The following is a 115,343-nucleotide window of genomic DNA, read 5'->3' on the forward strand; positions in this document are numbered from 1 at the left end:
CCTATAAAAACAAAAACCAAAGCAAAAAGAAATTTGCTCTGGTTTAATTATTTATTTTTGTCCTTTAATATGTATCGCTATTTCAGGACTAGTCAAAATACGCAGACGTATTTTGTTGAACGCTTGTTTAATATTAGTCCAGATGTATATTGTCAATTAATCTCACGCCATCCACCACAACTACGATGAATGCTCTGTATTTTCTGTCTTTATAGAAGAAATCAGTTTCTTTCAGGGTGTCTTCATCAGCGATCAGGAAATATTCTAATTTCATTCCATGTTCATGATCGAAGATATCCGTTACTCTTTCTTTTATTTCAGGAATAGTAACGGTCCGGAACCAGTCGTTTACTTTAATTAATGTCTGATAAATGATTTTTGAAGCTTCTCTCCGGTCCTCATGAAGTCTTTGGTTTCTTGAGCTCAAAGCAAGGCCGTTTTCCGCTCTGTAAATAGAAACACCTGTCACTTTTACCGGAAGCTGCTTCTTTTCTACCATTTTCTTAATAATAGCAAGCTGTTGAAAGTCTTTTTCTCCGAAATAGGCATTGTCCGGTTTGATCTGTCTGAAAAGCTCTTCTACCACTGTTCCTACGCCGTCAAAATGCCCCGGTCTTGATTTTCCTTCCATTTCATTTTCCAGTCCTTCAAAATCATAATGCTGACTTTCTGTTTTTTCAGGATAAATATCGGCTACCTCGGGAATGTACACAGCATCTACCAATCCTGAGTTTTTGAGGATCAGAATATCTCTGTTGATATCTCTCGGGTACTTTTCCAGGTCTTCCGGATTATTAAATTGGGTTGGATTTACAAAAATTGAAGAAATTACGAGGTCATTATCTTTTCTGGCTTCTTCATACAGGGAAAGATGACCGTTATGGAGCGCGCCCATAGTGGGAGCAAAGCCTATCTTTTTCCCCATTTCTTTCTGTCTTTCAATGAAATCCTGAAGGGTTTTCTTGTTCTTTATAACTTCCATAGTTTATTTTAATACTAATTCAAAAATACTAAAAATATCACATAATTATATGAGTTTTTAATAATTTGGAAATAGGAATTATCGTAAAATAATGTTAATTAAAATAATGTTGGATGTTTTTTTGTAATTTTGCACATTAAAGCATTTTTACAAAAATATAGATAGAAATTTATGCCGAATCAAAAAATACTGTACATTACTACAGAGATGTATCCATATCAGGAAGATACGAATATGGCTGCAGTGGTAAACAAAATGGCACTTAAGATGCACAATGAAGGCAATGATGTAAGAGTTTTTATGCCAAGATTTGGACAAATAAGTGAAAGAAAATTCCAACTTCATGAGGTGATCCGTCTTTCGGGAATGAACATTATTATCAATGACCTGGATCAGCCTTTGATTATTAAAGTAGCGTCTCTTCCGGGGGAAAGACTTCAGGTTTACTTTATTGACAACGAAGAATACTTCAAAAGAAAGCAATACTACGTCGATGACGAAGGGAATCCTTTCGATGATAACGACGAAAGAGCGATTTTCTTTGCAAGAGGTGTTATCGAGACCATCAAAAAGCTGAACTGGGTGCCGGATGTGATCCACCTGAACGGATGGATGTCTTCTTTCGTTCCAATTTACCTTAAAACATATTACGAATCCGATACTTATTTCAAGGACGCTAAAATCGTACTTTCTTTATACAACGAGAAAGACGCAGATCTTGATAAAAATATCGCTGAGAAATTGGCATTCGATAATATTTCCGGATTAAAAGCGTTAGATAATCCGACAATCAAAAATTTTGTTATCGAAAGTATGAATTACGTAGACATGGTGGTAAAAGGAGACGAGTTCCTCGATGAGGATCTTGATAAAGGTTTCAATGAAACTTCAGCTCCAAAATCAGAATACGTAGACGTAGATTCTATAAACCAACTTTATTAAAAACACATTTTTAATGACTCATACTGTTAAAAGGACTTTTGCCATGCTTTTTGTGGCGGTTTTAGGAAGTGCTCTTCTTTATAATTGTGAACCGGAAGCGGATTCGCTGGGTGAGCAGCTGTTTCTGGGCGGTGCTGCAGAGGGTAATGTAACTTCATATCCCCTTGTTGCCTATAATATTAATAACAATGACACCATCCGAAGTGATGCAGGCAGACTTTTAAAGATTATCAATACTACAGGGGTCTCTAATTCTTTAGCTGTTATCGGAGCTTTCTCCGAGGGACAGTTTGGAATGCAAAAGGCATCATTCATCTCTCAATTGAGAATGAGTAGTGATAATTTTGATTTTGGTAAAGCCCCAAAGGTAGATTCTGTTGTGCTGGTTATGAAACCTCAATTTGTTGCGGATTCAGTAAAGGCTCCAGGCGCTAAAGATGAAAACGTATTGATAGGAACGGTATCTACACCGGTTTCTACAGAAATCAAGACTTACCCTGTAAGTTACGCCATGAAATACGGTAAAACTAAGATGGGTGCAGGAGGAACCAATACATTGATGAACGTTAATGTAGATGAGGTTACAACTTTCCTGGATGGTAATGATAATAATTTCAAATATTCCAATGTCACGGTAGGTACAGGATCAGCATTGGGTTCTGCTGTGTTTGATGGAAATGTAAAATCATACACAATCACTAAAAAATCTGATAATACAGCACTGTTTACGGCAGATGCAGGATTTAGAATTCGTTTGAACAATGACTTCTTCCAGACTAAGATTCTTGATAAAAGCGGTAAACCTGAACTTCAGGATGCGGCTAACTTTACGAGATACTTCAAAGGAATCAGACTTTCTGTAGCTGAAACGGATGGATATCTTTTACAGTTCTCTCCGGATGATATGGAAGTGGTGATGTATTACACCAACGAAAAAAATGACAACGGTACTATCACAAGACCACAATCTACATTCAAATTACTATTGAGAGGAGGTCTTGGTAATGCACGTATAGGACAGTATGAGTATAACAGAACAAACTCTGCATGGGCAACGGCAAGACAGTCTATTAACACGACTGATGGTGATGAAAAGCTTTATCTACAGGGAATGGGAGGACCTTCTTTTGCTGTGCAGATTCCGGATGCTACAATCATTAAGCTTAAGGAACTGTATAATAATAATAAGGCAGCCATCATGAGTGCTAAGATCAGAATCTATACAGATGCTGCATGGTATAATAAATTTAGAAAAGCAGGTAATAACCTTACTATCATTCCTGCCAAGAAAAATGATGCAACGTCATTACTTGAGCTTACAGGGTTTCTGCCTGATATGCTTGCAGGTTTCCCTAACCCGGTTGCTCCTGGTGATTTAGATAAGAATCCTTCTTATTATGATTTCACAGTAACAAAAGCAGTGAAAGATATTGTTGAAACGGATAAAATTATACCTAATAATCCATTGGTTATCAATATGGGAGAGTTTGTACTTACAGCGGCAGGACCTTTGGCTGGATATAAATTTACAACCAAAGCATTTGAAATGGAAAGAGCCGTTTTTGTGGGATCAGATAAAAATAATCCTGACAGAAGAATTCAGTTAAAAATCACTTACGGTATTAAAAAATAAAAAAACACTAGATAAAATATGTGCGGAATTGTAGGATATACAGGATTTCAGGACGCGTATGACATTGTGATCAACGGTCTTAGAAGATTAGAATATAGAGGGTATGACAGTGCAGGAATTGTTTTGGAAGGTTCAGATAAGAAATTTGAAGTAGAAAAAACAAAGGGAAAAGTAGATGATTTAGTCAATATTTCGGCGCAGTTAAAAGGTACAGCTAAGATAGGAATGGGGCATACCCGTTGGGCTACCCATGGGGTACCAAGTGACAGAAATTCACACCCGCATCTTTCCAATAGCGGAAAAATAGCACTTGTACATAATGGTATTATAGAAAACTATGATACGATTAAAACAATGCTTAGTGAAAAAGGATTTACTTTCAAGTCTGAAACAGATACAGAAGTTTTGGTGAATCTTATCCAGTATTTTATGGATGTGAATTCAGAAACAGATTTCCCTACAGCAGTAAGATATGCTTTGAATGAAGTGTATGGAGCATATGCTATCACAGTACTTCATGAAGATTATCCGGGCGTATTGGTGGTAGCAAGATTAGGTTCTCCGCTAGCCATAGGACTTGGTGATAAAGAATATTTTATCGCTTCTGATGCCTCTCCTTTCGTAGAATTTACAAAAGAGGCGATCTATCTTGAAGAGGGACATATGGCTACTATTTCATTGGAAAATGGGGTAGATATCAGAACAATTAATGATAACTCTAAGATTGAGCCTGAGATTCAGGAGCTTAAATTAAGTTTAGAGCAAATCGAAAAAGGTGGATACGAGCATTTTATGCTTAAGGAAATCTTTGAACAGCCTAAATCCATACACGACACGATGAGAGGGAGACTTCTTGTAGACGAAGGGATTATCAAAATGGCTGGAATCTGGGATCATCTAGAGAGATTCAAAAATGCTAACAGAATCATTATTATTGCTTGCGGAACTTCATGGCATGCAGGACTTATCGGAGAATATCTTATTGAAGAATATGCCAGAATTCCGGTAGAGGTGGAGTATGCATCAGAATTCAGATACAGAAACCCGATTATCACAGATAAAGACGTTGTTATTGCCATCTCCCAATCCGGAGAAACAGCAGATACAATGGCTGCATTGAAGTTGGCCAAAGAAAAAGGAGCATTTATATATGGTATCTGTAATGTGGTGGATTCTTCCATTGCAAGAATTACAGATGCAGGTTCATATACGCATGCTGGTCCTGAGATTGGTGTAGCTTCTACAAAAGCATTTACTGCACAGCTTACCATCCTTACGCTGATTGCATTCAAACTAGGAAAACATAACGGTAACTTAGGAAATGCTGAATTCATGAGCTTAATTGCTGAACTGGATGCTATTCCTAAAAAGATCGAAGAAGTTTTAAGCACAACACACGAGCTTACTCAAAATATTGCTAAAGACTTTATCAACGCTACCAACTTCCTTTATTTAGGAAGAGGATACAACTATCCTGCAGCCTTGGAAGGCGCTCTTAAGCTGAAAGAAATCTCTTATATTCACGCAGAAGGATATCCTGCAGCTGAAATGAAGCACGGGCCTATTGCCCTTATCGATGAGAACATGCCGATCGTCATCATTGCTCCTAAAAAAGGACACTATGATAAGATTGTAAGTAATGTTCAGGAGATTAAGGCCAGAAAAGGAAAAGTCATTGCGGTCGTTAATAAAGGAGACAAGCAGGTAAGTGCAATGGCAGATTATGTTATTGAAATTCCCGAGACTTCAGAATGTTTCTCACCGATCGTTGCATCAGTGCCTCTACAGCTATTAGCTTACTACATTGCTGTATACCGAGGGGCCAATGTAGATCAACCGAGAAACCTGGCAAAATCAGTAACCGTGGAATAAAAAACAGTTGTAAATAAAATAAATTTAGATTTCTTCCGTTATTTCAAAAAAAATCTTAAAAGTTTCTTAAAAAAATTATATATTTACGGCTTAATTATAAAAATTAACATGAAAAGGATATTTCTTTTATTATTGTCTGCGTCGGTAGCATCAGTATCTTGTTCAGGTGGTGGCAGTTCTTCTGTAGGGAAGCCTGGAACGAAAGGAGAATTGATACCAAGAGAAAAAACGAAATCATTTGTTGCGGAAAGACCATTCGGAATGGTGGCTATTCCAGCAGGTTCATTTGTTGCTGGTCTTGCTGATCAGGATCCAACAAATACCCCTGAAAAAGCATCATTGAAAACTGTTACGGTCTCCTCTTTCTTCATGGATGAAGCGGAAACTACCAACGCAGAGTACAGGGTATTTATCAATTATGTGAGAGATTCCATTGCGAGAACTCTATTGGCCGAAGCTGCTGGGGAAGGCGGTGAAGAAGGTGGACGTAGAGGAGCAAGTATAGGAGACTATGCATACCTTGCTAAAAAAGAAGAAAATTTAACACCTTATCAAGAATATTTAGAGGGACAAGGAGGAAGAGATGACGGAAGTTATGATGCAAGCAAAAAATTAGACTGGAAAATCCCATTACACTGGAGCACTGGAAAGTATCCTGATGTAGAATATGCGGAAGTTTTAGAGTCTATGTATCTGCCTGCTTCTTCCAGAATAGGAAACGAAAGAATTTTAGACGTTAGTAAACTAAAATACAACTATCAGTGGGGAGATATGGATGCCGCACTAGCTGACAACGAAAGAGGTGCTAACTACCTTAAGAGTTCAAGCATTGCCATCTATCCTGATACTACGGTATGGGTAAATGATTTCCACTTCACTTACAACGAGCCGTTGTTCGAACAGTATTTCTGGCACAAAGCCTACAAAGATTATCCTGTAGTAGGGGTAACCTGGGATCAGGCAAGAGCGTACTGTTATTTCAGATCTAAACTGAAAACGGACTACAACGAAAGCTTAAAAAGAAGAAAACAAAGACCATTGCAGTTCCGTCTTCCTACAGAGATTGAGTGGGAATACGCGGCAAAAGGTGGAATGCAAAATGCTACTTACCCTTGGGGTGGTCCATATTTAATGGATGACAGAGGTTGCTACCTGGCAAACTTCAAACCGAAGAGAGGTAACTACATGGAAGACGAGAAAAAAGGTACTTATACATATACAGCTCCAGTAAAGAAATTTAAGAAAAATGGATTTGGGTTATTTGATATGGCTGGAAACGTTTCTGAATGGACAGCATCTGCGTATAACAACTCTTCTTACGGATTCTCATCTACTTTAAATCCTTCTACGAAAGATACAAAGGATACGAAGAGATCAGTAAGAGGTGGATCTTGGAAAGATATAGGATATGCCCTTATGACAGGTGCTAGAGATTGGGAAAGAAAAGATTCCGCAAGAAGCTATATCGGATTCAGAACTGTACAGGACATTCCTGAAGCAGCTGTTAAGCCAAGAAGAGTTAACAGATAATTTAACCGGACAACTATTTTTCAATAACAATTTTATTTAACATTAAAAAAACTAACTTAATATGTTTAAGACTAAAGATGCTTGGATGAATTTCTTTTATTCATTCGGTGCTGCAATTGTAATTCTTGGAGCTTGGCTTAAAATTACTCACATTACCTTGGGACCAATTAATGGTAATATCGCTCTTACAGTGGGACTTATTACGGAGGCTATTATCTTTATCATTTTCGCATTCGACCCTCCAAAATCAGAAGAATCTTATGCATGGGAAAATGTTTATCCTGAACTATTAGATAAGCATGCTAACCCAAACCCTTTACATTCTAATGTTTCATCTAAAAATAATGCTCAGCATTTTGCAGAATTAGAAAATTCTCTTTCAAATAAATTAGACAAAATGCTTCAGGACGCAAAACTGGATGTTCAGTTGTTCGACAGACTAAGAACCGGTATCGACAAGTTCTCTAACTCTGTAGACCAGATCAACCAGACTGTAGATGTATCTGCTTCTACTCACAAATATAATGATCAGCTTAACAAAGCAGCTCAGCATATGGAAAGTATGAACGCTTTATACGTAATGCAGCTTGAAAGCGGTAAAAGACAATCTGAATTTGCTAACAAATATGTAGCAGATATGCAGAAGTCTGCAGAGCAATCTGAAAAATTCAATCAAGAGTTACAAGGTTTAACAACTAATCTTAACAGCTTAAATAGAGTTTATGGTGGTATGCTTACTGCTATGAAGTCTTAATTCCTAACCATTTCTGAAATTTAACTACTTAATCAAAAACAAAAGAAAAGAGAATGGCACAAGGAAAACAGACCCCTCGTCAGAAGATGATCAACCTAATGTATTTGGTGTTCATCGCGATGATGGCCCTAAATATTGATGCAGAGATCATCAGATCATATTATGACTCTACCAGAGCATTGAATGAAACAAGGACTTTAACAGAAAATAAAAACGAGAAAATATTCGAAAAAACCCTTGAGGCTAAAGCGATGCAGGTACCAGATACTTATGCACAGCCTTGGGGAAATTATAAAGTTTTAAAAGGTAAAATTGATGTTTTGGTGGCTTCGGCACAGGGGATCAAGGATGCTTTAAAAAAGACTTCGGATTTTCATGATAAAGATCCAAAAACAGGAAAAGATATTGATGTAAGCGAAAATTTTGCAGCGCTGAATAATAACGAAGCGACTACAGAATATTTCTTCAAAGAAGGAGAAGAAAATACGCCTTCAAAAGGAGCTTTGGATTTAAAAGCTAAAATTGACGACGTAAGAAATTACATCAATGCTACTTTTGGAAACAATCCTCAGCTTAAAGACTTAGTAGACAGAGCTAATAAATCTTTGATCGCTGAATATCCAAAAGGAAAATCTCCGAATGACAAGACTTGGTTTCAGAATAAATTCTATCACCAGCCGTTGATCGCTGCGATCTCTAATTTAGAGATCATCCAGAATGATGCGAGAAACGTACAGTCTGATGCATTGGCATTATTACTTCAGGAGAAAGTGGATGCAAGTATCAAATTCTCAAGCTATGAGCCTATTGTTTCAGGTCCGGTGGATATCCAGGCAGGAAAACAGGCTGAAGTAAAAGTAATGTTAGGTACTTATTCTACAAGTAACAAGATTGCGATTTCAGGGGTAAGCAGAGTAGAGAACGGAAAAGGGATTACCTCTATTTCAGGTTCTGGTATCGGCGAGCACAAACTGGGAGGAACAATTACTTTAACGGATGCTTCAGGAAAACCTCAAAGTTTCCCATGGACGCACACGTATAACGTAATCGCAGGACCAAGAGAAGTAAAACTTGAAAAAGGATTATTGCTTTCTGCGGATAAAATGAATGTAATGTATAGAGGACTTGAGAACCCTGTTTCAGGATCAATCTTAGGAGCTGACAATTCTAAACTTTCACTATCTGCTCCGGGAGCATCTGTAAAAAATACAGGCCCAGGAAAATGGAGTGTGAAGCCTACTTCGGGTAATACAGTTAAACTGACATTATCAGGAATAGATCCTTACGGAAAATCTGTATCACAGGTATTTGAGTATAGAATTAAAAATGTACCACCACCGCAAGGTCAGATCAGAGGACAGAGTATCGTAGCGATGCCTCCAACTTCTATCCAGAATCAAACGGTACAGGCAGCAATTCCTGACTTTGACTTCCCGGTTTCATTTACTGTAACTCAGTTTATGGTAAGAGTACCAGGTAGAGCAGCATTATTAGTTCACGGAAATTCATTAAATGACGCCGCTGGATTAGTGAAAAATCTTAGATCAGGAGATGTAGTTTCAATATTTGATATTAAAGTTACGGCTCAAGGTCTGGACGGTCAGGTTATTAAAAACATTACTCCTATAATCATTAATATTCCATAGGACTAAAATTGTAATTTATTATGAAAAAATATATTAGCACCCTTTTAGTATTAGTTTCGGGATTCGCTTTATCCCAGACTATTCTGAACGCAGCTTCTCCGGAAGAGTTCAGACAGATGAGAGAGGAAAACAAACAAAAAGTTGGTGATACTATTATTGATAAAACAGTAAAGCCTCTTGAATATGGTTTTGTAGAAGATAAAGATATCTTTAAGAGTATGTTTGTATGGGAGATCATCGATATGAATGATAAGATCAACCAGCCTTTCTATTATGACAATCCGGACGGACTTTTGGCTACGCCTACAAGATCTCTATACCAGTTATTATTGGACGCTGCGTTAAGCGGTAAGATCGAACAGGTTTATGATGACGAAAACTTTACGGTGAAACTGTCGCCGGAAGGTATCCAAAAGAGATTGGAAAAAGTAATCATCAATGATGCTGCTATTGATATCCTTAACTCCGGAAGACAATTAACAGATCAGGAGAAAAAAGAATATACCGACGTTTTCAAGACCACTACTGATAAAGTAAAAGTTCTTAAAATCATGGGTATGTGGTTTATCGATAAGAGAGACGGACAGATGAAATACAGACCTCTTGGTATTGCAGCAATGGGACCAGATCCAGCTGTACAGGGAGTTATTGGACCAGATGGTAAGCCGATTGCAAGTAATGACGAGCTTATTGACTTATTCTGGATCTTCTATCCAAATGCAAGAGACGTGTTGGCGAACAACTTTGTGTACAACAGAAAAAACTCTTCTGCTGACCTTTCATTCGATGATATCATCAATGCAAGAAGATTCTCTTCCATTATTTACAAATCATCAAGCGGTTTAGGTGATGGTACGATCAAGGACTATATCCCTAAAGATGCTGACGATCAGTTAGCTGAAAGCGAAAGAATCAAAAATCAGATCCTAAGCATGGAAAATGATATGTGGAATTACTAAGATTTCACTTGATATTTATAGAAAACCTGAGTACTTTTACTCAGGTTTTTTTTATTATGAAACATATAGACTATATCATCGTTGGAGACGGCTATGCGGGGTTGTTTTTCGCTCATCAGTTAATCAAGCATAACAAATCTTTCGTCCTTTTCTCAGAAGGCAGAAAGAGTGCGTCCCAGGTTTCTGCAGGAATTATCAATCCTGTAGTGCTTAAAAAATTCACGACATTCTGGAAAGCACAGGAACAGATCGACTTTCTTAAAGATACTTTAGCAGAGATAGAATCCTACACCGGAAAAAATTATCTGATCGATTCACCGATCCACAGAATTTTTCATGATGAAAATGAACAGAACCTTTGGGTAAAGAAATCCAAAAATGAAGAACTTTCCAGCTTTCTTGATGAAAAATTCGATCATTTAGAGGTGGTAAAAAACGACTTTAACACCGGAAAGGTCAATCAGTCTGCCAGGCTGAAAGTAAGTGGATTTTTCATGGATCTATTTGATTTTTTAGAAAAAAATGAATTTCTGATCAGAGAAAAATTCGATTACGGAAAAGTAGAAGCTTCTGAAGGCATTTACAAAGAGCTTCAATTTAAAAATATAATATTCTGTGAAGGAATGGGGGTAAAAGAAAATCCTTTCTTTTCAGATATTGCAGTAGTTCCGAATAAGGGACATCATATCAAAGTAAAACTTTCTGAGCCCATCCCGAATGATATCACCATTAAGAAGAAACATTTCCTGTTCCCGACAGATAACGGACTTCATTTCTACGGCGGAACTTATGACAGGGAGCAATTGCATCATCACATAGATGAATCTGCAGTAGCACAGCTCGTGAACGGACTGTCTGAAATTTATCCCCATGATTTTGATGTGGAAGAAGTGAATTTCGGTTTCAGGCCAACCGTAAAAGACAGAAGACCGATTATCGGAAGACACGGATCATTTCAGAATCTCTATGTATTCAATGGTCTTGGAGCCAGAGGAATCCTGAATGGCTGTTATTTCTCTCATAGCCTGTACCAGTTTATTGAAGAAAATATTCCGTTACATGAGGAAGTTTCAAGTGACAGATTTAAGCCAGAAGCCAGAAGCTAGAAGTAACTTTCAATATTCCGTAGAAATTCATAACTTCAGAAGAGAATTTAAACTATGAATGAAAACATCCTGGGTATTATAGCCGGAGTCCTTACCTCTATCTCCATGATCCCCCAACTGATCAAGGTGATCAAAGAGAAGAATGTGGACGATATTTCTCTGGTCATGCTGTTGGTCCTTATTTCAGGACTTTCGCTTTGGGTATGGTATGGTTTTAAGAAAGACGAATTGCCTATTATTTTGTCAAATGCATTTGCTGTTTTAGTCAATATAAGTCTGCTGGTAAGTTATATGATCTATAAGAAATAAAAAAAGGTAGCTGAGAAATTCAAAGCCACCTTTTTATATCGTAAAATTTTAAATTCAATTAAGGCTGAAGAACAAATTTAGCCAAAGGAGCCATTCTCGCCTTGTTTAAGGTCAGCGTGTTTCCATTCACAGAATAATTATCTGCAGCAAGCAAAGCTTTGGTGAATAGCTGTTCCGTTTCAAGATCATCACAGGCCATCATCGTAGACATTCCCTGATTGAACTTGATTCTCATCATTTCAGGCTTGATCTCGAAAGTGCCTCCAACGCCATTACAGCCGCCGTTACCTTCATATCTCATGCCTTCCGTATTGAGCTTGAAATAAGGATTGCTTTTAGGATTCTTAAGCTTGATAGGCTGTCCGTTCAGTTCCGTAAGCTTCCATGTTTTTCCCATGATATCTGTTGTCGTTTTCTGTGCCGGTGGCGTCTTACATCCAGTAAGAAATACCAGTAAAAAAAAGGCAGATAAATAGTAATACAAGTTTTTCATAGTTTATTATTTTGTGTGGGTTGGGTAGTGTATTAAGGCCTCAGATTAGTAAGAAGCCATTTTTGTAGATCCGGATCCTTTAGGGTCACGCTTGGCATGAAACAGAACCATATCTACATTTTTTTTCAGTAAAGTAATATTTCCTTTGATATCCGAATACTGATATTCTTCATTACTGGCCGTGTACTCAGGAAGAGCATCGCTTTTCTTAAGATCATACGTTTTGCCTTCCAGATGTACGGTTGCTGTGTTTTTTGTGTGGTTGATGGTAACTTCAATTTTTTCCCCGTAATTGTCGGTGAAAACGTCTTTAGAGATCTCATCCTTGTTTTCAGGTGCAGCTTCGGTAAGTGTTTCCGCTTCTTTGCCCGGATGCTTACACGCTGTTGAGGAAAGGACTGCCAGCCCCATAAGAACCGATGTGAATAATTTTTTCATAGTGATAAGTGATTTGAATAGGTGTCATGAATTGTGATATTAATACTATATAAATTTACAAATATTTTTATTAAATATATGTTAATTTTACATAAATTAATCTGATATTTCTATCTGTTAAGCTTTACGCCTCCTTACAGTATTCTTTTATAGTCTATAAAAGTAAGTATGTTTAATAAAGATTTGCTGAGCGGGTAACCGTTGGAATACTGGTTTAGACAGCCGGTTGTAAGAATAAAAAAGTACAGTTTTTTTTCACGTTATATTTGTTGTTTTAATGTGCTGCAAAAGTATTGAAAATTCTATGATGCTGATACACAGTAAAAAATGATTTAAATCATATGCGAGATACTTTTTTTTTGGGGGAAGAAATGAAAAAAGAGAACTGAAAATTCAGTTCTCTCTGGTGGGTCAAATTGTATCTTTAATTGAATGTTGATACAGGATTAAAGCCCTGCAGAACATATTCTGTTTTTAACAATTAAAGTTTTCATGGTTATAGTGGTTGTTAGTTTTAAAAATAAGTCATAAAAAATTAAATATTCCGATAGTCAATTACATGAAAGTTTAAAAATAAAATCCTTCCATTAAATTAAGTAACTGTACCCAATTGTTAATTAATTACTGATAATTTTTCATAAATATACAAATTATTATGATTAATATTAATCAATATTGAATTTTTAAATAATATTTAATCTTCAATTCAAATTTTAAGGTATGTTAACCATTTTTGAAAGTAATTTATTCTTACTTAAATCAAATATTGTGTTTAAAATTTATAATAAAATTGTATTGTGCGTTGTTTATACCTGTAATTGTTAAAATTGAATGAATTTTCACCGTGTTTTCATAAGAAAAAAATGCGTGTTTTCTGCATTCAGCTAATTTAAAGGAGCGTTAAATTTTGTTAATCTATTATGAGGGTATGCATTTCTAAGTGTACATTTGCCACTTCAAAATGAGAAACGTATTAGTATATTTTTTGACCGGCCTTTTTCTGCTCTTCGTAGTAGAAAGCAGACTCGATGTCAAAACACTTCGAAATGACTATTCCGGTCATGTTTCTCATCATTTGCCAAAAAAAGCCAACCGCCTGAACCAGACTTTTGAAAAATTGTCGGTACAGCAGATGGCAGACAATATTGATAATTCCACATTAGAGCTTGCTGAGGATAGCTTTCAGTTGTCTGATACCATTCAGATGATTGCTGTATTGGCCGGTGTATTCAGTCTTGTCTATATTTTTGGTCTTCGTTCTTCTAAAAGCAGAAAACCCTCTATCAATGGTTTTCTTTCGCTGTATTCCAATGTTAAAACATTCATTCTGATCCGTTCTATCAGAATCTAAAAAATCATTTTTCTTGATCCCTTTTCTGTCCGTATTCCGGGTGGGAGATCTACTGCATTGCCTATGCCGGTAATCATGACGATGCAGGAATTCCATTACCGTTTATTCCCATTCAAAACATTAACGAATTTATATTAAACTCTAGAATTATGATCAAAAGAGTTGCCTCAGGCATTGCGATAAGCACCCTTTTATTGACTGTTGGCTGCAGTCAGAAGAAAGAAGAAAAAGAAGAAGCCACAGTATATCCCGTCACCAGCCCTGTCAAAATGGACACGGTAATCAACAAAGAATACGTAGCCCAAATCCAATCTGTGAAAAACATCGAACTCCGTGCACAGGAAAAAGGATTTCTTGAAAAAATTTATGTAGACGAAGGCCAGTATGTACAGGCAGGACAAACCCTGTTCAGAATTATGCCTCAGCTGTACCAGGCTGAATTATTGAAAGCCAAAGCTGAAGTAGAACAGGCAAGCATTGAACTGAAAAATGCCAGCACATTGGCCAGCAACAATATCGTTTCTAAAAACGAGAGAGCAATGGCCAAAGCTAAGCTGGACGCTGCTAATGCTGAAATGAAACTGGCTCAGATTCATTTGTCTTTTACAGACATTAAAGCTCCGTTTTCAGGAGTGATCAACAGAATTCCTTTAAAATTAGGTAGCCTTGTAGACGAAGGAGATTTACTAACTTCTTTATCAGACAACACCAACGTTTACAGTTATTTTAACGTTTCAGAGCCGGAATATTTAACCTATCAGACCCACGCTGCCGACAGAGGAAGCAAGGAAGTGTCTTTGATTATGGCTAATGGAGAAATGCTTCCTCAGAAAGGAGAAATCCAGACTATAGAAGGAGAATTCGACAACGAAACAGGAAATATTGCTTTCAGAGCAAAATTCCCAAACCCGGATAAGCTCCTTAGAAACGGGGAAACCGGAAAAGTACAGATGACGATGCCTGTACATAATGCGTTGATCATTCCACAGAAAGCGACGTATGAAATTCAGGATCAGAAATATGTATTCATCATCGATAAAAATGGAAAAGCAAAATCCAGAAACATAAAAGTAGCTTACGAACTGCCCGATCTTTATGTGGTAGGATCAGGGCTTGCCGAGGGAGATAAAATCCTTTTAGAAGGGGTACAGAAGGTGAAAGATGACCAGAAAATACAGTCCAAATTCCAGGATCCTAAAAAAGTTCTTCAGTCATTGAAACTAAAAGCAGAGTAGTCTACTCGTAAAACGAAGCAGTATGTTTAAGAAATTCATCCGCAGACCTGTTCTGTCTATCGTGATCTCACTGATCATCGTATTTATGGGAGTTCTGTCGCTGGTAAAACTTCCAGTGACCCAGTTTCCCTCCATTTCACCCCCTAAAGTAAATATCACCGCAGAATATCCGGGAGCTAACAACGAACTATTGATTAAATCGGTAGTAATTCCCCTCGAAAGAGGATTGAACGGAGTTCCGGGTATGAAATATATGACGTCCGATGCCGGTAACGACGGGGAAGCATCCATTCAGATCGTATTTGATCTTGGAACTGATCCCAATGTAGCCGCAGTAAACGTTCAAAACCGTGTATCTTCCGTGGTCAACAAACTTCCGCCGCTGGTCGTGCGTGAAGGGGTAAAAATTACCCGTGAAGAACCTAACATGTTGATGTACATTAACCTGTACAGTGACGATCCCAAAGCTGACCAGAAATTCCTTTTCAACTATGCTGATATCAACGTGATGTCCGAATTGAGAAGGGTAAGTGGAGTAGGTTTCGCAGATATCCTCGGAACCCGTGAATATGCAATGCGTATTTGGCTTAAACCGGACAGGCTTACCGCTTATAATATTTCCGCAGACGAAGTAATGGAATCCCTGAACCAGCAGAGTTTGGAAGCTTCTCCGGGTAAAACGGGGGAAAGCTCAGGAAAACGTTCTCAGTCTTTCGAATATATTCTGAAATATTCCGGACGTTTCAACAATGAAAAAGATTACGGAAATATTATCCTGAAAGCAAAACCGGGAGGAGAATTTGTAAGATTAAAAGATGTGGCTGATATAGAATTCGGTTCGTCCATGTATGATATCTATTCAACACTGAACGGAAAACCTTCTGCCGCAATTACAGTAAAACAGTCTTACGGTTCCAATGCAAGTGACGTTATCAAAAATGTGAAAGCTTTGATGAAAGATCTTGAGAAAAACAACTTCCCGAAAGGAATGCACTATGACATCAGTTATGACGTTTCAAGATTCCTGGATGCATCCATGGAGAAGGTTATTCACACCTTATTTGAAGCCTTTATCCTGGTAGCCATCGTGGTATTCCTGTTCCTTGGAGACTGGCGTTCAACCTTAATTCCTGCGCTGGCAGTTCCGGTTTCACTGGTTGGAACATTTGCCGTCATGTCCGCATTTGGAATTACGCTGAACATGATCTCACTATTTGCATTGGTAATGGCCATCGGGGTCGTCGTCGATGATGCGATTGTAGTGATTGAAGCCGTTCACGCAAAGATGGAAGAAAAAGGACTTTCTCCTTTAAAAGCTACGGAAGAAGCGATGCATGAAATCAGTGGGGCAATTATTGCGATCACTTTGGTAATGGCATCCGTATTCATTCCGATTGCATTTATGTCAGGTCCGGTTGGGGTATTTTACCGTCAGTTCTCCATTACGATGGCTTCAGCGATCATCCTTTCAGGGGTTGTAGCTTTGACACTGACTCCGGCTTTATGTGCTTTGATCTTAAGAAATCACCACGGAAAAGCCAAAAAGAGAACACCGATCACTATTTTCTTAGATAAATTCAACAATTTATTCACGAAAGGAGCCGGAAGATATGAGAAAATGCTTAACAAAACAGTTAAGAAAAAGTCCATTACACTTCCTTTATTACTGGCATTCTGTGCCTGTACATTCTTCTTAAGCAACTCTCTTCCTTCAGGATTTATTCCGGCGGAAGATCAGGGAATGATTTATGCCATCATCCAGACACCTCCGGGATCTACTCTTGAAAGAACGAATCAGATTGCGAAAGAATTATTAAGAGAATCTGAAGATATCGATGGGGTACAGTCCGTTTCTTCACTGGCTGGTTATGAAATCCTGACAGAAGGTACGGGATCCAACTCGGGAACGTGTCTGATCAACCTTAAAAGTTGGGAAGAACGTAAAGAATCTGCCGCAGAAATCATTGAAAAGCTTGAGGAAAAAGCCAAAAATATTCCCGGTGCCAATATAGAATTCTTCCAGCCTCCTTCCATTCCTGGTTATGGTGCTGCGGGAGGTTTCGAACTCCGTTTGCTTGATAAAGCAGGAAGTGGAGATTATCATAAAATGGAGCAGGTAAGTAATGATTTTGTTAAAGAACTGAAGAAACGTCCTGAACTTGGGTCTGCATTTACCTTCTATTCTGCAAGTTTCCCTCAGTACATGCTGAAAGTGGATAATGATCTTGCCGAGCAGAAAGGGGTAACGATCCAAAGTGCAATGGATAACCTGTCTACATTAATCGGTTCCAACTATGAGACCAGTTTCATCCGTTTTGACAGACCGTATAAAGTGATTGTACAGGCTGGGCCGCAATACCGTGCACTGCCTACCGATTTGCTTAAGCTTTATGTGAAAAATGATAAAGAACAGATGGTTCCGTATTCTGATTTTATGAAAATGCAAAAAGTATATGGATTGTCAGAGATCACAAGACACAATATGTATAACTCCGCAGAGGTGAGTGGTACTCCGGCACCGGGATACAGTAGTGGACAGGCTATTAAAGCGATTCAGGAAGTTGCTGATAAAACACTTCCGAGAGGTTTCGGTATCGACTGGGCGGGTATCTCTAAAGACGAGGTGAGCAGAGGAAATGAAGCGGTATTTATTTTCTTGGTCTGTCTTGGATTTGTGTATCTGATTCTTGCAGCGCAGTATGAAAGCTTTATCCTGCCGTTGCCGGTGATCTTATCCCTTCCGACAGGTATTTTCGGAGCATTCTTATGCCTGAAATTATTAGGCCTTGAAAACAACATTTACGCTCAGGTGGCGATGGTCATGTTGATTGGTCTGTTGGGTAAAAATGCTGTATTGATCGTTGAATTTGCCGTTCAGAAGAAAGCAGAAGAAGGAATTCCTGTAGCGCAGGCAGCTATCGAAGGGGCAGCTATCCGTTTCCGTCCGATCCTGATGACCTCATTTGCCTTTATCGCGGGTCTTATTCCGTTGGTAATGGCCACCGGACCGGGAGCTGTAGGAAACCGAACAATTGGTACGGCCGCAGCAGGAGGAATGCTGATAGGAACGATCTTCGGACTGATGATTATTCCGGGTCTGTATTATATTTTCGGAACCATTGCAGAGAAATCGAGGCTGGCAAGATATGAAGAAGAGAATCCTTTAACAGAACAAACTGAACCTTATCAACACGATGATAAACATGAAGATTTATAATAAATATATAGCAGCCATTGCTCTATCGCTTGTACTTACAGGCTGCAGAGCTCCAATGGCCACGGTTATAAAAGATGAAGTAAAAGAAAACCTGCCTCAGAATTTCAATCAGGAAGAGCAGCAGGATGCCAATACAAACAGTGGCACAACTCCATGGAGACAGTTTTTTACAGATCCTAATCTGGTAAGCTTAATTGAAACCGCTTTAAAAAATAACCAGGAATTACTGATCACGCTTCAGCAGATTGAAATGGCGAAAAGCAGTGTTTTAGCGAAAAAAGGAAAATTAAGTCCAACTGTTTCAGCCGGAATAGGAGCCGGTGTTAAAAAGGCAGGGCGTTACACCAGTGAAGGAGCCGGTGATGCCACTACAGAAATAGAACCCGGAAGAGAAATGCCGGATCCGCTTGGGAATTTTGAAGGAGGATTGATGGCGAACTGGGAGATTGATATCTGGAAAAAGCTCAGAACTGAGAAGGAATCAGCTGTTGCTCATTACCTTTCTACGGTTGAGGGGAAAAACTTCGTTCTGTCCAGCCTTGTTGAAGAGGTAGCAGACAATTATTATGAATTGCTGGCTTTGGATAATCAACTGGATATTATTCAACAATATATTAAGCTGCAGGAAAGAGCATTGGAAATTTCCAAAATTCAGAAAGAAGCTGCTGCGGCTACGGAACTGGCTGTGAAGAAATTTGAAGCTGAACTGGCAAAATCCAAAGCTTCGGAATACACAATCCGCCAGGATATCACAGAGAAAGAAAATGAAATCAATGCACTTCTGGGAAGATATCCGCAACCCATTGTAAGAGCTAAGGAAAGCTTTATGTCTACGATGCCACAGACTGTGTATACGGGAATACCGTCTCAGTTACTGGCTAACCGTCCGGATATCAAACAGGCAGAACTGGAATTGAAAGCGGCAAAACTGGATGTACAGGCTGCGAGAAAAGAGTTTTATCCGTCACTGGAGATTTCTGCAACGTTAGGATTGGAAGCTTTTAAGCCTTCTTACCTAGTTAAAATGCCGGAATCTGTAGCGTATAAACTGGTAGGAGAATTGGCAGGACCGCTCATTAATAAAAGTGCGATCAAAGCGAACTTCCAGACTGCGGATGCGAGACAGATTCAGTCGTTGTACGAGTATGACAAAACGATTTTGCATGCATATCTGGATGTGGCTAATCTGATGTCAAAGGTTAAAAATATTGACCAATATTATCAGATGAAGTCGCAGGAAACCAAAGCCCTGGATCAGTCGATTGACATTGCGAACCAATTATTCAGGAATTCAAGAGCAGATTATCTTGAGGTTCTTCTGAATCAAAGGGATGCGCTGGATGCGAAAATGGAGCTGATCGAAGCTAAACAGCAACAGCTAAGTACGGTTGTAGATATTTACAAAAGTTTAGGCGGTGGCTGGAAATAAGAAATCATAATTCTATCAATATAAACAGTTAATGTTTTGGGCTGATCCTTTCGGGGGTCGGCTCTTTTTATTTTTATGCGACGCGTTCTGTCGTGTTATGAGATTGATTTTGTTCATCAATTAATGGCAAATCGTTAATAATATATCAGTTAAGTGAAAATTACATTAAATCTTAATTGAGGGATTTAAAACACGTTAAAAAGTGTTAAATTTGCCGCAAAATATACAAGCTAATCTTAAACTAAAAATACACAAAAGATGAAGAAATTCTACTCCGGTGCATTGATGGTATGCACGCTTCTGGGGCTGTCTGCCCAAGAAGTATTGTGGCAGAAAGACATCAAGTCTTCTACACAGAATTTTCTAAGCCAGGTGACCACGACTATTGATCAGCAATATCTTATTTCGGGAAGCAGTATCCAAAGCAGTAAGCTTCAGGCTGAAGGCAGTAAGCAAAACAACGGTTACGATTTTCACTTAATTAAGCTTAATCAGCAGGGAGAGCAGGTTTGGGAGAAGTATTTCTCAGGGCAGAATCATGATTATCTTTCGGCTTCTGTAGCTACTCAGGAAGGAGGTTTTCTTCTGGCCGGAACATCTTATTCCGGAAAAGGATTGGATAAAAAAGAAGATTCCAAAGGTGGCTCAGATATCTGGCTGATCAGGATCAATGAATTCGGAGATGAGCTTTGGCAGAAAACACTGGGAAGTTCTTCTGATGAGGAAGCACGATCTGTTATTCAAACAACAGACCTCGGATTCTTTGTAGCCGGAAATGTTCAAAACTCATCTAAAGGGTACGGATCAAAAGATGTTTGGATTTCCAGATTGGATAAAAACGGAAAAATACTTTCTGAAACTGTTCTGGGTGGAAAAGGTTTGGATGAAGTGGAGAAAATGATTCCTACGAGAGATGGCGGAGCGTTGTTGGGGATTTACTCGAGGAGTTCCGAGATCCGGGTTTCGGGTTCTACAGATAAGTCGTCTTCGGCAACCCCGCATCCCGTATCCCGAACCGCTAAGTCTACGGATAATTTCGGCGAGGGCGACTACTGGATCGTCAAACTCGACAAAACCGGAAAAGTAGAATGGGAGAAGAACTTTGGAGGAAAAGGCGATGATCATATCAGAACATTGGCGTTGACATCTGCAGGATATGTAATCGGTGGAGAATCCAGATCAGAAAAGTCAGGAAATAAAACGGTAGGAATTGAGGAAGGAACAGATTTGTGGTTGATTTCTTTAAATGAAAGAGGCGATGAGATCTGGCAAAAGTCTTTCAATTTCAAGAACCGTGATATTCTGATGGGGATGAGCGTCCTTCATTCAGCAGATGATAAATCCTCAAAAGGAATTCTTTTAGGAGGCTATACGCAGGCAGAAGGAAAAATACAAACGGATGATGAAACGTTCTGGATGTTGTACCTGAACCAAGATGGCAATGAAGCGTGGAGAAAATATGTGAAAGGAGAATCCAGAAAGAAAGAAGAAAGGCTTTCAGATATTAAGCTGAACAGAGATGGCTCAATCATCCTTGCAGGAACCAGCGCGGAAGAACTTGGAAAAGAGAACTGGAAGATTGTGAAACTTGGAGACAGCCAGATCAATAAATTAATTGAAAAACAAGACATCAAGATCTATCCGAATCCGGTATCCGATTATGCTTATGTAGAAATAGGCTTTGACTTTAAAGAAGCTGATATTATGCTGTATGATATGGGTGGAAGACAACTTCAGAGCTTGAAGACGAAGAATAAGGTGACGAAGATCAATACTCAGAATTTGATTCAGGGGGCTTATCTGGTGACGATAAAGACGGATGGGAATAAAATGGCGAATGCCAAACTGATTAAAAAATAACACAAATGAAAAAAATATTATGTCTTCTGACGTTCTTATCTGTGTGTATCCACGCACAAAATAATATTCAAAAATCATTACCCGACATTAAGCCACCATCAGCGGAAACTTATAAATTCAGTGTCTATGGATTGGATTTTAACAATTCCCCTTCAGGCGATTTCTCTTATAATTTTCCAATCTATACAGTTGGAAATTCTATTAATTTGCCTGTAAACCTATCATATAATAGTGGAGTTAAAGTTGACGATATAGGAGGAAATATCGGTGTTTCCTGGCAATTGGTTGCAGGAGGAGCCATTTCAAGGGTGGTAAGAGACGAACAGGATGAAACCTCGTCAGCGGAATGGTTTCCCCAGACCATAGACGAAACTGCCAATGCAAATCAGATAAAAGGAGCAGCCCATCCTGATAATTCTATTGATACAGAATATGACTGGTTTAGTTTTTCTCTTTCAAATGGGCTTTCAGGTCAGTTTTATATTGACAAGAGCTTAAACATCCACTACAATGGGGGCGATGGTTCAAAATTATCAATAACCGATAAAACAACAATGGTTACCCAGTTTGGTAAAAACTTAGAATTTGTTCTCATAGATAATCAAGGAAATAAATATTATTTCGGAGGTGAGGAAAAATTTATGGAGAGAACTAAAATCGATTATAAAGGACCGGATAAATATTATACTTCAGGATGGTATTTAGCCAAGGTAATTACCAACAAAAACGAGATTATAAATTTTGATTATTCTATTGAAAGCATTAGCTACTACGCTTCAATGAGTGCTTCTTTCAGCGTTTCAGAGAGCTGTTGTGTGCCTAATACCTATGAAAACAGTGGTATTACAAAAAGTAAAACTACAATGGTTTCATTAAAACCAAGACTTTTAAGCATTAATGATGACAAAGCTAGAATTAATTTCATTTATGATAAGACAAGAAAAGACCTGATCAATGGAGATGGAAGACTTCTTACCTCCGTTACAATTCTTGCTAAACAAAACAATCAGCCCATAAAAAATTATTCATTAAACTATGATGATGTAAATGCCGGATCGGCTGTAACCTACTATGATCTATCCCCATCGGAACAAAGTACGGTCAACCGTCATTTTTTAAAAAATATTCAGGATGCAGTATCCAATGAAAAATTCAGATTTGAATATTATTCGAAAGAAAACATTCCTGCAAGATTTAGTTTAGCAACGGATTTTTATGGATATTCAAACGGAAAATACAATCAAACCCCTTTTGCTAATGTATCCGGAAAGATTCCTAATCATATTTTCAGTAAAACCAACGGCTATGCTTCAGCCAATAAAGAAGTAGAGCCGGAAAGCACATATTTTGGAAACTTAAAGAGAATTTACTATCCGACAGGAGGTTATTCTGAGGTAACTTATGAATCCAACAGTTCAATGGAAACCGTTCAGGTTGAAAAATTTGAAGGTATGGGTCTGCAGGCTTCGAGAGCTTGTGTCGGTCCGAGAACAGTCAGCAAGAAATTTACCTTTGTTTCTAATGGATCACCTATCACCTATGCTGCAACAGCTTCAACAAATTATTTGGATTGTGGACAGCCTGATTTTCATGAAGTACACGGAATAAGTATCCGAGATCTAACTGATCCTGCCGTTCCCGTAAATAGCAGCAGTGGCAGCTATAATGTAGGTCTCAATACGAACAACTGCTACACAGGGCTCCCACATGATACCTGCCCGGTGAATACCATAGCGGGACATACCTATGAAGTAGAATATTCTGTAACGTCTTACTTTGGAAGAATAGACGGGTTTGCGTCTGTAAATTATAATTCGCGCTATGAAATGGAGGATGTATTAAAACATTATGGAGGAAGCAGGGTGAAAAAAATTGAAGAAAACAATACAGAAGGTGGATCATACACGCGGTTATTCTACTATAATAAGCTAGCAGAGAGGACATCTCCAAAGAAAAGTATTGCTAATGCAGGTACTCCAAAGTTATTTGATTATATAATGACAAAAAGAAATTGTGCTTTGGAGTGTAACTCTTCGGGTTCAGGTAATCCTATCATTTCATCAACTTCAATTCCTGCCTATCGTTTTTATAAGGATAATATTTTAACTGATTTCAATGACAGATCAAATAAAATATTTTATCAGTCGATAACGGAATTGATTAACGGGAATAAGGCTATTGAAAGAAACTATGAATACGAATGGGATGCTAACTCATATGCATATAGTCCACGAATTTTTGATGCACCACACAGTAATAGCGGGCAATTAAAAAGAGGGCTTTTAAAGAATGAAAAACAATATGCTTTTAGAAATAATGATTTTACTGTTTTTAAGGAAAAGGATAACAGATATAGCTTCGCACAAAATACAATAACCTCATTTATTTTCAGGGAGAATTTTTCATTGAGCACAGGTTATCTTTATAATCCACAGGATGGTCCTATTCCTAATATATCATACACGTTCTATCAAAATTATTATGGATATTCCAAATTGATTGAAACTGTTTCAAAAGAATATATTGGAGGTCAGGTAATGGAAACTAAAGTAAATACTGATTATAACAATCTTCAACATTTGCAGCCTACCCTTCAAAAGATTACTTCTCCGGATGCATCTATAAATGAAACAAATTATTCTTATGCTCACGAAAAGGGAAATCAAAGACTAATCAATGCCAATATGATAGGTATACCATTGGAAACGGAGGTTAAAGAAAATGGTAAGGTAATCAACAAATCAGAAACAAAATTTGAGAGCCCAATCCATTTACTCCCTACGTCTGCATTGTCATTTGATTTACAGAATCCAGCTATTGGTTCTACGGAACTTACTTATGATCAATATGATCCAAAAGGAAACCTTCAGCAGTATACTACAAAAAATGGTATTTCCACAACTATTATCTGGGGTTACAATAAAACCCAGCCTATTGCCAAAATAGAAGGCGCAAAACTTTCAGATATCAGCCAGTCATTAATTGATAATATCGTCAATGCCTCAGACAATGATGCCTTGTTGGGTACAGAGGCTTCCGAACAATCATTGGTTACCGCTTTAGATCAGTTCAGAAATAATTCTGCATTATTGAGTTATCAGATCAATACCTATACCTACGATCCTCTGATCGGTGTAAAAAGTATTACTCCTCCTTCCGGAATCAGAGAGATCTATATTTATGACACAGCCAATAGATTGAAAGAAGTGAAACAGCTTGATAAAGATGCTTCCAGAAATCCTGTGTACAAGATCCTTAAAGAATTCAAATACAATTACAAACAATAAAAACTCAAATTATGAAAAAAACAATATTCATTGCAGGCCTTTTTGCGGCTCAATTGGCTTCGGCACAACTATATACATCTGGCGGAAGTATAAACCCAACATCTACTCCTTCATCTGGAAATACAGGAATAGGAACTTCTGCTCCCAAAGAAAAATTAGACGTTTTGGGTAATATCTTAGCTGGTAATACAAATTCTACCGAAGGGATGAATGCATTTGCTATTAGATATGAAGACGGATCAATTAATAATTGGGGATCCTTAAGAAGTTCATCATCAACCTATATGGGTTTTGGTGTTAAAGCAAACGGTTCAGGCCTTGGATGGTTATCCAGTAATGGAACACTTGATTTTGCAAAAGTAGCGATCACGCTTGATAATGAAGGATTCAGCTTTTTAACCAAGCCTAATCAGCAGATTGCCTTGAACACACCTGTGACCATGAATGAAGTTATGAAGATTTCACTTAATGGGAATGCCTTACTACAAGGAAAACTGGAGGCCAAAGAACTCAAAGTGACCCTGACTCCGACAGCCGATTTCGTGTTTGAAGAAAACTACGATCTGCCAAAGTTGGAAGAAGTAGCACAGCATATTAAAGAGAAAAAGCATTTACCGGAAATAGCTTCAGCCAAAGTCATGGAAAAAGAAGGAGTTAATGTTGGTGAATTTCAGATTAAACTTCTGCAAAAGATCGAAGAGCTTACTTTGTATGTGATTGAACAAAACAGACAGTTAAAAGATCAGCAGGAAAAAATTCAGAAATTAGAAACAGAAAATACGGATTTAGGAAAAGCCGTTTTAGACATTAAGCAGCTGAAAGAAGAGCTTATTAAGATGAAATCCACCACCCATTAATTAAAAATTATGTATAAAAAATTATATATAAGCATAGGATTGCTATGGGGGATGCATCATTACGGACAGGTGGTGTTAACTTCTCCTCCTGCTCCCAATACGGAAGTGGCAGATCCTCAAAGTATACGGATGCTCCCAGGATTCAAATTTAATTCTGTTAACGGAACATTCCGGGCCTATATCGGAGGATCCAATCCTAATAATCCGGGAAATACCTATACACCCATCACCGTTGATTATTCGGCGAATATCTCCAATACTGAAAATTATGTATATACCAGACAGTATTTAGTTCCTACCGAAGTTTCAAACGGATCGCTGCAACAGATACAGAGTGTTCAGTTTTTTGACGGCCTTGGAAGACCTAAACAGTCGGTGAGCATTAAATCTACCCCTACCGGCAAAGATATGGTAACCCATATTCCTTATGATGGATTTGGACGGCAGGTAGACAGCTGGCTTCCGGTTCCGATGGCATCCCAGAGTGGAAATATCCAGACCGGAGTGGAAGGGGCTGTCAATGCGTATTATCAGTCCAACGGGATTAATGATTCCTTTCCCTTCAGCCATGAAAATTTAGAAAACTCTCCGCTTGACAGGATTCTGAGCCAGAAAAATCCAGGGGCCGACTGGCAGAACAAACCTGTTGTTTTTGGCTATGATACCAATACAGCAGGCGAGGTAAAAAAATACACCACAACAGTCACGAATTGGGCGGATGGAGTGACTTCTTCCGAATTACTTCTGTCCGGAACTTACGGAGAAGCTCAACTGTATAAAAATACCGTTACGGATGAAGACAACAATAAAACCATAGAATTCAAGAATGGTAAGGGACAGACTCTATTGGTGAGAAAAGTCATCAATGCTTCAGAAAATGCAGATACCTATTATGTGTACAATGAATATGACCAGCTGGCCATTGTAGTTCCGCCATTGGCTTCTGCTTCCTCGTCAGTATCTGCTTCCGCTCTGGAACATCTGTGTTATCATTATAAATATGATGGCAGAAGCAGACTGGTAGAAAAGAAACTTCCCGGAAAAGGTTGGGAACAGATGGTATACAATAAGAAGGATCAGGTGATTCTGTATCGGGATACCGTTCTGAAAAATGGAATTACCAATTTTACAGCTGACCAGTCGTGGAATTTTACCAAATATGATCAGTTTGGAAGAGTTACCTACACCGGAATTTCAAGGGATGGTACTCCGAGACAGAACATCCAGAATTATGTCGATAATCAGGCTGCGAATGTTTCTTACGAAGCCCGTGGAGGTAGTTTTGACTTAAGTGGAATGAATATAGAGTACGGAAACGTTTCCTATCCTACGAGTATTGATAAAATCCTTACGGTCAGTTATTATGATACCTATCCACAAGGAGCACCGGCGGTTTCCGCGACCATTTTAGGCCAGGAAGTACTGCCTCAGTCTACCCAGTCCTCGAATGTCAGCACAAAAAGTCTGTCTACGGCATCTTATGTGAAAAACATTGACAATGACAGTTGGACGAAATCATATACTTATTATGATAAGAAAGGGAGGGCAATATCCACTTATTCTGTGAATCATCTCGGAGGATATACCAAAACAGAAAGCTTCCTGAAATTTTCAGGGGTTCTGGAATATACGCTTACTGAGCATAAAAGAGCCGCAGATGCCACTAAAGTCAACATCAAAGAGACTTTTGAGTACGATCATCAGGAAAGACTGGTAAGACATTGGAATGAAGTAAATGGCGGAGTAAAGGAACTTCTTGCCGAAAATCTGTACAATGACCTCGGACAGGTTCAGACCAAAAATGTAGGAAATACAACAGGCAGTCCACTTCAGAGTGTCAAATACGCATACAATATCAGAGGATGGCTTACGAAACTTAATGAACCTTCCAATCTGCAGAATAAACTCTTTGCTTACGAGCTGAGGTACAGCAAACCGGACAGCCAGTTTTCAGGTTCTGCAAGGTACAATGGAAATATCTCACAGATGTCATGGATTACCCAAAGCGATGCTGTACTCAGAAATTACTCCTATGAATATGATGGTCTCAACCGTCTTAAAGAAGGACGTTTCTGGGATGCCATGAATTTAGACAGAGGAGAATACCATGAGCAGCTTACCTATGACCTGAATGGGAATATTAAATCTCTTCTCAGAAGAGGAAAACAGCTTCCCGGCTATACCGCTCCTGAAGTGATGGACGACCTGGAATACCACTATGAAAATGGTGAACAGAGTAATAAGTTAGCCTACCTTAAAGAGGTGGGAACGGGTAATGCCTTAAGCGGTTATCCGCTTTCATCAGGAAGCACCGGAAGCACAATAAGCTATGACCTGAACGGAAATATGACAGTTCAGCAGGATAAAGGGATCTCTATTCAATATAATTATTTAAATTTACCGGGAAAGGTTACCCAGAATACTAAAGTAACAGATTATACCTATAGAGCAGATGGAGTAAAAGTAAGAAAGCTCTTTGGTACAGAGACCACAGATTATTTAGACGGTTTCCAATATGAAAATGGGACGTTGAAATTTTTCCCTACCGCAGAAGGTTATTTTAATTTTGAAACCGGGAAGTATGTGTATAATTATACCGACCATCTTGGGAATACAAGATTGAGTTACTTTAAAAATGGCTCAGGAGTAGAAATCATAGATGAGAGTAATTATTATCCTTTTGGATTGAAGCATGAAGGGTATAATGTTTTATCTGGAAATCCAGCGTATAAATATAAGTACAATGGCAAGGAGCTTCAGGAGAGTGGGATGTATGATTATGGTGCGAGGTTTTATATGCCGGAGATTGGAAGATGGGGTGTGCATGATCCTCTGTCTGAAACGACGTTACAACCGTATAGTTATGCAGATAATAATCCTATTTTTTATAATGATCCGACAGGTATGATTGCGCAACAACCTGAAGCTATTGCAACAATTTATAAGAATAAAAGAACAGGAGAGGAGGTAAATGTTAACGACGGAGTCAATGAAACTGTTTTGGTCAATGGGTATGACTTTGCAAAAGCAAAGACATATGCTAAATATTATAATTATGATACTGCTAATTTAAATGATAAAAATACCAATTATGAAGTAAATCAAGGCTATATAGATTTTTATTACAGTACAAGATATGGTGATGGATTTAGCTTTGCTTCTTTATTAGATTCAGGACCAGACAAACATAGAATGCCTACGAGCGATAGTGATAACATGATATTGCTTGAAATGCCGGATATAGGTAGAGGCCCATTAAAAAGTACACTAAGAAGCCTGGAAAGACAAGCTGGGAGGAAATCTATGAAATGGCTTGTTAAAAAAGATACTAAACTTTTAAAATTTGCAAAAGATACATTTAAAGGAAATGACCTTTTACGAAAAGAGTCCAACGGATTAATTGAACAACTTATGAGAGGAGATATGAGTCCTGGCATAGGAACTAAGAATATTGGTAAAAATATATTTGAGGCAAGATCAAAAGGTGGTGCGAGAGTATATTTTAGAAATGGCACTAATGGTATAGAGATTCTTGGATATTCTCATAAAGGTAATCAACAGCAAGTAATAAATCGAATTTTAGAAAAGTATAGATAAGTAATTATGAATGATTTTAAAATAATTTTTCCAGGTGGATATAATATTAATGATTATTATGATGATAATCTTGATTTAAACATTATTCTCCCTACAGGACGTGTTTTTTTTTCTACCTTTTTTACAATTTTAAATATTAAAAACTTGCTTGAAAAAGACAGCAGATTATATTTTTGGTCTATAGATATGCTTATAGTAAAAGATTTGAAAAAAGAAACAATAAGAAATGTAATATTTAATATAATTGATGATGGATATCTTGAATCTGTATGCTCAGATATAGGTGAAATCCATGAAGTTTTTCCAGATATTAAATCTTATTCCGATATAATTTGCAATATATAATTTTCAAATATAAATCCCCGCTTTGCGAAGTTTGTAACTTCGTAGCAGATCATAAAAACCCTCGCAAATTGCGAGGGTTTTGTTTTATAGAGCAGCGCCGTTTTATTAAAGAAGTCTTTAAATTTTTTGGTGGTAAGCATTTTATCTACCATTTTAAAAATCATTGAGCGGTCTTCTTCGTCAAGCTGATTAATCAAATGTAGCTTCTCAAAGTCCGATTTATCCTCTATGGTTACTTCTTCAGGAATAATATTTTCATAGTTCAGGATCTGATCTGTAGTAAGATTAAAAAGCTTTGAAAGCTTCAGGAGTTCCTCTACAGATAACTCTCTATGACCATTTTCCAGCGTATAATTATTGCTGTTGCCAATGCTCCCGCTGCCGCGATCGTCACGCTCGTGCCCCTCATTAAAAATAAACCACTGTTTTATACAGTGGTTTTATTTTAGCTTAGATTAATGGGAAGATTTCCATCCTGCCACTCAGGTCATTTTTTTAAGATGAGAAGACACATAAAAGAAATTAGCGCAAGCTGAAAAGAGTGGAAACAGTACTTTTTTATAAACGATCTAAAAACCTCTGTATGGGATTTTTTAAAAAAAATATTAACAAGATTATTTTATTATTCTTCGGAATTATGTTTTGTGGAATACTTTTAAAAAAAAATATCTGATCCTAACTTATCCAAATATAAATATTTTGATCAGTCCTGTAATGGGCAAGTTATTTCAAACTCATATGATCTTACGACTCATTTCAATATTGTTAGATCATCAGATGGTAATAAAATTTATTTGGAAGATTCAAAAATAATTTCATTAATTAAAATAGGAGATTCTATGGTGAAAAAAAGGGATGTTACATATTTTATAGTATATAAGAAAAATAATGGGAAAATAATTTACGATATGTATACCAAAAAATTAGGAATTTTAAGATGAGATGTTATATTTTAATTCGCTTTGTTTACTATGTTTTTTTTACTGGATATGAGAGGAAAGGAGCCAAAGGGGAAAGTATTTATCGAGAAATTAAAAAGACAAAAAAAATGAAAAAGCGAGTTGTAATTTTAATTGGGATTATATTGGGGAGCATATTCTTATACTATGCTTTTGGATTTTTTTCTTCATCGGTGGGATGGTATGGATATCAGAAATGGAAATATAGAGTAGGCACTTCGACCATTGAAAAATCAAAACAAAGAAAAGTTTTTGTGAAGGAATTGAAATATAAAATCATTGATTCTGCTCATTTGAAAGGATTTGATTTTAAACCTTATGTTGAAAAAGGGTTTAGATATGGGTATCACTCTATGGAAGATACGAGAATAGATAGGTTTTCACATTATCCATATAATTTAAGTTATGAGAGAAATAAAAAAGACTCTATTGTACTTAATATTTTTCCGGAGGATATCGAAAAATTAGACAGTTCCGATGTAGTATGGGGGTATTTAAAACAACCCTATTTACAGGACACGATTAGAATTGAAATAGAAGGAATGGGAAAACAGAAAGGAACCATAAAAATCTGGTAAGATGTATCTTTGCTTGGCCAACCTTCAATAAAAAATAGAAATTTACATTTTTAAGTTGATACATAAAAAAAATATATTTACACAAAACCGACATCCATGAAAAAAACAATCTCACACATCTTCATCCTCACCCTTCTTTTCCTCACATTTTCCTGCACTTCCTATATCAAACCCATTCACACAGAACCAGTGTCCGGCTCCGAAAATATAACCAGAAAATTAATTTTTCAGGATGGAACGCTGGACGTGAATTTCTACGGGGATTATATATTTGATAAGGTAGACAAAAACCTGATCTTTTTTACGAATAAAGATATTTCCGGAATGCTCAGCAATCTTACCATAAAGCCTTCATCGCAGATCCTTTTCACGTATACCAAATCCAGTATCTACAACAATATGCTGGGATTTTATTATGCCGGAAAAAATCTGACGGATATAAAGAATAATTTCTCCGTTAAAACGCCCGAAAAAGAAATGCAGAACGGTCTTTTGTACACCTATGAATACAAAGGCTACTACATTATGGAATTCTACAGAGAGCAAGAAAAAGGAGTAGTCCGTTTTATTTCGGTAAACAATTCAGCAAAACAGTCCGTTGAGAAATTCAGGTTGGAAAACAACAATGTATTTTTTGATATCAATGCCCAACTTTGGAATTAGGCATACTCATTTCTTCTGATTTTATATCTGAATCAAGGGAAATACTTGATTTTTAGCGCGGTTATAGCCATTTTGTTTGTTATATTTGTTAGACAATCACCACACAAAATCTTACCGCCATGAAAAAGTTCCTTTTAATCATTCTGGGTATTCTTGTTATTCTAGTTGCCGTACTTTTAATCAAAATGTATACGTATCCGTTTAAAAAGAATACGGCAGGAAATTCTGAAGGATGGAAACCTGTTAAAAATGATTCAGCATTAATGCGTCTTTCTGGCGGTATCAAAATCCCTACAGTGTCTACTGGAAGTCTTGGAGAATTCAATTATGCTCCGTTTGATCAGTTTAAAGAATATCTGAAAACATCTTATCCGTTAGTCTATCAAAATACCGAAAATAATGAGGTCAATACCCATGCATTGGTGTTCAGACTTAAAGGAAGTGATCCTTCACTGGCCCCGATTCTTTTCATTTCCCATATAGATGTAGTTCCACCCGGAGATGCTGATGTGAAAAATAAAGAACAGAATATTTTCAGACCCGACGATAAACCATTGCCGCCCGTTTCCAAAGTTGCAGAAGACTGGGATTTCGAACCCTTTTCAGGCACCGTTGCGAACGGAAGAATCTACGGAAGAGGAGCTATCGATATGAAAGGAATGCTCTTTTCCCTCATGGAATCTATGAATATGATGGTTAAAAGCAAAAAGATACCTAAACGCGATATCTATATGGCTTTCGGTTTCGATGAAGAAGTAGGAGGACAAAAAGGAGCCGTACAGATTGCTGATTATTTTAAAAAGAAAGGATTGAAGTTCGATGCCGTCTACGATGAAGGAGGATTGATTATGGAGAAAGGAAACATCGCAGGAATAGATTCCGATGTCGCTGTAGTAGGCTGTGCCGAAAAAGGCTTCTTATCAGCAAAAATTAAAGTCAAAGGTCTTGGAGGACATTCCTCAATGCCACCTATGGAAAGCGCGATAGGAAAGGCAGCTGTAATTATGCAGCGCCTTGAAGACCATCAGATGAAACCTACCATAACCCCATTGATCAAACAATTTTTTGATAATATCGGAGGAGCTATGCCATTTACGAACAGGCTTGCTATTGCCAACCAATGGCTTCTGAAACCACTTTTGCTCTCTCAACTGACCAAAAATAACACCACCAATGCCTTGGTACGTACCACAACCGCTCTTACCATGATGAAAGGAAGCGACGGAACCAATGTGCTTTCTCCCGAAGTGGAATTTGTCGTTAATTTCAGACTTCTTCCCGGTGATACAGCAAAAGAAGTCCGCGACCATATCGCAAAAGCCACAGAAGGTTTCGATGTTGAGGTAGAAGAGATCGACAATACAAGAGAAGCTTCTGCAGTTTCCCCTATCAATACAAAAGCGTATCAATTAATAGAAGCCGGAGTCAGAGAGATTAATCCAGGGGCTATCGTTACCCCATACCTTACCATGGCCGGCACCGATGCCTACAAATACCAGATTGTAAGCAAAAACATCTACAGATTTATGCCCATCAAAATCAACAACTCAGAAAAGCAAAGCATCCACAGCACCAATGAGTACATCAGTATTGACAACTATATGAAGATGATTCACTACTTTGAGTTTATGATGACTAATTATGACAAATAGTTGCGGGTTCCGTGATACGAGGTTTGAGAGTCAGAGAGTTTTAGTGATTTAGAGCCAGAGAGTTGCTAGTATGCTGGTAGACAGTTGCTGGTTCAAATCTCGAAACTCGTATCCCGAAACATGTCTGATATCTGGCATCTAACATTCACCATTCACTTGCGAAGCAAAATTCACCATTCACGTTTTCCAGCCTGAGTCTAAAGTCCGCAATCTGAAATCTGATGTCTGCAATCTAATATCTAAACAAAAAAATAACACGTCAAGTTTTGTCGCATTACCGCTATAGCTTTGTCCTATCAAAATTACAGAGCTATGGAATTGCCGTTTTACTTAACATTTACAGAATTTGAAAGCCATTATTACGATAATCTTGAAAAATGGTTTGAGGAATATCACAACGCCAGCGAGATCGATTATCTTAAGACGCTGGCAGACCTTTACAGCCCTTATCTGTATTACAATTTTGCGGATGACAGACTGATGGCTGATGCATCTATGGAAATCAAAGACTGCTTCTTTCCTTACCATGAAAAGATCGGGATCTCTTTCTGTACAAGCTGTGAAAATGGCAAAAATCCAAAGGTAGCCAAAGGCATGAACCATATATTTGAATGGAAAACCATTACGATGATGGAATACGCACAACATATTCTGGATAAAATCAACAGATACTTGTTAAAAAATGGAGGTTCTCTGGACGGAAACAAAACAATTCTAGATTATATCAATGATCGTGAGATCATCACTTCGAGAGAAGGGGCTGGATATTGTGTCAATTACAGCAGACATCAGGCGGCGGTTCCGTTTTTGAAGGCTTATCTTCCTTATTATGGGCAGACAGTGAATATTGCTGTGTACAGAGACTTTATTTTCTCCATAGCACAGATCGCGGAATACATTGATAAAAAGCTGAGGTCTGTACAGGCTTTTGAGCACACCATTTATGCTAAACTGAAATCAGAAGCCAAATTCAAAGTGCAGATGAGTCATCAGTTTCTGACGATCTGTAATTAAAATTTTCACCAACATTCATATCTAAATTATATTGACGGAATATCCTGACCGGTATTCCAGACAAATCCTGACAGCAATGCCAGGATTTTGTTTTAATTTTACCCATTACCCATTACCCATTACTCATTACTCATTACTCATTACTCATGATTAGAGGGGTAAATTCCAAATCACATCCACCGCCAAATAATGCACACCTCCTTTTTTTACACTTCTGCTTCCCCGGATAAGATCATTCACATATCCAATATCCACAGAGAAAGGAGAGTGGGGAATACTGAACATATAATAAGCCCCGATACGCATTTCCCTGTATCCGAAGGGTGTCCATTTCTGTTCCGGTTCATTAAGATAACTTGTAGAAAACAGACCTTCTGCACTTAGAGCCAGCTTTTGATTGTTTTTGGGAGATAAATTATAAGTCAACTGACTTTTAATTCTTGTTCTCAGCTGAAAATTCTCTTCAACCTCACGGAAACCGGCATCAAAAAACTTCCGGAACTCCTGGCGGACCGTGTTCTTGAGTTTCCATCTTTTTCCCAGTTTGAAAGTATAAGCATATCTGCCGTAAATTCTGAACTCCTGTTCTGTAGCTTCCTTTTCATAAGGTTCGGAACTTTCATATTTGGGCTGCCGGCGATAACTGAGCGCATAGCTGTACTGTTGATTGGGCGCAAAAGAATGATAGACTTCATGGTTCAATACAACAATAGCCTGTTTTGAGACTAAATTATAATCATCAGGACTGCTTTTCCTTCCCAGAGCAATATAACTTAAAGTCTGTTTCTTTCCCAGCGAATCCAGTTGACGCCTTACTCCAAAAGCCGACCAGAAAGCCGAATTCGCTTCCCCAAGCCCTGGCGGACTGATCTGTGCATGTAATGACCCGCATAAGCTTAATAAAAATATTCCGGTGATAATTTTTCCTGTTCTGAGCATCCTGTAAAATCTGTTGAATCGTATGTTGAGTATCTGTTCAGTCATAAGATAGAGCTGAATATTAAGTGATACTGTAAAATGATGATTTGTTGTAGCCAATGTAGGTCCTTTATCCATGAAATAATGATGTAAATGATTTTAATACTGTCGATAAACAGGACAAATTAAATACAGGATTTAGGAATGTTTTAGGAATAGGGAAGGATCGGATACAAAAGTTGTGGACTAAATCAATTCCTATTACTGATTATACAGATAGAGCAGATAAAAAAATAAAAATCTGTATGATTTGGCCAATCTGCGTGAAATTTATAGATAGTTTTCTGTCATACCAATTAGTAATAGATTTTTATCCTCTTTATGCAATGTATCATTAATTGTAAAAACTAGCCTTTCACGATTCTGTTCACCACTATACCTGATTTTATAGAAATCCTGAACAGCCTTGCCTATGGTTAAAAATAACATGATGACAGCCAAATATCTAATTAACTTTTGGAACTTAATATTTCCTTTTTTAACGTAGACATAAATTACTGCAAAACCAATTATCAATGTAGCTAAAACATCTATTCTAAACTCTTCAATAAAAGAAATTATAACAAAGCATACAATACCTGCAAGCAGCAAAATACTAAGCCCTCTATCCTCAGGGACTTTATCAAAAATATAAACTTTGGAAAAAAAAATATGAGTTACCAAGAAGAACAAGCAAGTTAATGCAAGTCCCATTAAATACTGTACACTAACTAAAATAACCTCACTTAGATTTAAGTAATTAATGATATTAATATTCCAAAAAAAATAATATGATAAAGTATACACAACTCCAATAGAAGACATATACAAAGATATAGTTGCCAGATTTTCTTTTATATACTCAATAAAAGATTTCATATCAAGCTTCTGATTTTCATCCATTGCTAATGCTTTATTCAAAATTTATACTTCTATTATTATTTAGTTTTGTAAATCAGATGATGCTTTATTATGTGATATGATATTAAATTTTTTAAAAACTTCCTTAATTGTTTCTTCTTCTTCTGGTAATTCATAACTAATCAAATTCATCTTTTTATCAAAAAGGAGAAACCATTGATAAGGGTCATAAGAAACATTATTATAAGGCTTAATAAATTCCACCTTTGAATTATTTGATACTACTTTATTTGAAATGATTTTCTTTAAAAATTTAATGTCTTTGGTAGTATTACCTTGTAATAACAAATCTAGATTTTTGTATTTAAAAAATTCTAAATGCTCAGAGTTAGGTTTTACCATGATAGATTTAATGTTATCCCTTGTTATAGTAATCATATATCCTTTGCCTTTGTAGTAAAGGCTTGACACATGAATTAAAGATAAATCGGGCTTAAAGTTTTCATCATTATTTGTATAAATAAATGCATCAATAAAGTTATTAAACTTAAAATTTTTGGATATACAAGGGATTTGTGAAAAACCCAGTTGAAATAAAAAAAATAGCAATATTGTTAGTTTACTTTTCATAAGTTCCGTTTTTATCGTAGGTAGTATAAGAGCCTTTTCTATATGTTCTAAAAATGGTATTTTTGTAAATTGGATTTACAGTATTATCATAATCATATTTCCCTTCCCAAGCACTCCTATTTGAACCAACATTCCCCCATGGGAAATATCCACTTGGGAGACTGTTTAATGGATGATTATGGTCATGTTGAGTTAAAGTAAACACCCCTTCATATGCTGAAAAGTTAGTCATTCCATTAACTCTTGGGTCAATAGGAACAACACTTTTTAAACCATAAGTTGAAACAACGGACTTTGTAGTACCTTTTTCTCTTTCAGTATACGTTCCATTTGCAAACTCAATTTTTGTATTGTCAAATAAATATTTTGCCAATTCGGAAGCCTTATTAGAGTTATCAAGTTTTAAGGTTGTCATTAAATTAGATTTATTACCTTGGGCATCCATTATTGGTTTATCTAGTGTAACCTCTTGCATGTTGGCTTCAACTGTGCCTTTTGCTCCCACTTCAACTCCTTTAGCATCAGCTTTTAAAGTTGTCCCATCTTTTTCAAATTGATTTGCAGTATAAATAACATCTGTATCAGAATCAGCAACTTTCGATAACTTACCCAAATTATCCCATTTAAAAATATCTGTTGCCTGTCTCCCATCAGGGTCAATAAACCGTAAAGGATTATTCATAGCATAGTTATATGGAGACCATCTTCTAAACTCTTCACTTAAAGGGTCAGGTGAAAACCATCTTCCTGCTGTATCCAAATAAGGTTGAGCATCTGGGTCACTTAAATCTATTTCTCTGAACTCAACAATTTCTTTTGTCTTTTTGTTGAATCTTACTGAACCAATACTTACAATAGAATCCTTATCATGAAACTCTAAATATTTTCCTTTGCTTAAAGTGGCTACTTTGGGATAGTACCCATATTTCTTAAAGGGATTCCCAGCTTCAATATTCTTTCTCCTTCTTTCAGCTTCCTCTGGAGTTAAAGGGTCTCTGGATTTCAAAACCTCATCCATATAAGGTCTGTTTCTTTCTTCTTTAGTCAGTTTAACAGGATTTACCCATTTCTTTTCAGCTTTGGGCTTACCTTGGGCTTTCTTGACTTGAGCTTGTGTAATTCCTGCCAGAAGCACAAAGCCAGTAAGTATAATTCTTTTCATTGTCATTTGTTATTTCGTAAAGTTATTTAATAATTTTTTATTCTCATATTTATCTCTCTCTGTTTTAAGAGAAACAAGCCAGTCCAAATACATTCCCTCTGGCATCTGCCTGTATCCTATGTCATAAATATGCCCGTATTCCTGTGTCATAAGCTCCATGAGTTCTTTAGCCTTTGGGTCTTGTTGAGCCTTTTTAAGATTTTCAGGATTAGTGGAACTCAAATTCTGTTTATCCATCAACTTTTCAAACTGTTCTTTATGGGTTTCAGCTTTCAGAATTAAGGCTTTAGCAAAGTTGGGATAAACTTCTAGTGCTCTGTTTATAGCTTTTAGTGTAAATTCTCCATCATTGTCAGGGAAATTTCTATTGAATGCCTGTGCTAAATCAAAAAGGCATAGAGCAAGACTTTCTTTGTTATTCAGGGCTTTCATAAACACTCCATTTTTGATTGCATCTAAATGAATGTACCCAGATGCCATTAACCATGAATCCTGTGGAAATATCCCACTTGTAAGCTCTGTATTATACCATCCATCAGATTTAATTTGATGTTTGACATAAACATGGTTCGGTGCTAATGTCAGATTAGCTTCTACTCCCAATTCTTCTGCCAGTATCTTATACAGGTAAGGCATAGAATTACAATTTCCTTTTTTGGTAGCCAGAAGTTTTGATACAAACAAATTAGTAATGTCCTTATGACCGAATACATCCTCAAAATCATAGTTGAAAGGTTTGTACTGGATTACTGTATCTTTAATAGCAATTGGGAGGGTCTGGCACATAATGGAATAAACTGCTGCATACTTGCTTACCTTATCCTTATCTGACTGTTTATAGTTTAAATCTCTGCTCTGAACAATAGCATTGGCAAAGCTCTTTAAAAAGGCTATTTCTCGATTTAATTTATCTGTATCTAACTTACCTTGGTAGTAAGCATTTTCCACACTAAAAACAGCCTCTTTGAAGCTGTATTGCTGTTTGTCATTCAGCATGTTGTCTATGGTCTGGTAGGCATCGTTATAAAACTGGTTGTTTTGTGCCCTAACCGTTCCAGTACCGAGCCACAGAAGTAACAGAGGTAAAAGGAATATGGTTTTATATTTTGAATATCTTTTCATTATAAATGTTTTGGGTCTATTGGAAAATACTGGGCTTTCTCCTTAGACTGGTCAGATTCTTTTTTCTTTTGTTTCTGGGCTTCCTGCTGTTTCTGCTTTTGCTTTTCAGCATTAATCTGTCTCATTCTTTCAGCAAGAGCCTCACTTTTCTGCCTGTTGGCTTCACCTTTCATATTACCCAGCCACTGCTCGTAAGCTCCCTCTGGCATCATCACAAATCCCAAGCTATCAATATTGTTAAATTGGGCTTTTGTTTCCTGTAGTAAATCCAGTGCTTTGGGATAAAATCTAATGTTTTGGAGTTCCTCTGGGTTTTCAAGGTCTTTAATTCCTAATTGATTGGCTACATAAGTCAATCTTGCCTGTTGATACATGGATTTAAGTTGATTGGCATAAATGTTATTAGGTGAGTATTCCAGAGCTTTGTCTAATGTATTCCCCACAAACTCATCCATTCCGTATTTGTGAATGTATCCATTGGCTAAGTCAGCATAGAACTGTGCTAAAAGTTCTTGTTTACTCAGACTTTTCATGTAAATGTCATTCTGTAAAGCTTCTGATTTTATATAGCCTGATTCCAGAATTAAAGAATTGGCAGTAAAAATGCCATTGGTAAGCTCTGCATTCTGCCATTCTCCCTCTTCATCCAGAAACTTAATGTAAGTATGATTAGGGGCATAGGCTAAATAGGCTTCTGTGTTCATTTCTTCTGCCAGCATCAGATACAACAAAGGCATTGAATGACATTGTCCTGAGCCTGTTTTTAACAGTTTGGAAACAAACATCTTTGAATGGTCTTTTTGACCCATGTAATCCTCAAAATCATACTTGATGGCTTTGTGCTGAACTCCTCCCAATTTCATGTCTTTAGAGAAGTATTCAAACACCATCAGATTTTTGTCTGTATTGCTTTCTGTATCTTGTTTTCTTTCCTTCATTTTCTGCAAGAGTTGTTTTGCAGTTTTCTGAATTCCAGATTTAAACTGATTATAGTTTTGCTTACCTCCATAGTAAGCATTTTCTACAATGAAATTGGCTTCACTTACAGGGTAGTTTTCAGTATTAAGTGATGCTAATTGAGTGTAAGCATCGTAATAGGCTTGTGTTCCTGCCTTTCCTGACAAAGATGGAAGGTTATAATAAGAATCCTCTGAAGCTTGCTGTTTTGTATATTCCTGCTGTTTGGCTGCAAACTTCTGCTCCTGGGCAACTCTCTTAAGGTCCTCCTGAACCATTCTCTGGTTCTGCTGGTCTATCTGTGAACTTCTTTGATTATATAATCCACCATGAGGAACAGAGGGAACATTTGACCTTGCTGGCTTATTATAGTTTTGATTAGAGTAATTTTGAATACTATTTGTACTCGGTCTAGACATAGCTGGAAAGTTGGGAATCTGTCCAACTCCATATATACTTAGAGATAACAAGCTCAAGACTTGTAATTTTTTCATCATAAATTTTTTTTTCTTGTGCTTTGATTGGTTTACAATTTTACAAAATTTCATTGAACTGTGAAAATTACAAATCGTTCAGATAGTTAAACTTAGGATAGATTTATCCCTTAAAACCTTATTTAACATCTTACAAAAGTAAAAGCAAAACACGACAGAAGTTGTCGTGTTTAAAATGAAGTTATCTTTCTGTTGCTATTTTAGTAATATCTATGACTGAATCAATAAAAGGAATGTGATTAAAACCGCCACTCCCATATCGTATTCTCTCTCTTTGAGAATTTTTATTCTTATATGTATTTAGTACAATCTTTAGTTCATTTTCATCACTAACTTTAAAAATGTGTTTAACCTTTTCAAAATGTCTCTTAGAAGTCAATCTCTTAAAAAAATCAAAATCATTATTAAGCTTGTAAAGATGTGTTAAAGGAAACCAATTTACATATGAACTTGAAAAATGTAATTCTGAAATATAATGACAGATAGTATCGGCTAAAATAAATGTCATTTTATTTATTCGAGGAGATAAATTCGCAATTACAAAATCTCCAAACCCAGTAACTTTATTAAACTCTCTTGAATAGTATGTTTGTAAATTTTCGTGATAACCACATAGGTAGCAATAATTTTTAGCTCCATCTTGTCTCATATAATCATCTTCATAATAGTAACCTGAATATAATAAATCCCCTGCAAGTACATAATTTGTATTTTTTATACAGACTGCTATTGTATAAATAAACAACTCATGAAAAATAACCTTGAAGTTATCAGGTGTCTGATTTCCTCCATTACCCAACTCTCTTGGCTTATCGTATTTTGGAGCTTGTTCAAAGAAATTTATTAACAAGTCTACATCAAGAGTAAATTCAGGTTTCGTAACAATCTCTAAGAATTGTATGAAATCTTCTCTGATTTCTTTATAGGAATGTAAATTATTAACTAACTCAACTCCAAAAACATTGATGTCACGAGAGGTAGATTTAAACTCATAGTTCCAAAGGTTATCTAAAAATATTTCAATAAATTCTTTTGATGAACTATTGATTTTCTCTGGATTTTTAGTCAATTGATTTTCTAATCTCCTTAAAATGAAATTAGTTTGGTTATTGTTTGAAGAGGATTCAGTAATGTAAGATGGTATTTTTCCAACTTTAGGTTTAGGCAAAGCTGGAGCTTCCAAAATATTTCTTAGAAGCTCTTCATAACCATCTTCAAAATACTCTTCTTTAGATAAATCAAAATATTTTCTTGATGCTAAGTAAATAGGTAAAATAACTTTTCCATTTTCATCTCGTTCAGCAACTACTGGAATAAATTTCTCTTGTTTTTGATTACTGAAAATTTCTGGTGTGATGATTTGGGTTTCAGCACCAACACCTCCATCTCTATTATTGGATTTTATCTGATAATTTTTGTCACATATAATTAAAACTTTGGAAATGTCTTCTGACTTTACCATTGATTCCATGAATTCAAACACATCATGCCCTCCCTGTAAATCCCATTTGTCTAAAGCTACTTCAACACCATCATTCATTAACCGTTTGGCTAAGTTCAAAACCCATTCTTGATGTTCGTTTGTTCCCCAGCTATAAGAAATAAATATTTTTTTTTGCATAGTTGTCTGTATTTAACGTATAAAGTGGTCAACTATCGTACCTATTAGGGGCTAATGGACAAAAAGTCACAATAGTAGTATACTGTTATTTCCAGAATATGTAAAAGCAATTGTATGTCTGGCTTAACTACCCATATGGAAAACAAGCCCCTCCCTTTGTTTCGGTTTTGGTAATGCCCCCTCTTTTTGAAATCAGACTTATTTCTATTTATTTGAAAAAAGATAAAATATTTTTAGTTTGGGGATTTTTCGAGGGATACAACAGTCAGTTTTGACCCTGAAAATTTACTAAATGTGGTACTGAGGTAAGAAATCACTATCTTTGTTATATAAGAAATGTGGGGAAAATGTGGAGAAAAAGACTTTAATAAAAAACAAAACCCACTGATTTTCAGTAGGTTTATGTTTAATACTTGCAGAGAGGAAGGGATTCGAACCCTCGATACAGTTACCCGTATACTACCTTTCCAGGGTAGCTCCTTCAACCACTCGGACACCTCTCTATTTGAGATTGCAAAAATAGAGTAATTTCTGGAATCTGCAAATTATTATTCAAAATTAGTCAGTAATTTCTCCGCAAAGACTTCTGGTGAAGTTGTCGGCAAAGGTTCCTGAGTAATTCGGGTTGTCTATAAGGTGCATCGCTTTGGTAATAGCGCTTTCGGCGGTCATATCCCTTCCGCTGATCGCTCCGATTCTTGAAAATATATTGCTGTTTTCGTATTTCCCGAAAGAGATACCTCCTGAAATACATTGACTTACCACCACGATCTCAGTGCCGTTGCTTCTGATTTCTTCAAGAGTTTCCTGCGTTTTTTCACTGCTGAAAATGGTTCCCGAACCGAAAACCTGAAGAATTAAAACCTTCATTTTAGGGATTTCTTTGAAATGACTCAGATGCATTCCCGGAAAAATTCGCCAGAATAAAATATCTTCAGAAATATGTTCGTCTACGTGAAATTCCACCTCCGGTTCACAACGGTAAAGATTGTCCTTAACAATATTTAAATGAACTCCTGACTGTCCCAGAATAGGATAATTCGGGCTTGAATAGGCATCAAAATACTCCGCAGAATATTTCAGCGTTCTGTTTCCTCTTAATAATTTATATTCGAAATAAACGGCTACTTCCTGAATGACTGCTTCATCGTTTTCATAAAGACTGGCGTAATAAAGGCTGGTCAGAAGATTTTCCTTGGCATCCGTTCTCAGATCTCCGATCGGAAGCTGGGAACCCGTCATAATAACAGGTTTTCTAAGTCCTTTCAGCATAAAACTTAAAGCAGATGCCGTATAAGACATCGTATCCGTTCCATGAAGGATCAGAAAGCCGTCATACAGCTCGTAATTCTTGAGAATATAGTTCGCGATCACCTTCCATTCCTCAGGCCCCATATCGGAAGAGTCCAGCGGTTTTGCGAAAGGATGTACAAACACCTCGCATTCCATTAATTTCATCTCAGGCATTTTTTCAAAAATATTTCCAAAATCAAATGCGCGGAGGCTTCCGGTTTCATAATCTTTTTCCATACCGATGGTTCCTCCGGTATAAATGAGCAGGACTTTTCTTTTCATGAATTACTTTTTAGTAAGAAATTGAGCCTCGTTCAGGTTCATAGCTCAAAATTACGTTAATTTGCAAAGATTTGAAAATGAATGGAAGATTTAGCGCAAACTTTTGAATATTTAAAGCAGTTTTTAACAGAGGAAAGACTCTCAAAAATAGAACATTTCTCTCAGGAAAGTTCAGATTTTGTACTTCCTGTGATGGATGATGTCTACCAGTTCAGAAATGCGGCGGCTATCATCAGATCTGTAGAAGCCAATGCGTTTCACAAGGTTGTGGCCATGGAGGAAGAGAATGTTTTTGATCCCAACCTTACCGTAACCAAAGGGGCTGAAACCTGGGTAGAAGTAGAGAAAATGGCTAAAAACATTGCTTCTCTGCAGAATATCAAAGACAGAGGCTATAAAATTTTGGCGGTTTCTCTTGAAAAAAATGCAGTGATGCTCCCTGATTATCAGATTACAGAACCTATCGCTTTGGTATTTGGAACCGAGATGGAAGGGGTATCGGAGGAAGTCATAGATTTTGCAGACGAAACCCTGGCGATCCCGATGTACGGCTTAACGAGAAGCTACAATGTTTCCGTAGCCGCAGGAATCTGTATGTATGAACTGAAGCAGAAACTGATCAAATCAGGCATCGATTATAAGCTAAGCGAAGAAAAAAAGATGAAAATGAAGATCCGTTGGGCCGTGAACTCCATGCGAAGCGGAAAGCAGATCATTGAAAAATATTTGAGAGATCATCATCTGGAACTGTAGAATGATGTGATGATGAGTTGAGTTGATAATTTGCTGATCTATTTGTGTACAGCAACTTCTAACTTCTAATCTCTAACATCTAATTTCTACCCCTTCATCATATTGAAATAATTCCACGCCGCCACAAAAACCCCTGCCGTTTCAGTTCTCAGCCTTTGGTTTCCAAGTGAAACAGCTTTTACGTTACTGTCGGATAGAAACTGGATCTCTCTTTCAGAAAAATCTCCTTCAGGACCGATTAAGAAAGTGATCTGTTCCAAAGCAGGAATATGATTAAGCTCAATTCTTTCCAGATTTTCATGACAGTGCGCCACGAACGTCTTTTCTGGATTAATATTTTTCAGAAAATCAGGAAGCTTAATTAAATCATTAACAACAGGAAAATGAAATCGCAAACTTTGTTTTGAGGCCGCAATGGCTTGTTTTCTAAGTTTGTCGATACTGATATTTTTACGCTCTGTTTTTTCAGTTTGTAAAATGGTAATTTCGGAAATCCCCATTTCTACAGCTTTTTCTACAAAAAACTCAATTCGGTCAATGTTTTTCGTCGGAGCAATAGCAATGTGCAGTTTTGGATTGAAATCCTGAGTGTCTTTTTTAATTTCGGAAACATTCAGACTTGCTTTTTTTCCTTCGATCACCAATGTTCCGGAAGCAACATTTCCTTTTCCGTCTGTTACGTGAATGTTTTCACCGTCTTTCATACGAAGAACTTTCACAATATGCTGCTGTTCTTCGTCATTAATTATTGCCGTTCCGTTATTGATTTCGCCAAAAAAAAGTTTCATATACTGATATTTAGAATGCGCCTGAATTGTATTAAAAGATGATGGGAAGCTGGAGGATGGAAGCTTGAAGTTGCTATTGGACGGTAGTATTAATAATTTCTTTTAAACTGATTGAAGTTGTTTTAAAAATATGAATAAAAATATCCTGTATTTCTATCTTTGGACTTCAATAACTTCCCTCTTCGAGCTTCTGACTTCCTTACCTAATGACTTCTCACGTTGATGATTAAAAGGTAATTTCATTCTCACTTAAAAATGCTACACCGGTTTTTATCGTGGTATAAACATCACCTTCACAGTCTCTGTATGAACATGCGTAAATTTCTTCAATCCACTTATTATTCATAAAGATTAAATTCAAATATTCGTTTTTTCTTAAATTATTTTTGATGGATAAATAATCTCCTTCTTTGGGCTCGTAAGCAAAACTGAATACATTTTCTGAATTGATCTTCTCTATGACCTCCTCCTTTATATTTTGAACATATCCGATTTCTGAACTGATCATTAAATAATCTTCATCTTCAGATTGTTCTGTCACTTCATTTTTTCCGATAACGGTTTCTAAAACCCAGTAATATTTTGAATTTTTTTTAGACTGCGTTCCCAGTACTTTTTCTTCTAAGAGTATTTTCATAAATCATATTTTGCAGTTGCGGACGTTTTCATATCCGTAAATTCTCCTCGCTCATATTTCAGTTGAGCCACCATCGCAATCATCGCCGCGTTGTCTGTGGTATATTCAAATTTTGGAATGTAAATATTCCAGCCTAATTTCTCATGATTGTCCTGCATTGCTTGTCTCAAAGCAGAATTGGCAGAAACTCCACCTGCAATCGCCACTTCTTTTACATTTAACTCTTTGGCGGCTTTTTCAAGTTTCGCCATTAGAATTTCAATGATCGTTCTCTGAACGGAAGCACACAGATCATTCAGGTTTTCCTTAATAAAATCCGGATTCTTTCTGACTTCCTTCTGAATGAAATAAAGCACAGACGTTTTGATACCGCTGAATGAATAATCATAATTCTCCATTCTCGGTTTGTTAAATGTAAAGGCATCAGGGTTTCCTTCCTTGGCCAATCGGTCTATAATAGGTCCGGCAGGGTAGTCCAGATCGAAGATTTTTCCGATTTTGTCAAAAGCTTCTCCTGCGGCATCATCAATTGTTTTTCCGATAATTTCCATATCAAAATAATCCTTCACCAGTACGATCATGGTGTGCCCTCCGCTTACCGTAAGACACAGGAAAGGGAATTGAGGCGGCATAGGATTTGCATCTTCGATGAAATGGGCTAAAATGTGGGCCTGGAGATGGTTAACTTCAATCAGCGGAACATTCAGACTCATTGCCAAAGACTTAGCAAATGACGTTCCTACAAGAAGAGATCCTAAAAGTCCGGGGCCGCGTGTAAATCCTATAGCTGAAATAGCATTTTGTTGTATATTTGCTTTAGTAATAGATTTTTCAACAACGGGGATTATATTTTGCTGATGCGCTCGCGATGCCAGTTCCGGGACTACACCTCCATATTCTTTATGGATAGCCTGATTCGCAGCAATATTGGACAGAATACAGTTTCCCTTGATGATAGCTGCTGAGGTGTCGTCGCAAGACGATTCAATACCTAAAATTATAGAGTCGCTCATAATAATGGCAAAGTTAGAGAATAATAACGAGAATGAGAATAAAAAATCTGTAGCTGAGAACCTAAGTGATCAGGTACAGAAGACTGTGGAGAATGTAGAAGGCGCTGTGAAGGAAACAGTTAAGGAAGCATCTGAACTGGCATCAGATGCCATTCATCATCCCGTAGAAACGGCTGAAGAATTTGGAAAGCAGGCAGTAAAAGATGTGACCAGCTATTCCTGGTGGACCAAACTTCTTCTGATCCTTTTCTGGCTGGGAGTTATTCTGGTTGGAGGAGTTCTTACAGCCATTAATCTTCCGGCAACCAAGCAGTGGGCGGCAGATCAGGCACTTCAGATCGTTAACAAAGACTTTAAAGCCGGAATGTCTACCGAAAGTGTAGAAGTGGATTATTTCGGAGACGTTATTATAAAAGGTTTAAAAATCAAGGACTATAAAGGTCTTGAATTCATCAAAGCAAGAGAATTCCGTGCGAATTCAGATTGGTTGTCACTTGCCTATAATGCCATTTCCGGGAACAGCAATTCATTGAGTTTTAATTCCCTTACCCTTGTCAATGCCGATGTGAAGGTCATCACCTACAAAGGCGACAGCATTTCAAACTTTATCAGATTTACACAGCTTTTCGACAGCGGAAAAAAGCGGGATCCAAAGAAACCTCCTTTCCAGCTGAATTCCCGTGTACAGATCATCGATTCAAAAGTTTCTATCGTTAGCCAAAACTCTCCGGGAGAACCTGGGAAATGGTTGACGGCTACAAAATTTAATTTAATAGCGCCTAATGTTAAAGTAAACGGCCCCAACATTTCTGCGCTGATCAATAATATGTCCTTTGTCACAGCAAGATGGGGGAAATCTCACTTTGTAGATACCTTTTCTACGGAACTCTCTTTAACCCATGAATTTCTTTCTTTAAAAGATCTTACCCTGAATACAGATCATTCCCTATTGCAGGGAGATATAAAATTCAATCTTCATGACGGATCATGGTCCGATTTTGCAGACCGGGTAAGCTGGGACATGAATATCAAACAGGGAAGCCAGATGAGCGGATATGACATCAGCTACTTTGTGACGAACTGGGATAATTTTAAACCTTTCAACCTGGCTGGAAAAATGACCGGCCCACTGAATAAATTCTATCTGGAAAACTTCCTGATCAGAAATCCCGACGTGAATATTGCCACCAAAACCATGAGAGTGGACAGGCTGCTGAAAGGAAATTTCTCCATTGAAACCAAAGATCTTTCCACAGACTTCACCTATAAAGACCTTAAAGCGATGATGCCTTCATTTATTTCCAAGAAGATGAAGAATTTCGCAGACGATTTTGGAAAACTGAAATACAACGGAGCGGCAAAAGTAGATCCACAACAAATCTTTATTCCCAACGGAAACCTGATGACGGGAATAGGGCAGGCGAAAATCACTAAGCTTTCACTTACAGGCTATAGCACGGCAATGCCTAAATATTCAGGATATCTGGAAGTCAAAGACCTGAATACCTCTGTTATCACTAAAAATAAAGCAGTTGGTCTTATCTCCGGTAAATTCGATCTTAACGGGCAGAGTTTTGACGTCAATACCATGCGTCTGACCACCAAATCCCAGATCAGCAGCATTGAGATTATGGATAAGCAGATCAGCAATCTGTATCTGGACGGTTTATTGGACCATAAAAAATATAACGGACTCATCACCATCAATGATGAGCAGGCAAAAGCTACCATTAAGGGACTTATTGATTTCAGTACCCCAAGGATTATGATGGATGTGAATGCAGACGTCACCCATCTGAATATGAATTATTTTACCAACAAACCGGGAAGCCAGATTGTGAGCGGCCAGGTGGTAGGTAAAATGTCCATGTCTTCCATTAATGACCTGACCCTGGATGTGGATGCCAATAACCTTAATTTTGCTACAGCAACACAAAAGTATATCGTTCCAAAAGCAAAGCTTAAAACCTTCTTGGAAGCTGGCGGGCGTGTCATCGAAGTTGATGCACCGGGAGCTGCTAACGGTAAAATCTCAGGGAAATATAATCTGGGTGATCTTGTAGGAATGATGGAAAACGGTATCGGAAGAATTCTGGTAGGACCTCCGCCGAGAAAACTGTACAGAGGTCAGAGTTTCAAAATGAATTTCGATGTTCAGCAAGGTGTTGTGAATTATTTCCTGCCGGATCTTAAACTTCCGCAGGGTGCTGTGGTAGAAGGCGAGTACAACGGAGATTCAAACGATCTGATCCTGAATCTGGATGCAGCTTCCCTGAAGTATATCATGACGAAGAAGGAGGAGATCACCGAAGCAGACAAAGCCTTGGCAGCCACCAATCCTGAGTATAAACTTAATGACCGTACTAATATCTCCAGAGACAGCGCGATGATTGACAGTGTGATGGTGAGAATCAATACAGCCAAGCTTGATGAGCAGCTGTATGCAAGGATCAGTAAGCTGGTGTACAATAAAAATATTATCAAAGATTTTGAACTCAGAGGAAAGAATGAAAATAATACGGCGCTTCACCTGGCGACAACATTTAAACATGGAAGTCCGGAAGATGAGCTGAGTGAAAGCCTTAAATCATACGCCATTAATGTAGATCAATCTACGAATGCAGCGGGAGATTATGTTTTCAGATTCGAACCTACAGAAGTGAAGTTCAATGATGTTACGTGGGCGATAGATACCAGTCCTGAGCTGGATCATTCCATTACTTACAGGAAGAGTACGGCTGATTTTGACATTCATAATCTGCGGGTATTTTCAGATAAAAGTGCCCTGTTCATTAAAGAGGCCCAGTTTAAATCGGCAAAAGACTTTTATATAGATGCGGATATTGAGGAATTTGCCGTAGAAAAGCTCCTTGAAATGCAGTCCGGAGGAAATCCGATGGGAATCAAAGGTCTGGCGAACGGAAGTGTGAAAATCAAAATGGATAAGAGCACGCTGCAGCCCTTGGTAGACCTTACGGTAGACAATATCATGATGAACGGAAATGAAATGGGTGATCTTACAATTTCTGCCACCAACGGATTCTCCCTGAATGTTTATGACGTAGATGTCAAAGTAACTTCTGCCGGAGTTCTCGGAAATAATAACCTGCACCTGACAGGTACCGTAAATAACAATACCGCTTCTCCGACCATCGACCTGACGGCGGAAATGCGAGATTTTGACATTGCCTTTACCCAACAGTTTGTTCAGACTGTTTTTGGAAATATTAGAGGAAAAGCGACGGGTGATCTTAAGATTAACGGAAAACTAAGCAACCTGGATTACAGTGGTGATATCGCGTTGAAAGGCTTTGGTCTGAAACTGCTCTTCACCGGAGTAGATTATTCATTTGATGATACCGTGATACCGCTTTCCAAAGGACTTGCAATCCTTAACAATATTGAAGTCCATGACGGGAGAACGAATTCTAAAGGAACAATCTCCGGAGCGATCCAGTTTGAAACGATTTCTTCCATGGGGGTCAACCTGATTATGCGAGCAGACAATCTTCTGGTGCTTAATACTTCGCAGAAAGATTTTGACCTGTTTTGGGGAAGGGTTTACGGACAGGGAGATCTCTACGTAGACGGACCTGTTTCCGGACTGAGTATTTCCACCCCGAATATGAAGGCACTCAATGGAAGCACCTTTACCTTTAATTCCAGCTCTACATCCAATGTGGAAGAATTCAAAATGCTGAGGTTCCTGAAAGAAGGAAAAGACGGACTGATCACTTTGGAAGAAAAGAAAAAGACGGGAGCGAATATGAATATCGATTTCAGTCTTGATGTGGATAAAGGAACCACCGTGAATGTACTTGTAGGTGATGATGTAGGAAATATTACCGTAAAAGGAACGGCTGACAGATTGAGATTCCAGATGGGAAGACGTGGAGGAATCGCGATGAACGGAACTTATAAAGTAGATAACGGAACGTTTGTTTCTAAAGCAATCCTGAATAAAACCTTCCAGATCCAAAAGAACAGCAGCATCAGATGGGATGGTGATGCCATGAAGCCGGCGCTGGATATTACAGCCAATTATGTAAGAATGGTGTCGAATGCAGGGGAATATTTAAGCATGGGGAAACTGCAGCCGATCAGTGTATTGCTTCAGGCGAATATCACGCAGTCCTTAATCAACCCGAAAATAGATCTGAATGTGACCGCTCTTGACGTCTCCAGCCAGGTAAAAGAAACATTGGCCGCCAAGATGAGTCAGGAGGGCGAGAAAGTACTCCAGTTTGGTTCTGTGTTGCTGTTAAGCACCTTTAACGTCTCCAACAGTGGAGGAGTAGATTTTGATGTGGCGGGAGTCGCAGAATCTTCAGGATATAACATGCTTCTTAAACAACTGGGTTCTGTATTGAATACCATGAGTAACGAGTTCCAGATTGATCTGAATTATGTAAAAGGTGATCAAAATTCCAACACTGGTGACCGTGCTAATGCAGGGGTAAGCGTGGCTGTTTCGCCTAGAATAAATATCAAAACCGGATTGGGTATTCCACTGACAAAAACCGAAGGTGCCCAGAATAATTATCTCTCCGGGGAAGGATCTATTGAATATGATGTTTCTAAAAAGAATGATGGTAGTCTCGTCCTGAGAGGCTATTCCAAGCCTACCAATATCGGAATGGTAAGTACCAATGGATCTGCAAATCAGGCCTATGGTGGGGGAGTTGTGTGGAGTAAAAGCTTTAATTCTCTGTTTAAAAAGAAGAAAAAAGATAAAAAACCATCAGAACCTAAAACGGAAATAAAAACAGATTCTATAAAATCGAATGCTAAATAATCTGAATATTTTAATGATTTTTATCATCCGTGTTAATTATTGTTAATGTTTAATATAATTTTTTTAGTTAAATAATTTTTTATAAATTTGCAAAAAATACATGGATTTTTTAAGAAAATTGTAATTTAACTAATATGAACTATCAACTGGACGAAATAGACAAGAAGATTCTTGATTTCTTAGTAGAAAACACAAGAATGCCTTTTACAGAGATTGCAAAGCAGATGGATGTTTCTGCGGGAACAATTCACGTAAGAGTGAAAAAAATGGAGGATGCAGGTATTATTTTGGGATCATCTCTTAATATCGATTATGGTAAGCTGGACTATCACTTTACAGCTTTCATTGGGATCCTTTTGACAAAATCAAACCGCACTCAAGAGGTATTGAAAGAATTATCAGTACTTCCGAACGTAATCGAAGCGAGCGTTATTTCCGGGAAATATAATATTTTCTGTAAAGTAAGAGCTAAGAATACGGAAGATGCAAAAAGAATTATCTATCAGATAGACGACATTCAAGATGTAATGAGAACCGAAAGTATGATCTCCATGGAAGAGTACTTGAGCGACAAAAACAGATTGATCAACGCTATTTCTATATAATTCAAATTTTAAACGAATAAATATGCTGAAGAACTTATGAATTTATTCATAAGTTCTTTACTTTTGTACCTATGGAAGAATACAGTTACTTTGACGAGGATCCAAAGAAAGGATGGGGCTTTATTTTAGCATTTGCAGCTTTAATGCTGTTCACCATAATGGGGCTTGGAATAGATGTGGATGAATATCTGCAGCATGAATATCTTCAGATCCCGAGGTGGTATTTTTTCGTTATCTTTTCCATTGATGTTCTGATGATGATCGGACTGGTGCTGATGTTTTTCTACAGAAAAGTGGGGATCATTATGTTTCCGGCGCTGTTGGTTCTGCATTTCTTTATGCACAATTATTATCTGTCTACCTTTTTGTATACGGATGTGACTAATCTTTTCCTTTTTACAGGTTTTGGGATGCTTGCTATTATTCCGAAATGGAAGTTTTTCAAATAGAACTTTAAATGTGATCTTTAATCTGGTCCGTAGAAGTAAATAGCGGGTTGTTTTAACGGGCTTCTTCTCCGTTCCTGCCATTCTCCCGGATTGTGGATAAAAAATAGAATTTAAGGTGCTTAAATGAGCTTTTTATTTTCTATAGATTTTTCAGAAAGTAGAGAGGGTAATCCAGCTCAAAAGTTTCGTGAAAAATTTCAAATTTATTTTGAGTGTAAAAAGTACGGTTTTCGGGAGTGGTTGTTTCTACATAAATTAACTCGCCATCATAAAATTTTAAGGAGTCGTTCAATAATTTTGTGCCTATTCCTTTCCCTTGTTCTTCCGGAACAACTGCCATGAGCCACAAATGAATGAACTTTTCTTCAGGATGGAAACTTTTCAAAAGTTTTTCCCTTCTTAAAACTTTTAACATATTGTTTACGCCAATACAGACAAATAGCAACCTGAGCTCTAATGCGAATTTTCTGAAACTGAATGTATTGCTGTCGAGGAATAAAATACATGCTTTATCGTGATCATTTAAAAATACATTGCCATTCAATAGGGACACATCAAACTGAAATTCCATTAATGCTTTTAGCCTTTTGTACCTGTCACCGGATTTTTTCATCACAAAGTTGATAGAATTGGGAATAAGTACATCAATAAAAGCCTGACATAATATGTCAACTGCCTTTTCCCGATCTTTGTGAGTTGCTCTTTTCATGGATTTAGTTTTGCCAAAAGTAAGGATAAATCATTTGAGTAAGTTATAAATGATGAGTTATGAATTATGAGTTATGAGGTTTTTGAATGATGAGTTTTGTTTTAAAAACGAAACCGGCATCCTGAAGCGGGATGAGGTGCTAAGATTTATCCTTTATACATCCTGATATTTCTTGATGGTTCCCATATATTCAATAGGAGCGGGCTTCAGCCCGCTTACAAAATTCATGCATTGCAAAAGGCTTTAGCCCAAACCTGAAGTCCAGGATTTTTCTCTGATGTTTTTTTACCATAAAAAATAGCTCACAATCTCTTAAATACAGTGTATTTTTATTCATCTTTTTTCAAACGACTTCAATCATTTTAAAAGAAACTGTTAACTACTTACTGCCCAATAGTAATTCCCATCCTCCATCCTTCTAATAATCCAGTCTGTAAAATCGAATAGCATGTTGTTTTAGCGGGTTTCGGCTCCAATCCTCCCATTTCCCCGTATAAGGATCGTAACCGCACTTAAGGGGCTTAGATGTGTCTGATTCTTCATTGTTTTGATGAGTGCGTTCTGTGTACGCTCTGCAATCTGTACAAATATATCTGAACTCGCAGTCTTTGCAAACCTCTATTTTGTCTTTAGTGATTGGCCAGTACTTTTTAAAATTGGCTTTTACCAAAGCTTCTTCAAGGCTTATCTCATGAATGTTTCCGAAACTTTCAGGCATTAAAGGACAGTTTTTAATATTGCCGTGAAGATCTATTCCCATCTTTTTATAAAGGCAGGAATTATGGTTCATAGCCTCTGAAACCTTTGAGATATTAGTGTTGAAATATTTCAGATCTATTTTTCCACAGGAGGAAATTTTCACGTCTTCTTTTGTAAAATTCAGTGCGAATCTGAATTCATCCTTTACTTTGAAAGGTTCTTTTTCACATTTGTAAAAAACGATATGGTACATTCTTTCAGTATTGTTGTGGATGGTGTTTATAAAATCCAGATTGACGGCTTGATGAAACGGAGAAAAAATCTCTATCCCACACAAAACGGAATGAGAAAATATCTGATCGGTCTTTATAAAATCCTCTACAGTCAATGTTTTCGGACTGTATATCACCAAATGCCTTACGCCAAGATTCTCCACAGATTCCTTTATTTTTTCCAATAGCGAAATCTCTGTGAGCTCTATGAAAAGATCAGCAATTGTACTGGGCTCATCATATTCATAGGAGAGAGGTGGAAAATTTTTGTCCCAGTCATTCTCCGTCATGAATCCATATTCTTTCTCTAATAAAATATCCAGATACTCCTGAATGGCAGGTTTGGATTCTTCATCATAATTCTCCAAGACTTCTTCTATCGAAACATTTTTCAGTTCCTCCACGACATCATACAGTTCCAAAGGATATAGCTCCGAAACATTCCTCTGAAGATCGGAAATCAGGATCCTGCTGGCTCCTTTTGTGATGAGTATATTTGAAAACAGATTGAAGTATCTCATAATAGGCGGATGAGTGGTTTTACGGGTTTTTCTCTTACGTAAAAGGTGGTTTGATATTTTTTACATCTTAATATGCATTTAGTACTGCTGCTAATTCCTTTGGAACCAGTGTTGTCAAAAAACTCCATATGCTTAAAGGATAAGGGAAGTTTGTGTTTTTCACCGAAGTTTTCTTTCATAAATAGTCAGCGATTTTTTTAAATAGTGGATAATTACAATGGTGAGCTACGTTCGCAAACTGACCTACAGGATTTACTTCTAAGAAATAATAGAGATTTCCGCTTTTGATAAAATCCAGTGAGCCACAGTTGAGATCAAGCATCTTCATCAGCTCGTGAATTTTAATTTCCATTTCCCCGGGAAGCTTGTACCGGATATTTCTATTGGGTTTCTCATTGTTATACTTTCTGAAATCTGTTTTAGTCTGCTCGTCATTCTGTGAGAAAATGGCCATGGAGAAACATTCGCCTTCGAAATAAAAGGTTCTGATCTCAAAATCCTTTTCTATCTTTTCCTGAAAAAAAGAAGTGAAAAATCCTTCTTTATCGGCTTCTTCGATGATCGTTGTATACATAATTCCATCTTGATTGTCAGATAGACTGTCCAATATCACATTCCCGGTGATCGACTTTGTGATGGTTGTATTCAGAAGAACTTCATCCGTATTGTCTGCTAAAAAATATTCAGGAACATCCAATCCTGCTTTCTGCGCATATTCCAATACCAAAAGTTTATTGACGTGGCTATTGCTTTGTTTGTTGATGTGCTTTTTGGTCTCTAAAGTTTTCAGTACGTAATCTTCCAGCCAGTGCTGGGTTTCATTCATATAGATATTAATAGAATCGTTGCTGTAGGACAGGCGATTAAAGTAGAGTCCGCCTCTTCTGTGCCAAACACTTTTTATATCGTCCAGAAAGAAACTGTTTTTCTGACTTTGCAGAAAGAATCTTTTTTCACGAAGATGAATTTCAAAAAACTCATCGTCATTGACAAGAATAAAGTTCTTGTTCATTGAAGCCAGCCAACGAATCACTTCTATTGTTGTCCGGTCATTATTATCAGAAAATATCAGGATCATTTGGTTTTGAGGCTGTCGGATAAATCTTTTGCTAATTTGTTTCTGTAGTTTAAACTGGGAAGACCGATACTTTTCCTGTTACGGTTTACTTTAGCTGAATCTGTTATATTTCGATACCCTTGATAAACGCCATAAGTGTAAGGGATTTTATGATGCAGATTATTTCGGTCAACCATGGCTGCATAATCGCGGGGAGGGCATTCACCGGACTTTACATATTCTAATATTTTGGCTTTGAAATAAGGATGATGTTGATCATAATCTGCCATGTGAAGAATGATTACGCCCATGGGTATAAAAGTATCCTTATGGTATAAACCTATTTTTTGCATGGATGGATAGCCATAATGTTCAAAGGTCCATTTCAGCAGTTCGGCGTTTTTCAGATCATTTTCGACACGGTCCGAGTCATTGAGCCGTCCTCCATATTTGTCACGCGCAATTGCTACTACAAAGGAATCTATCAGTTTTTTGTCAAGTTTTTTTTCCCATTCAGCAACCTTTTGTTCTATGCTAAGGCTGTCTATTCCGTATTTTTTGTAGAGGCTGATGAATTTCGAATCTGCTTTTTTGTATCTCCAATAAGGAGCAATTAAAGGAACTAACCGGTAAAGACTTCTCTTGCCTCCAAAATTTTTTCCAAGCTTGTCAGAAATTCTGATATACGTTTCATATTCTTCGGTACGTTCCTGATTAAGAGGTCGGTATTTCCTGAATAGTTTACGATAGAGATGGGTAGCTTTTTCCTGCTGTTTAGCGATTCTGTAGATGCTGTCAATTTCGTTTATTTTGTGGTAATAAGTGATATAATCCTTGCTTTTACAACAGTAAAGAAAAAAACATATAAGTATAGAGACGAACAAATACCAGATATTTTGATTCTGTTTCATATATAATGATTTCATTAAAATTGTCTGAAGTTTAGTAAGACAGGACTGTAATTGATAAAAAAACAGTCCTGCTTGCATTATACCCGATTAATAAGGTCTGGTTGGATTGGCCCCTTCAATTGTTAATGTCATTGTCTTCTTACCATCTTTGTAATAGGCGGTATCGGAGCAATTAGGCCCACACAATGTTGGTTCAGATGTTCTACTTGAATCATCTACAACAAATCCTCCCATGATATTTTGTGGGTTTTTCAGCTTCTTGTTTTCCAATGAAGAAAAATTCTTCATACCATTTAATTTTTTCATAATTGAATAATTTTTTTTATTAAAATTTGTGGTTGTCATATAAACCCTGACATGGGCTTTGCTATCCTTCATTTCGACCTGTACTGTACACTTACAGGAAGATCTGCAGAATGCTGTATCAACGTTGATGGGTCAAAACTATAGATTATTACATCTCTTTTATGTGAGTTAATGTGCTGTTTTTTTGTAAATTCGTGAGGCTTTTTGTATGGTTGTACAGGTTAAAATAAATCATCAAAACATTTCGGTGAGAAAATTTTATACACCAAAGATTTAGAAATATAAATCCTGATTTTATAGATTAAATAGGCAGATAAATCGTTCAAAATTTCTATTGTACGCAGTATGCATACAAAAAAATACCGGACAGACAAAGACTTATGGGTTTAGGAATATTTAATTTTTCATCTATTTTTGTACATTGACTGTTATCACCCCAATCAAAATCACAAAATCACTGTATGCAAAACCTCAAACAGCTCAATACTGATTTAAAAACCTATCTTGAAGAAATTACAGAACAATTTGTTAAAGACCTTGTACAAATACTGGAAGGGGAAAATGCAGATTATCTGAACGGAAAGAGCAAAACAGACATTGTAGCCTACTACTTCGAATATGAATATGATCATCTGGATATCTCAGCATGGACTGTAGATAAATCCGGTGCTATCGCGACCAAGCCTGTACTTTTATTAACTCAGAGAGAAAAACAAAGCCATAACAAAACAGATTGGAACGCACTTCTTCCCGAAAAAATATGGAAAGCAGCTTCAGATTTTCAGGAACAGCATGAAGATGATGATGACTTCGATGATTGGTGGGACGAATACAATGAAGAAAAATATGAGCTATTTGAAAACTGGTTTTTTGATGGCTGGAAAAAAGCTTCAATAGAAACAGAGAGTAGGGTAGATGCTTATTTTTCAGTTCATGATACCTATTTTAAAACAGACCTGAATACACTGCAAACCATTAACGACGACGAAATTGCAGAACGCTATACCTCTTAAATAATATACATTAAAATACATCACTATTATTATGAACACCTATCAATTTTACAAAAAAGAAGGAAACCTGTTAATTTTTAAAAACCAGCCGATTTTTGTAGCCGTATTGGCTATACTTACATTCATTGCTGCAGGATTCTCGTATAAGTATAAGATTCCTCTATTGGCCTTATTTCTTGTTGCTTTTGGAGGCCTGATGATCGCCAATTTCTTTGCGAAAAAATTTGTGATCGATCCCCAGCAGCAGACTATTACCTGTAAACCCAGTGTTTTTGTTGGTGCAAAAACCTATTCTTTCCAGGATTTTACACATTTTGAAGTGTTGGCGATGAAGTATCTGGGCTTTATCACAACCAATGTATTTCTGAATATTTATTTTGAAGTGAATGGCAAGGAACATAAATTTATGGTCGGACAGGCGCTTACTCATAAAAGCATACAGAAAATGGTCAATGAAACCGAAGATATCATGAGGCTAAATGAAAATAAGCGATGAATACCAAAGACCGATATAAATTTGAGGATAACGGCAGTGAAATAAGTTTCATGCCTAACTACAACTTTATACACACCTCAAAATGGTGGTTGGGAGCTGGCATTCTTGCCATTCCGGCGCTGTATTATTTCAGAAATATACTGTCTGGAAATGCCTTTTCCATTGCTTCCGTTGTATTAGGAATGTACATGGTCTATTTTCTGTGGGATCTTCTTTTCAGAGTTCCTGTAAAATACATATTCGATAAGCGGGAAAAGCGTATTTACCGAAAACTGTTTCTTACCAAAAACATCATGAGCTTTGATGAAATGACGTATTTCATTAATGAAGACAGCGGAGGATATTATTATGTAATCGGGAAAAAGAGAAATCAGTTTGTCAAGAACTACAGAATCAGTAGCTATTTTTCAGGCTCTAAAAAATCCAGGTTAAGAGAGGATGAATTCCTGACAGACATCTTATATCCTATACTGGACGCAATAGGTGTTCCTATCAACAGACCGCAATAATGGAAGGTTTTGAGAGTTTTAGAGTCAGAGTGTTTTAGAGCATGTGAGTGTTAAAAAAGTTGATAGTTAACGGTTACTCGTTGATCGTAATTAAGCTTCACATTCTAATAGTCTAAGCCTAAAAACTTATATATCGAATAACTTTGAATCAAAGACAAGCATCTGGTGGCTGAGGAGCTCGAAGCCACCACCCAACTATTTAAGATCTGATGTCTGATGTCTGAAATCTGGCATCTAATATCTTAACTATAAAAAAAGCTCGGGCTGTTTCGAAGAAACAGCCCGAGCCCATATATGATAGTCTATCCTGACTACTTATCTAAAATTCTCTTCACAGCTTCTTTCACAGCCTCTGCATCGATTTTATATTTCTTCATAAGCTCAGCAGGTGTTGCAGACTCTCCAAATGTATCGTTTACGGCTACGAATTCCTGTCTTGTAGGTCTCTTTCTTGCAAGCATACCTGCAACAGATTCTCCTAAACCACCAAGATAGTTGTGCTCTTCAGCCGTAACAATCTTACCTGTTTTTTCAACAGATTTTAAGATGATTTCATCGTCTAGAGGTTTGATAGTGTGGATATTGATCACTTCACAAGAGATTCCTTCTTTTTCAAGCTCGTCAGCGGCTACAAGAGATTCCCATACAAGGTGTCCTGTTGCAACAATCGTTACATCAGTACCTTCCTGAAGAAGAATTCCTTTTCCAATCTCGAAAGGCATATCTTCCGGGATGAATACAGGAACCGTAGGTCTTCCGAATCTTAAATATACAGGACCTTCGAAATCAGCGATAGCAATAGTCGCTGCCTTAGTCTGGTTATAGTCACAAGGGTTGATTACCGTCATACCCGGAAGCATTTTCATCATTCCGATATCTTCCAGAACCTGATGGGTAGCACCATCTTCACCTAAAGTAAGACCAGCATGAGATGCACAGATCTTTACATTTTTTCCTGAATAAGCGATAGACTGACGGATCTGGTCATACACTCTTGAAGTAGAGAAGTTCGCGAAAGTTCCGGTAAAAGGAATTTTTCCTGTGATGCTTAAACCTGCAGCAATTCCCATCATATTAGCCTCTGCGATACCTATCTGAAAGAATCTTTCCGGTGCTTTTTCAATGAATTTTTCCATTTTCAAAGAACCGATAAGGTCTGCACAAAGTGCCACTACGTTAGGGTTTTTGTCGGCAAGTTCTGCTAATCCGGCTCCGAATCCTGAACGCGTATCCTTTTTTTCTGTATATGTATATTTCATTTTTTTTTACTAAAGTTTTTAATAATAGATAAATGATATTTCTAAGGATGTAAAAAACACCATCACTTATCATGGATTATTGATGATTAATAATCAGCGGGAGCTTCCAGATATAATTGTTTGAATGCTGTTTCAAGCTGCTCATCATTAGGAGCTTTTCCATGCCATGCATGAGAACCCATCATATAATCTACACCGTAACCCATTTCTGTATGAAGAATGATTACTACAGGTTTTCCTTTTCCTGTTTCAGTTTTTGCTTTCTCAAGGATCGCAATCACAGCTTCAAGATCGTTTCCGTTTTTCTCTTCCAGAACAGTCCATCCGAATGCCTCAAGTTTAGCATGAAGATTTCCTAAGCTCAATACATCATCCGTATCCCCATCAATCTGACGTCCGTTGTAGTCAATCGTTGAAATAATGTTGTCAACCTTTTTAGCCGCAGCATACATCAAAGCTTCCCAAACCTGACCTTCCTGAAGTTCACCATCACCGTGAAGTGTGTAAACAAGAGAAGTATCACCATCCAGTTTTTTACCCTGAGCTACACCAAGCGCTACAGAAAGTCCCTGACCTAGAGATCCGGAAGCAATTCTGATACCCGGAAGACCTTCATGAGTAGTTGGGTGACCCTGAAGTCTTGAATCCAGCTTTCTGAAAGTTTTAAGTTCTTCTACCGGAAAAAAGCCAAATCTCGCCAATGTAGAATAGAAAACCGGCGAAATATGCCCGTTTGAAAGATAAAAATGGTCCTCATTCTTACCCTCCATTGTAAAAGGCAGCTTATAATTCATTACCTTTCCATACAGCGCTGTGAAGAATTCCGTACAACCTAAACTTCCGCCCGGGTGTCCTGAATTGACAGCGTGAACCATTCTTAAAATGTCTCTTCTGATCTGCGTAGTAAGAGATTTTAACTCTTCAATACTTTTACTCATATCTGATTTATTTGCACGCGAATTTACAATTTTTTAATGGCTTACGGAAATGCAAAAACCCGGACTTGTGATCCGGATTTAGAATTATTTCAGAGAAATACTGGTTTTAACAGCCTTCGTTGAGGTATAGCGATATTTCTGTAATTAACAGTTTTAGGGTTGTAGAGTTTGTGATTGGAGAAGGGAGTTGCTGGTAGACGGTTGCTGTTTTGCATCCCGGAATCCCGGAACACGAATCTCAAAACCCATATCCCGGAACACATTAAAATCTGATGTCTGATGTCTGAAATCTGATGTCTAACATCTAAATTTTAATTCTTTCCTAATGCTTTATCAATAGCCTTCTTAGCAATAGGCTCCATAATAGCATAACCTGCAGGATCCGGATGGATTCCGTCACCTGAAAGACCTTCACGCATACCACCCTTATCGTTACGCATGGCTGTATTATAGTCGATAAAAGGAATCTTGCTGTTGTGAGAATACTGTTTTAATCTGCTGTTCAAGGTATCTACTTTTTGAGGTACGTCGGTGATTTCCTTACGCCACGGAAATGCCGCTGCGGGTAGTACAGAAGCAATAATTACCTTTATCCCGTTGCTTCGGGCAATATCCGCCATAGCTTTAATATTGTTGAATGTAAAGTCCGGATCATACGCTCCTGAGTTTTGAGCAATATCATTAGTACCGGCATTAATGATCACTAATTTCGGTTTTAGAGCCACGACATCATTTTGAAACCGTAAAAGCATTTGTGAAGAAGTTTGTCCACTGATGCCTCTGCCTACATAATTATTTTCAGAAAAAAAGGTAGAATGGCTTTTCACCCATCCTTCCGTAATAGAATTACCCATAAAGACCACATCCACTTTTTTCTTTGCATTTAAAATGGCTGTATTGTCGTCTTTATACTTGGTCAGATTAGCAAAATCAACAGCGCTTTGTGCGTGTGAAAATTCGCCAATAAGCAAGCCAATGGCTATGAATAGAGATAATTTCATATCGAATGGTATCTGTTACGAACTTAATTTTCAATAGGAACGGGCTTTAGCCTGTTTACATCAAAATGTAATAGGGTGATCAGGCTTTAGCCAAATTTAATCATTATTTCTTTCTGATCAGCCAAAGTCCTATGAAGGTCAACAATCCGTTGATGATCAAAAGTTCCAGTCCGATCTTGAAATCCCCGAACATGTTTTCCTGGTATTTATCGATAAAGAATGAGATCACCGGGGCTGCGATACAAACGTAAGGAACCAGTTTGTCATTTACCTTGTATTTGGTAAAAATTCCGAAGGCAAAAAGTCCAAGAAGAGGTCCGTAAGTGAATCCTGCAAGCTTCAGAATAAGCCCGATCATGGAATTATCATTGATCATTTTAAAAATAACCACCATAATCAGGAAAGAAAGAGCCACAATTAAATGGATGTTTTTTCTGAATTTTTCTTTTTTGGAATCATCCCATTCTTTCTTCTCTTTCATCCCAAAAATATCGATGCATAAAGAAGAGGTAAGAGCGGTCATCGCGCCATCTGCACTTGGAAACAATGCCGAAATCAATGCAATAATAAAGATGATGGAAATAAAGCCGGGCATATGATTCAGGGCAACATCAGGGAAAAGCTGATCTCCCGCACTCGTCACGTGCTCCTGTGCTCCATACAGGTGAAGAAGTCCTCCCATATAAAGGAATAGTGAGATAACCCCAAGAAGAATAAATCCTAAAGTAACCATATTTTTCTGCGAATCTTTCAGTCTCGTTACTGATAAACTTTTCTGCATCATTTCCTGATCGATTCCCGTCATGGTAATCGTGATGAAAGCTCCGGCCAGGATCTGTTTAACAAAGAAACTTTTCTGGTTCGGATCAAAATCAAAAATTCTGGTGTAGCCTTTATCCTGCATCGCCGTAAAACTTTCACCAAAGCTTAAGCCCAGATGATTCAGCATATACACCGTACAGATGATTAACCCCAAAAGCATACATGACGTTTGTAAGGTATCTGTCCAGACAATGGTTTTTACACCTCCTTCATACGTATACAGAATGATCATCGCTAAAATAATCAGTGTGGTTACAATGAATGGAATGCCTAAACTGTCCAGAATCGTAAGCTGAAGAATATTCACCACCAGATATAGTCTTGCGGTGGCACCTACCAGTCGGGAAACAATAAAGATCCACGCCCCCGATTTATAAGACAGCTGACCCATTCTCTGCTGGAGATACCCATAAATAGAAGTCAGTTTCAAACGGTAATAAAGGGGAAGAAGAACATAAGCCACCACAATATATCCGATAAGATATCCCAGTGTGATCTGCAGGTATCCGAATTTATCGTTTCCTACTGCTCCCGGAACACTTACAAACGTGACACCGGACAGCGAGGTACCGATCATCCCGAAGGCTACCAGCATCCAATTACTCTTACGGTTTCCGATAAAGAAACTCTCATTATCACTTCCTTTCCCTGTTTTGTAGGCTACCCACAGTAAGAGTGCGAAGTAGACGATAATAATAGACAGTAATATAATTGGAGACATAGTTTTTTCAATTAAAATTTTACAAATATAGTTTTTTTCTGTTCTGGTAAAAGAAAAAGCCTTTCAGATGTTAAACTCTGAAAGGCCTGTATCTTAAGGACAGAAATTAGGATCAGTTCACTAATACATCCTGCAGCTCCTCACTTTTCTGAAAACTTGCTTTGGCAAACGGACAGAGAGGAATGATTTTTTTATTGTTTTTCCTGGCAAAATCTACTGCTGCCAGAAGCATTTCTTTTCCTACGCCTTTTCCGTTGTAGGCTTCTTCCACCTCCGTGTGGTCTATGATGAATCTTTCTGCTCCGGCCCATGTATACGTCATGAGTCCTGCTTGTTTTCCATCTATGAAAGCCTCAAAACTTCCGTGTTTCTCGTCGTTGTTTTGTTTTACTTCGATCATGTTATGAGAATTTTGTTAGTATTTCTATATCGTTAGTTAATATCTTGTGTACAGGGCAGGCATCGGCGATGGTATGCAGTCTTTTCAGCTGTTCATCATCCAGAATACCTTCAAAGCTGATATCTCTTTTGAAAATTGCCCTTTTTGTTAAAGGAAAATTTTCGAGTTCTACTTCTACGTTGATGTTTTCAACGTCCCATTCTTTTCGTTCGATGTACATTCTTAAAGTAGCTGCCGTACAGCTTGCCAGAGATGTGGCTAAGATTTCCATAGGGTTGAAACCTTTATTCTGACCGCCTTTATCGATCGGTTCATCGGTAATGATCTGGTTTTCGCCGGCCGTTACCTCAGTATAATATTTTGTTTTTCCTAAACTTGCTTTTACGGTTACCGCCATTATTGTTCTGTATTGAATTTATAACTTAATGCACCTGACGGGCATTGGTCTATCTGATTTTTAAGTTCTTGCGGACTTGCGTTTTCAGCTTTTATCCAGGGTCTGTCTTTGGGATTGTATACCTTGGGAAGCAGTTTTACGCAGACAGCCGAGTGGATACACTTCTGGGGCTGCCAGAGGACAGTGATACTGCCGTTGGGATATTCGTGTATTTCCATATCAATTTTCTTTTAGTGATTTTTCGATTCTTCGGTCCGGAATCAGCCATATGAGAGCCACGATATAATAAAAACCTATGGCAATATAAGGATAAAAAAATGAAACGGCGATTCCGAGGACGTAAAATATAATCGAGATATATTCTTTAAATTTTGAATGTATAGCTTCTTTCAGCATAGAACTTTCACCCTCACAGCGAACGATTACATGCTCCAGAATAGTGTAGGCCACAGCAGACATGATGAGACAGATCCCATAAGCTGCCACGGGATTTTTTGCAAAATGGGTTGTTCCTATCCATTCCGTAGCGATCGGCATCAGCGAAAGCCAGAACAGCAGATGAAGATTGGCCCAGAGAATACTTCCGTTGACCTTTTTTACTGCCTGAAAGAGGTGATGATGATTGTTCCAGTAGATTCCTACATAAATAAAACTGAAAATATAAGCGAGAACTCTTGGGATGAGAGGCTTGAGACTGGCCCAGCTGCTCCCTTCAGGAACCTTCAGCTCAAGGACCATGATGGTAATGATGATGGCCAAAACTCCATCACTGAAAGCTTCCAGTCTCCCTTTAGTCATTGGTCTTAACCGCGTTTTTAAAGTTTCCTATCTTGTCTTTAAGCTCTTTAAGCATATCAGGATTGATTACGCCGCTTTCCAGATCAAAATTTTCATAAAACTTGGGAAGGGAGAACGTATCCTTTATATCTGCTGCAAACTGAGGAAAAAACGTTTTGGCTGTATTCATCACATTCCCGCCGCCGTAGCCTCCCGGAGAAGTGCTCATCAGAAGCATCGGTTTGTTTTGAAATACCTTGACGTTGATCCTTGAGGACCAGTCGAAAACATTTTTAAAAGCGGAACTGTAAGATCTGTTGTGCTCTGCAAGCGAACAAATGATCACGTCACACCCTCCGATCTCCCGTAAAAAGTTATGGGCTTCTGCGGGAAAACCTTTTTTTTCAAGGTCTACGGAGAAAACGGGCATGGTGAAATCGTTGAGGTCAATCAGATTGATTTCTTCATCCTGAAAATCTTTCAGAACAAATTTTACCAGTTCCCTGTTGATCGAAGTGGAAGACGTACTTCCCGCAAATGCTAATATTTTCATGGTTAATGAATGTGGCCTGACTGTTATTTTCTGTTTAAAATAGCCTTAGGTAACGGGACGTATTCTTTCTCGTCACCGGGTACCAAAGGAAACGCATCGTGGTTCTGATCATTCCAGTTGACTTTGGCCTGATCAAGCAATTCTTTGTCTGAATTTACAAAATTCCAGAATATAAAACGCTCTTCATCAAAAGGTTCGCCACCGAAAAGATAGACCGTACCGTTTTCACTCATATCGAATTCACACAGTTTGGTGTCTTTAGCGATCATCAGCTGTTTTGAACCGTACGTATTTCCTTCTGTGGAAACCGTTCCGTCCAGTACATACATTGCTGCTTCACCATAAAGGTCTTTTCCAATGCTGATTTTCTTTGCTTCTTTGGTTTTAATTTCGATGAAAAATAACTTGCTGTGAACAGGAACTGCAGAAGTTCTGCCGAAAGCCTCACCGGCAATCAGTTTATACTGAATTCCATCCTCTTCCCATGTAGGGATTTCGTCGGCTTCGATATGATGGAAGCTAGGTTCTGTCTGCTCCAGATGTTTTGGAAGACCTACCCAGATCTGGAATCCGTGAAGTCTTTTATCGCTGTGTCTTAAATATTCAGGCGTTCTCTCTGAATGCACTACGCCTTTTCCGGCAGTCATCCAGTTTACAGCGCCTGGTTTGATTTCAATTGCACTTCCGATGCTGTCTCTGTGAAAAATAGATCCTTCCAAAAGGTACGTTAAAGTTGACAGACCGATATGAGGATGCGGAGGTACATCAAGATTTTGATAGTCCTTCAGTTCAGAAGGCCCCATATGATCGATGAAAACAAAAGGTCCCACCGCTCTTTTTTCACGGAAAGGAAGAAGTCTTCCCACCAGGAAATTTCCTATATCTGCTGCTTTTTCTTCTATGATAAGTCCGATATTTGACATAATAAAGTAAATGTTTTTGAATTGTGTTTAAGCTGATTGAATAAATTTTTGAATCTGAGATTACAGTTTGTCGTAACCTTCAAATTTTTCATCAACAATACGTTTCCACTCCGGATGCTTCTTAATGTAGGCAAAAACATAAGGGCAGAAAGGAAGAAGCTTTTTTTCATTCTCTTCAATATAGGCCAGTGTTTTCTCTACAACAGCCACGGCTGCTCCTGTTCCGGCCAGTTCCGGATCTGCTTCTGTGTGTACCAGAGCAATCTGGTGACCCATTTCACGATAATCGATAAAGGCAAAATGTCCGTCGATTTCTATTTCAAATCTTGTTGCTGCTTTTACAAGCGGTATATTTTCAAATTCTGGTTTCATAAATTTTTATAGGATAAATAGGTTGGTGGACCGCAAAGAGAAAAGATCAAATATTAGAATGCTTTTCATTATTTCACTAAACCTTATAGATTTCAAAAACCGATAAGGTTTGATGCATTGATTAAACATCACATTTCAATTAAACTTTCGTCTTTGCGCTTCACCAAACACATTAGATAAAGTTACTAAAAAAGGAATAATGTAAGATTAAGAGAAATTTAATTCTGTTAATCTTCCAGATAACCGAACTTCCCGGTATTGTAATCTTCGAAAGCCTGCATAATTTCCTCCCTTGAATTCATCACAAAAGGTCCGTGAGGATAGATAGGCTCGTTGATAGGTTCTCCGCTGATGATCAGAACTATGCTGTCTTCATGAGCTTCAATGCTGAACGTTTCGCCTTCATTTTTAAATAAAACTAGATGATCTGCTGCTGCTTTTTGCTCTCCGTTTACGGTAATACTTCCTTCAATGACCAATGCCGCCGTATTAAAGTTGGCCGGGAAACTGAACTCAGCTTTTCCGCCTGCCTTTAATTTAGCATTCATCATGTTTAAAGGAGTGAATGTTTCCGCAGGACCTTTGTGTCCGCTATATTCTCCCGCAATGATTTCCACTAAACCGTTTTCACCCAGATTAACACGTTCCATTGCCGAATTTTCTATCGCCTGGTATTTCGGGCAGCTCATTTTATTTTTTGCGGGAAGATTGACCCATAGCTGGACCATCTGAAAAATACCGCCTTTTTTAGACCATTCGGTTTCGTGATATTCTTTGTGAAGAACTCCTTTTGCAGCAGTCATCCACTGTACGTCCCCTTCGCCTATGATTCCGCCACCGCCGGCGCTGTCATGATGTTCTACTTTCCCCTGATAAGCTATCGTTACCGTTTCAAAACCTCTGTGCGGATGAACGCCCACGCCTCTTGGTCTTTCCGAACCATTGAAGTGAAATTTTGAATTGTAATCAAGCATAATGAACGGGTCCATTCTTTTCATATCCAATCCGTGTACCCCTGGTATAAAATTATGAACCCTAAAACCGTCCCCTACAAAATGGGCTGGTTTTGGAGATACTACGATTTCTACTTTTTTCGCTGTCATAATATTGTGAATTTTATATAACAAAAATACGGTAGAGAGAAATCAGATACATTGATCTGTGTTAAGTTCGGCGCAGGTGTTGTCAGTTCTTATTCTTCCTTGGATTTCATGTTTTTTCCATCCGAAATGTGAAGTCTTCTGAAAACAAAACCTGAGATGATGGTCAGGATTCCTACAGTAAGGAAAGTATAGCGGAAAGCGTTGTGAGTTTCTCCTTTGATGAGGTCTGAGCTTTCAAATAGTTTTAATACAATCAGTCCGAAAGCGATTCCGAAACCTATTGCCAGCTGCTGATTAACGGATATTAATGAATTCCCGCTGCTGGTCTGGAAGTTTCTTAGATCTGCAATGGAAATGGTATTCATCGAAGTGAACTGGATAGAGTTGAAAAATCCTAATATGGCAATAATGGGGACAAACCAATATAAAGAGGCATGAATATCGGGAATGGCGAGAAGACAGATCAGGGTTCCGATGATGAATGTATTCACCATCAATGTCTGTCTGTATCCGTATTTATCTAAAATTTTGATCACCGATGATTTCCCGAACATAGCGGTCAGAGCCATCGGAGCAATGATCCATCCGGAAGTTACCGCTGACTGTTTGTAAGCAATCTGAATCATTAAAGGAAGCAATAACGGAACCGAGCTGATCCCTAATCTGGTCGCCAGGTTTCCTACAATACCTACGCGGAAAGTTCTCACCTGGAAAAGATCAAGCGGGAAAATAGGATTTCCTCCTCTTCTTGCATGTTTGTAATAATAGTAAAGGAATAAAAAGCCCAAAATAAATACAAAAAGTACGGGACTTATATTCTGCATATCCCCGAACAGTTCCAGTGAAATAGAGAGCAGAAGCGATGCTGCCGCAAAGATTAAGAATCCTTTTAAATCAAAATCGACATCGGTGGATTTGTAGTCCGGCATGTATTTTAACCCTAAAACAATTCCTAAAATTCCGATGGGAATATTGATCAGGAAAATCCAGTGCCACGAAAGATAATCCACCATATACCCACCGACTAACGGACCGAGTACGGGACCGATCAGAGCAGGAATAATGGCGAAGTTCATGGCTTTAAGCAATTCACTTTTGTCAAATGTTTTAATCAAAGCCAGTTTTCCTACCGGTGTCATCAAACTTCCCCCGACACCCTGAATCACCCTCGAAATAACGAGATGGGTAAGATTCTGTGACATGGAGCAGAACAGTGAGCCTAAGCTGAAAAGAATCAATGAAAAAATAAATACTTTTTTGGTTCCAAACCGATCCGCCAGAAAACCGCTGGCAGGCATGAAGACAGCCAATGTCAGTACATAACTGATGATGGCATTCTGCATATTGAGCGGAGATTCATGAAGGTCCTTGGCGATGGAGGGCAGGGAAGTGTTCAGGATCGTGGAATCCAGCATCTGCATAAAGATGGCAGTCGCCAGGATGAGTGGAAGTATTTTTTTTACAGAGATCTGTTGCGGGTTTGTTTCTGTCATTCGGTGTAGACTGAAAATCCAATGATTTCCAGATTTATTTTTATTGAAAAGAATACTGTTTTAAAACAGTCTGATTCTTAGATAAAGAATTTCATATAAAATTAAAAAAGTCCTGTGAATTTTCACAGGACTTTTCAGTTTATTTTCTAGGTTTTTCTACTCCTTTCCATTCGTTGCCGGCTTTTCTGTACTGGCTTAAGATGTAAGTTTTGAAATCTTTTGTTTTGTACTCGATGTTATCGGTGTTCTGTTCAAACGGCATGATATAGTAATAATCGATATCTGTTTTGTCTGATTTGTTTCCCTTTTTCACAGTCGGAACATATTTGGAAAACTTATAGCCTGGAAGATACTGTTTTAGTCTTACGTAGAAATCTTTGTCTTCTTTTTCGCTAGGGATGATGTCTACAATATTTAAGTCATCTTTTTTCTTGTCGATCCACAGGTAATAGGTTTTTTCTTCCCCTAAGTTTCTGTTTAAAGAGTTGAATGCAAACAATTCTTTAGGAACAAGCTCTTTGATTTTCTCAGGATCTACCCTTGTGTAGAATTGTCCTTTAGAGGGGTCTACATAGGTTTCAAGATTGTACATCAAAACCGAATTGTTCTCGAATTTTTTGTTCTTAAAATATTGATTTAAAGATAATTCAGCCGTTGCTCTAAGCTCTTTTCCTCTGTCGTCCAGTTTTTTGGTAGGATTCTGTGGATTTACTTTTTTCACGAACTCATATAAAACGATTGGTTTTACATCTTTAAGGTGAGGATACGTTTTAAGCTGCTCCGCTTTTACCAGCCAGTAGAACTGCTGATAATAGTCATCCTTATCCTGATCTTTTACAGTCTTATAAGATAAAGCAAGCTTTTTTGAATTTAAGTATTTGCCATATTTTCCCTGTCCAAAAGCAAAACTGATGGATAGTAAGGCAAATAAAACAGTAAGATTTCTTCTCATTTTTTTATAATTGATATTTTCGTTGTCCAAATATAATTATTTCTTAGATATTATTTTTGATTGTCAGTTAAATTATATTATATTATTAACGTTTATTCAAAAGAAAATCCCGTATTGCTACAGGATTGATAAAATCTTATATAGATGTGAGATTTCAGACATGAGACTTCAGACCAGATTAATGCCGAGATTGAGGTTGAAAAAGGTCAATTTTGAAGTTTGATATAGAACCAAGAGCCAAGAATCAAGATTTTAGATTCCAGACATCAGATTTCAGACACGTTTTGGGATACGGGTTCCGGGTTCCGGGATTTGAACCAGCAACTGTCACCTAGTAACTAGCAACCAACAACTCCCTTACTCTAAAACCCTAAAACTCTCCGACGTTCAAACTCTCCAACTCAAACGCATCACGAACCATAACTCGTCTCATGCACCTTCACCGCTCTTCCGCTCGGATCGTTCATCTTTTTGAAAGCTTCGTCCCATTCCAAAGCGATAGGCGTGGAGCAGGCTACCGAAGGAACGGAAGGAACTGTCGCCGCTGCCGTTTCACTTGGGAAATGTTCTTCAAAGATGGTTCTGTATCGGTATTCTTCTTTGTTCTGAGGGGTGTTGAGCGGAAATCTGAATCTCGCGTTGGTCATCATTTCGTCAGTGACTTCTTTTTCGGCAACTTCTTTCAAGGTATCGATCCATGAATAGCCTACACCATCTGAAAACTGCTCTTTCTGTCTCCATACAATAGCATCGGGAAGAACGTCTTCAAAGGCTTTTCTTAATACCCATTTTTCTATTTTTCCTTCTGCCACGTTGATCATTTTGTCTTTTGGGTTCACAGCCATAGCAATGTCCATGAATTCTTTATCAAGGAAAGGAACCCTTCCTTCAATTCCCCAGCTCATCAATGCTTTGTTGGCTCTTAAACAGTCATATAAATGGAGCTTGCCCAATTTTCTTACGGTTTCATCATGGAATTCTTTTGCGTTGGGAGCTTTGTGGAAGTACAGATAACCTCCGAAAAGTTCATCTGAACCTTCTCCCGAAAGAACCATTTTGATTCCCATTGATTTAATTACTCTTGCCAGAAGATACATCGGCGTGGAGGCTCTGATGGTAGTTACATCATACGTTTCAAGATGATAAATCACGTCACGTACAGCATCCAGCCCTTCCTGAACGGTGAAATTTACTTCATGGTGCACAGATCCGATATGGTCAGCTGCTTTTCTTGCGGCGGCCAAATCGGGTGATCCTACCAAACCTACTGCAAAACTGTGAAGTCTCGGATACCATGCTTCCTGGGTATCGCCACTTTCAACCCTTTGTCTTGCAAACTTCGCGGTAACTGCTGAAATAACGGATGAATCTAATCCTCCGGAAAGTAATACGCCGTAAGGAACATCGCTCATCAGCTGTCTGTGAACGGCGTCTTCAAGGCCTTTTCTTATTTTTGAAATATCGGTTTCGTTATCTTTTACGCTGTCAAAGCTTTCCCAGTCTCTTTTATACCACTGCTGAAGCTCTGTGCCGTCCGGACTGTATAGAAGGTGTCCCGGCAGAAATGTTTCTATGGTTTTGCAGATGCCTTCCAATGCTTTTAATTCAGAAGCTACATAATAGTTTCCGTTTTTGTCCCATCCCTGATAAAGAGGGCAGATTCCCATATGGTCGCGGGCAATCAGGTAGATTCCTTTTTCTATATCGTACAGGGCAAATGCGAAGATTCCGTTCAGCTTCTCGATGAAATCTTTTCCGTATTTTCCGTACAGAGCCAGGATCACTTCACAATCCGACTGGGTCTGAAATTCAAAATCAGGAAATTCTTCTTTTAACTCTCTATGGTTATAGATCTCTCCGTTCACGGCAAGGACTATCTTACCGTCCTTGGTGAATAAAGGTTGCTTTCCTGAAGTAGGATCTACGATAGCCAGCCTCTCATGAGAAAATACAACTTTTTCATCCTGAAATACTCCGCTCCAGTCCGGACCACGGTGACGGATCTTTTTTGACATTTCCAAGACCTGAGGTCTCAGTATTTCGGTCTTTTGTTTGGCATCAAACAAACATACTATTCCACACATATTGTTACTTATTTGAAACAAAATTAGCTTTGATGTTTAAAAATAACAATAAAAAATAAATAAAAGTTAATATTTTTAACTTAATAATTTATTTAAACGAAAATTATTAACTATTTCAATCAATTATCACGTATTTAATTAATTTTTTTCGCTGAGGGAAAATAAGGTCTAAATCCTATACAAAATTAAAATGAAATAATTATTAATATATGGTAATTTATTATATGAATTTTAGCCCTTACTTTGTGGCTCGAAATAATTTTTTTTCATCATTTGTGTTTTTACCTTCTTGCAATTCTCTTTGCAAGAAGGTTTTGTTTTATTGGGACCCTAACAGAACTCCTGAGACGTTCCACGAACTGAAACTTGTGCCTTCTGAGGCTCCCTGGGGGATTTTTACCTGTATCGTATGTGTTCCCGCTTTCAGATCTCCGAGTGGTATGAAATTAGGATTTGTAACGGTTCCGGGACACCAGTTTGACCTGCTGAGGTCTGATGAAGAAAGTCCGTCCGGGAAATTCCCTGATGCAGGGTTGTAAAGACGGTAAGAACCACAATCTGATCTCCATGGAACAAATGAAAACGTCATTTTTCCGTCTAAAAATACAGAATTGGCTTTCGGTACAAATTCATCACCGTTTTCCCAGCCTCCGTGTCCGGTAGTAATGTATCTCAGTTGAGCATTTTTCAGATCTTTTTTTAAGGTAAATTCTACAAAAAGGCCTTTATCCTTATCGAACATGGTTGAATAATCCTGCCCCTCCATTTCCATAATATTTAAAGTGTTGAAAAGCGGAATCACTGTATTGTTTTTATACACGGTCTGATCACTTTTATGAATGGTGATGTCCAGACTTATTTTATGGCCGCCTTTATCATAGTTGCCGATAAAAGCTCCCACCCAAAGTTCTTTTTCGGAAAGCGACGGTTTTAATTCTGTGATATCCTGACGGTATGGGCTCACCGTCTGCCAGTCTTTTCCTTTCAGCTGAATATGATTAAATTTCTGAATCCCGAAAGCGGTAAAAAATCTCATCATTTCTATCGCTGGGCTATAATTTTCAGTGGCTGTTACTCCGAAATACTGCTTTCCGTTTCCATTGTCATATAAAGGAAGCGTTTTAGCTCCTTTTTCCAGTCCGTCAAAAAAAGAAGACGTTTTATCCTGAGGTATAAAAAATACGGTTCCCGTTCTGTCGTAAGCATCACCATTGGATTGCTGTTTAACTTCTACAAATATATTTTCACCTTCCTTGATGGCAGGAAATTTTATTTTTTTAAGGATAATCGTTCCGTTGGCGAATTTCTTTACATTTTCATTGGATTTTGATTCATCTGAAAAATTGATCGTTTCATTGTCAAAAACCTTCAGTGTGGTAAAACGACTTTTCCAAAGCATATCTTTATACCCTAAAAGATCGGTAGATTGCACGGATCCTTTTATAATAGCATCAATGTCTGTTTTCTTTACTTTCTTAATCGAGCTCGCAGTGATTAATGAATTTTTATTTCTTTCAATTTCTAATACAAAACCTAAGTTCTGCCCTAAAACAGATGGGCCACCGTTGATTTTTAAATCATTGGTGTACCAGACTTCAATCGTGTTAGAATTGATTTTTGTGACTGCTTTTTTACAGGTATAGCCCAGAATTTTTTTCGTTTCATTGGTTAATTCGAAGGATTGTTTTCCGATGGATTCTGCATCTGAAGAAGAGATAATTTCTCCCGGCTTCAGGAAAGCATAGGAAACTACAGTATTGGACGGTTTCTCGATCTTAGTAATTTCATATGGATAATCGCTTTTCTGCTCGCGTATTGTATTATTCAGAATAAAATTCTCTTTCGCATCTGCCCAGACAAGGGTAGGAGATTGCTCCGTAAGAACTTTTCCATTGTAAGAACTGGTGTACTGGATCTCATATGTTTGTGCATATGCCAGACAACATAAGAATAAAGCGAAGAAAGTGAATAGCGTTTTTTTATACATAGGGACAGGTTTTCTGCAAAATAATTCTAATATTTATGCTAAGTTCTACTGGATTCTGAAACGGTTTTACAATATAATAATAAGTAGGGATTAGTGAAGCAGATGTTACATCTATCTTAAATATTCCTCCGATAAAATTTTTTGACAAAAAAAGCTGCCCTGAAATAGAGCAGCTGTATGTATTTAGATGGAGCCTTATTAAGAAACTCTCTCAATCAATGCCATATAGAATCCATCGTAACCCTGACTAGGCATTACTTTGTCATCTTTAACCATTTTGTATCCCGCATTGTTTTTCAAAAATTCTTCTACCTGTAAATTATTTTCAGACGGTAAGATAGAACATGTGGCATACACCATTTTTCCTCCTACTTTAAGCATTTTGGAGTAATCCTGAAGGATCTGCTGCTGCTCTTTTTTGATTCTGTCGATAAAATCCTGATCAATTTTCCATTTACTGTCCGGGTTTCTTTTTAAAACACCAAGTCCTGAACATGGTGCATCAATAAGTAGTCGGTCTACTTTATCATGAAGACGCTTGATCACTTTGTTGTCGGAGATCATACGGGTTTCGATATTGTGGGCACCTGCTCTTTTGGCACGACGCTTCAGTTCAGCCAGCTTCCATTCGAAGATATCTAAAGCTACGATTTGTCCTTTATTTCCCATCAATGCAGCTAAGTGAAGTGTTTTTCCACCCGCTCCAGCACATGCATCTACTACTCTCTGGCCTTCTTTTACATCAAGGAAATATCCGATTTTCTGTGAAGAAGCATCCTGAACTTCAAACAAACCTTCTTTGAAAGCGGTCGTAAGAAAAACATTTTTCTTTTCCTCAAGCTGTACAGCATCAGGATAATTTCTTACCGTATAGGCCACAACACCTTCGTCAGAAAGGTCAGAGATCAATTCTTTAGGAGTGGTTTTTAAGCTGTTTGCTCTTAATACCGTAGCAGCCTGCTCATTTAAAGCGTGCATTTCTTTTTCCCATCCGGAACCTAATTCTTTTTCCAGAGTTTCAGCCAGCCATTCAGGAATAGAATGTTCGATAGCTTTCGTAGGAACGGTATTCTTTTTAAGTTTGGTAAGGATATCCGCGATTTTGATTCCGTCAAATTCCTCAAATTTTTTATAATTGGTCTTGCTCCAAAGCAGGTACGCAATCATCAGTTTATAGATATTGGTAGGTTTTACACCTTCACCCATATAATATTCAAGACGTTTTTTCCAGCGGATAATATTATAGAAAATCTCAGAAACAACGGCTCTGTCCTGGCTTCCCCATTTTCTGTGGGCTTTTAATAGTCTTTCGATCACCTTATCGGCGTATTTATTTTTCTCGAAAAATGTTTCCTGTAAAGCATCGTGAATTCCGATCGCTAAGTTTCTGTGAATAAGTTCCATAAATTTGCTTCGCTGTTTGAATCTGCAAAAGTACGAATTATAGTTGAGAGTTGAGGAGCGGGTTGATGAGTTTGAGGGTGGGAGGGTTTTAAGGGTTTGAGAGTCGGAGTGTTTGAGAGTTGCTAGTTGATAGTTGACGGTTCGAATCTCGAAACCCTAAACTCGCATCCCGAAACATGTCTGATATCTGATGTCTAAAATCTTGGTTTTCTACTCCAGCATTCACCATTCACTTGCGAAGCAAAATTCACCAGTGACGTCTTCCTCTCTCAGTCTGATGTCTCATGTCTGAAATCTGAAGTCTAAAACAAAAATCCTACCTTTGCAAAAATCAAAAATATGAGTGATACTGTACTTTGTCCGAAATGCGGCTCTGAATTTACCTATCCAACAGATAATATGATGACCTGTTCACAATGTTTTTATGAATGGAGTCCTGAAGAGACGGCTGCTGAAACAGCTGGTGAAGGGAAAATATTGGATTCGAACGGAAACGAGCTTCAGGATGGAGATTCTGTAGTTGTCATTAAAGATCTTCCTGTGAAAGGAGCTCCAAAACCTGTGAAGGCGGGGACTAAAGTGAAAAACATTCGATTAAGACCGGACAGCGACCATAATATCGATTGTAAAATTGATGGTTTCGGGTCTATGGCTTTGAAATCTGAGTTTGTTAAGAAAGCGTAAGGCTTATTGCAAAAAATAAAAAAAGGAAAAAATTGGACAGTGTAATCTTTCAAAAAGACTTGATTGCAGGGAGGTGCTAATGTCCGTCTCAAGGCAGAAAGAGAATTAACCAAAAATTTCCTTATGCTGTGGAAATACAAATGTAAGAAAAAGTTTTAAACAGGCTTCTTACATTTGTATTTTTTTATCCACATATTAACAATAAGTGTAAGGAAATGTAGGAGTTATGATTTTTGAATGATGGGTTTTAAGCCCTGAGAATGGCGAAAAGACGGATCACAAAACAGGCTTCTTTTTTTGCTTTAAACAAATGAAATTTTAATATTTCCTGCTAGTTTTTCATCCGTATATACGATAAGTTCTTTACTGTGAACTTTCACTTTATTCCAGTAATGATTTCCTGCAAATCTGCTTTCCACAAGATCAGCTTCAATACCATCTTCGGAAATTTTTATTTCTTTAGGATAATATGAAAATTTAGAAATCTGAAATTCTGCTTTTTCTTCTTCAGTAAAAATATTGACTTCCCCAAAAAGTTTGGCCACGTAAGAATTGTAGGGATTTTTGTACGTTTCTTCCGGACTGTCGTTCTGGATCAGTCTTCCGTCTTTCAAAATAACAATCTGGTCAAGCCATGGCATGATGTCCTGAAGTTCATGGGTAGAAATAATCAGGGAAATCTGATGCTGTTTCACATATCTGAAAAGTCTTTCGCGAAGTTCTATTTTTCTTGGAAAATCCAGATTACTGAAAGGTTCGTCTAAAATAAGCAACTTCGGAAGTACAGAAAGTGCTCTGGCAATAGCAACGCGCTGCTGCTGTCCACCGCTTAAATATTTAGGAAGAATATGAGCAAACTCTTGCAAGCCTACCACTTCCAGAAGTTCCATAACGGTTTCTTTTTTCCGGGCTAAATTGATATTCGAAATAAATTTACCCACATTTTCGGCAACGGTAGCGTAAGGCATCAGATCAAAATTCTGAGCGACCAGTTTCATTTCCGCTTCTCCGGGAACAAGGTTTCCTTTCGGTCCCAAAAGATGTTTTCCGTTAAAAACAATTTCACCGCTTTCCCAGTCCAGAAGTCCGTAAATCAGGTTAAGCATTGTAGACTTTCCACATCCGCTTTCTCCTGCAAGAGCAATGATTCTGCCTTCCTCAAAACCCAGATTTAGGTTCTGAAACAGGGGGTTATCTTTGGTGTGGGAAAAATATAAATTGTTTATTTCTAATAGCATCATACAAATGTAAGGTTTTTATGAAAAAATAAAATTTTTTATTATATTAGCGGAAGTAATAAAAATATATCAAAAATGAGAAAAAAACTGTTTTCTTTAGCTATTCCTGCTTTATTTGTGGCAGCTGTAGCGGTTTCTTGTAAAAAAGACAAACCGGTTACCAGCGAAAGCAATGAGGTGGCAACTACAAAAGACGGGAACCAGTACACACTGGATACATTAAACAGTAAAGTGGAGTGGAAAGGATATAAAGTATTCAAGACTGAAAGCACAAGCCATTTCGGAACCATCAAGTTTGAAAGTGGTGATGTGACGGTAAAAGATGGAAAGCTTGAAAGCGGAAAATTTGTTGCTGATATGGCTTCTCTGACGTCTGTAGATCTGAAAGATGATGCTGAACAGTTAGGAAAACTGAACGGTCATCTGAAGAGCGGAGATTTCTTTGAAGTGGAAAAATTCCCGACGGCTTCGTTTGAAATTACGAAAGTGACCCCTTCTACGGAAGGCGATTACAATACGCTTCTTGATGGTAATTTGACGATCAAAGGCATTTCAAAACCGGTTCAGTTTAAGGCTAATGTCTCTGTGAAAGACGGAGAAGTAAGCGTAGCTACCGAGCCTAAGGATATTAAAAGAGAAGAGTTTGGCGTGAAGTTCCAGGCTCCTGCTGAAAACGGCGTGATTAAGGATGATGTAACTCTTCAGATCAGCGTTAAAGCTTTAGAAAAGAAATAATTTTTTTATTTAAGTGAAATAAGTGATTGAAGTCTGCCTCCCATAAAGGGGCAGATTTTTTTATCACAGATTCATTATTAAACTTAAAAAACGTATTTTTGCAAAACATTTTGAAAGGGTAAAACAATGATAGAAAAGATAGAAGAACTACTTACCGAAGTAAACAGCTTCAATGCTACGTCTAAAGAGGAAATTGAAAACTTCCGGATTAAGTATAATGGTAAAAAAGGTGTTCTGAATGATTTTTTTGAAAAATTTAAAGAAGTTCCAAACGACCAGAAAAAAGAATTCGGACAGAAGATTAATTCTTTGAAACAGGCTGTTGCAGGAAAACTGGAAGATCTTAAAGATTCTTCCCAGTCTGCTATTGTCACAGAAAAAGAAGATCTTACAAGACCTGCTTTTCCATTGGATCTTGGGTCCAGACATCCGATCAATCTGGTGAAAAACAGAATTATTGAGATTTTCAAATCAATAGGTTTCGCAGTAGCCGACGGTCCTGAAATAGAGGATGACTGGCATAACTTTACAGCGCTTAACCTTCCTGAATACCATCCGGCAAGAGATATGCAGGATACTTTCTTCATCGAGCAGAATCCTGACGTCCTTTTAAGAACGCATACTTCTTCCGTACAGATCCGTTATATGGAAGAAAACCAGCCGCCGATCAGAATTCTTTCTCCGGGAAGAGTATTTAGAAATGAGGCTATTTCTTCACGTTCACACTGTATATTCCATCAGATCGAAGGTTTGTATATTGACGAGAATGTAAGTTTTGCAGATCTTAAGCAGACGATCCAGTTCTTTACGACGGAACTTTTCGGAAAATCTAAGATCAGAATGAGACCTTCTTATTTCCCGTTCACGGAACCTAGTGCTGAAATCGATGTATATTGGGGATTAAACTCTGAAACCGATTACAGAATTACAAAAGGAACAGGCTGGCTGGAAATCATGGGTTGCGGAATGGTAGATCCTGCCGTTCTGAAAAATGTGAATATCGATGCTGAGAAATATTCAGGATACGCTTTCGGAATGGGTATTGAAAGAATCACAATGCTTCTTTACCAGATGAGTGATATCAGAATGTTCTTCGAAAATGATATCAGAACTTTAGAACAGTTTAAATCACTATAAAAAATAAACCTCCGGAAATTCCGGAGGTTTTTGTTTTTAATTACTGACCTAAGAAACAAAACGTAATTAAAAACGATTTTATTGAAAATGTACAACGTGTATTGTCTTTTTTATCAACTGACATAAAAAACACTTTTCTTCTTTCCAAACCACATTCTTGTTGTGGTATTTTAAAGTATCCTTCATATCTGCTTCTATTAGTAAGACAACCCACATTAAAAATCTATTACAGACTTTTGAAAAAAAAGAAAATAATTTTCTTAGCTGGAGATATTACTTATACATTGTAACGATTAAATGTTAAACAGGAGCTCTTCTTTAAAACAAATCTGGCTTTTATATAGTTTTACCATATTAATTTTTATTAATAACTAAGTATGAGAAAATTATTATTGTTTCCACTTTTGATGGTTGTGAGTATTTTAAGTGCTCAAAAATTTGAAGTTTCAGCAAGTTATGGCGCATCTTCCGTGTATGACGCAACCTATGAACTGGCATCTGCTATTACGATCTATAGCATTACAAAAGAAAGCAATCCTTCAAGTGTAGGAGTGGCTGCTATAGGAGTAGCGATGTACAGTGAAAATATGAAATGGCGTTATGGAGTAGATGTTGCGAATGAGTTTTTCAATAAAACAGCATCTATTTCCAGACAAAATATCTTATCGGTATTACCGAAAGTAGATTATTTCTGGTTAAGAAAAGAAAAACTTGGATTGTATTCAGGTGCTGCTGCCGGAGTCACTTTTGTAAACACTACGTATGTGGATAAAGATAAGAAGGAAAGAAAAGATACTGATAGCGTATTTGGCTTCAACGTTGTACCTATTGGCGTTAAGTATGGGGGAGATCTGAGTGTTTTCCTGGAAACCAATATAGGAATGAAAGGAATTGTCCAAGGAGGCGTATCCTACAAGTTTTAGCAATTAAAAATAAAAAAGGAACCGTTTTAAACAGTTCCTTTTTATATGGTAGATGATTTTATCTTTTATTTAAGATACTTCAAAGGGTATTTCACATTTTTAAGGTCATCAATACTTGCTTTCAGAGATCCTACGGCCAGTTCGGCTTTCAGAAGCATCGGGATATGGTTTGCATCATTGGTCACCCACATCGTAACGCCTTCCTTTTCCTTGAAAACCCTTCCGCTTTTTACAGAAGGAATAATTTTAAGACAGTTGATGGTCCCGAATTTTGTCTTCAGATCTTCATTGCCCGTTACTTTCAGCTGAAACGGAAACATTTCATCGTCAATCCAGACATTCATATTGATCACGGTTCCTACTTTCAGCTCGCTGGTGCTTTTGCTTCTCAGATAATAAAAGCAGGAAAGCATATCCTGAACTCCTTTGATGGATTTTAAGACCTTTGAGCCATTGGCAGGTGTTTTTTTATCCGTTAATATCAACGTATGATTATCGTGGTTGAAAACGGTCTCAAAATGCTGGCGATAGCTGCCTTCACGCACATTTCTCACATAAAAGCTGGGAAGTCCGGTATCTGTATTGATGAAACTTTCATAGAGATCTTCTACTTTAAAGAAGGCTTTTACAGCTCCCGTAGTCTGTCCCGTACCTTTAACGTAGAGATGGGGAGCACCCATATAAGTTGTTTTTTTGGCGGTTAGATTGGCGGTTCCGGCATTCAGGATTCCGTAGTGGATTCTGAAGGTAATGGACTCACCATCAGCAATATTATCGATCTGAGCGTAACTCAGCAAGAACGTAAATACTGCAAAAAAACTTAAAATTTTCTTCATGATATGACATTTAACAAAAACACTGCCAAATTTAAGAATCCTAATGATTTACAGAGATTTGATAAATCTCAGGTTTTTATTTAGAATCAATTAAATATGCTTCGCATTAAAATTAGTAAATTTGCAGTTACATGTATAATTAAATTATCTTATTATTATGATAACCACTGATATATTGATCATAGGTGCCGGACCTACCGGGCTTTTCGCTGTTTTTGAAGCAGGTTTATTAAAAATGAAGTGCCATATTATTGATGCGCTTCCACAGCCGGGAGGACAGCTAGCTGAGCTTTATCCTAAAAAACCTATTTTCGATATTCCGGGATATCCTTCTGTGAATGCAGGAGAATTAGTAGATAATTTGATGGAGCAGATCAAGCAGTTCCAGCCAGGATTCACTTTAGGAGAAACTGCTGTTTCTTACACTAAGGTAGATGATGAATGGTTTGAAGTGATCACCAACAAAGGAACGGTTCACAGATGTAAAGCGATTGCTATTGCCGGTGGATTGGGAACTTTTGAACCTAGAAAACCTACTTTCGAGAATGTAGCTGACTATGAAGAGAAAGGTCTTGAATATTTCGTGAAAGAACCTGAACATTTCAGAAACAAAAAAGTAGTGATCGCCGGAGGTGGAGATTCTGCTTTGGACTGGAGTGTTTTCCTTTCGAATGTTGCAAGTGAAGTGACTTTGATCCACAGAAGAAATGAATTCAGAGGAGCTTTGGATTCTGTAGAAAAAGTGCAGGATCTTAAAAACCAGGGAAAAATTAAATTAATCACGCCTGCTGAAGTGACCGGTATCAAAGGTGACGGAAAAGTAGAAGCGATTACCGTTGAGATTGAAGGGCAGGACGCTTACGATATTGAAACAGATTATTTCATTCCTTTATTCGGACTGACTCCAAAATTGGGTGAGATCGGAAACTGGGGACTGAATATCGAGAAAAATGCTATCGTTGTTAACAATGCTCTTGATTATCAAACAAACATTGACGGAATCTACGCAATCGGAGATATCAATACCTATCCGGGTAAACTGAAGCTGATCCTTTGCGGTTTCCACGAAGCGACTTTGATGTGTCAAAGTGTTTACAACAGACTGAATCCAGGGAAAAAATTTGTACTTAAATATACGACAGTAAGCGGTGTAGACGGATTTGACGGTAGCCGTAAAGAAGCAGAAAAGGCAGTTGTGAAAAAAATTGACTAATTTTGCATTATTATGTCAGATATTAATATAAAGATCACCGATCGGGAGGGGATCACCCATGATGTTGTAGCACCTACAGATATGTCTATGAACCTGATGGAGATCATCCGTTCTTATGAATTGGCGGAAGAAGGAACTATCGGAGTTTGTGGCGGAATGGCGATGTGCGCCTCCTGTCAGGTATATGTGATCACTGATCCGGGCCTTGAGCCTATGGGAGATGAAGAAGATGCCATGCTGGCGGAAGCTTACCACGTAAAAGACAACAGCAGACTGGGATGCCAGCTGCATATGATGGATTCCATGGAGGGTCTTGAAGTGGCGATTGCTCCTTATCCTTAGACTATATTAAATTTAATTAATATATAAAAACCGCCTGGAAATTTCCGGGCGGTTTTGCTATAGGTTGAATAGGGTAATAAGCTCGTTATACAGTTGGTTTAAATATTCTGTATCTGGTGAGCAGTTGCCATTATCAATTTCTAAATACTGATCTTTTTGTAAGGCGTATACCAATATTCCACCTCCGTCCATACACATTGATTCGACTTTATAATCAGTTTTTTGCCAAAAATTATTTTTCGTTATTAATGTTGAAAATTTGTGAAATTGGTCATTGGTTAACCTCTCTTCTTTTAAAGTTTCAATTCGTGGTTCCTGATATTCTCCAGTTTTTTGGTTATAACCACTTTTGTAGATTTTTTTCTTTACGATCGTTTTGATCTTTCCCTTTTTTTCAATCCGGATAAGATAATCTTCCTTGAATGCAGACCACTTAAAAAACTGATAAATTTCTTCATCATTTTTAAGTTTCGAGCTATTCATGCACTTTAATGGTTTTTCTTTTAGATCGTTTAAGAAATATTGGCAGATAGCTTCGTCGGTATTCTGAGAATATAGATTAGAAACTCCAAATATCAATATTAAAAGTGAAAGAAGTTGTTTCATAAGCTATATTTCACTTTTCGAAATCCATTTCCCCACAGTAGGCGCCTCATAATTCCTCATTTTCTCCAAAATCTCATCAATGTTTTCACTTATTAAAAGCATATCACGATTCACCAGCTTTAAAAATCCTTTATCCACCATCGTCTGAACCAGTTTTATCAGATCATCATAAAACCCGTCAATATTCAAAATTCCGATCGGTTTTTTATGAAGTCCAAGCTGCGCCCAGGTGATCATTTCAAAAAACTCTTCCAGGGTGCCATAGCCACCGGGAAGGACGATCACACCTTCGCATAGGTCATTCATCTTCGTTTTTCTTTCGTGCATGGTTTCTACGATAATCAGCTCGGTTAGGTTTTTATGGGCAATTTCTTTGGATTGCAGGAAGTGGGGGAGAATTCCCGTGACTTTTCCTCCTGCGTTTAAAGTTCCGTCTGCGACAGCTCCCATCAGGCCTGTGTCTGCACCGCCATAAATCAATTGAATCTGCTGTTTAGCCAGTGTTTCACCAAGCAGGAAAGCCTGTTCTCTATAAATATCATCTGTGCCGAAACTTGAGCCGCAGAATACTGTTATACTTTTCATTATTTTAAATCTTGTTACATAATTTTTAAACCGTTAAGATCAATGACGTTATTAAGGAAAGGTAAGTAAAATATCAAAGATATTTTTAAGTTGTACATTCTAAAGCGAAGCTAAATCTTAATATTCTTATAAGCTTAATAAATCTTAATGGTTTAAACTAAAAATATCCAAAATCATACGACTTTGGATATTCAATATAGCAATTTTATCTTCTTATTTTAAAGGAATATTTGCTAAAATATCCTTGGTGAAACTCCAGAATTTCTGAGCAGAAGGAATATTCGCTTTTTCATCCGGAGAGTGTGCTCCTCTGATTGTAGGTCCAAAGCTTACCATTTCCATTTCAGGATAATTGGCTCCGATGATTCCACATTCCAGTCCTGCATGACAAGCAACTACGTGAGGTTTTTCGCCAAACTTTTCGGTGTAGATTTTCTCCATCAGCTGTACAATCTCAGACCCCGGTTTTGGTTTCCATCCTGGATAAGAACCACTGAATTCAACGTTCATTCCTGCTAATTCTGCCACAGATTTTAACTGTTCTGCCACAGAATATTTGGATGAATCTACCGATGATCTGGTAAGGTTTAAAATTTTAAGTTCACCTCCTTTTAATTCAACTCTCGCAACATTGTTGGAGGCTTCTACAAGATCTTTTACGTCCGGACTCATTCTGTAAACGCCATTGTGAAGAGATTTTAAAGTAAGAATGATCTTTTTTGAATCTTCCTCAGAGATAGCCAGGTCAGACGTTGTAGAGTTTTCAATATTGATATGAAGACCAGGTTCTACGGTAGCAAATTCTTCTAAGATATCTTTTTTAAGAGCGGTTGCCGCTTCAATGAATTCATGAGCATTTCTCACAGAAATAAGCGCTGCCCCTTCTCTTGGAATGGCATTTCTCAATCCACCGCCATCTATAGAGATCAGTTGGATATTTTGATTGACTAAGCCGGTGTAAAGAAGTCTTCCCAAAATAATATTGGAGTTTCCGAAACCTTTGTGGATATCCATTCCTGAATGTCCTCCCTGAAGGCCTTTCACTTCAAGTCTTACAATCTGTCCTTTTGCAGCTTCTGTTCCGTAGTTTTGAGTAATCGTTACATCTACACCCCCTGCACAACCGATATCGATCTCATCATCTTCTTCCGTATCAAGGTTCAACAGGATTTCTCCGGTTAATTGCCCTGGCTTCAAGCCTAAAGCACCTGTCATCCCCGTTTCTTCGTCAATGGTAAATAGCGCTTCCAAAGCCGAGTGTGGGATATCTGAACTTTCCAGGATAGACATGATCGTCGCTACTCCTAAACCGTTATCAGCACCTAAAGTGGTTCCTTTTGCTTTTACCCAGTCACCGTCAACTTCCATTTTAATCCCTTCCGTATCGAAGTCAAAATTGGTATCGCTGTTTTTCTGGCATACCATATCCAGATGCGACTGAAGCACGATAGACTTGCGGTTTTCCATACCCGCCGTAGCCGGCTTTCTGATGATCACGTTTCCTACTTCATCTACAGTAGTTTCCAACCCTAAATCTTCACCAAATCCTTTGATGAAAGCAATCACTCTTTCTTCTTTTTTAGACGGTCTTGGAACTGCATTTAATTTGGAGAAATTTTTCCAGATAATTTGCGGTTCTATATTAGATAATTCCATGAAATTTTATTTTTATCAAAATTACAAAATAAAAAATGCTTCCGTGAATCCGAAAGCATTTTTTATAAGGAGTACAGGGGTAAATTTATTTTTTAGCCCTTTCATTTTTCTAGCATCCACATTCGCCATAAATAGGCATGGTTTCTACAGTACCGTCCGGTTTTTCAATCGTTAGTGTACCTTCGAACAGTAAAGCTTCTTCATGCTTTATTTTTTTACCTTTTACAGAGATCTTGTAGTTGTCGCTCTCAATTTCTTTGGTCAGTTCCTCATCCACTTCCATGTCGCTGGAGGAAATAAGATTCATTGCCAGTCTTTGACCATCCAGTTTCATATAGGCTGTTTTTCCGGCATCGTCGGCATAGATATACTTTTCGGCCTCAAAGTCAGCTTTGTTTCTTGCGAAATAGCATGAGCATTCTTTGATCTCTTTCGGAAAAGGGATAATGTCTACCTGGACCTTTCCTGATGCGGTATTTGTTTTAGCAGAATCCTTAACAATGTTCAAAGAATCTGTTGAAGCACTATCCTTAACGGTTTCTTTATCTTTTTTACAGGCGGTCAAAAGGAGCGCTGAAAAGAAAATGATTAGATATTTCATTGTCTGTGGGGTTTTATTGTTTTAGCCTCTTGCTCTTTCCAGAAGAACCATCATCAGTAATGACAGGATCACTAAACTTTCGTCTTCGTCATCAATATCAATCACTCTGTCAAGCTGGAATCTTCTTCCAAAAAATGAAGGCATTTTTTTTAGTTTAAAATATTCTTTTCCGTCTATGCCTCTTACCGTATAAGCCGGGTTAAGAAAGTATCCTGTAAACATTCCTATGATTGGAATCTCGCTTACCATTCCGTCAAAGAATTTTGTCCATCCATTATCCTCTGTAACGATGAATTTAGGCTGATCGTTTGAATCCAGAATGTCATAGGTAGATTTCCAGAGAGAACGCATTCCTTTTCTGGCCAGTCTTCCGTAGTTTTTGTTGTCGGTAAGATCATTTAAAGAATAAGACGCATTGAAATCAATCCATTGGTTGGCTTTGATTCTGAAAAGCTCCTTAGTTTTGCTCTCGTCATTGAAAACGATCACATCTTCCTTCAGTTTGAACATTTTCTGACGTACATACGCTACATAATTTCCGTTTTTGTCAGTAATATTGAAGTCACTCGAGAGAGTTGAGATCTTAAATTTGAAATCCAGAGGATAATTTAGATTCTTAAGTACCATTTAGTCTATTTTTTTCATATTAGATCCCAAAGATAGAGGTTTTTTTAGAATGTTAGGGGAGATTTTGGACATGAGATTTCAGACACTAGACATAAGACTTTAGGTTAGGGTTGAGATTTTGGTGGGAAAATGTGAATGGTCAATTTTGCTTCGCAAGTGAATGGTGAATGCTGGATTCAGGAACCATAGATCAAGATGCTAGATTTGAGACATGTTCCGGGATACGAGTTTTGGGATTCTAACCAGCAACTGTCAACCAGCAACTTTTAAACCCTGAAACCCTCCGACTCTCCAACTCACAAACACCCTCAACTCTCAACAATATTCCTTATTTTTGTCCTATGGATTACCCTAGTAAAGTTTTAGCAAAAGCCGTAGACGAAATTTCGGGGCTGCCTGGAATCGGGAGAAAAACAGCTTTGAGATTAGCGTTACATCTGTTAAAACAACCCAGTTCCAGAGCGGTAAGTCTTGGAAACTCATTAATCAACCTTGTCAACGAAATAAAATACTGTAAAGAATGTCACAATTTTTCAGATTTTGAAGTATGTGAGATTTGCAGCAATGAAAAAAGGAACAGCGAAGTGATCTGCATCGTTGAAGATGTGCGTGATGTGATTGCCATTGAAAATACAGGAAAATTTACAGGAAAATACCTGATCTTAGGTGGGAAAATATCACCGATGGAAGGGGTAGGACCGAATCAGCTGAATATTCCAAGCATTGAAAGAAAAGTAAGCGAAGGCGGAGTGAGGGAATTTATTTTCGCATTAAGTGCTACAATGGAAGGCGATACCACAGCGTATTATATTTACAAGAAATTTAAGAACTCCAATGTTAATTTTTCAAGTATTGCGAGAGGAATTTCGGTGGGAGATGAATTGGAATATGCAGATGAGGTATCTTTGGGGAGATCTATTATGAACAGATTACCCTACAACGAAAAGGATTAAATATGAAGCTGTCGATAATTATTGTCAATTATAATGTCACCAGGCTGTTGAGAAACTGCCTTTTGTCTATTCAGAAATATACGGAAGGAGAGGACTATGAAGTGATCGTTATAGATAATGCGTCTACCGATGCTTCCTGGGGCGATCTTATCCCGGAATTTCCTAAAGTACGTTTTATATCTTCAGAACATAATGACGGTTTCGCAATTGCCAACAATAAAGCGATCCATACCGCAGCGGGAGAATATGTTTTGCTCCTGAATCCTGATACTGAACTGGAAGGCTATTACATGAAAGATCTTCTGGATTTTGCTGATTCTAAAGCAGATTTCGGATGTCTTGGTGTAAGGATGCATGATGCGGAAGGTATTTTTCTTCCTGAAAGCAAGCGTTCTGTACCGGATATGTTCAATTCCTTTGAGAAACTGTTCACGAATTTTAAAAGAAGCAATTCAAAATCTTATTACAGAAGTGATATTGAGGAAGATGGCGTTGCAGAAGTAGATGTCGTGACCGGAGCATTTTTACTGGTCAAAAAAGACATTTACGAAAAGATAGGAGGATTGGATGAAGCGTATTTTATGTACGGGGAAGATATCGATCTGTGCTATACACTGTTGAGAAACGGGTACAAAAATTATTACTACGGAAAAGCTTCTCTTCTTCATCATAAAGGGGAGAGTACCATTAAAGATGAAGTGTATCTTAACCGGTTTTATGGGGCGATGCAGATCTTTATTGATAAATACTACAGGGAATCCAAACCGATGCAGTATTCGTTCTTAAAAGCGGGGCTGAAGCTTCGGCATAAGATTGAGAAAATCAAGCTAAAATAAAAAAGCAGTTCAAATTGAACTGCTTTTGTTGTATATAAGATAGGTCTGTTATTATTTAGCCGGAGCTGCAGGGGTCTGAGCCGGTGTAGTAGTTGTAGCTGCCGGAGCTGTTTGCTTAGCCGGAGCTTCTTTCTTAATAGGCTGCTGCTGTGCAGGAGCTGCTGTTGTAGGCTTCCCTGTGATCACAACGCTTATAAGAATAAGAACGATGATTACTGCGCCCAGAGTCCATGTTGCTTTTTCCATGAAATCATTGGTTCTCTGTACTCCAAACTGTGCAGGTGATGCACCTCCGAAAGTACTGGAAAGACCTCCTCCTTTAGGATTTTGAGCCATAACGATGATTACCAATAAGATGCTGGCGATCATAACAAGAACCATCAATAGTGTAAATATAGTATCCATTAATTCTGATATCTTTTTGAATGGGCAAATTTAATCTTTTTTTACCGAATGACAAAGAAGATCGCGGTAAATGTTAGTAAAAATAAAAACGGCAGCGTCAGCTGCCGTTTTTTCTATAATAAAAAGACTGTTCTTATTTAAAATCGGAATCTTTAGCCTGATTCACCTCGCGGGATTTTACCGCCAGGTTGATATCCATTCCACCCATATTCTGGATGATCGTGAATGGAAACTTTACCCCTGAAACCTCTTTGTAATCTGCAAAGCTTGTAGGGATAGAACCTCCTTCGCTGGATTTTGTTTCACCCGTTTTAAGTCCTGTTTTTACACTGTAATAATAGGTGTCTTTTGGTCCTTTCACTACGTAAGAATCTTCGTTGTTATACTTTTCGATTCCTGTTACCTTGTAATCTGCAGATTTAGCAAAAGCAAGTTCCGGGAACAATTCCGGATCAGCCATATCAGCCTTCTGCTTATCAGTTAAAGGCATTTTTTTGCCTTGACCTTCAATATACCCCTCTTTACCGTCAAAAACGATCTTTTGTACCGTGTTGCCCATCATTTTCATATCCATCAGCATTTTTCCGCCTTTGGCCTGAACCAGTTTCATATTCATTTCCATTCCCTGAACCTTTGTAGAAGCATCAGTAGTAATGGAAGTGATTTTCTGAACTGCTGCCAAACCTCCGATAGCATTGATGTATTTATCAGCAACAGATGCCGTAGTTACAGCTGCGTCTACTTTCTGTGCAGCAGCTTTAGCTACAGGATTAGCCTGTTTGTCGAAATATTTTACAGGATATCCTAATTTCTCAAGTCCTTCAGAAATATCAGATGCTTTACCGGCGATGAAAATTCTGCTCTGGTTAGGAAGAATATTCGCTTTTACTGCATTGGAAATATCTGCAGCAGTTACTTTATCTATTGACTTTAAATAGTTCGTATAGAAATCAGAAGGAAGATCCTGAACCTTTTGGTTTAAAGCAAATTTTGCAATCGTTTCAGGCTTCTCTAATGACATGATGAAAGAGCCTTTCAATTTAGCCTTAGCATTTGCCAGTTCTTCAGGCTTTACGGTAGAAATCGCATTAAGTTCATTCATGAATTCCTTAACGGCTTTATCAGTAACTTCATTTCTTACGCTGGCATCAGCTGAGAATTCAGAAGAATACTTATCAGCACTCATACTGGAATAAGCTCCGTAAGTGAATCCGTTTTTCTCACGAAGGTTCATGAAAAGTCTCGCTTCACCACCACCCCCTAAGATGTAGTTGGCCATAGTAGCTGCGAAATAATTCGGATCCTTCATTTTAAGATTGTTCAGGTTGCTTACAGAAACTACAGACTGTACCGCTGAAGGAACATCCACCACATTGATCTCTGTCTTAGCAACATTAGCTGCCGCCTCTAGAGGAACGATAGGCGTGTTAGCCTTTTTCCATCCGCCGAATGCTTTTTCCACCAAAGGTTTGATCTGGTCAAATTTCACATCTCCTACAATCACTAAATAAGCATTGTCCGGAGCGTAATATTTTTTATAAACGTTTTGTACGTCAGCAAGCTGGATTTTGTTGATAGATTCTTCAGTTTCAAACTCACCTCTTGCTGTATTTTTACCATACATCAAAGCGTTGGAAACTTTTGAAGCGATCGCTGAAGCATTTTTCTCTCCGGATTTCAGACCTTCTAAAGCTCTTTCTTTTGAACTTTGAATTTCTTCAGCTGAGAATTTAGGATTAATGATCGCATCTGCCATTAAACTTAATACCTCAGGGAAGTATTTGGAAAGAGAATTCGAAGCGGCACCATTGGAAGAAAAGTTCAGGTTAGCGCCTAGATAATCTACTTTTTTGTTGAAATCGTCTTTGCTTAAATTAGTCGTTCCGTTTTCGAACTGTTCAGCCATGATAGAGCTTACTCCGGTTACACTTCCTTCGTTGAACGGAGGTCTGTCCATAGAAAGCGTCGTGTTTACTCTTGGTAGTTTGTTGTTTTCCACAACCATTACCGTAAGACCGTTGCTCAGTTGGAAAGTTTTTGGTTTTGCAATGTTGATCGCAGGAGTAGGTCCCGGTTTCGGCATTGCGTTAAGATCAATTTTTTGTGCTGAAATCGTTCCTGCGAAAAAAAACGCTGCAGCTATATATGTTAATTGCTTTTTCATTTGTAAAAATTTAATTTTTAATAATCATTTTTTAAACCTTAAAGTTTTCAATGATTACTTTTTTTCAGGAACGTAATTAATGATTACTCTTTGATTGGAATTCAAATATTTCTTAGCAGCGTTCTGCAGATCCTGTCTGGTGATCGATCTGTAGATGTCGATTTCCTTATTGATCAGATTGGTATTTCCCATTAATACGTGGTTCGTTGCCAATGAAGCTGCAATTCCCTGAATACTTGAATTGGCATTCACAAACTGATTCTCATACTGGTTCTGAAGTTTCTGATAATCTTCCTCAGAGATCAGACCTGTCTGCAGTTTTTTGATTTCAGCGTCAATGTCAGCCTGTAAAGTCTGTTTTGTAGTCTGTCCCATCGGGATCGCGAAGAATGCGAAAATACTGTAATCTTCAAGCCCCTGGTTGAAAGCCTGTACAGCAAGTGCTTTTTTATCCTGATCAACTAATTTTTTATATAAAACGGAAGATTTACCGTTGCTCAGATAAGATGAAAGCATATCAAGAACGTAAGCATCTTTTTCTTTGTTAGCCGGAGTTCTGTACGCGAAAATATACGCAGGAAGCTGAATGTTCGGGTCCGTAGCCGTTACTTCTTTTTCCTGAGTGATAGGAGCGTCTTTCGGGAAGTCTTTTGGATAAAGAGTTCCTTTCTGAATGCCTCCGTAATATTCCTGAATCCACTTCTTGGTCTGCTCAGGTTTGATATCTCCTGCAACTACCAATGTAGCGTTGTTCGGAACGTAGTACTTTTTATAGAAAGCCTGGAATTCTTCAAGCTTTGCAGAGTTAAGATCTTCCATAGAACCGATGGTAGGCCAGTTGTACGGGTGATTGGTGAATAAATTTTTCTGAATCGTAGGGAAAAGATTTCCATAAGGCTGGTTGTCCATTCTTAATCTTTTCTCTTCTTTTACAACTTCTCTCTGAGTATCTACTCCCACTTGGTTGATCTCGGCGTGACGCATTCTTTCAGATTCCATCCAAAGGCCAAGCTGCTCGTTATTCGAAGGGAACGTTTCAAAATAATACGTTCTGTCATTCGTGGTGTTAGCGTTATTCTGTCCTCCGTTTGAAGAAACGATTTTGAACCATTCACCTCTTTTGATGTTAGGTGTTCCTTCAAATAAAAGATGTTCGAAGAAGTGGGCAAAACCTGTTCTTCCTTTTACTTCATCCTTCGCACCTACATGGTACATTACCCCTGTAGTGACTACCGGCGCAGAATTATCCTGATGAAGAATTACGTGAAGGCCGTTTGGCAGGTCATACTCTTCGAATTTAATTTGCTGTGCATTCAGTACCATTCCGAAGAAAGATGCTGCTGCTACAGAAAGAAGTCGCTTTTTCATAAAGTAGAAATTGTTTTGTATCAATTAGTAGGATAAATACAGTATTTGTTACATAATTACTCTACTTTTTTTTAATTTTTTGTTTATTTATAAACTCTTTAACTCCTCTATGAGAATTTATTTTACTTTTCTCCCTTTTTCAGATGCAGGCGCAGGAAACTGTTGATCAGGAAAGATTAAAAAAATGCAGGAATGAATTGAATAAAAAGAGCCGCCCGTCCGATGAAGACAGTTACGAAAAACTTTAATGATTAAACCTATTCTGATCCGGCAGAATGCCCATCTTAATCTTTTTACTTTCTATAAATTAAACTCATAATTTGAATTGTCCTTTGAATACATTAATTTTGTGTTCCCAAAATTTTTTTGCAGTATGGATTATCTGAAAGGACTCAATGAATCACAATATGAAGCCGTTACCTCTCTACAGGGACCTTTGATGGTACTTGCAGGAGCTGGTTCCGGAAAAACGCGTGTGCTGACCATGCGTATTGCCCACCTGATCCACAACGGTGTGGACCCTTTCAACATCCTGGCCCTGACGTTTACCAATAAAGCCGCCCGCGAAATGAAAGACCGTATCGCCAAAGTGGTAGGAGACAGCAATGCAAGAAGTTTATGGATGGGAACTTTTCACTCGGTGTTTGCAAGAATCCTGAGAATTGAAGGTCATTACCTGGGTTATCCATCCAATTTTACAATCTATGATATGCAGGATGCTCTGAATGTCATCAGAAAAGTATTGAAAGACATGAATATCGATGCCGATCTTTATAAACCTAAAAAAGTTCAGGCAAGAATTTCAACCTACAAAAACAACCTGATCACCGTAAAAGCTTATTTCAATAATCCTGAATTGATGGAAGCTGATGAAAAAGCAAATATGAAATTCATCGGGCAGATCTACCAGAGATATGTGGATGCATGTTTCAAAAACGGGGCGATGGATTTTGATGATTTGTTGTTGAAAACCAATGAATTACTGACCCGTTTTCCGGAAGTACTGGCCAAATATCAGGACAGATTCAGATACATCATGGTGGATGAGTACCAGGATACCAACCACTCCCAGTACCTTATTGTAAAAGCACTGGCTTCAAAATTTGAAAACATCTGCGTGGTAGGAGATGATGCACAGTCTATTTACTCTTTCCGTGGTGCCAATATTTATAACATCTTAAACTTTAAAAAGGATTATCCTGACGCGATTACAGTTTCTCTGGAGCAAAACTACCGTTCCACCCAGAATATTGTGAATGCAGCCAACGTTGTTATTTCAAAAAACCTTCAGCAGTTCAAGAAGAATGTTTTCAGTGATAACGAAGAAGGGGATAAGATCAAAATATACCGTTCTCTTTCCGATGCCGATGAAGCGAATTTCGTGGCCGGAAATATCTGGGAGCTCAGAAATACAGACCAGAGAAAGTACAGTGATTTTGCGATTTTATACAGAACGAACTCACAGACCAGAGCATTTGAAGATGCACTGAGACGTAAAAATATTCCGTACAAGGTTTACGGTGGACTTTCTTTCTACCAGAGAAAAGAAGTAAAAGACCTTATCGCTTATCTGCGTCTTCTGATCAATGAAAATGATTCGGAAGCCCTGATGAGAATTATCAATTACCCTACAAGAGGAATTGGTGAAACGACCCAGAATAAGCTAATCGTTTTTGCAGATTCCCATAATGTAACCATTTCGCAGGTATTGAGTAATTTACCCATGTATGCACCTCAATTAGGCCTGAACAATGGTGTTTTAACCAAACTGAATGACTTCTGGTCCATGATCAAAGCGTTCCAGGTATTGCTGAAAACCGATACGGCGTATAGCGTTGCAATGGAAGTCGCTAAACGAAGCGGGCTGATCAAGTTTTTAAAAGACGACCAGACTCCAGAAGGGATTTCCCGTGTAGAAAACGTTCAGGAATTGATGAACTCTATGCAGGGATTCATTGAAGAGCAGATCCAGCTTGAAGACGGAGATCCCAGTCTTCCGAATTTCCTTGAGAATATTGCCCTTTCTGCAGATACTCAGGATAAAAATTTAGAGGAAGATATGGTTTCGTTAATGACGATTCACCTGTCGAAAGGTCTGGAATTCCCGGTGGTACACCTTGTGGGGCTTGAAGAAAACCTTTTCCCAAGCTTTATGAGCTCCGCAACCAGAGAAGATCTGGAGGAAGAAAGACGTTTGTTTTATGTAGCATTGACGAGAGCGGAAAAGCAGGTCTTTTTCTCTTATGCAGTTTCCCGTTTCCAATGGGGGAAAATCACAGATGCAGAGCCTTCAAGATTCTTAAGTGAAATTGATGACCAGTATATTGAATTCTTAAACCCGGCTCTGGAAAAGAGATTCATCAATAACACCGGAATCAAGTCCAATATCTTTGATGAACATCCTTCCGAACAGAAAGCATTCAGAAGAGTTGAAAAGAAAACGATTGATAAAGGTGACAATTCAAAACCTGCACCGGAAGTCAGAAAACTAAAACCGGTAAGTACCGCGAAAATTATCAATCCAAGCGGAGCTTCTTCACAGGATATTGAGGTAGGAGATAAAGTGAGACACGACCGTTTCGGAATCGGGGAAGTTTCTTTCCTGGATGGTACGGATCCTCAGAACATCAAAGCCAAAGTGGTTTTCATTCATGAAGGAGAGAAAAACCTTATTCTGAAGTATGCGAAGCTTACGAAAATATAATAATTAATTGTTCAGCGAAAAACTGATGATAATATTTTAAAACGGATTCTATTTAGGGTCCGTTTTTTATTTAAACACAAATCACACGAATGTTTTTCACGAATAACACAAATAGCTTCGTCGGCTTAGTGGCATTTGTGAAAGTATTGGTGTCATTCGTGTTTAAAAAAATGCTTTCAAAAGACCAATATATTTGAGCTTTAATCAGTCGTGTTTAAAATAATAGACTGAAACTATCTTAAATTTTCATAAAATTAAAGTCTATTAATTTTGTAGACTAATGGATTAGCTTTACATTTGCCACTCAAAAAAACATAAACTATAAATTGATGTAAGGGTATGAAAAATAAAACGACTATCGTATCAGCTTCTGTTCTTTTTTTCCTCGGAACGTATGCTTTCGGGCAGGAAAAAGAAAAAGACAGTGTGAAAACCAATAATGTAGAAGAAGTAGTGGTACTGGGCTCAAGAGCCGGTGCCCGATCTAAGATAGACAGCCCGGTTCCTGTGGATGTCTTCAATATAAAAGAATCTTCAGTAGTTCTTCCGCAGTCCAGTATAGGACAGATTTTAAATGCGGTAGCGCCGTCTTTCACCTCTACCATCCAGACGAATTCAGACGGAACGGACCATTTGGATCCTGCTCAGTTGAGAGGATTGGGACCGGATCAGGTATTGGTTCTGGTTAACGGAAAAAGAAGACATACCTCAGCATTGGTGAATGTGAACGGAACTCCGGGAAGAGGAACGGTAGGAACCGATTTGAACTCAATTCCTTCCTTTGCCTTAAACAGAATTGAAGTCCTCCGTGACGGTGCTTCAGCCCAATATGGATCTGATGCGATTGCCGGAGTGATCAACCTTGAACTGAAAAAAGACATCGGAAAATTAACCGGACAGGTAAGCTACGGTGGGAATTTAACGCCAACGGCCAATGACCATACCGGAAATTTCGACGGTCAGAATATTCAGGTTGACCTTAATTACGGAAATAAAATCGGAAATAAAGGAGGTTTCTATAACATCACCTGGTCATCACAGTTCAGAAATCCGACTTCAAGAGCCGGAGCTGAAAGTGGCTCAATCTACAATGCTTACAATGCGATTGAAAGACGTGCACAGAACGATGGTGTGAATTTATCTTCCCTTTTTTCAAATATCAATAATGTTCCGAATTCCCAGCAGCTTGTCAATTACATCCATCAATATGCTCAGGGCGTAAGTTATTTTTCTCAGGATCTGCAGAACCAGATTCAGGGAGCGAACAGCATCGGAGTTTTACAGGGACTTTTGAAGGGAGATTTTACAGATCAGGAACTGGCGTACAGAGGGCAGGAAAGAAAAGATTTCAATATGCAGGTAGGACAGTCGAAACTGAATAACAATCAGCTTTTTGCTAATATCGAAGTTCCTATTAATGATAACTGGAAAGTATATTCTTTCGGAGGTTATAGCTTCAGACACGGAACTTCAGGAGGATTTTACAGAAAGCCGAACCAGAGCCGAACGTTTACAGGGCTGTATTCAGACGGTTATTTACCACAGATCGGAACTGATATTCAGGACCTGTCGCTTTCCGCAGGAATCAAAGGAAACTGGGATGGCTGGAATATTGATTTAAGCAATACATTTGGGCAGAATTCATTCAGTTATAATATTCAGAACACAGGAAATACATCTTTACGTTTTGCATCCCCGAAAGAATTTGATGCCGGAGGTTTAAGATTTTCCCAGAATACCATCAATTTAGATTTCTCTAAAAAATATGATGTCTGGAGTGGAATCAATGTCGCTTTTGGAGCAGAACACCGTTACGAAAATTTTAAAATAACACAGGGTGATGAAGCTTCCTACACGACTTATGATGCCGCAGGAAATGTGTGGAATAATACAAGCCCGAGAGCAACGGATTTCTTTGGAAATGCACTTCCGGGAGGATCACAGGTTTTCGGAGGATTTAAGCCGGTGAATGCGATCGATAAAAACAGACAGGCAGTAGCAGCTTACGCAGATGTTGAATTTAATTTCACCAACTGGTTATTAGTGGATGCCGCAGCGAGATATGAAAATTATTCAGATTTTGGATCTACCTTTAATTATAAATTAGCGTCAAGAATCAAAGTCGCTCCCAATTTTAATGTGAGATTGGCCGGTTCTACCGGATTCAGAGCGCCTTCTATCCACCAGATCTATTATAATGTGACGTCCACTTTGTTTACGAACAGCCAGCTTCTGGAAGTGGGTACATTCAGTAATGATTCACAAATTGCAGGACTGCTGGAAATGCCAAAACTTAAGCAGGAAACGTCTAAATCTGCCAGCGTAGGATTTACGTACAGAATTCCTTCTGCAAGTCTGACCTTTACCGCAGATGGATATTTTACCAGAATCAACAACAGAATTATCCTTACCGATCAGTTCTTAAGAGCTGATGTACCTGCCGCTGCACAGGCCGCTTTTGATGCACAGGGAGTTAATGGAGCTCAGTTCTTCACGAATGCCATTGATACGGAAACCAGAGGAGTGGACGTAGTGATTTCTCATAATGCAAGATTTTCAGGCATTAAACTGGACAATAATTTTGCGATTAATATAAGTGAGACCAGAAAAGTAGGGGATACGCACTCTTCAGGACTTTTGCAGTCTCCGAATCTTGAAAAAATCTATTTTTCAGAGAAATCAAGAGTGTATCTGGAAGAAGCGGTTCCAAGGGTAAAAGCAAGTTTATCCCACACGCTTTCATGGAAAAATGCAAGTGTGTATCTTAGAAATACCTATTTCGGAAAAGTAACGGGGGCAGATGTGATTGATGCCAACGGTGACGGAATTATCGGATTCAATGAACACCAGCAGATCGGAGACAAGATCATTACCGATCTTTCACTGGCGTATCAGTTTACAAAAAATGTAGGACTTACGATAGGGGTTAATAATCTCTTTGATATTTATCCTGATAAAAACCTTCCGGCATCTACCAATAATGACCAGTTCGTTTATTCGCGTTCTACATCCCAGTTTGGGCAGAATGGAAGATATGTATTCTCACGACTTAATTTTAATTTTTAAATCATAGTCCGTTTAAAAATCATATTTTCTGATTGGAAAGACGCAAAGACGCAAGATATTTTAAATGCATAACGTTTTAAGGCGCAAGGATTTTATCTCCGATAAAATTGAATACTGCTAAAGTCTATACATTAGATCTTGCTGAAAATCTTTGATTTTCTTGCGCCTTAATCACAACAGCACCGTAAAACCTTTGCGCCTTTGCGATTACCAAAAAGACGGTTTAAAGTGCAAAGATGTAAAGATATTTGAAGATATTTTTCTACAAAGAAGTTTCAATAAAAATTCCATATCAAAAAGCGGATTCAAAAATTTGAATCCGCTTTTATTTTTAATCTATTTCCATGTTTTCAGCTCATAAGCGCCTTCCCAGAAATGGAATTCCATTCTCGTGGACATGATAAAAGCTTCGGTCATTTTCTCTCTTGTTTCCTCCGTACTGTTCTCAGCCAGTCGGTCACAAATCGCAATAGCCTGATCTACAGCAACAGAAAATTCCTCGCCTCCATACGTGTCAATCCACTTTTGATAAGGGTTGTTGATCGTGTTTTGATTGCTGTAAATATAATCTCCGACCTCTCTGTAAATCCAGAAGCAGGGAAGGACTGCCGCCACTGCAATTTCTACAGATTCCAATGCTGCGGTACTTCTCAGAAAGTGAATATAATGATGACAGGCAGGTTCCGCTACCCCTTTATCTGTAACTCCAAAATCTACAAAATAAGATTCGTGCAGTGCATTTTCCACCACAATGGCATTTTCAGCAAATCGCATAAACGCAAGTACATCCTGAAGATCCTGAATTTTAGCAGCAATCAACGAGAGCGTTCTCCCAAAATGTTCAAGATATAAAGAATCCTGAGCCATATAAAACCTAAATTTCTCCTGCGGTAAGCTGCCGTCTGATAATTCTTTGATAAACGGCATGTCCAGAATAGATTCATAACGTTGTTCTATAGCTTCCCAGGTGTGTTCAGACCATTTCATTTTTGATAAGTTTTTGAGGATTAAAAAAGTGATTAAGCGGGCCGTTTCCATGTCCTGTTTGTACGTCTTTTCCATTGTCTATGGCTTGATAAACGTAGTCTTGTCCCAAAGAAACGGCATCGTATAAAGTTTTACCCTGAGCCAGATAGGAAGCTATGGCGGAAGAAAGCGTGCAGCCTGAGCCGTGGGTATTGTTGGTGTTAAATTTCACCGTCTCGAAAGAATGGAATTTCTCATGTTCATCATAAAATAAAGACGTGATTGTTGAGCTTTCCTGATGTCCGCCTTTCAAAAGAATGCTTCTGCAGCCCAGCTTTTTTATTTCTTTTCCGGCAGTATACAAATCTTCAAGGGTCTCGACTTTCATCTTTGCTAAAATGGCAGCTTCGTCCATATTAGGGGTAATCACGTCAGCGATCGGGAAAAGTTTCTCTGTAATGGCTGCTATCGTATCTTCTTCAATCAGTCGATGACCACTTGTGGCAACCATGACAGGATCAAATACAAGCGGTATTTTTTTATACTTTCCTAAAGTTGAAACAATCGTTTCCACCAGTTGCGGGGTATGAACCATCCCGATTTTTATAGCATCAGGAAAAATATCATCCAGAATAGCTTCGATCTGATCCGCCACAGCTTCTACCGGAATAGGATATATTGTTCTTACACCCTGCGTATTCTGTACCGGTAAAGCCGTTAATACAGATGTCGAGAAACATCCTAAAGCAGAAGCTGTTTTAATATCAGCCTGAATGCCTGCGCCGCCGCTTCCGTCAAATCCGGCGATCGTTAATACCGATGGATAAATGTATTTTTTCATTTTAAGATTTCATTTTTTAATTGATAGGCTGCTTTTTGAGGATCAGGAGCGCTACATATTGCGGAAACTACAGCAAGACAGTCTGCCCCTGCATTCATCACCTCTTTTGCATTTCCTAAATGAATATGACCTATGGCGACTAAAGGTTTTTCAGTAAGCAGTCTGATCGTTTTAATTCCTTCAAGTCCCCATTCTGTTATGGTATCCGTTTTTGTATCCGTTCTGAAAACGGGACTGATTCCGAGATAATCAGAAACAGCTGTTTGCTCATTCTTAAGTTGGGAAAGATATTCAATCGAGTAACCAATGATTTTATGATGGAGAAGAGGCTGTTGTCTTAAATAAACCGGTGAAGCATCGCTGTTTCCCACATGAATACCTGCTGTATTCACCTTTTCTGCAACCTCTATGTTATCGTTAATGATGAGTGGAACTGAATACTTATCGGTTAATTCAATAAGCTGTTGAGCTTTTGCTAGAAAGGAATCTGTACTGCTGTTTTTTTCTCTCAGCTGAATCACATCAACTCCTCCGAGAATAGCCTTCTCGGCCACCTGCAGGAAATTTTTACCAGCACAGTCAGCCTCAGAAATGACCAGATAAAGCTGATAAGGAAAAGAATTTAAACTCATTTCCTTTCTATTTTTAAACGGTTGGAGAATTCCTGTTCAGTGATTGTATACAGCTTGTCGATGAGGTTAACCTGAAGACTTCCGGGACCTTTGCTTTCCTCAGCAGCCAGTTCCCCTGCAATCCCGATGAATGCCATAGCAGCAGCTACAGCCATTGCTTTATCCTGTGTAATTCCTATAAATGCACCGATTAAGGCTGTAGCAGAACATCCCAAACCGGTTACTTTTGTCATAAGCGGATGTCCGTTTTTAATGAAAATTTCCTGTTGGCTGTTCAGAATAATATCAGTCTCACCGGAGATACAGACGATGGTGCCATATTGGTCAACGAGACTGCGGGCAGCATCTATAGCTTCATTACTCTGTGCAGTACTGTCTACTCCTTTGGTAGCGGTGGTATTGGCTTTGGCCAGCGCAATAATTTCAGAAGCATTTCCTCTGATAACGGTAGGTTGATGTTGTAATAATTGATGTAAAACTTCATCCCTAAAAGAAGTGGCTCCGGCACCTACAGGATCTAAAACCCACGGCTTCCCGGTTGAATGGGCTGTTTTAGCCGCCAGGATCATAGATTCCGACCAATATTCATCCAGCGTACCCATATTAATCACCACCGAATGTGCGATGCCGATCATTTCCTGAATTTCAGATTTTGCGTGCGCCATGATAGGAGAGGCTCCTGCAGCCAAAAGGGCATTGGCGGTATTGTTCATCACCACAAAATTGGTGATATTATGAACCAAAGGAGACTGTTGTCTGACAAGCTGTACCTGTTCCCAAAGAATTTTTTCCATGATTATCATTTAAAATAAAAATAGCTTCAGGAAAAAATCCAAAACAAAAAGTACACTGTCAACAGTGTCATTTTGCTTTTCCCTACGTCGGTGTTAGCCGTATCAGGTTCAAAGGGACTCTCTCAATTCTTTTTCAGAATACCCCTAAAGCAAAACAAATGTATAAAAATTATCAGAGCAGGCAAAAACTCACAAAAGATTTATGACTTCCTATCTTTCTACAAGCTCTTTGACAGGCTCTCCGTAATAATCCGTCACAGTGGTTTTAATCTGCAGAAGCTGGTACCATTTGATAAATGCGCCAATGAATACAATCAGCATCAGAACCATGGCTGTTACGGCTAAAGCTGCCAGCAGATATTGTTCTTTAGGAAGATAGATCGCGGTAACCTGGATATAGCCGGCCCAAAAAGTAATTCCAGCCATAAAAACTCCAGGAATGGCTGAACATAAGGCATATTTCCCCCTGTTCATCCGGATCAGCATTGTTGTACAGACAATAAGTCCGCAGGCTGCCAATAGCTGGTTACTGATTCCAAAGAGCGGCCAGATACTGCTGACATTCCCGGTAAATACCAGATAACCCCAGGCAAAAGTAAATAAGAGACTGCTGATAATAATTCCCGGAATCCAGTTCTTATCATTGAATTTAGGAATCACAGAACCCAGCATTTCCTGTAAAAAGAAACGGCCGACTCTTGTTCCTGCATCAATGGCGGTAAGGATAAACACAGCTTCAAACATGATGGCAAAATTATACCAGTAAGCCGTCAGCTGATCCATGTATGGGATTTTATTGAAAATATGAGCCATTCCAACAGCTAAGGACACCGCTCCACCTGTTCTTCCGTGAAGCTCAATGCCTATTTTTTGTGAATAATAATCGATATCTACGCCGTGCAGGGAAGGATGTGCTGCCAGGAACGCATCATAAGATTCCTTCGGAGTATTGATGGCAAAATAATCACCCGGCATCAGTGTACAGGCTGCAATTAAAGCCATTAAAGCGACAAAACCTTCTACCAGCATCGCCCCGTAGCCCACAAAAAGAATTTCTTTTTCTTTGTTAAGCATCTTCGGGGTTGTTCCTGTTGCAATCACAGCATGGAAACCTGAAATGGCTCCACAAGCAATCACAATGAAAATAAAAGGAAGTACAGGACCGCCAATGACAGGGCCTCCACCTTTTATAAATTCTGTCAGGGCAGGCATCTGAATCGTAGGGTGAATTACAATCACACCCACCGCAAGCATAATGATGGTTCCTATTTTTAAGTAGGTTGAAAGGTAATCTCTGGGTACAAGAAGCAACCAAACCGGAAGAACAGAAGCCAGAAAACCATACAGCGGAATAGCAATCGAAATGGTTTTTATATCCCATGTAAACAGGTTATTCATCGTTTCATTCTGCATTAAGCTATGCCCACCGATAATTCCTGCCACTAAAAGGATTCCTCCTAAAATACTGGCAAAAAGCACACTGTTTTTTCTGTATCGCATGATCAATCCCATGATCACCGCTATAGGCATGGTAATCACAACCGTAAAGAGCGACCACGAAGCTTCATGCATTGCATTGATACAGGCCAGTGATAAACCAGCCAGCGTAAGAATCAATATAAATAAAATGGCAAAACCTGCCACTGTTCCGGTAGTCTTTCCAATTTCTTTGGAAGCAATGGTTGCAAGACTTTGTCCTTTGTGTCGTACGGAAGCGAATAAAACCACCATATCATGAACACCACCACCCAATACGCATCCGATCAGGATCCATAATGCACCGGGAAGGTACCCAAACTGGGCAGCCAGAACAGGTCCTACCAAAGGTCCAGCAGCTGCAATTGCTGCAAAATGATGTCCAAAAAGAACATTTTTATTGGTGGCTACATAATCCTTACCGTCTGCAAATTCTACAGCAGGCGTTGTATTTTTATCATTAAGCCTGAGTACTTTATTGGCAATGAAAATACCATAAAAACGATAGGCGATCGCAAAAATAAGGACTGATACAAAGATCAGGGTAAGCGCATTGGTGTTATTCAGAAAATCCATACCATTTGTTTTTTAAGAATGAATAATTAAAAATATTGGATATTTTGTTAAGAATAATTTAAACAAAAGCCAAGTTAATTATTTTGAACATAAAAAATGATGATATGTATATTAATATAGCAAATTTGTAATTTAAATTTGTTTTTTTAAATTTAAAACATTGAATTTTAATATTTTAATTTAATATGTGTTTGGAAATGTATATATAGTGTTATTTTTCAAATCATGTCATTTTAAAAATTTCTCGCAGATTAATCTGATGATGCATATTTTTACTTTTGATCATCTGCTTATCCATATAATCGGGATAAAAATTTTAAACCATTAAGGCTAATTAAGATTGTAAGAATATTAAGTTTTAGCTTTGCTTTAAGGCGTACAGCTTAAAAAATCATTTGATTTTTTCTTAACTAACCTTACCTCCTTCATTGATCTTAATGTTTTAAAAAAAAGGATATTTTATGTAACGAAACCTTATAGGTTTTTAAAACCTATAAGGTTTGATAGTATTCATTTATTTATTTATTTATTTTACTCTCAAGTTTTAATACTAAACCTTATTTTCTCTGAGACTCAATAAATTCTACCATCTGATCTGTCAGTTGATCCAAATAGGCTTTATCCGTGGTTCCGAAACCATGAGTACCGTCTTTCACAATGATCAGGCTGTTCTGAACATTTTGCTGATTGAGTTTTCTGTGCAGCTTTTTGGACTGTTGCATCGGAACTACCTTGTCTTTATTTCCCTGCATAATCAAAGTAGGGACGCCGCCTGAAATATAGGTCAGCGGAGAAATCGTCTTGAAGTAGTCAATTGTTTTTCTTTTTTCCTTTTTAATGTCATATCCGGACAGTCCTCTAACAAGGTTCGTTCTGAGGTCGACAATTTTTTGAGCCGCCAATCCGAAAAAGAATACCGGCACTTTTCCCAGTCGTGTATGCAAAAGTTTGTTGAGGTCTGAAGGTCCGTAATGATCCACCACATAATTGACCTTTGCAGAATAGGAAGAAAGTTCCGGACTACCCGGAAATTCGGTATCTGGAGTATAAGCCGCAAGCATGGAAAGATGAGCTCCGGATGAAGCTCCGAAAAATCCGATATTATCAGGATCGAAGTGATAGGCAGCAGCATTTTTTCGCACCCATCTCACCACATCTTTGGTATCCTGTAAAGGAAGAGGAAAGTGAATGCTGTCATTCAGAAGGGTATAATCGATGCTGATGACTGCATATTTTTTATCAAGAAGCTTTGAAATGAAGGTTTCTATATAACTTCCGTCTCTTACCGTTTTATCACCTTTTACCCACGCACCTCCGTGCACATAGATGACCACAGGTGTTTTTTCAGCTGAAACATTTTTCGGGCTGTAAACATCCAGTGAAAGAGGGGCTCCCTTTTCATTGGTTTTATACACTACATTTTCTTTGATTTCTGACAAAGTGGAGAGAAGAGTACTTTTCCCGGTTTTGGGTTCAAGTTGGTTTTGTGAATAGCCTAAATTAAATAAGCTTAAAGAGAAAACAAAAAACAGGTTTGTGAAAAACCTGTAGATTGATATGTTGTTCGTTAATGATTTCATAGGATACTTTTTGTAGTGGCGTGTTATTTTACTAACTCCTCAAAAAGTTTACCAAAAGTCTTTTCCAGGTCTTTAGATTTTCCCGGATGAGGTCTTGAAGTCTGAACGACAGAGCTTCTTACAGCCGTCAGCCAGCGGAATCGCTCAGGAATATCCATCAGGGCAATCGGGCCTCCTTCTTTGTCACCGTTTGCAATTTTCTGGAAGCTTTCCAGATTCTGAATGATGTCGTCGTAATCAATTTTATTATGCATGAGCTTAAATTTATCCGGACACAGATGAAATTCTACGCGGATAAACTTCTCCTTTTTGGAGAACATCACGAGTCCAATGTTGAAAAATTCCTCTCTTTCAACCTTCGGCACCAGACGGATGACGGCGTATTCGTATATTTTATCCTCTTGCATTTTTCGCTTCGTTTAAAAAGATTTGAGAATTTTCTAACCTGGTTTTCATGAACTGGAAATAGATCTCACGGATCTCCTCCGGTGTTTCATCTGCGTCATTCCATTGGAGCCAGTCTTCAGGAATTAAATTGACAATATCCCTGAATAACGTATCATTCAATACTTCGTGGGCGAATTGATCGGCTTCATCCAGCCTGTTAGCTTTCGGAAGTAATACATGATCTTTCACATATTTGAAAGGTGTTTTGGCTGCGGCATCAAAATTCTGCCACGAATGATGGAAATAAAACGATGCTCCATTGTCAATGACCCAAAGCTCTTTATGCCACATCAGAAGATTCGTGTTCCTGAAAGTACGGTCGATATTGGTGATGAATGCATCCAGCCAAACGATTTTTGAAGCCAGAAGCGGATCCACTTTTACGCCCGGATCATACGTGATAGAGCCTGAAAGGTAGTGAAGTCCAAGATTCAGACCTTCTGAAAATTTCAGCAGTTCCTGAATTTCCTCATCGGCTTCCGTTCTTCCAAAGTCAACATCAAGGTTTACAAATACCAGCTCAGGAATCTGTAGTCCTAAAGCTTCCGTGATCTTACCGCCCAAAAGTTCGGAGATCAGCATTTTTACTCCGTGGCCGGCGCCGCGAAATTTCAGTACATATTTAAAATCATCATCAGCTTCTGCCAAAGCAGGAAGAGATCCGCCTTCCCTCAGGGGCAGGATGTAACGCATGACGGTTACCGTTCTTAAATCCAGCATACTGCAAAATTAAGGTTATTTTTTGATAAGTTGTGATCTGTACGAATGAGAACGAAAATAAGATGAAAACAAAAGCGCTAAGGATTTTTTCATTAATTTAGAGTGGTGCGAAATACCACAAAGACCAATAAAAGTTTTAATCTTATGAAATTGATAAAAGAAATTAATATAAAGCTTGGAAACCCCGAAACCAGAGATTTTCTGGCAGATGCATTTTATCCTGAAACAGATGAAAAATTGCCGTTGGTGATTTTTGTTCATGGCTACAAAGGCTATAAAGATTGGGGTGCATGGAATCTGATGGCGGAGAAGTTTGCTGAAGCCGGTCTTTTCTTTGTGAAATTCAATGCTTCCCATAATGGAACTACGGTTGAGGATCCCCACAATTTTGCTGATCTGGAGGCGTTCGGGAATAATAATTATTCAAAAGAACTTTCAGATTTGGGTGTGGTGATTGATCATTTTGTAAAATATCCTAATGTGGATGATCAGAGGATTGTTCTGATCGGTCACAGCAGAGGAGGAGGGATTTCCATCATCAAGACTTTTGAAGATGAAAGAATCAACGGGCTGATCACACTGGCCAGTGTAGATACTCTGGAACGTTTTCCTAGAAATGAAGCACTTGAAAACTGGAAAAAAGACGGCGTATACTATGTTCTGAACGGCCGCACAAAACAGGAAATGCCGCATTACTATCAGTTTTACGAAGATTTTGAAAATAACGTACACCGTTTCGATGTGGAAAGAGCGACAGAAATGGCTAAAGCGTACGTACTGATCGTTCATGGAACGAATGATGAAAGCGTAAGCGTAAAGAATGCAGAACATCTTCATATCCTGAATCCCAATTCAGAATTATTCTTAGTTGAAAATGCAGATCATACCTTCGGATCAAAGGAACCGTGGACTGAAAAAGAGCTTCCGGAAAACTTAAAAATTGTGACTGAAAAGTGCATTGATTTTATTAATAAGAATATGAAATAAGGTTAATAGTGGAATAAAATTTGAATACTGACGTTCTAATTATTAACCACCATATTAAATTATTATGAAAAAATTGATCGTAAGCGCCTGTGCGTTTTCATTATTCGCCGTGATCTCATGTAAAAAACAAGCCAAAACAGATGTACCCGCCGCCGGCGATTCTGTAACGACCATCATGCCGAAAGATTCTGCAACGGCACCTAAAACAGACTCAGCAACTTCTACACCTGCTGTAACGGCTTCCGCAGATAATATCATTACTAAAAATACGGGTAAATATCCTCATGATATTAAGCTGTTTGAAGATAAAAGTTTTTCAGACCGGGTTAAAAAACTTACCGGAGCACAATATGATGAGATGCTTAAGAATTTTAACGTAGAATCTCCGATTGTATCTGATAACGGAATCTATAAAGTAACAGGCTGTAAGCAGCATGACTGCCCGGGATATTCAACGTCTATCTTTTATGATGCCAAGACTGATAATCTGAATGTGTCTATTGATAAAAACGGGAAAGTAACGGATTTTGCTGAGAAAGGGAAAATTACGGTTACTGATGCGTTGAAATCTAAATAAATCCTAGACTGTAAAAACCTATCTGTCATTGCGAACCTTTAGGTGAAGCAATCTAAGGGATTTGTTTTTAAGATTGTCCAACATGAAATTAACCACTGATGACACAGATTTTCACAGATGTTTGCGTTTTATGAATCCGTGAGATTTCAGTGAATTGACAGTATAAAATTTTATTGGAGATAAAATCATTGCGCCTTAAAGCATTCGAATTTGTTTAAAAACTTGCGTCTTTGCGAATTCCAACATTTTAAAAATATTAAGCGATTTTTTTTGACGCAAAGTTTTAAAATTAGAACCTCTTATTTAGAGGAGCAAAGAGGAAATCAACAAGTTGATTCGATGAAGCGAAGTTTGCGAGCGTTTAAATTTTACAGCTAAGAAAATAAATAAAAAACCAGCCTGATTGCAGGCTGGTTTTGTTTTGTATAAGCTTATGCTATTGTTAAAAGCGTCCAGGCTTCTTCAATTTTACTTTCCAACAGTAATTTCTGAGCGTCTGTATGAACATTTTCATCCGCATGGAATTCTCCTGCAGGAAGTATTTCTACGTTGGCAAGCATTCCCAAGTCGTTTCCTGTAAATATTTTACTGTATTTAATGGAATCCGGCAGCAAATCAAACCCGATTCCTTTTGTGACTAAAGGTTTTGGAACCTCAAAAATGCTGTTCTCGTTGCTTCTGGAATAATAGTTTCCTCCTAAACGGGCCACCATATCCAGTTTTTGCTGATCTAAATTCCCTGTTTCATTCAGATATTCTTCCCGGATATGAATTTTCTGCACCTCACAAATCACCAGATTTCCGGCACCTCCCTGATCTCCCAGAGATTTCACTTCTAAAACTTTACATTCAAAGTTAACAGGGCATTCTTCAATCAGTTTAGGCTGTACCAGATCTGCCTCTTTCATGGTCAGTCCGGATTTGATGAATTCATTAATTCCGGTTTCATATTCTGTAGAGGCTAAAGAAATCTGCTGTACGATTGGGAAATTTACGGTCCCAATGACAACTTCAGGGACTTTCAGAACATTTTCAAGCGTATGTTTTGTTGTATTGTCGCGTACTCTCCTTGATGGTGAAAAAATCAATATCGGAGGAACTGTACTGAACATATTAAAAAAACTGAATGGTGATAAATTGATCGTTCCGTTTTTATCTACTGTAGAAGCCAAAGCAATCGGACGCGGAGACACCGCGGTCTGCATGATGGTCTGAAGCTGTACGGGGGATAATTCGGATGGGATAACTGTTTTCATTGTTTTGTTTAACACTTAATTAATTTTTGTCTTAAAACCTCATAGGTTTTCGAAACCTATGAGGTTTAATATTCTATTCGTTTTATTAAGTTTAATTTCTAACTAACTTAATTAAAACTAAAGTGTTTAAAAGATTAAACCGTTGGAATAATTTTCCCTGAAACATCACCAAAACCTACTCTCACACCGTCTTTTTCAGCCCAGGCTTTCATCGTAACGGTATCGTTATCTTCGATGAATTTTCTTTCCTGGCCGTCTTTTAACTGTAAAGGATTTTGTCCTCTCCATGTTAGTTCCAGCATGGATCCGAAAGATTTTGGATCACTTCCTGAGATGGTTCCGCTGGCGTAAAGATCTCCAACTTCTACATTACATCCGTTGATTGTATGATGAGCCAGTTGCTGAGTCATATTCCAGTACATGAATTTATAATTACTTTCTGAAATCAGGTTTTCTTCCCCATTTTCAGGTTGTAAATAGACTTCTAGATTGATGTCGTAATTTTTATCGCCTTCAAATTTTAAATAGTCTAAGACTTCAGGTTCCTGCTTTGGAGATGCTGTTCTGAATGGTTCCAGTGCTTCAAGGGTAACCACCCATGGAGAAATAGAGGATCCGAAGTTTTTACCAAGGAAAGGTCCCAGTGGAACATATTCCCAGGCCTGAATATCTCTTGCTGACCAGTCGTTGAATACCACCATTCCGAAGATAGCTTCTTCAGCTTCTTTTGTGGAAATACTTTCGCCCATTTCTGAGTTTCTGTTCAGGATAAAGGCCATTTCCAGTTCAAAATCCAGCTGCTTGCTTGGTCCGAAAAGTGGTTTTTCTGCATCTGCAGGTTTCGTCTGACCTTTAGGACGGTTGATTTCTGTTCCTGAAACTACGATAGAAGAAGCTCTTCCGTGATAGCCTACAGGAAGGTGTTTCCAGTTGGGAAGCAATGCGTTTTCCGGATCACGGAACATTTTTCCAACGTTAGTGGCGTGCTCGATGCTGCTGTAGAAATCCGTGTAATTCGGGATGTGTACCGGCATCATCATTTTTACCTGATCCAGGTCATAGAATGCATCTGCAATTGTTTTTTCGTCTTTTGACAATGTTGAACCTTCCTGCAGAAGTTCCTGGATTCTCACACGTACCGCATTGGTAATCGGTTTTCCCAGCTCGATAAACTCGTTGATGGTATAGGCTTCAAAAATATTGTCGTCTAATCCCTGAATACCTTCAAAATATCCAAGATCGTAAAGGGTCGCAAGATCTACTACCTGATCTCCGATCCTTGTACAGCATCCGATATATTCTTTATTAAAAACTGCTACTCCGAAAGGAATATTATGTATAGAAAAGTCTGAATCCGAAGAATACTCTACAAATGATTTCATAATTTTTTTTGGAATTAAATTAAGGTGTAAGATAACAAATCCCTCATGATTTGCTGTCTGAAAAGAATTTATTTCTTTTTGGAATAAGAGGCTTCATCGATCCATCTGTCTTTTGTATTGACATCAATAAGATACAGAATGTCTTTCTGCTTGGTGAGCAGTAAAGTTTTGGTCACAGGAAGCGGCACTTTTTTATTCTCAAGCTTGTCTGCGCGCAGGGAAACAATGTTTTTTCTTCTGACAATATCACCCGTAAAAACGTTTGAACTGCTTTCGCCGGTAGCTTTGTCATCGAAAACTTCTACGTAGGTCGCTTCATTTCCTTTGATAATGATAAAATCTCTTTCCGTGTGGTCTTCCGCATCTTTAATGAAGACAAACTTCTTGTTGTCGATATTGACACTTTCAAGATTTTGATTAATGCCCTTTCTTTCTTCCAGTCGGTTAAGGATTTCATTCAGGGTTCCATATTGAGCTTTAAGCCCTAATGCTCCGAAAAATAAAATCCCAATAAAAATTTTTTTCATACGTTGTGTTTTTATAAAAAAGTTTTGTCAAGACTTTTCATCCTGACAAAACTTATTATTCTATTGTAAAATTAAAGATTTCCTCTTCTGTCCTGCTCTCTTTCAAGTGCTTCGAACAATGCCTTGAAGTTTCCGGCACCAAAACTCTGTGCACCGTGTCTTTCAATGATTTCGAAGAACAGGGTAGGACGGTCTTCTACAGGCTTTGTAAAGATCTGAAGCAGATATCCTTCTTCATCATGATCAATAAGGATGCCTAAGTCTTGTAATTTTTTAAGATCTTCGTCAATATGACCCACTCTTTCAGGAACCATATCATAATAAGCTTCCGGCGGAGCAGATAAGAACTCTACACCACGCTTCTTCAATTCAGTGACAGTGTGGATGATATCTCTTGTAGCTACTGCGATATGCTGTACACCTTCTCCTTCGTAGAAATCAAGGTATTCTTCTACCTGAGATTTCTTTTTACCTTCTGCAGGCTCGTTGATCGGGAATTTTGCAAATCCGTTTCCATTAGACATTACTTTAGACATCAATGCAGAATATTCTGTGTTGATCTGTTTGTCGTCAAAAGAAAGGATGTTCACAAAGCCCATTACTTTTTCGTACCATTCTACGGTAGGGATCATTCTGTTCCAGTCTACGTTTCCTACACAATGGTCTACGTATAATAAACCTGCTTCTTCAGGATTGTATGCACTTTCCCATTTTTCGTAGCCAGGCATGAAAGCGCCTTTGTAATTTTTTCTTTCGATGAACATGTGGATGGTTTCTCCGTACGTATAAATTCCGGACATTCTTACCTCACCCTGATCATCTGTTAAAGTTACCGGCTCTAAATAAGGTTTTCCACCTCTTTTAGTAGTTTCCTCGAAAGCCTGGTAAGCGTCATCTACCCAAAGTGCCAAAATTTTCACTCCATCACCGTGTTTTTTTACGTGTTCGCTGATAGGTGAATCGGATTTAAGCCCTGTTGTTAATACCAATCTTATTTTCCCCTGTTGAAGAACATAAGAAGCACGGTCTCTTACTCCTGTTTCAGGACCCGCGTATGCTACAGACTGAAAACCGAATGCGGTTTTGTAATAATGGGCAGCCTGTTTAGCATTTCCTACATAAAACTCAATGTAATCTGTACCGTTGATCGGTAAAAAATTCTCAGCTTGAGCAATTTTTTCGGCAAATGTAAGTGTTGACATATTTCTATTTTTACTTTTATTTTAATGGTATGCAAATTACAAAAATCTTATAAATAGCGAAAACATTCAAGTGGATTCCTTGAAGATACTTAACATAAAATTAAAGAAGTGTTCATTTAAGTATATTTAAGTTTATTTATAATGAAAAGGGATGTCTACATTTGTTATTACAAAGAACAAGTGAAAAAGAAAAATATTTTCGAAACAGGAAAGCCGTAGAACATCTACGGCTTTCTTTATTTTTCCATATCGACTATTCTGTTCAGTCTCCCTGCATCGGGATTATAATTGTCCCAGATCTTCCATACATTGTCTATCTTACGGATAAAATAGATCTGTGTATTGAGCTGGTTGACAAAGTGTTCCTCGCCAGTTTCACCGACTTTAAACAGCAGATTCCAGAATTCCTGGGTTTCTAAGATTTTTTTATCAGGTTCATCCGTAACGAGATGAATATCAAAAACTTCATAGTTGGAACGGTTGTTTTTGGTTACCAGCTGGAAATCTTTTTCGCACAATTCCCTGCTGAACTGTGAGGTTCTTTCCAGAAATGGTGAACCGTCAAAGACCAGTTCTTTAAAAATATCCGTTTTGTGTTCCGGAAAATGTTTGTAAAATTCAAATGCGGTAGCGCAATAATCGTAGACCATTTTCGTCAGAAATTCAAGGCCGTCTCCTAATTCCTTTTCAGTGTTTTTTACTTTTACAGATTGTATGTAGTCGTTTAAATCTTTGTAACCGAGGAAAATACAGATCTTATCCAGTGTTTTCAGGAACCGGAGGTCATTATGGGTTTTATCCTGATAATCATTTTCGAAAAAACGCTGCAGAGTCACATGCGATATCGTATTTCCAATTTCAAATTTTTTCCCGCCTTGCAGTTCTTCAGAGTCAGATAATTCATCTTTTATAATTTCGGAAAGAATAATATAGTGGCTTCTTTTCCATTCACTCACATTCCCCAAAACAGAATTCCTTACTTTCGAATGTTTTTCAACTTCTTCCCGTATCGAATTATATATCGTTTTCAATTTCCCTTGGTTTTAAATGAGTTTATCAAAAACACTGCCAAAATGTTAAAGGTTTTTTAAGATTTGTTTTGTTTTTGTCAATAATATCTACGTTTTCCCCACAAAGATGATGCATGGGAAAAACGCAGTATTTCTATTTTTATTGTTTAAACCGTTCATAAGCAGCTCTTTCCAGCATTTCCCTGTCATCCGGGTGTGCGATGCTGATCAGTTCCTGAGCTCTCTGACGGAGATTTTTACCATATAAATAAGCAGTACCATATTCGGTCACCACATAGTGAATGTGCCCTCTAGTTGTCACGACTCCGGCACCCTGTTTAAGAAAAGGAACAATTCGTGAGATCCCTTTTTTAGTTCTTGATGTGATGGCAATGATTGGTTTTCCGTCTTCACTCAACGCAGCCCCTCTCATAAAGTCCATCTGACCACCGATTCCGCTGTACTGCAGGGTTCCGATAGAATCTGCACAAACCTGTCCTGTAAGGTCAATTTCAATGGCTGAATTAATCGCAACCATCTTTTTGTTCCTCATGATATTGATCGGGAAGTTCACATCACTTACATCTTTAAAATCAAAAACAGTATTATCATCTACATAGTCATAAAGTTTTCTGGTTCCGAAACAGAAACTTGTGATCGTTTTATTATCATGGTAGCCTTTGTACTTATTATTAATAACATCACTTTGAATCAGATCAATCACTCCATCACTCAACATTTCGGTGTGTACACCAAGGTCCTTGTGATTCGTTAAGCATTTCAAAACAGCATCAGGAATCGTTCCGATGCCCATTTGAAGCGTGGATCTGTCATCGATCAGTTCAGCTACATTTTTACCAACAAGCATTTCTACTTCACCAACTT

General features: G+C 38.0%; 101 protein-coding genes, 1 tRNA gene and 1 riboswitch (1 of these 103 running past the window's edge). Of the genes, 41 read left to right on the forward strand and 61 right to left on the reverse strand.

Annotated features, from left to right (window positions below; all coding sequences use genetic code 11):
* Window positions 1-133: 133 nt before the first annotated feature.
* Complete coding sequence (gene panC / locus BM143_RS07155) at window positions 134-982, reverse strand: pantoate--beta-alanine ligase (protein ID WP_090023905.1); 849 nt, start codon at window positions 980-982, stop codon at window positions 134-136.
* Between the two features lie 171 nt (window positions 983-1,153).
* On the opposite strand from panC, the gene BM143_RS07160 reads away from it, so the two are divergent.
* From BM143_RS07160 to BM143_RS07200, 9 genes are all read left to right on the forward strand, one after another.
* Window positions 1,154-1,924, forward strand: a complete 771-nt coding sequence (locus BM143_RS07160; RefSeq protein ID WP_047454959.1) for a glycogen/starch synthase — start codon at window positions 1,154-1,156, stop codon at window positions 1,922-1,924.
* A gap of 13 nt (window positions 1,925-1,937) precedes the next feature.
* Window positions 1,938-3,557 carry a DUF4270 family protein gene (locus tag BM143_RS07165; RefSeq protein ID WP_090023906.1) on the forward strand — a complete coding sequence of 540 codons (1,620 nt, stop codon included), beginning with the start codon at window positions 1,938-1,940 and terminating at the stop codon, window positions 3,555-3,557.
* Window positions 3,558-3,575: 18 nt separating this feature from the next.
* A complete protein-coding gene (gene glmS, locus BM143_RS07170; RefSeq protein ID WP_090023907.1) occupies window positions 3,576-5,429 on the forward strand; it encodes a glutamine--fructose-6-phosphate transaminase (isomerizing) in 1,854 nt (617 codons plus the stop codon).
* A 108-nt stretch (window positions 5,430-5,537) separates the two neighbouring features.
* Window positions 5,538-6,959 (forward strand): T9SS ring complex lipoprotein PorK/GldK, encoded by a 1,422-nt coding sequence (gene porK / locus BM143_RS07175; protein ID WP_090023908.1) that lies wholly within the window; start codon window positions 5,538-5,540, stop codon window positions 6,957-6,959.
* 61 nt (window positions 6,960-7,020) lie between these two features.
* Entirely contained in the window at window positions 7,021-7,713 is a 693-nt protein-coding gene (porL, locus tag BM143_RS07180) for a type IX secretion system motor protein PorL/GldL (RefSeq protein WP_034727075.1), read from the forward strand.
* Window positions 7,714-7,766: 53 nt separating this feature from the next.
* Window positions 7,767-9,359 carry a type IX secretion system motor protein PorM/GldM gene (gene porM, locus BM143_RS07185; protein ID WP_090023909.1) on the forward strand — a complete coding sequence of 531 codons (1,593 nt, stop codon included), beginning with the start codon at window positions 7,767-7,769 and terminating at the stop codon, window positions 9,357-9,359.
* A 20-nt stretch (window positions 9,360-9,379) separates the two neighbouring features.
* On the forward strand, window positions 9,380-10,318 hold the full coding sequence (gene porN, locus BM143_RS07190; protein WP_090023910.1) for a type IX secretion system ring subunit PorN/GldN: 939 nt from the start codon (window positions 9,380-9,382) through the stop codon (window positions 10,316-10,318).
* A 56-nt stretch (window positions 10,319-10,374) separates the two neighbouring features.
* Complete coding sequence (locus tag BM143_RS07195) at window positions 10,375-11,424, forward strand: NAD(P)/FAD-dependent oxidoreductase (protein ID WP_090023911.1); 1,050 nt, start codon at window positions 10,375-10,377, stop codon at window positions 11,422-11,424.
* 54 nt (window positions 11,425-11,478) lie between these two features.
* The gene (locus tag BM143_RS07200; protein WP_047454972.1) at window positions 11,479-11,733 is read left to right on the forward strand and encodes a SemiSWEET transporter; all 255 of its coding nucleotides are present in this window, start codon (window positions 11,479-11,481) and stop codon (window positions 11,731-11,733) included.
* Between the two features lie 58 nt (window positions 11,734-11,791).
* On the opposite strand, the gene BM143_RS07205 is transcribed toward BM143_RS07200, so the two are convergent.
* Both BM143_RS07205 and BM143_RS07210 read right to left on the reverse strand, forming a co-directional pair.
* Window positions 11,792-12,226, reverse strand: a complete 435-nt coding sequence (locus BM143_RS07205; RefSeq protein ID WP_090023912.1) for an META domain-containing protein — start codon at window positions 12,224-12,226, stop codon at window positions 11,792-11,794.
* 45 nt (window positions 12,227-12,271) lie between these two features.
* Complete coding sequence (locus BM143_RS07210) at window positions 12,272-12,664, reverse strand: hypothetical protein (protein WP_090023913.1); 393 nt, start codon at window positions 12,662-12,664, stop codon at window positions 12,272-12,274.
* Window positions 12,665-13,625: 961 nt separating this feature from the next.
* On the opposite strand from BM143_RS07210, the gene BM143_RS07215 reads away from it, so the two are divergent.
* From BM143_RS07215 to BM143_RS07280, 13 genes are all read left to right on the forward strand, one after another.
* Complete coding sequence (locus tag BM143_RS07215) at window positions 13,626-14,015, forward strand: hypothetical protein (RefSeq protein ID WP_090023914.1); 390 nt, start codon at window positions 13,626-13,628, stop codon at window positions 14,013-14,015.
* Window positions 14,016-14,164: 149 nt separating this feature from the next.
* Window positions 14,165-15,250, forward strand: a complete 1,086-nt coding sequence (locus tag BM143_RS07220) for an efflux RND transporter periplasmic adaptor subunit (RefSeq protein ID WP_185116534.1) — start codon at window positions 14,165-14,167, stop codon at window positions 15,248-15,250.
* Between the two features lie 22 nt (window positions 15,251-15,272).
* The gene (locus BM143_RS07225; protein WP_090023915.1) at window positions 15,273-18,467 is read left to right on the forward strand and encodes an efflux RND transporter permease subunit; all 3,195 of its coding nucleotides are present in this window, start codon (window positions 15,273-15,275) and stop codon (window positions 18,465-18,467) included.
* Window positions 18,454-19,896: a TolC family protein gene (locus tag BM143_RS07230; RefSeq protein WP_167375257.1), complete on the forward strand. Its 1,443-nt coding sequence runs from the start codon at window positions 18,454-18,456 to the stop codon at window positions 19,894-19,896. Before BM143_RS07225 ends, BM143_RS07230 begins: the two co-directional genes overlap by 14 nt.
* A gap of 258 nt (window positions 19,897-20,154) precedes the next feature.
* Window positions 20,155-21,756, forward strand: a complete 1,602-nt coding sequence (locus BM143_RS07235; protein WP_090023917.1) for a T9SS type A sorting domain-containing protein — start codon at window positions 20,155-20,157, stop codon at window positions 21,754-21,756.
* A 5-nt stretch (window positions 21,757-21,761) separates the two neighbouring features.
* Window positions 21,762-25,043 carry a hypothetical protein gene (locus BM143_RS07240; RefSeq protein WP_090023918.1) on the forward strand — a complete coding sequence of 1,094 codons (3,282 nt, stop codon included), beginning with the start codon at window positions 21,762-21,764 and terminating at the stop codon, window positions 25,041-25,043.
* Between the two features lie 11 nt (window positions 25,044-25,054).
* Entirely contained in the window at window positions 25,055-25,900 is an 846-nt protein-coding gene (locus BM143_RS24150; protein ID WP_228430717.1) for a hypothetical protein, read from the forward strand.
* 9 nt (window positions 25,901-25,909) lie between these two features.
* A complete protein-coding gene (locus BM143_RS07250) occupies window positions 25,910-29,497 on the forward strand; it encodes a DUF6443 domain-containing protein (RefSeq protein WP_090023919.1) in 3,588 nt (1,195 codons plus the stop codon).
* Between the two features lie 6 nt (window positions 29,498-29,503).
* Window positions 29,504-29,842, forward strand: a complete 339-nt coding sequence (locus BM143_RS07255; RefSeq protein WP_090023920.1) for a hypothetical protein — start codon at window positions 29,504-29,506, stop codon at window positions 29,840-29,842.
* Window positions 29,843-30,779: 937 nt separating this feature from the next.
* Window positions 30,780-31,379 (forward strand): hypothetical protein, encoded by a 600-nt coding sequence (locus BM143_RS07265; RefSeq protein WP_090023921.1) that lies wholly within the window; start codon window positions 30,780-30,782, stop codon window positions 31,377-31,379.
* 96 nt (window positions 31,380-31,475) lie between these two features.
* A complete protein-coding gene (locus tag BM143_RS07270) occupies window positions 31,476-32,042 on the forward strand; it encodes a hypothetical protein (RefSeq protein ID WP_090023922.1) in 567 nt (188 codons plus the stop codon).
* Between the two features lie 119 nt (window positions 32,043-32,161).
* Window positions 32,162-33,694 carry a M20/M25/M40 family metallo-hydrolase gene (locus BM143_RS07275; protein WP_090023923.1) on the forward strand — a complete coding sequence of 511 codons (1,533 nt, stop codon included), beginning with the start codon at window positions 32,162-32,164 and terminating at the stop codon, window positions 33,692-33,694.
* A 312-nt stretch (window positions 33,695-34,006) separates the two neighbouring features.
* Complete coding sequence (locus BM143_RS07280; protein WP_090023924.1) at window positions 34,007-34,708, forward strand: hypothetical protein; 702 nt, start codon at window positions 34,007-34,009, stop codon at window positions 34,706-34,708.
* Window positions 34,709-34,858: 150 nt separating this feature from the next.
* Here BM143_RS07280 and BM143_RS07285 read toward each other — a convergent pair whose 3' ends face one another.
* From BM143_RS07285 to BM143_RS07325, 9 genes are all read right to left on the reverse strand, one after another.
* Window positions 34,859-35,764, reverse strand: coding sequence for a DUF2490 domain-containing protein (locus tag BM143_RS07285; RefSeq protein WP_090023925.1), 906 nt, complete (start codon window positions 35,762-35,764; stop codon window positions 34,859-34,861).
* Window positions 35,765-35,956: 192 nt separating this feature from the next.
* Window positions 35,957-36,586, reverse strand: coding sequence for a hypothetical protein (locus BM143_RS07290; RefSeq protein ID WP_139222007.1), 630 nt, complete (start codon window positions 36,584-36,586; stop codon window positions 35,957-35,959).
* A gap of 21 nt (window positions 36,587-36,607) precedes the next feature.
* Window positions 36,608-37,156 carry a hypothetical protein gene (locus tag BM143_RS07295; RefSeq protein WP_090023927.1) on the reverse strand — a complete coding sequence of 183 codons (549 nt, stop codon included), beginning with the start codon at window positions 37,154-37,156 and terminating at the stop codon, window positions 36,608-36,610.
* Window positions 37,146-38,318, reverse strand: a complete 1,173-nt coding sequence (locus tag BM143_RS07300; RefSeq protein WP_090023928.1) for an RHS repeat-associated core domain-containing protein — start codon at window positions 38,316-38,318, stop codon at window positions 37,146-37,148. Before BM143_RS07300 ends, BM143_RS07295 begins: the two co-directional genes overlap by 11 nt.
* 9 nt (window positions 38,319-38,327) lie before the next feature.
* Window positions 38,328-39,440 carry a hypothetical protein gene (locus BM143_RS07305; protein ID WP_228430719.1) on the reverse strand — a complete coding sequence of 371 codons (1,113 nt, stop codon included), beginning with the start codon at window positions 39,438-39,440 and terminating at the stop codon, window positions 38,328-38,330.
* Window positions 39,440-40,894, reverse strand: a complete 1,455-nt coding sequence (locus BM143_RS07310; protein ID WP_167375258.1) for a hypothetical protein — start codon at window positions 40,892-40,894, stop codon at window positions 39,440-39,442. The genes BM143_RS07305 and BM143_RS07310 overlap by 1 nt, the downstream gene beginning before the upstream one ends.
* Window positions 40,895-41,072: 178 nt before the next feature.
* A complete protein-coding gene (locus tag BM143_RS07315; RefSeq protein WP_090023930.1) occupies window positions 41,073-42,512 on the reverse strand; it encodes a toll/interleukin-1 receptor domain-containing protein in 1,440 nt (479 codons plus the stop codon).
* Between the two features lie 416 nt (window positions 42,513-42,928).
* Window positions 42,929-43,015, reverse strand: a tRNA-Ser gene (locus tag BM143_RS07320).
* A gap of 55 nt (window positions 43,016-43,070) precedes the next feature.
* On the reverse strand, window positions 43,071-44,087 hold the full coding sequence (locus tag BM143_RS07325; RefSeq protein WP_090023931.1) for an asparaginase: 1,017 nt from the start codon (window positions 44,085-44,087) through the stop codon (window positions 43,071-43,073).
* Between the two features lie 81 nt (window positions 44,088-44,168).
* Here BM143_RS07325 and BM143_RS07330 point away from each other — a divergent pair, with 81 nt between their 5' ends.
* Complete coding sequence (locus BM143_RS07330; RefSeq protein ID WP_090023932.1) at window positions 44,169-44,840, forward strand: TrmH family RNA methyltransferase; 672 nt, start codon at window positions 44,169-44,171, stop codon at window positions 44,838-44,840.
* 86 nt (window positions 44,841-44,926) lie between these two features.
* Here the strand turns inward: BM143_RS07330 and BM143_RS07335 are convergent, their stop codons facing one another.
* From BM143_RS07335 to tsaD, 3 genes are all read right to left on the reverse strand, one after another.
* The gene (locus BM143_RS07335; RefSeq protein ID WP_090023933.1) at window positions 44,927-45,628 is read right to left on the reverse strand and encodes an RsmE family RNA methyltransferase; all 702 of its coding nucleotides are present in this window, start codon (window positions 45,626-45,628) and stop codon (window positions 44,927-44,929) included.
* Between the two features lie 226 nt (window positions 45,629-45,854).
* Window positions 45,855-46,265: a hypothetical protein gene (locus BM143_RS07340; RefSeq protein WP_090023934.1), complete on the reverse strand. Its 411-nt coding sequence runs from the start codon at window positions 46,263-46,265 to the stop codon at window positions 45,855-45,857.
* Window positions 46,262-47,278, reverse strand: coding sequence for a tRNA (adenosine(37)-N6)-threonylcarbamoyltransferase complex transferase subunit TsaD (gene tsaD, locus BM143_RS07345; protein WP_090023935.1), 1,017 nt, complete (start codon window positions 47,276-47,278; stop codon window positions 46,262-46,264). Before tsaD ends, BM143_RS07340 begins: the two co-directional genes overlap by 4 nt.
* A gap of 4 nt (window positions 47,279-47,282) precedes the next feature.
* On the opposite strand from tsaD, the gene BM143_RS07350 reads away from it, so the two are divergent.
* The 3 genes from BM143_RS07350 to BM143_RS07360 all read left to right on the forward strand — a co-directional run bounded on the left by BM143_RS07350 (window position 47,283) and on the right by BM143_RS07360 (window position 53,127).
* Window positions 47,283-52,073 carry a translocation/assembly module TamB domain-containing protein gene (locus tag BM143_RS07350; protein ID WP_090023936.1) on the forward strand — a complete coding sequence of 1,597 codons (4,791 nt, stop codon included), beginning with the start codon at window positions 47,283-47,285 and terminating at the stop codon, window positions 52,071-52,073.
* A 134-nt stretch (window positions 52,074-52,207) separates the two neighbouring features.
* Complete coding sequence (locus BM143_RS07355) at window positions 52,208-52,678, forward strand: Lrp/AsnC family transcriptional regulator (RefSeq protein ID WP_034703315.1); 471 nt, start codon at window positions 52,208-52,210, stop codon at window positions 52,676-52,678.
* 71 nt (window positions 52,679-52,749) lie between these two features.
* Window positions 52,750-53,127: a hypothetical protein gene (locus BM143_RS07360; RefSeq protein ID WP_090023937.1), complete on the forward strand. Its 378-nt coding sequence runs from the start codon at window positions 52,750-52,752 to the stop codon at window positions 53,125-53,127.
* Window positions 53,128-53,266: 139 nt separating this feature from the next.
* Here BM143_RS07360 and BM143_RS07365 read toward each other — a convergent pair whose 3' ends face one another.
* The 5 genes from BM143_RS07365 to BM143_RS07390 all read right to left on the reverse strand — a co-directional run bounded on the left by BM143_RS07365 (window position 53,267) and on the right by BM143_RS07390 (window position 57,602).
* On the reverse strand, window positions 53,267-53,836 hold the full coding sequence (locus BM143_RS07365) for a GNAT family N-acetyltransferase (RefSeq protein ID WP_090023938.1): 570 nt from the start codon (window positions 53,834-53,836) through the stop codon (window positions 53,267-53,269).
* A gap of 418 nt (window positions 53,837-54,254) precedes the next feature.
* Window positions 54,255-55,328 (reverse strand): grasp-with-spasm system SPASM domain peptide maturase, encoded by a 1,074-nt coding sequence (gene gwsS / locus BM143_RS07370; RefSeq protein WP_090023939.1) that lies wholly within the window; start codon window positions 55,326-55,328, stop codon window positions 54,255-54,257.
* 175 nt (window positions 55,329-55,503) lie between these two features.
* The gene (gene gwsG, locus BM143_RS07380) at window positions 55,504-56,406 is read right to left on the reverse strand and encodes a grasp-with-spasm system ATP-grasp peptide maturase (protein ID WP_090023941.1); all 903 of its coding nucleotides are present in this window, start codon (window positions 56,404-56,406) and stop codon (window positions 55,504-55,506) included.
* Window positions 56,403-57,296, reverse strand: a complete 894-nt coding sequence (locus tag BM143_RS07385; RefSeq protein WP_090023942.1) for a hypothetical protein — start codon at window positions 57,294-57,296, stop codon at window positions 56,403-56,405. Before BM143_RS07385 ends, gwsG begins: the two co-directional genes overlap by 4 nt.
* An 87-nt stretch (window positions 57,297-57,383) precedes the next feature.
* Entirely contained in the window at window positions 57,384-57,602 is a 219-nt protein-coding gene (locus BM143_RS07390; protein WP_139222009.1) for a TIGR04139 family peptide modification target, read from the reverse strand.
* 461 nt (window positions 57,603-58,063) lie between these two features.
* Between BM143_RS07390 and BM143_RS07395 the strand changes: the two genes are divergently transcribed.
* The 3 genes from BM143_RS07395 to BM143_RS07405 are packed head-to-tail and all read left to right on the forward strand — an operon-like array spanning window position 58,064 to window position 59,620.
* Window positions 58,064-58,615, forward strand: a complete 552-nt coding sequence (locus BM143_RS07395) for a hypothetical protein (RefSeq protein WP_090023944.1) — start codon at window positions 58,064-58,066, stop codon at window positions 58,613-58,615.
* Between the two features lie 31 nt (window positions 58,616-58,646).
* Window positions 58,647-59,111 carry a hypothetical protein gene (locus BM143_RS07400; protein WP_090023945.1) on the forward strand — a complete coding sequence of 155 codons (465 nt, stop codon included), beginning with the start codon at window positions 58,647-58,649 and terminating at the stop codon, window positions 59,109-59,111.
* Entirely contained in the window at window positions 59,108-59,620 is a 513-nt protein-coding gene (locus BM143_RS07405; protein WP_228430721.1) for a hypothetical protein, read from the forward strand. Before BM143_RS07400 ends, BM143_RS07405 begins: the two co-directional genes overlap by 4 nt.
* 311 nt (window positions 59,621-59,931) lie before the next feature.
* On the opposite strand, the gene BM143_RS07410 is transcribed toward BM143_RS07405, so the two are convergent.
* From BM143_RS07410 to BM143_RS07490, 17 genes are all read right to left on the reverse strand, one after another.
* On the reverse strand, window positions 59,932-60,879 hold the full coding sequence (locus tag BM143_RS07410; RefSeq protein ID WP_090023946.1) for a transketolase family protein: 948 nt from the start codon (window positions 60,877-60,879) through the stop codon (window positions 59,932-59,934).
* Between the two features lie 86 nt (window positions 60,880-60,965).
* Window positions 60,966-61,817 (reverse strand): transketolase, encoded by an 852-nt coding sequence (locus tag BM143_RS07415; RefSeq protein ID WP_047455037.1) that lies wholly within the window; start codon window positions 61,815-61,817, stop codon window positions 60,966-60,968.
* Window positions 61,818-62,128: 311 nt separating this feature from the next.
* The gene (locus BM143_RS07420; RefSeq protein ID WP_090023947.1) at window positions 62,129-62,818 is read right to left on the reverse strand and encodes an SGNH/GDSL hydrolase family protein; all 690 of its coding nucleotides are present in this window, start codon (window positions 62,816-62,818) and stop codon (window positions 62,129-62,131) included.
* A gap of 103 nt (window positions 62,819-62,921) precedes the next feature.
* Window positions 62,922-64,361, reverse strand: coding sequence for a sodium:solute symporter (locus tag BM143_RS07425; protein ID WP_090023948.1), 1,440 nt, complete (start codon window positions 64,359-64,361; stop codon window positions 62,922-62,924).
* 112 nt (window positions 64,362-64,473) lie between these two features.
* Window positions 64,474-64,761 carry a GNAT family N-acetyltransferase gene (locus tag BM143_RS07430; RefSeq protein ID WP_185116535.1) on the reverse strand — a complete coding sequence of 96 codons (288 nt, stop codon included), beginning with the start codon at window positions 64,759-64,761 and terminating at the stop codon, window positions 64,474-64,476.
* A gap of 1 nt (window position 64,762) precedes the next feature.
* Window positions 64,763-65,158 carry an OsmC family protein gene (locus BM143_RS07435; RefSeq protein WP_090023949.1) on the reverse strand — a complete coding sequence of 132 codons (396 nt, stop codon included), beginning with the start codon at window positions 65,156-65,158 and terminating at the stop codon, window positions 64,763-64,765.
* Window positions 65,158-65,376, reverse strand: a complete 219-nt coding sequence (locus BM143_RS07440) for a (4Fe-4S)-binding protein (protein ID WP_185116536.1) — start codon at window positions 65,374-65,376, stop codon at window positions 65,158-65,160. The genes BM143_RS07435 and BM143_RS07440 overlap by 1 nt, the downstream gene beginning before the upstream one ends.
* A gap of 1 nt (window position 65,377) precedes the next feature.
* Window positions 65,378-65,956: a TMEM175 family protein gene (locus BM143_RS07445; RefSeq protein ID WP_090023951.1), complete on the reverse strand. Its 579-nt coding sequence runs from the start codon at window positions 65,954-65,956 to the stop codon at window positions 65,378-65,380.
* Complete coding sequence (locus tag BM143_RS07450) at window positions 65,949-66,488, reverse strand: NADPH-dependent FMN reductase (RefSeq protein WP_090023952.1); 540 nt, start codon at window positions 66,486-66,488, stop codon at window positions 65,949-65,951. Before BM143_RS07450 ends, BM143_RS07445 begins: the two co-directional genes overlap by 8 nt.
* A 23-nt stretch (window positions 66,489-66,511) precedes the next feature.
* Window positions 66,512-67,411, reverse strand: coding sequence for a pirin family protein (locus tag BM143_RS07455; protein ID WP_047455048.1), 900 nt, complete (start codon window positions 67,409-67,411; stop codon window positions 66,512-66,514).
* A gap of 60 nt (window positions 67,412-67,471) precedes the next feature.
* Window positions 67,472-67,783 (reverse strand): GNAT family N-acetyltransferase, encoded by a 312-nt coding sequence (locus BM143_RS07460; RefSeq protein ID WP_047455050.1) that lies wholly within the window; start codon window positions 67,781-67,783, stop codon window positions 67,472-67,474.
* A gap of 227 nt (window positions 67,784-68,010) precedes the next feature.
* The gene (locus tag BM143_RS07465; protein WP_090023953.1) at window positions 68,011-68,886 is read right to left on the reverse strand and encodes a pirin family protein; all 876 of its coding nucleotides are present in this window, start codon (window positions 68,884-68,886) and stop codon (window positions 68,011-68,013) included.
* An 89-nt stretch (window positions 68,887-68,975) separates the two neighbouring features.
* Complete coding sequence (locus BM143_RS07470; protein ID WP_047455053.1) at window positions 68,976-70,379, reverse strand: MFS transporter; 1,404 nt, start codon at window positions 70,377-70,379, stop codon at window positions 68,976-68,978.
* 139 nt (window positions 70,380-70,518) lie between these two features.
* Window positions 70,519-71,331: a hypothetical protein gene (locus BM143_RS07475; protein ID WP_034728649.1), complete on the reverse strand. Its 813-nt coding sequence runs from the start codon at window positions 71,329-71,331 to the stop codon at window positions 70,519-70,521.
* A gap of 410 nt (window positions 71,332-71,741) precedes the next feature.
* Window positions 71,742-73,415: an asparagine synthase B gene (gene asnB, locus BM143_RS07480; RefSeq protein WP_034728647.1), complete on the reverse strand. Its 1,674-nt coding sequence runs from the start codon at window positions 73,413-73,415 to the stop codon at window positions 71,742-71,744.
* A 319-nt stretch (window positions 73,416-73,734) separates the two neighbouring features.
* Window positions 73,735-75,402, reverse strand: coding sequence for a GLPGLI family protein (locus tag BM143_RS07485; protein WP_090023954.1), 1,668 nt, complete (start codon window positions 75,400-75,402; stop codon window positions 73,735-73,737).
* 198 nt (window positions 75,403-75,600) lie between these two features.
* Window positions 75,601-76,806, reverse strand: coding sequence for an RsmB/NOP family class I SAM-dependent RNA methyltransferase (locus tag BM143_RS07490; RefSeq protein ID WP_034728643.1), 1,206 nt, complete (start codon window positions 76,804-76,806; stop codon window positions 75,601-75,603).
* A gap of 339 nt (window positions 76,807-77,145) precedes the next feature.
* On the opposite strand from BM143_RS07490, the gene BM143_RS07495 reads away from it, so the two are divergent.
* The gene (locus tag BM143_RS07495; RefSeq protein WP_090023955.1) at window positions 77,146-77,490 is read left to right on the forward strand and encodes a zinc ribbon domain-containing protein YjdM; all 345 of its coding nucleotides are present in this window, start codon (window positions 77,146-77,148) and stop codon (window positions 77,488-77,490) included.
* 302 nt (window positions 77,491-77,792) lie between these two features.
* Here the strand turns inward: BM143_RS07495 and BM143_RS07500 are convergent, their stop codons facing one another.
* Window positions 77,793-78,728, reverse strand: a complete 936-nt coding sequence (locus BM143_RS07500; RefSeq protein WP_090023956.1) for a sulfate/molybdate ABC transporter ATP-binding protein — start codon at window positions 78,726-78,728, stop codon at window positions 77,793-77,795.
* Between the two features lie 75 nt (window positions 78,729-78,803).
* On the opposite strand from BM143_RS07500, the gene BM143_RS07505 reads away from it, so the two are divergent.
* From BM143_RS07505 to BM143_RS07515, 3 genes are all read left to right on the forward strand, one after another.
* Window positions 78,804-79,463, forward strand: coding sequence for a YceI family protein (locus BM143_RS07505; protein ID WP_090023957.1), 660 nt, complete (start codon window positions 78,804-78,806; stop codon window positions 79,461-79,463).
* Between the two features lie 126 nt (window positions 79,464-79,589).
* Complete coding sequence (gene pheS / locus BM143_RS07510; RefSeq protein ID WP_034728634.1) at window positions 79,590-80,600, forward strand: phenylalanine--tRNA ligase subunit alpha; 1,011 nt, start codon at window positions 79,590-79,592, stop codon at window positions 80,598-80,600.
* A gap of 377 nt (window positions 80,601-80,977) precedes the next feature.
* Window positions 80,978-81,523, forward strand: a complete 546-nt coding sequence (locus BM143_RS07515) for a hypothetical protein (protein WP_090023958.1) — start codon at window positions 80,978-80,980, stop codon at window positions 81,521-81,523.
* A 65-nt stretch (window positions 81,524-81,588) separates the two neighbouring features.
* Here the strand turns inward: BM143_RS07515 and BM143_RS07520 are convergent, their stop codons facing one another.
* The gene (locus BM143_RS07520; RefSeq protein ID WP_090023959.1) at window positions 81,589-82,359 is read right to left on the reverse strand and encodes a DUF3108 domain-containing protein; all 771 of its coding nucleotides are present in this window, start codon (window positions 82,357-82,359) and stop codon (window positions 81,589-81,591) included.
* A gap of 157 nt (window positions 82,360-82,516) precedes the next feature.
* Between BM143_RS07520 and BM143_RS07525 the strand changes: the two genes are divergently transcribed.
* Window positions 82,517-83,572, forward strand: a complete 1,056-nt coding sequence (locus tag BM143_RS07525) for an NAD(P)/FAD-dependent oxidoreductase (protein ID WP_034728627.1) — start codon at window positions 82,517-82,519, stop codon at window positions 83,570-83,572.
* A 12-nt stretch (window positions 83,573-83,584) separates the two neighbouring features.
* Entirely contained in the window at window positions 83,585-83,914 is a 330-nt protein-coding gene (locus tag BM143_RS07530; RefSeq protein WP_072922543.1) for a 2Fe-2S iron-sulfur cluster-binding family protein, read from the forward strand.
* A 57-nt stretch (window positions 83,915-83,971) separates the two neighbouring features.
* Here BM143_RS07530 and BM143_RS07535 read toward each other — a convergent pair whose 3' ends face one another.
* The 5 genes from BM143_RS07535 to BM143_RS07555 all read right to left on the reverse strand — a co-directional run bounded on the left by BM143_RS07535 (window position 83,972) and on the right by BM143_RS07555 (window position 87,989).
* Window positions 83,972-84,520, reverse strand: a complete 549-nt coding sequence (locus tag BM143_RS07535) for a hypothetical protein (RefSeq protein WP_090023960.1) — start codon at window positions 84,518-84,520, stop codon at window positions 83,972-83,974.
* 3 nt (window positions 84,521-84,523) lie between these two features.
* Complete coding sequence (locus BM143_RS07540) at window positions 84,524-85,105, reverse strand: LOG family protein (RefSeq protein ID WP_090023961.1); 582 nt, start codon at window positions 85,103-85,105, stop codon at window positions 84,524-84,526.
* 213 nt (window positions 85,106-85,318) lie between these two features.
* Window positions 85,319-86,761 (reverse strand): aminoacyl-histidine dipeptidase, encoded by a 1,443-nt coding sequence (locus BM143_RS07545; protein WP_090023962.1) that lies wholly within the window; start codon window positions 86,759-86,761, stop codon window positions 85,319-85,321.
* Window positions 86,762-86,870: 109 nt separating this feature from the next.
* Window positions 86,871-87,362 (reverse strand): hypothetical protein, encoded by a 492-nt coding sequence (locus BM143_RS07550; RefSeq protein WP_090023963.1) that lies wholly within the window; start codon window positions 87,360-87,362, stop codon window positions 86,871-86,873.
* Between the two features lie 21 nt (window positions 87,363-87,383).
* Entirely contained in the window at window positions 87,384-87,989 is a 606-nt protein-coding gene (locus tag BM143_RS07555; RefSeq protein WP_034728616.1) for an LURP-one-related/scramblase family protein, read from the reverse strand.
* Between the two features lie 341 nt (window positions 87,990-88,330).
* On the opposite strand from BM143_RS07555, the gene recR reads away from it, so the two are divergent.
* Window positions 88,331-88,942: a recombination mediator RecR gene (recR, locus tag BM143_RS07560; RefSeq protein WP_072922549.1), complete on the forward strand. Its 612-nt coding sequence runs from the start codon at window positions 88,331-88,333 to the stop codon at window positions 88,940-88,942.
* Window positions 88,943-88,944: 2 nt separating this feature from the next.
* Window positions 88,945-89,778, forward strand: coding sequence for a glycosyltransferase family 2 protein (locus BM143_RS07565; RefSeq protein WP_090023964.1), 834 nt, complete (start codon window positions 88,945-88,947; stop codon window positions 89,776-89,778).
* A gap of 51 nt (window positions 89,779-89,829) precedes the next feature.
* Here BM143_RS07565 and secG read toward each other — a convergent pair whose 3' ends face one another.
* From secG to BM143_RS07580, 3 genes are all read right to left on the reverse strand, one after another.
* On the reverse strand, window positions 89,830-90,183 hold the full coding sequence (gene secG / locus BM143_RS07570; RefSeq protein WP_090023965.1) for a preprotein translocase subunit SecG: 354 nt from the start codon (window positions 90,181-90,183) through the stop codon (window positions 89,830-89,832).
* A 133-nt stretch (window positions 90,184-90,316) separates the two neighbouring features.
* A complete protein-coding gene (locus tag BM143_RS07575) occupies window positions 90,317-92,347 on the reverse strand; it encodes a M16 family metallopeptidase (RefSeq protein WP_090023966.1) in 2,031 nt (676 codons plus the stop codon).
* A 54-nt stretch (window positions 92,348-92,401) separates the two neighbouring features.
* A complete protein-coding gene (locus BM143_RS07580; RefSeq protein WP_034728606.1) occupies window positions 92,402-93,715 on the reverse strand; it encodes a M16 family metallopeptidase in 1,314 nt (437 codons plus the stop codon).
* Window positions 93,716-94,088: 373 nt separating this feature from the next.
* Here BM143_RS07580 and BM143_RS07585 point away from each other — a divergent pair, with 373 nt between their 5' ends.
* Window positions 94,089-96,419, forward strand: coding sequence for an ATP-dependent helicase (locus tag BM143_RS07585; RefSeq protein WP_034728602.1), 2,331 nt, complete (start codon window positions 94,089-94,091; stop codon window positions 96,417-96,419).
* A gap of 339 nt (window positions 96,420-96,758) precedes the next feature.
* Window positions 96,759-99,485 carry a TonB-dependent receptor plug domain-containing protein gene (locus BM143_RS07590; protein ID WP_090023967.1) on the forward strand — a complete coding sequence of 909 codons (2,727 nt, stop codon included), beginning with the start codon at window positions 96,759-96,761 and terminating at the stop codon, window positions 99,483-99,485.
* A 336-nt stretch (window positions 99,486-99,821) separates the two neighbouring features.
* Here BM143_RS07590 and tenA read toward each other — a convergent pair whose 3' ends face one another.
* The 8 genes from tenA to BM143_RS07630 form a co-directional block, all read right to left on the reverse strand.
* On the reverse strand, window positions 99,822-100,472 hold the full coding sequence (tenA, locus tag BM143_RS07595) for a thiaminase II (RefSeq protein WP_090023968.1): 651 nt from the start codon (window positions 100,470-100,472) through the stop codon (window positions 99,822-99,824).
* Window positions 100,459-101,292: a bifunctional hydroxymethylpyrimidine kinase/phosphomethylpyrimidine kinase gene (gene thiD, locus BM143_RS07600; protein WP_090023969.1), complete on the reverse strand. Its 834-nt coding sequence runs from the start codon at window positions 101,290-101,292 to the stop codon at window positions 100,459-100,461. The genes tenA and thiD overlap by 14 nt, the downstream gene beginning before the upstream one ends.
* The gene (gene thiE / locus BM143_RS07605) at window positions 101,289-101,924 is read right to left on the reverse strand and encodes a thiamine phosphate synthase (RefSeq protein WP_090023970.1); all 636 of its coding nucleotides are present in this window, start codon (window positions 101,922-101,924) and stop codon (window positions 101,289-101,291) included. The genes thiD and thiE overlap by 4 nt, the downstream gene beginning before the upstream one ends.
* Complete coding sequence (gene thiM / locus BM143_RS07610; protein WP_185116537.1) at window positions 101,921-102,718, reverse strand: hydroxyethylthiazole kinase; 798 nt, start codon at window positions 102,716-102,718, stop codon at window positions 101,921-101,923. Before thiM ends, thiE begins: the two co-directional genes overlap by 4 nt.
* Before the next feature lie 62 nt (window positions 102,719-102,780).
* Window positions 102,781-102,874, reverse strand: a riboswitch (TPP riboswitch).
* A 54-nt stretch (window positions 102,875-102,928) separates the two neighbouring features.
* Window positions 102,929-104,770, reverse strand: a complete 1,842-nt coding sequence (locus BM143_RS07615; protein ID WP_090023971.1) for a carbon starvation CstA family protein — start codon at window positions 104,768-104,770, stop codon at window positions 102,929-102,931.
* Window positions 104,771-105,327: 557 nt separating this feature from the next.
* A complete protein-coding gene (locus BM143_RS07620; protein WP_090023972.1) occupies window positions 105,328-106,350 on the reverse strand; it encodes an alpha/beta hydrolase in 1,023 nt (340 codons plus the stop codon).
* A gap of 23 nt (window positions 106,351-106,373) precedes the next feature.
* Complete coding sequence (locus BM143_RS07625) at window positions 106,374-106,757, reverse strand: DUF3037 domain-containing protein (RefSeq protein WP_047455103.1); 384 nt, start codon at window positions 106,755-106,757, stop codon at window positions 106,374-106,376.
* Window positions 106,744-107,517, reverse strand: a complete 774-nt coding sequence (locus BM143_RS07630; protein WP_090023973.1) for a HipA family kinase — start codon at window positions 107,515-107,517, stop codon at window positions 106,744-106,746. Before BM143_RS07630 ends, BM143_RS07625 begins: the two co-directional genes overlap by 14 nt.
* A gap of 144 nt (window positions 107,518-107,661) precedes the next feature.
* Here BM143_RS07630 and BM143_RS07635 point away from each other — a divergent pair, with 144 nt between their 5' ends.
* On the forward strand, window positions 107,662-108,504 hold the full coding sequence (locus BM143_RS07635) for an alpha/beta hydrolase family protein (RefSeq protein ID WP_090023974.1): 843 nt from the start codon (window positions 107,662-107,664) through the stop codon (window positions 108,502-108,504).
* Between the two features lie 64 nt (window positions 108,505-108,568).
* On the forward strand, window positions 108,569-109,081 hold the full coding sequence (locus BM143_RS07640; protein ID WP_090023975.1) for a hypothetical protein: 513 nt from the start codon (window positions 108,569-108,571) through the stop codon (window positions 109,079-109,081).
* A gap of 431 nt (window positions 109,082-109,512) precedes the next feature.
* Here BM143_RS07640 and BM143_RS07645 read toward each other — a convergent pair whose 3' ends face one another.
* The 6 genes from BM143_RS07645 to BM143_RS07670 form a co-directional block, all read right to left on the reverse strand.
* Window positions 109,513-110,337: a flavin reductase family protein gene (locus tag BM143_RS07645; protein WP_090023976.1), complete on the reverse strand. Its 825-nt coding sequence runs from the start codon at window positions 110,335-110,337 to the stop codon at window positions 109,513-109,515.
* A gap of 134 nt (window positions 110,338-110,471) precedes the next feature.
* Window positions 110,472-111,719: a fumarylacetoacetase gene (gene fahA / locus BM143_RS07650; protein ID WP_034728583.1), complete on the reverse strand. Its 1,248-nt coding sequence runs from the start codon at window positions 111,717-111,719 to the stop codon at window positions 110,472-110,474.
* 68 nt (window positions 111,720-111,787) lie between these two features.
* Window positions 111,788-112,246, reverse strand: a complete 459-nt coding sequence (locus BM143_RS07655) for a hypothetical protein (RefSeq protein WP_034728582.1) — start codon at window positions 112,244-112,246, stop codon at window positions 111,788-111,790.
* Window positions 112,247-112,317: 71 nt separating this feature from the next.
* The gene (gene hppD / locus BM143_RS07660) at window positions 112,318-113,448 is read right to left on the reverse strand and encodes a 4-hydroxyphenylpyruvate dioxygenase (RefSeq protein WP_047455110.1); all 1,131 of its coding nucleotides are present in this window, start codon (window positions 113,446-113,448) and stop codon (window positions 112,318-112,320) included.
* Between the two features lie 236 nt (window positions 113,449-113,684).
* Complete coding sequence (locus BM143_RS07665; protein ID WP_090023977.1) at window positions 113,685-114,479, reverse strand: hypothetical protein; 795 nt, start codon at window positions 114,477-114,479, stop codon at window positions 113,685-113,687.
* Between the two features lie 139 nt (window positions 114,480-114,618).
* Window positions 114,619-115,343, reverse strand: the 3' portion of a protein-coding gene (locus BM143_RS07670; protein WP_090023978.1) for an acetyl-CoA hydrolase/transferase family protein. Its footprint extends 550 nt past the window's final position; only the last 725 of its 1,275 coding nucleotides appear in the window; the start codon falls outside the window, past its right edge; its stop codon occupies window positions 114,619-114,621.

This window comes from Chryseobacterium oleae (genome assembly GCF_900115055.1).
Taxonomy (GTDB): Bacteria; Bacteroidota; Bacteroidia; order Flavobacteriales; family Weeksellaceae; genus Chryseobacterium; species Chryseobacterium oleae.

What these genes read in the sequence shown, in the direction of transcription:
- panC (WP_090023905.1), bottom strand. Translation starts at nt 982, where the DNA reads ATGGAAGTTATAAAGAACAAGAAAACCCTTCAGGATTTCATTGAAAGA.
- BM143_RS07160 (WP_047454959.1), top strand. Translation starts at nt 1,154, where the DNA reads ATGCCGAATCAAAAAATACTGTACATTACTACAGAGATGTATCCATAT.
- BM143_RS07165 (WP_090023906.1), top strand. Translation starts at nt 1,938, where the DNA reads ATGACTCATACTGTTAAAAGGACTTTTGCCATGCTTTTTGTGGCGGTT.
- glmS (WP_090023907.1), top strand. Translation starts at nt 3,576, where the DNA reads ATGTGCGGAATTGTAGGATATACAGGATTTCAGGACGCGTATGACATT.
- porK (WP_090023908.1), top strand. Translation starts at nt 5,538, where the DNA reads ATGAAAAGGATATTTCTTTTATTATTGTCTGCGTCGGTAGCATCAGTA.
- porL (WP_034727075.1), top strand. Translation starts at nt 7,021, where the DNA reads ATGTTTAAGACTAAAGATGCTTGGATGAATTTCTTTTATTCATTCGGT.
- porM (WP_090023909.1), top strand. Translation starts at nt 7,767, where the DNA reads ATGGCACAAGGAAAACAGACCCCTCGTCAGAAGATGATCAACCTAATG.
- porN (WP_090023910.1), top strand. Translation starts at nt 9,380, where the DNA reads ATGAAAAAATATATTAGCACCCTTTTAGTATTAGTTTCGGGATTCGCT.
- BM143_RS07195 (WP_090023911.1), top strand. Translation starts at nt 10,375, where the DNA reads ATGAAACATATAGACTATATCATCGTTGGAGACGGCTATGCGGGGTTG.
- BM143_RS07200 (WP_047454972.1), top strand. Translation starts at nt 11,479, where the DNA reads ATGAATGAAAACATCCTGGGTATTATAGCCGGAGTCCTTACCTCTATC.
- BM143_RS07205 (WP_090023912.1), bottom strand. Translation starts at nt 12,226, where the DNA reads ATGAAAAACTTGTATTACTATTTATCTGCCTTTTTTTTACTGGTATTT.
- BM143_RS07210 (WP_090023913.1), bottom strand. Translation starts at nt 12,664, where the DNA reads ATGAAAAAATTATTCACATCGGTTCTTATGGGGCTGGCAGTCCTTTCC.
- BM143_RS07215 (WP_090023914.1), top strand. Translation starts at nt 13,626, where the DNA reads ATGAGAAACGTATTAGTATATTTTTTGACCGGCCTTTTTCTGCTCTTC.
- BM143_RS07220 (WP_185116534.1), top strand. Translation starts at nt 14,165, where the DNA reads ATGATCAAAAGAGTTGCCTCAGGCATTGCGATAAGCACCCTTTTATTG.
- BM143_RS07225 (WP_090023915.1), top strand. Translation starts at nt 15,273, where the DNA reads ATGTTTAAGAAATTCATCCGCAGACCTGTTCTGTCTATCGTGATCTCA.
- BM143_RS07230 (WP_167375257.1), top strand. Translation starts at nt 18,454, where the DNA reads ATGAAGATTTATAATAAATATATAGCAGCCATTGCTCTATCGCTTGTA.
- BM143_RS07235 (WP_090023917.1), top strand. Translation starts at nt 20,155, where the DNA reads ATGAAGAAATTCTACTCCGGTGCATTGATGGTATGCACGCTTCTGGGG.
- BM143_RS07240 (WP_090023918.1), top strand. Translation starts at nt 21,762, where the DNA reads ATGAAAAAAATATTATGTCTTCTGACGTTCTTATCTGTGTGTATCCAC.
- BM143_RS24150 (WP_228430717.1), top strand. Translation starts at nt 25,055, where the DNA reads ATGAAAAAAACAATATTCATTGCAGGCCTTTTTGCGGCTCAATTGGCT.
- BM143_RS07250 (WP_090023919.1), top strand. Translation starts at nt 25,910, where the DNA reads ATGTATAAAAAATTATATATAAGCATAGGATTGCTATGGGGGATGCAT.
- BM143_RS07255 (WP_090023920.1), top strand. Translation starts at nt 29,504, where the DNA reads ATGAATGATTTTAAAATAATTTTTCCAGGTGGATATAATATTAATGAT.
- BM143_RS07265 (WP_090023921.1), top strand. Translation starts at nt 30,780, where the DNA reads ATGAGATGTTATATTTTAATTCGCTTTGTTTACTATGTTTTTTTTACT.
- BM143_RS07270 (WP_090023922.1), top strand. Translation starts at nt 31,476, where the DNA reads ATGAAAAAAACAATCTCACACATCTTCATCCTCACCCTTCTTTTCCTC.
- BM143_RS07275 (WP_090023923.1), top strand. Translation starts at nt 32,162, where the DNA reads ATGAAAAAGTTCCTTTTAATCATTCTGGGTATTCTTGTTATTCTAGTT.
- BM143_RS07280 (WP_090023924.1), top strand. Translation starts at nt 34,007, where the DNA reads ATGGAATTGCCGTTTTACTTAACATTTACAGAATTTGAAAGCCATTAT.
- BM143_RS07285 (WP_090023925.1), bottom strand. Translation starts at nt 35,764, where the DNA reads ATGGATAAAGGACCTACATTGGCTACAACAAATCATCATTTTACAGTA.
- BM143_RS07295 (WP_090023927.1), bottom strand. Translation starts at nt 37,156, where the DNA reads ATGAAAAGTAAACTAACAATATTGCTATTTTTTTTATTTCAACTGGGT.
- BM143_RS07300 (WP_090023928.1), bottom strand. Translation starts at nt 38,318, where the DNA reads ATGAAAAGAATTATACTTACTGGCTTTGTGCTTCTGGCAGGAATTACA.
- BM143_RS07305 (WP_228430719.1), bottom strand. Translation starts at nt 39,440, where the DNA reads ATGAAAAGATATTCAAAATATAAAACCATATTCCTTTTACCTCTGTTA.
- BM143_RS07310 (WP_167375258.1), bottom strand. Translation starts at nt 40,894, where the DNA reads ATGATGAAAAAATTACAAGTCTTGAGCTTGTTATCTCTAAGTATATAT.
- BM143_RS07315 (WP_090023930.1), bottom strand. Translation starts at nt 42,512, where the DNA reads ATGCAAAAAAAAATATTTATTTCTTATAGCTGGGGAACAAACGAACAT.
- BM143_RS07325 (WP_090023931.1), bottom strand. Translation starts at nt 44,087, where the DNA reads ATGAAAAGAAAAGTCCTGCTCATTTATACCGGAGGAACCATCGGTATG.
- BM143_RS07330 (WP_090023932.1), top strand. Translation starts at nt 44,169, where the DNA reads ATGGAAGATTTAGCGCAAACTTTTGAATATTTAAAGCAGTTTTTAACA.
- BM143_RS07335 (WP_090023933.1), bottom strand. Translation starts at nt 45,628, where the DNA reads ATGAAACTTTTTTTTGGCGAAATCAATAACGGAACGGCAATAATTAAT.
- BM143_RS07340 (WP_090023934.1), bottom strand. Translation starts at nt 46,265, where the DNA reads ATGAAAATACTCTTAGAAGAAAAAGTACTGGGAACGCAGTCTAAAAAA.
- tsaD (WP_090023935.1), bottom strand. Translation starts at nt 47,278, where the DNA reads ATGAGCGACTCTATAATTTTAGGTATTGAATCGTCTTGCGACGACACC.
- BM143_RS07350 (WP_090023936.1), top strand. Translation starts at nt 47,283, where the DNA reads ATGGCAAAGTTAGAGAATAATAACGAGAATGAGAATAAAAAATCTGTA.
- BM143_RS07355 (WP_034703315.1), top strand. Translation starts at nt 52,208, where the DNA reads ATGAACTATCAACTGGACGAAATAGACAAGAAGATTCTTGATTTCTTA.
- BM143_RS07360 (WP_090023937.1), top strand. Translation starts at nt 52,750, where the DNA reads ATGGAAGAATACAGTTACTTTGACGAGGATCCAAAGAAAGGATGGGGC.
- BM143_RS07365 (WP_090023938.1), bottom strand. Translation starts at nt 53,836, where the DNA reads ATGAAAAGAGCAACTCACAAAGATCGGGAAAAGGCAGTTGACATATTA.
- gwsS (WP_090023939.1), bottom strand. Translation starts at nt 55,328, where the DNA reads ATGAGATACTTCAATCTGTTTTCAAATATACTCATCACAAAAGGAGCC.
- gwsG (WP_090023941.1), bottom strand. Translation starts at nt 56,406, where the DNA reads ATGATCCTGATATTTTCTGATAATAATGACCGGACAACAATAGAAGTG.
- BM143_RS07385 (WP_090023942.1), bottom strand. Translation starts at nt 57,296, where the DNA reads ATGAAACAGAATCAAAATATCTGGTATTTGTTCGTCTCTATACTTATA.
- BM143_RS07390 (WP_139222009.1), bottom strand. Translation starts at nt 57,602, where the DNA reads ATGAAAAAATTAAATGGTATGAAGAATTTTTCTTCATTGGAAAACAAG.
- BM143_RS07395 (WP_090023944.1), top strand. Translation starts at nt 58,064, where the DNA reads ATGCAAAACCTCAAACAGCTCAATACTGATTTAAAAACCTATCTTGAA.
- BM143_RS07400 (WP_090023945.1), top strand. Translation starts at nt 58,647, where the DNA reads ATGAACACCTATCAATTTTACAAAAAAGAAGGAAACCTGTTAATTTTT.
- BM143_RS07405 (WP_228430721.1), top strand. Translation starts at nt 59,108, where the DNA reads ATGAATACCAAAGACCGATATAAATTTGAGGATAACGGCAGTGAAATA.
- BM143_RS07410 (WP_090023946.1), bottom strand. Translation starts at nt 60,879, where the DNA reads ATGAAATATACATATACAGAAAAAAAGGATACGCGTTCAGGATTCGGA.
- BM143_RS07415 (WP_047455037.1), bottom strand. Translation starts at nt 61,817, where the DNA reads ATGAGTAAAAGTATTGAAGAGTTAAAATCTCTTACTACGCAGATCAGA.
- BM143_RS07420 (WP_090023947.1), bottom strand. Translation starts at nt 62,818, where the DNA reads ATGAAATTATCTCTATTCATAGCCATTGGCTTGCTTATTGGCGAATTT.
- BM143_RS07425 (WP_090023948.1), bottom strand. Translation starts at nt 64,361, where the DNA reads ATGTCTCCAATTATATTACTGTCTATTATTATCGTCTACTTCGCACTC.
- BM143_RS07430 (WP_185116535.1), bottom strand. Translation starts at nt 64,761, where the DNA reads ATGATCGAAGTAAAACAAAACAACGACGAGAAACACGGAAGTTTTGAG.
- BM143_RS07435 (WP_090023949.1), bottom strand. Translation starts at nt 65,158, where the DNA reads ATGGCGGTAACCGTAAAAGCAAGTTTAGGAAAAACAAAATATTATACT.
- BM143_RS07440 (WP_185116536.1), bottom strand. Translation starts at nt 65,376, where the DNA reads ATGGAAATACACGAATATCCCAACGGCAGTATCACTGTCCTCTGGCAG.
- BM143_RS07445 (WP_090023951.1), bottom strand. Translation starts at nt 65,956, where the DNA reads ATGACTAAAGGGAGACTGGAAGCTTTCAGTGATGGAGTTTTGGCCATC.
- BM143_RS07450 (WP_090023952.1), bottom strand. Translation starts at nt 66,488, where the DNA reads ATGAAAATATTAGCATTTGCGGGAAGTACGTCTTCCACTTCGATCAAC.
- BM143_RS07455 (WP_047455048.1), bottom strand. Translation starts at nt 67,411, where the DNA reads ATGTCAAATATCGGACTTATCATAGAAGAAAAAGCAGCAGATATAGGA.
- BM143_RS07460 (WP_047455050.1), bottom strand. Translation starts at nt 67,783, where the DNA reads ATGAAACCAGAATTTGAAAATATACCGCTTGTAAAAGCAGCAACAAGA.
- BM143_RS07465 (WP_090023953.1), bottom strand. Translation starts at nt 68,886, where the DNA reads ATGACAGCGAAAAAAGTAGAAATCGTAGTATCTCCAAAACCAGCCCAT.
- BM143_RS07470 (WP_047455053.1), bottom strand. Translation starts at nt 70,379, where the DNA reads ATGACAGAAACAAACCCGCAACAGATCTCTGTAAAAAAAATACTTCCA.
- BM143_RS07475 (WP_034728649.1), bottom strand. Translation starts at nt 71,331, where the DNA reads ATGAGAAGAAATCTTACTGTTTTATTTGCCTTACTATCCATCAGTTTT.
- asnB (WP_034728647.1), bottom strand. Translation starts at nt 73,415, where the DNA reads ATGTGTGGAATAGTATGTTTGTTTGATGCCAAACAAAAGACCGAAATA.
- BM143_RS07485 (WP_090023954.1), bottom strand. Translation starts at nt 75,402, where the DNA reads ATGTATAAAAAAACGCTATTCACTTTCTTCGCTTTATTCTTATGTTGT.
- BM143_RS07490 (WP_034728643.1), bottom strand. Translation starts at nt 76,806, where the DNA reads ATGGAACTTATTCACAGAAACTTAGCGATCGGAATTCACGATGCTTTA.
- BM143_RS07495 (WP_090023955.1), top strand. Translation starts at nt 77,146, where the DNA reads ATGAGTGATACTGTACTTTGTCCGAAATGCGGCTCTGAATTTACCTAT.
- BM143_RS07500 (WP_090023956.1), bottom strand. Translation starts at nt 78,728, where the DNA reads ATGCTATTAGAAATAAACAATTTATATTTTTCCCACACCAAAGATAAC.
- BM143_RS07505 (WP_090023957.1), top strand. Translation starts at nt 78,804, where the DNA reads ATGAGAAAAAAACTGTTTTCTTTAGCTATTCCTGCTTTATTTGTGGCA.
- pheS (WP_034728634.1), top strand. Translation starts at nt 79,590, where the DNA reads ATGATAGAAAAGATAGAAGAACTACTTACCGAAGTAAACAGCTTCAAT.
- BM143_RS07515 (WP_090023958.1), top strand. Translation starts at nt 80,978, where the DNA reads ATGAGAAAATTATTATTGTTTCCACTTTTGATGGTTGTGAGTATTTTA.
- BM143_RS07520 (WP_090023959.1), bottom strand. Translation starts at nt 82,359, where the DNA reads ATGAAGAAAATTTTAAGTTTTTTTGCAGTATTTACGTTCTTGCTGAGT.
- BM143_RS07525 (WP_034728627.1), top strand. Translation starts at nt 82,517, where the DNA reads ATGATAACCACTGATATATTGATCATAGGTGCCGGACCTACCGGGCTT.
- BM143_RS07530 (WP_072922543.1), top strand. Translation starts at nt 83,585, where the DNA reads ATGTCAGATATTAATATAAAGATCACCGATCGGGAGGGGATCACCCAT.
- BM143_RS07535 (WP_090023960.1), bottom strand. Translation starts at nt 84,520, where the DNA reads ATGAAACAACTTCTTTCACTTTTAATATTGATATTTGGAGTTTCTAAT.
- BM143_RS07540 (WP_090023961.1), bottom strand. Translation starts at nt 85,105, where the DNA reads ATGAAAAGTATAACAGTATTCTGCGGCTCAAGTTTCGGCACAGATGAT.
- BM143_RS07545 (WP_090023962.1), bottom strand. Translation starts at nt 86,761, where the DNA reads ATGGAATTATCTAATATAGAACCGCAAATTATCTGGAAAAATTTCTCC.
- BM143_RS07550 (WP_090023963.1), bottom strand. Translation starts at nt 87,362, where the DNA reads ATGAAATATCTAATCATTTTCTTTTCAGCGCTCCTTTTGACCGCCTGT.
- BM143_RS07555 (WP_034728616.1), bottom strand. Translation starts at nt 87,989, where the DNA reads ATGGTACTTAAGAATCTAAATTATCCTCTGGATTTCAAATTTAAGATC.
- recR (WP_072922549.1), top strand. Translation starts at nt 88,331, where the DNA reads ATGGATTACCCTAGTAAAGTTTTAGCAAAAGCCGTAGACGAAATTTCG.
- BM143_RS07565 (WP_090023964.1), top strand. Translation starts at nt 88,945, where the DNA reads ATGAAGCTGTCGATAATTATTGTCAATTATAATGTCACCAGGCTGTTG.
- secG (WP_090023965.1), bottom strand. Translation starts at nt 90,183, where the DNA reads ATGGATACTATATTTACACTATTGATGGTTCTTGTTATGATCGCCAGC.
- BM143_RS07575 (WP_090023966.1), bottom strand. Translation starts at nt 92,347, where the DNA reads ATGAAAAAGCAATTAACATATATAGCTGCAGCGTTTTTTTTCGCAGGA.
- BM143_RS07580 (WP_034728606.1), bottom strand. Translation starts at nt 93,715, where the DNA reads ATGAAAAAGCGACTTCTTTCTGTAGCAGCAGCATCTTTCTTCGGAATG.
- BM143_RS07585 (WP_034728602.1), top strand. Translation starts at nt 94,089, where the DNA reads ATGGATTATCTGAAAGGACTCAATGAATCACAATATGAAGCCGTTACC.
- BM143_RS07590 (WP_090023967.1), top strand. Translation starts at nt 96,759, where the DNA reads ATGAAAAATAAAACGACTATCGTATCAGCTTCTGTTCTTTTTTTCCTC.
- tenA (WP_090023968.1), bottom strand. Translation starts at nt 100,472, where the DNA reads ATGAAATGGTCTGAACACACCTGGGAAGCTATAGAACAACGTTATGAA.
- thiD (WP_090023969.1), bottom strand. Translation starts at nt 101,292, where the DNA reads ATGAAAAAATACATTTATCCATCGGTATTAACGATCGCCGGATTTGAC.
- thiE (WP_090023970.1), bottom strand. Translation starts at nt 101,924, where the DNA reads ATGAGTTTAAATTCTTTTCCTTATCAGCTTTATCTGGTCATTTCTGAG.
- thiM (WP_185116537.1), bottom strand. Translation starts at nt 102,718, where the DNA reads ATGGAAAAAATTCTTTGGGAACAGGTACAGCTTGTCAGACAACAGTCT.
- BM143_RS07615 (WP_090023971.1), bottom strand. Translation starts at nt 104,770, where the DNA reads ATGGATTTTCTGAATAACACCAATGCGCTTACCCTGATCTTTGTATCA.
- BM143_RS07620 (WP_090023972.1), bottom strand. Translation starts at nt 106,350, where the DNA reads ATGAAATCATTAACGAACAACATATCAATCTACAGGTTTTTCACAAAC.
- BM143_RS07625 (WP_047455103.1), bottom strand. Translation starts at nt 106,757, where the DNA reads ATGCAAGAGGATAAAATATACGAATACGCCGTCATCCGTCTGGTGCCG.
- BM143_RS07630 (WP_090023973.1), bottom strand. Translation starts at nt 107,517, where the DNA reads ATGCTGGATTTAAGAACGGTAACCGTCATGCGTTACATCCTGCCCCTG.
- BM143_RS07635 (WP_090023974.1), top strand. Translation starts at nt 107,662, where the DNA reads ATGAAATTGATAAAAGAAATTAATATAAAGCTTGGAAACCCCGAAACC.
- BM143_RS07640 (WP_090023975.1), top strand. Translation starts at nt 108,569, where the DNA reads ATGAAAAAATTGATCGTAAGCGCCTGTGCGTTTTCATTATTCGCCGTG.
- BM143_RS07645 (WP_090023976.1), bottom strand. Translation starts at nt 110,337, where the DNA reads ATGAAAACAGTTATCCCATCCGAATTATCCCCCGTACAGCTTCAGACC.
- fahA (WP_034728583.1), bottom strand. Translation starts at nt 111,719, where the DNA reads ATGAAATCATTTGTAGAGTATTCTTCGGATTCAGACTTTTCTATACAT.
- BM143_RS07655 (WP_034728582.1), bottom strand. Translation starts at nt 112,246, where the DNA reads ATGAAAAAAATTTTTATTGGGATTTTATTTTTCGGAGCATTAGGGCTT.
- hppD (WP_047455110.1), bottom strand. Translation starts at nt 113,448, where the DNA reads ATGTCAACACTTACATTTGCCGAAAAAATTGCTCAAGCTGAGAATTTT.